Origin of the sequence: Belliella buryatensis (genome assembly GCF_900188245.1) — a bacterium.
In the GTDB taxonomy this organism is placed as follows: domain Bacteria; phylum Bacteroidota; class Bacteroidia; order Cytophagales; family Cyclobacteriaceae; genus Belliella; species Belliella buryatensis.
In genome coordinates, this window is sequence record NZ_FZOK01000006.1 from 57,109 (window position 1) to 172,451 (window position 115,343).

Consider the following 115,343-nt stretch of genomic DNA (forward strand, 5'->3'; position numbering starts at 1 on the left):
GAGACATCAATATAACATCATTCAAGGAATCTCTTGAAATGAGAAGTAATCTGATTTAGAATCAATCCTAATCTTAACTTTTCAATTCAAAAAATAGTTTCTCAAAAGGCACCTATGTTTTGGTAGAATACTTTTTATCTTTGACAATTGAAGTGAATTTTAAATGGCAATCAGTAGAGCAACAACCGAGAAAGTCCGAGAGCGAGCAGATATAGAAGATGTAGTCAATGACTATGTTCCGCTTAAGAAAAAAGGTCAGAATCTATGGGCATGTTGTCCGTTTCACAACGAAAAATCCCCTTCTTTTTCTGTATCACCAGCCAAACAGATCTACAAATGCTTTGGTTGTGGCAAGGCGGGAGATCCCATTCAGTTTGTCATGGATATTGAAGGCGTAGGCTTCAATGAAGCTATTCGTCATCTGGCAAAGAAATACGGGATTGAAGTAGAGGAAGACAAAGCGAACACACCTGAAGAAATCCAAGCATACAATGAACGTGAGAGTCTTTACATTGCATTGAATTTTGCTAAAGATTTTTTTGTCAAAAACCTGCACACAGAAGAAGGTCGAGCAATAGGTCTGAGTTATTTCAAAGAGAGAGGATTCAATCAAAACATCATTGAGAAATTTGATCTTGGCTATACTTTAGACGGTTGGGACCATTTACTCAAGGCAGCTAAGGAAGCTGGTCATTCAGAAGAGATTCTACTCAAAGCTGGACTTGTTTTACAAAAAGAAGGAGATCCAAATAGGGTTTATGATAGGTTTAGAGGTCGGGTCACATTTACAATTCACAATCTAGGCGGAAAACCAATCGGTTTTGGTGCGAGAATACTCACTCAGGATAAAAAACAACCAAAATACATCAATTCACCTGAGACAGAAGTGTATCACAAAAGTGATGTGCTTTATGGGATGTTTCAGGCCAAAAAGTCTATCCGCGAGAATGACAACTGTTATCTAGTAGAGGGTTATACAGATGTCATATCCATGCATTTGGCGGGAATAGAGAATGTAGTGGCATCATCAGGAACTTCACTGACAGAGAATCAGATTAAGCTAATCAAGAGATTTACTGACAATGTTACTGTGCTATTTGATGGTGATGCAGCAGGTATCAAGGCTTCTTTGCGAGGTATTGATATGCTATTGGAGGGCGGGCTGAATGTCAAAGCTGTAGTTTTTCCTGATGGAGATGATCCTGATAGCTATTCTAGAAAGGTAGGTTCTCAGGCTTTCACCGATTACCTTGCTGGTAATGCCCAAGATTTTATAGCATTCAAAATCAGTCTCTACGCTGATGAAGTAGCGAATGATCCTGTCAAAAGAGCTGAATTGATCAAACAAGTAGTACAAAGCCTTGCTAAAATTCCAGATCCGATTATCAGATCAGTTTATGTAAGGCAATCTGCTAAGCTGTTGGAAATAGAAGAAGAGATCATTCAGATAGAATTGAATAAGATCCTTCTAAAGGTTCAAAAAGATCAATACTTTAGAGATCAGAGAGAGCAAGAGACTACCGAGACACCATTTGAAGATTTATTACCTTCCAAAGAAGAACCCCTTCCCTACAGTTCTCAGCTGGAGGCACAAGAGCGGGAAATGATGCGGATGTTGGTCAATTATGGTTTTGAGATGGTTTCTGAGGAGTTAAGTGTTTGCGAGTATTTGTTGCAAGAAACACATGATTTGACATTTGAAACACCCGTTTTCAACAAAATCCTAAATCTATATAAACAAGCTTTAAGTAAAGGGATTTTGCCCCAGCCTACCTATTTCATGGAGTCTCAAGATTCAGAAGTGAAAAAAGAAGTGATCAATATGATTACTCGCAAGCATGAAATATCCAGACTTTGGCAAGAAAGATTTCAGATTTTTACCACGACAGAAGCCGATGATCTTGCTAAGTCTGTTTATGATAATATACTGAGATTGAAGCAAAAAGTAATCAAAAAGATGCTAGAAGAATCCAGGCACAAAATTAAACATGCCCAAGAAGCTGGAGAGTCCTCTGAGGAGATGGATGAAAAATTGAGAGTTTACATGGAATTGAAGAAATTCCAAACTGAAATTGACAAACAGCTCGGAATTGTCATCAGCAATTGACCAAACTTAAATTGGTTTTTAGCAGTTATACTGACTGAAAACCTTTAATTTTGCCAACCCAAATCTATAGCATTCAAAATAATATTATGTCCTTACCCTACCAATTAGATTCCATTGAGGAAGCCATTGAAGCCATCAAAAACGGAGAAGTTATCATTGTAGTAGATGATGAAGATAGAGAGAATGAAGGTGACTTTGTATGTGCAGCCGAAAAGGTTACCCCAGAAATCATCAACTTCATGGCCACACATGGCCGAGGTCTTATTTGTGCACCCCTGATAGAAGATAGGTGCGAAAAACTTGGTCTCGAATTGATGGTCGGGAGCAATACGGCTGCTTTTGAAACACCATTTACGGTCTCAGTTGATCTTGTAGGTCATGGATGTACTACAGGGATTTCTGCTAGCGACAGAGCAAAGACCATTCAGGCATTAGTTGATGATTCTATTCATCCTGATGAATTAGGGAAACCAGGTCATATATTTCCACTCAAAGCAAAAAGAGGTGGTGTGCTCAGAAGGGCGGGTCATACAGAGGCCGCTATAGATTTTTCAAGGTTGGCTGGACTTCAGCCTGCAGGAGTTTTGGTAGAGATCATGAATGAAGACGGAACTATGGCTCGCCTACCTGATTTGGTAAAAGTAGCCAAGCGATTTAACCTTAAACTTGTTTCGATCAAGGATTTGATTGCTTACAGACTGAAAAATGAATCTTTGATCAAAAGAGAAATAGGTGTAGAAATGCCAACAACCTATGGAGATTTTGATTTGATCGCATTTAGACAAACCAATACAGATGATATTCACATGGCTTTGATCAAAGGTGAATGGTCCGAAGACGAACCAGTAATGGTCCGTGTTCACTCTTCTTGTATAACAGGGGATATTTTCGGCTCCTGTAGATGTGATTGTGGCCCACAATTACATACCGCATTGGAAATGGTCGAAAAAGAAGGTAAAGGCGTTGTATTATATATGAATCAAGAGGGTAGAGGTATAGGACTGATTAATAAATTGAAAGCCTATAAGCTTCAAGAGCAGGGTATGGATACCGTTCAAGCCAACCTTGCATTAGGTTTTCCAATGGATAAAAGAGATTATGGTGTAGGAGCCCAAATATTGAGAGATTTGGGGATTAGCAAAATCAGGTTGATCACAAATAATCCCACCAAGAGAGTTGGACTACTGGGTTATGGTTTAGAAATCGTGGAGCAGCTTCCTATAGAGATTAGCTCTAATCCGCACAATGAAAAATACCTGCAAACAAAAAGAGATAAAATGGGTCATACCATAATGAAAAAATAGTATTGAAATCCTCCTGAACATCAGGAGGATTTTTTTGATTTAGTATGTTTATTTTATTGATCAAATCATAAGAAAAACTTGTAGGCTTCAACCAATTCTATAAATTATTCGTTATTTTAATTGGACAAACTCAAATATGGCTACAGAGATGAAAAGATTATTGATTCTTCTTTTTCTTATTTATATAAATTTCACCTTAGCAGAGGCGCAAAATAAGTTTCCATCACAAATATGGCATAAAGGACAAGTTGTCACCACTGATGGACAAGTTGTTGCTGGGTTAGTGATGTATGATTTAGACAACAATATAGTTCAGGTTCAAAGACAAAGTGTGGAAACTTTTGGAGCTTCCAATGTTTCACAGTTTGAGATTTTTGACGAGATATATGGTGGAATTCGTACATTTTATTCTTTGCCATATGCATTAGCTACAGATTATGAGACTCCAGTTTTTTTTGAAATTTTGACTCAAGGGAATGAAATGGCCTTATTGTGTAGAGAATATGTAGCAACTGACACAAGGGGAATGAATAACCCTATGATGATGAACCCCATGTGGGGAGGACCTATGATGATGAATAATGGCTTTAGGTTAGCATTCAACTATTACTTTTTTAAAGATGGTAAAATCAGAAGGTATTCCTTGAAAAAAAGAGATTTAATGGATTTCTTTGATGATAGAGAAGATGAGGTCAAACTTTACATGAGAAAAAATAGACTCGCCCATGATAAGCGTGGAGATCTTCTTAGAATTACTGCATATTACAATCAAATCAAATAGAATTTTATGTCAAAGAAAAAGCCATTGATTCTGGTTTCTAATGATGATGGGATCACTTCAAAGGGAATCAGGGTACTTGTCAATGTGATGAAAAAACTCGGGGAAGTAGTAGTAGTCGCTCCAGATAGCCCCCAATCAGGAATGGGACATGCTATTACAATAGGTGAGACGCTTCGATTATCCGAGGAAGATATTTTTGAATATGTAGAAGCTTTTAAGTCAAGTGGTACTCCCGCAGATTGTGTCAAATTAGCCAAACACTATGTTTTGAAAGATCGCAAAGTCGACCTAGTTGTCAGTGGGATCAATCATGGCAGCAATACCTCCATCTCCGTTTTGTATTCAGGCACGATGTCAGCGGCTATCGAAGGGGCATTAGAAGGCTATCCTTCCATTGGTTTTAGTCTCTGTGATTATTCTTCCAAAGCAGACTTTTCGCATGTGGAAGAATACGTCTACAAAATAGCAAAGCAAGTGCTTGACCATGGTATGTCCAAGGGTGTCGCTTTGAATGTGAATTTCCCGCCAAAGAGGAATGAACCCATCAAAGGTGTCAAAGTATGTAGACAAGCGCATGCCAAATGGCAAGAAGAGTTCTCGGAAAGATATGATCCTAATGGACGTAAATATTTCTGGATGGCTGGCAATTTTGTGAATTTCGATAAAGGAGAAGATAATGACGAATGGGCAATTGCCAACAACTATGTGTCTATTGTTCCTTGTCAGTATGATTTGACAGCTCATTATGCTATCAATCAAATGAATGAAGACTGGGATTGGGATAATTTATAATTTTGAATTTGATAAAATCACAGAGAAGCCTACCAAACATCTTTTTGGTAGGCTTATTTCGTTTTTGTAGATATTATTAATCAAAAGATGCATCCTTTCTTAAAAGTAAAATTGTTATGAAATGCATTTTTGTTTATATATTTGATGGAAAATAGAGATTTATGAAAATTAACTTTTATAGATGTATAGCTTTTGCTGCAATCGTATTGGTTGGCATGGCCTCTTGTGCTGAGGATAATCATGAAGCTGTAGAAATAACAGATGCTCAGGAAAATATGACTTTCCCTAATTACAGTACCACGCTTATCGATGGACAATTCTTTGTGATTTTGCATGATAACCAAATCAATTTCAGAATTGATCCAGATGATTACGAAGGTGCACAAGCAGCCATGCGCAAAGAAGCCATTTCATTTTTAGCTCATTATAAGTTGAGCGAAGAGGATCTCGATCGAATTTATACCATGGCATTGACTGGTTTTACAGCTAGAATATCCAAGGAAAAAATTCATGAAATTAGTGCAGACCCGAGGGTAAAGTATGTAGAGCAGGATAGGATGGGCATGCTAGGAAGACCCATTGATCATCCAAGAAATCAACCAGAAGAGCCTGTAGTCAATACACAATCTATTCCTTGGGGCATCAAGAGAGTAGGAGGACCATTCCCATATTCAGGTAGAAATAGTGTATTTATTTTAGATACAGGGATTGACTTGAACCATCCTGATTTGAATATTGATACGCAAAAAGGATTTGATGCTTACACTAGATTTAGAAAAGATTGGAACTTCGATGACGAGCATGGACATGGTACCCATGTAGCAGGTACAGTAGGAGCATTAGATAATCATTTTGGTGTAGTAGGAGTAGCAGCAGGTGTGCCAGTAGTACCTATTAAGATATTTTTTGGTCCATGGGCAGCTTACACTTATTCAGGAATGGTAGCTGGTATCGAGCACTTAGGTGTTCGAGGTATTCCTGGGGATGTCGCAAATCTGAGTTTTGGGGGTTTCGATGAGAGTAGAGTTCTAGATGATGCCTTGCTGAATGTGTCTGAGAAACGAAGAATTTGGATGGTTATAGCTTCTGGTAATTCTGCCTTGCCTGCCACAGCGTTTAGTCCAGCTCGTGTGGTTGGTAACTATACCATTACAGTATCTGCAATAGATTCTAGAGACAGGAGAGCGTGGTTTTCTCACTATGGTGAACCTATCAAATATGCAGCTCCGGGCGTTAACGTGGTATCAACTTGGAGAGGAGGAGGTTATAGTAATCAGACAGGAACTTCCATGTCAGCCCCCCATGTGTCTGGCTTGAGGGTACTCGGAGATATCGATACAGATGGATATTCTGTTAATTGGGTAGGAAAGGCTGATCCGATTGCTTTTAGGAGGTGAATCAAAACCTCAATGTTGTGAATTCAAAGGCTACTTTCTTTCAAATGTTTTGAAAAATTCAAAATCTTCAAATAAGTCAGGAATCTGCAATCGAGAGACACCAGATTCCTGATTTTTTGAATTGTTATAACTTAACAGTGAACTTACCTCCAACTAGATCAGTTTTCTTGATCTTCACTTCTTTTTTGATAAGCTGTCTATTTTCATCTGAATAATTCAATACTAAATCGATTTCTTCTTGATTATCCTCAAAATTGAAACCTCGTTGATATAGTCCATCAACAGGGTAGGCATAGTACTTCTCGCTAGATTCCCCGATAGTAGCATAAGGAGAGCTGATCTTTTTATCTGAATGATCTATAGAAATGATAAAGTCACCTTGGGTAATGTACTTTAGGAAATCCCTTTCATCTCTATTGAGGTATTTGGATAGTGTTTTGTAAAGCTGATAGCTTCTAAGCCCTTTGTTTTTGATAACTACTTGATTGTTTTGATCTATAAGATAAGTCGTAGGATAGCCTGAGATGCCATATGCCTTAGAGATATCTACTGAGTCAGATTTATCATATTGATGCATGACTTGCTTCCAAAAGACATTGTTTTTTTCAATGAAAGCCTCTACGGTCTTTCTTGTGTCAAAGATGATTCCAACAAGTTCAAACTGATCGCCTTCAAAAAATCCCGCAGCATCCTTGAGAAAAGGAATCTCAGCTACACATGGTCCACACCATGAACCCCAAAAGTCAAGCATGGTAATCTTTCCATTGTATAGGTTATAGGGAATACTATCAAGTGTGACGGAACTAATCGGAACTGCTTTTGAGCCGATTTGAGTGCCTATCCACTCTTGGTCTTCTGGATATTTAATTAAGGTTAAAGTAGTTCCATCTATGCTTGTGTTTCCTATTTTGTATTTGATTCCGTTGATAAATAACACTTCTTGGTATTGAAGGTATTCTTTTTCTTCATAAGGAATATCTTGAAATGCCCTGGGGTCATCGTGATAAAATACATTGATCTGTTCTTTGACAAAATAGTCTGATGTACCTCCATTGCTCAAGTAGATGTCAAATGATCCGGTATCAGTTATTATTTCACCTTTTTTATATTCACTGAAATTGTAAAGTATATTGTCTTGATAGCCAAATGGATTGAGGTTCAGCTGGATGTGAGCATCGACAACTTTTCCATTTACAAATTTTTCATAAGTAACTTCAAAGGAGTTTTCTCCACTATATAGACTAGGAGAGCCTTTCAAAGAAGTAGAATAATGATGAATCTCTCCTGGATCGACTTGATCATTGGCATTCATGTCTACCCAAATATTGATATTTCCATCAGCATCACTCGCGCTAGCCAGTCTGATGAAGGTTCTGATTGGATTTTTTGACAATTGGGAGATAATTTCCTCACCATCATATCTTGATTCCAGACCTTTCCAATAAGACTCTTCGATCAAACCTTCATTGGCGGATTGATAGACAAATTGAATAAAGTTTGGTATAATGTAATACTGCTTATAATTAGCCATGTCTTCTGGCAGCTCAATAGGTTCTGGCTGTGCTTTGAAATATGGATGACTTTCATCAGACCTGCTCCCAGCCATTGTCATCCCAGCATTGAATGGACCTACACCTTGTTGTTTTTCTAACTTAATCTCAATTGTATCTGGAGTACTTTCTTGAGCTACTACATGCTGATAGGATAGTCCTACAAAAAGAAGGAATGGAGAAAAATATTTTGTTTTCATGCTTATTAGTTTAGTTCCAACTAATGTAAATGATTCAATGGAGATTAAAAAGTATTTAGTTATATTTTATCTATTCCTATCCTAAAATTATTGAAAATCTAATATTGTAGCCGAATTTCTTTTGAGTTAAGGCTACAAACCGAATTTAATTTTTTCTAGGCTCACAGGATCGTTGATAAGATTGAGCCGGTGCAAGGTATTTATGGTTTCAACCAAAACAGACTTGGGAACTTCGCTATCATTGGCCCATTGGGTTTGATGTAACCACTCCTTTACATCAGTTTCTTCTAGAGCATAATTTTCTGCTATGATTTTAATAAAATCGGTGTGTTTGACCATTTCTTCTGCATAAGTATAGACTTGATCACGAAGCTTTTCGACCACACTTCTATGTTCAGCTAGCACATTTTCTGTTGCGACTATTACGAAACAAGGCCAAGGAGTCGGAATCTCACCTACACGCTTGAATTGGCCTGAATCTACGAGTGGCTTGGTAGTGTATTTTTCCCAAAGAAACATTTTTGGTTCAGGTTTTTCGAATGCTTTTTTTGCGCCTTCAAGGTTATCGATAACTTCAAAATTCAATTTATCAAAATCCCAGCCTTCTCGCTGCGCCAATAAGAATGCCATCAAATGTGATCCAGATCCATAACGACTGATCAAAAATGGTGTGTTTGCAAGTTCAGCCAAAGTGTTTTGAGGAGATTTAGCTGAAATATGAATTCCCCATATCAAAGGAGAGGCTATATGAAATCCGATGATTCTAGAAGGATTCCCTTCTATGCGATCTTTGATAAAGCTTTCTGTAAGTACTAAGGCTATATCAGTACATCCTTCTCTCAAAGCTTTATTCATGGCACCAGAACCTCTTGACTCTTCTATCCATTCAAGTTCGATTCCTTCTTTCAAAAATGGTTGCTGCTCGATTACCTTAACCCATGGGAAATTAAAATGCTCAGGTACTCCTGTGATTCTGATTATTTGCATACCCAAAATTATCAGTAATTTCTGAGAAAAATATAAAAACCCAGTAAACAAAGCTCACTGGGTTTTTCCAATCTCAAACCTAAATTTTAATATTTTGTGTATACTGAGCTTTGTCAATAAACAATAAAATCAGATTCAATATATGTATGACTGCTGCTGTTGTTATAATGCCGGAATTAAACTCAACGATAGTTTTCATGTAAGGATAATCAACCTTCATTCAGTTTTTAGCCATCATGGGTGGCATTTCTATCAGTGATCAGTAGGTTAGCAAATCCAGCTATTATCAAGGAGCAACCAGCCAAAACCATAGTATAAACCACTTCTTCACCAAAGAGTAACTTGTAAGTAAATGTGATTCCTCCAACTGATGCGATGATTTGTGGTATGACGATGAACATATTGAAAATCCCCATATATATCCCCATTTTATTAGGATCAACTGAACTAGAAAGCATGGCATAAGGCATGGATAGAATGCTAGCCCAAGCTATTCCGACCAAGGCAAAACAGATATGAAGCATCCAAGGCTCCGTAATTAGGAAAATAGATATGAAACCAACCCCCCCAGAGATAAGGCTGACCATATGTACCAGCTTTCGGTTGATTTTAATCTTGCTGGTTACGAAGGCTAAGATTAATGCCATAAACATAGATACCAATCCATAAGTACCCAGATAATTACCTACGCTATCAGCTGCATCATTGTAGGCCAAGGATGCTGTATCTGTAGCCTTGAATACATGCTCTGTTATGGCAGGCGTAGCATAAGTCCACATGGTGAAAAAGGCGAACCAAGAGAAAAACTGAACTATACCCAGTTTTTTCATCACTGAAGGCATGCCTTGGATATTTTCAAAAATCTCTTTGAAGCCATTGAAAAAGCCCTTGCTAGCTTCCTTTTCTCTTTGAAACTTCTCAAGATCTTCTGGTGGATATTCTTTTGTTGTCAGAATAGTATAGAGTATGGATAAAAAAAGCACCACGGCGCCAATACCAAATGCAAATTTTACCGAATCAGGAATGACTCCCGGTTCCGCAGTGTTTGGTATTCCAATTTGCGTCATGAACCACGGCAGATTACTTGCAATCCATGTCCCAATTCCAATGATCAAAGTCTGGACTACGAATCCATAAGAGCGCTGACTATCTGGAAGTTTGTCTGCAACCAATGCCCGGAATGGCTCCATGCTAATATTGATAGAAGCATCCAAAATCCATAAGGAGGAAGCAGCCATCCACAATGCGCTAGAGTAGGGAGCGAAAAACAATGCAATGGTACTAAATACAGCACCAATGAAGAAAAATGGTCTTCTTCTGCCTAAAATTGGATGCCATGTTCTATCACTTAAGTAGCCTACGATGGGTTGTACGATCAATCCAGTAAGTGGAGCAGCTAGCCAAAGTATTGGAATATCATCTTTTTCAGCACCAAGGGTCTGAAATATTCTAGACATAAATCCGCCTTGCAATGCAAAGGCAAACTGAATTCCTAAGAATCCAAAACTCATATTCCAAATTTGCCAAAAGCTCAATCTTGGCTTATTTCCTTCTAGATGCATGGTATGGGTTTATTGTAACTTCAAAAGGTAATCAAAATTGAATAACAAATTTCTGCTGATGATGAGGAAATGTGAAATGAATCAAACCTTTTACTTCGAAATAAGGGTGGTAATGATCAGGTAATGGGTCAAATTCTGTCAGTCTTCCTAGAAAAGCGAAGTTCTCTTTTTCAGCTTTGATATGCTTATTTAAGACTTCGATTTCTTGAGAATTCAGACCGTGTATATAAAGCTTAATGGATTTAAATTCAGATTTATATGCACCTTCTGGTGAACTGAAGGTTAAAGTTTTCTGATTAGCTTTCCACCTGATGGATCTTTTATAAAAATGTCCACTTTTATGCGCTTGGCTCTTGCCGTCATCTTCGTAGTGTATATAAGTTTGCTCTCCGCTTCCATTGTAGATATGAAGGTGGAGGACTCCATCATGCTTAGCATCTGTATATGGTACTATTGATTGCATAGAGAATACGGCTCCAGCCTTGACGTATACAGGAAGGTAACTCAATGGAGTATCCACATAGATTTCCTGATTACCTTGTGATTGATGATCGTTGTACATGTAATACCAGTTTCCTTCAGGTAAATAGACCTTATTGATCATTTTGGTGCTTTCTAACGGTGCTACTAAAAATGTATCACAGAAAAGGTATTGGTTTTGGTATGCCCCATCGTAAATTTTGGAATCAAATGGATAATCGACAGCTAAGCTTTTGGCAATAGGAAGTCCATCTAAGGTGCTTTTGTAAAAAGCCGAATAAAGCGTAGGAAGCAATTGATACCTTAACTTCATGTAATTACGAGAAATCTCTTCCACTTCTTCACCAAAAGACCAAGGTTCAGAATCACAAGTATTGATCATGGAATGTGCCCTATAAAATGGTGCAAATGCTGCAATACTCATCCATCGAGCAAATAATGCCTTGCTCGCCTCTCCTGCAAATCCTCCTACATCATAACCTGAAAAGGCGACTCCACTTAAGCCAAGACTATTAACTAGTCTCACTCCTGCAAGCATGTGCTCGTCAGAAGAGACATTGTCACCTGTCCATGCAGCTGCAAAGCGCTGTATCCCTGAGAATCCTGATCTGGTCAATACAAAAGCCCTTTGTTCTGGGGCTTGCATTTCACTTCCTTCCTTCGCTGCACGAGCCATCTGCATGCCGTATATATTTCTCGCCTTACGGTGACTGACCTGCTCTCCTTCATAATCAAAATTGATCAGGTTGGGTGTGAATTGCCCCCAAGAAGCAGGTTCATTCATATCAGTCCAATAACCATCGATACCAGCATCCTTATAGAATTTCATCTTTTCTCCCCACCAATTTCTTGTTTTTTCTTTGGTGAAATCAGGGAATGCACACCAGCCAGGCCAAACTTGTCCTTCATAAATCTCTCCATCTGGAAATTTCACAAAAAGGTCTTTGTGCTTTCCATCTTCATATGGTTCATAGCCCAATTCTGTTTTGATCCCTGGATCCATGATTACGACTACCTTGAATCCCTGCTCTTTGAGTTTTTTGATCATGGATTGAGGATCGGGGAATTTTTCGCCATCAAAGGTGAAAACCTTATATTTTTCCATGTGATGTATATCAAGATAGATTACATCAGCAGGCATATCTTTTTCCCTGAAAGTCTGTGCGAGAGTTAAGACCTCAGATTCTGGATAATAAGAATAGCGACATTGTTGATAACCTAATGCCCACATTGGTGGCATTTCCATTTTCCCTGTCAGTCGAGTGTAGGTGCTGATGATTTTTCCTACAGAATCGTCGTGCATGAAATAGTAATCCATATCGCCATCATCGGCAGAATAATACATGAACCGTCTATTGGATGCACCAAAATTGAAAATAGTCTTGTATGTATTATCAAAGTAGATCCCGTATGCAGATCGATCTAAAACACCAATGTAGAATGGAATGGACATGTAAAGTGGGTCATCACCTACACCATAAGCAAAGTAATCGGTATTCCAATTAGTGTAAGCATTACCTGCTCGATTCAAATTTCCTGTTTTCTCACCCAGACCTATAAACTTCTCGTTGGGCTGTAGTTTTTTATAATTACTAACTTCAGTACCTAGCCAAGAAACTGAAAAGGCTTCATCATCTTCATTCAGCAAGTTTCCATTGCTATCGAAAAATTTGATATGAAAGGGATATTTATTAATGATGGCTTCAATTTTATCCGTTTTGATTTTGATATTATCAGATCCTTCCTCAATTGCAAAAGAGGTTTGGCTTGGATTTATCACCACACTATATGGGTTGGGAGAGAAATTTTCATCTTTTGTTATTTGAACACGTATCGTATCAGCCTCATAGACGGTGATTTTGAAAATTGCCGTATCTGTACTACCCAAGATGCCCCATGGTTTCCGATTCCAAACTTGAATATTTCCAGCCTGCTGATTTTGAGTATTTTGTTTGATTTGAGTAGAAGTGATCATCTTGAAAAGGGTAATGTGCTCGGTTTTTTAGGTTTTAAAGACTAATTGTCCAAGGCTAATTTAAAAAGGAAAACTAAAGTAAAAAATTGCCTAAAGCTGTGAGTTAAACATATTTGGAAGGATTTTATATTCCTAAACCTTGAAATTAAATAGAACAGCCTTATTCAAACGTTTGCATAAAAAAGTGCAAAAAATCTCAAAATAATTCATAATTATTTCACCGAAGACTTTCTTATGAGCAATTCAGTCTCTAAAACCAAGGTTTTAGTGGCATCATAACTTCTATCTTTATTGTCTATCATTTCTAGAAGCAATTGAGTTGCTTTCTCACCCATTTTGAATCCAGGTTGAGCAACTGTAGAAAGAGGAGGGTCTATCATGGAACAAAATTGCCAATTAGAAAAGCCAACCACACCTACTTGTTTTGGTACTTTATATCCTAGTTTCTTTAAAGCCATCATGGCACCTGCGGCGGCAATGTCATTGCTTGCAAAAAATCCATTTGGAAAATCTCCACCTTCCTCAAATAGTTGTTCGGTGATTTTCATACTTTCTTCTTGCGTGCCCATAGGACAGGGTAAAATCCAATCTGGATTAATTTCTAAGCCATGGTCCCTCAGCGCAGCTTGATAGCCATCCATTCGTTTTTTGCTGATAGTTAGATTTTTCGGGCCTGCTAAGTGAGCTATGGAGGTATACCCTTGACTGATCAAGTGTTTGGTGGCATCATATGCTCCTTGATAGTCATTCACTGTGACATTGACTGTATTTTCAATTTCTGGTACGCGGTCAAAGAAAACTATAGGGAAATTTTGAGCCATAAGTTTAGAAAAATGACTAAATTCTTCAGTTTCTTTTGAGTAGCTGACCAATAATCCATCGATTTGATTCGCGAGCATCGTATCTATACTAGAGAGCTCTCTTTGGAGTTTTTCATTGGTCTGGCACAAAATCACATTGTACCCATTGGCATAGGCTACCTCTTCAATTCCGCTGATGACCGTAGAAAAAAAGAAATGTACAACTTCAGGAATAATCACGCCTATTGTGAAGGATTTACTTTTTCTCAAACTAAGCGCAACTGCATTTGGCCTGTAGTTTAGTTTTTCGGCAAGTTCCTTGACTTTTCTTTTGGTTTCGTCGCTGATTCCAGGATAGTCTTTCAAAGCTCTGGAAACAGTAGATGAAGAGACATTGAGCTCTCTAGCAATGTCTTTGATGGTAGCTTGGCCTAGTTTCATGAAAATTATATTATTCTAAGAATTTAAATATAGGGTAATTTTGAGAAATATAGCTATCCGAGATAATTTTAATATTCGTCTCATCTGTTGGGTTTTGTGGTTCTAAGTTTTTTGGTGGAAGAAATTTGTGGTTCATGCAAACGATTGCGGTGACCTTTGCATACATTTATTTAAATTATTTTTTACTAGAATCCTTGCTGTTAAAAATTGCTTTTACTAATATAGATAAGTTGGATTTGTGATCTAATAAAACAATTCAAAAAATCAATTAGATTAATTATAATAAAATTAAGTAAAAACATAAATTATTTAACCCTATCGAATTAACAATTTATACCAAAAATCAATCAAATTATGAGAGTATTTAGTAAACTTCTATTTATTGTATTTGCATTACCGTTAGTATGGTCATGTGAGACTTTGGATGAGCCAAGGCTTATCACACAAACTTGAGCGATGATCACAGACGCTCCTAGTAATTTGGTTCTTACAAGAGAAGAAGCAGATGATTTTATTGTTTTTAATGTGAGTTCAGCTGACTTCGGAGTAAGTGTATCTGAGGTAACTTACACCATTCAAATAGATGCCGCTGGAAATAATTTTGCAGCACCAGTTGCTGTTGGTTCTTCGCCTACAACTACTGTCGAAGTAAACATCGACGAGTTGAATAGAAGAGCTGTGGCAAAAGGTCTTGAAGCTGAAGTTGCTGGTAATATTGAGTTCAGAGTGAGTGCTTCTACCACAAGAGCAGGCTTACCAACTGTCAACGGCGATGCTGTGACCATTTCTATTACGCCTTACTCAACTGAGGTAGAGCTTCCTTTCTTGAGAGTTCCTGGAGATTATCAAGGCTGGAACCCAGGTAATGACAACACCATCATCTATTCTGAAAATTCTGACGATGTATATGAAGGTTTTGTTCATATTTTATCTGGTTCTGGTGAATTTAAATTTATCACGGGTCCAGCTTGGGGAGATTTTCCTGACTTTGGTGTGGGTGCAACAGCGGGTACGCTTTCTGAAGGAGGAGGAAACCTGAAAATTGAGGACGGTTTTGGTACTTATAAAGTAACAGTTAATAAAGAAACATTTACTTATGAAAAAGAGAGAATAGGTATCTGGGGAATCATAGGAGATGCTACCGCTGGTGGTTGGGATAATGAAACACCTATGATATTTGACGCCGCCGAAAATATCTTGAAAATCACTACGGATTTAAATGCAGGTGAAATGAAGTTTAGAACTCAGACTTGGGCAATGAACTATGGTGTTTCAGGCGAAGATGGTGTAGCTGGTTTCGATGGAGGAAATATTCAGATTGCTGAGGCTGGAAATTATACGATTATTTTAGACTTCAAACTTCCTGGAGAAGTAAGATATTCAGTTACTAAAAACTAATACATATTAATTTTTAAGAAAAGTATCGGTTTAGCCGGTACTTTTCTTCTTTTAATTAAATCAGGTTAGTAAAGTCCTGACACATACATTATCTCCTATCAAAATGAAATCCAGAATTACCATATCCATTTATTTACTAGCATTTTTATTTTTTCTAGTTCTGCAATTGCACAAGTTACTACTCAACCAAGTTTTCCTAGAGCGGATCAAAAAGTAAAGATTATCTATGATGCAACTCAAGGTGCCTCAGGTTTGGTTGGAGAGGACCCTGTCTATATTCATATAGGCGCAGTCACTCAAGGACCAACTTCTACAACTTGGTCAATTGTTCCCTTCGAATGGGGTACTGCCAATCCTGATGCTAGAATGACCAAAGTAGAAGGTGAGTCTGATGTATGGGAATGGGAATTGACGCCCAATGAACTTTTTGAAATTTCTGGAGATCAGACTGTCTTCCGTTTAGGGATGGTCTTTAGGGTATGCTACAGGGAATAGAGAGGGTAAAACTGCTACCAATGGTGATTTTTTTGTCAACCTTAGTCAAGGTTTTGAGGTCAGTTTTACAAATCCACAGACATCTTCCATATTATTAGAAATAGGAGAGTCTCAAGAAATTAAAATCGTTGCATCTGAAAGCTCGGAACTTAGTATATCGGTCAATGAAAGTATTGTTGCTTCAGCTACATCAGTGGATGAACTTGAATATACTTTTTTAGCTACAGAAGAAGGTACCTTTAATATTTTGGCAAAAGCCACTGCAGGTGAAGAAGAGTCAACTGCAGAACTGACAATCAATGTAGTAGATCAGAGCCCACAGGCTCCAATTCCATCGGGAGCGATCAAAGGAATTAATTACATTTCTGATACTGAAGTTATACTGGTTTTAGAGGCGCCATTCAAGAAAAATGTCTTTGTCATTGGAGATTTTAATGATTGGCAAATAAGACCAGAATATCAAATGTTTCAAACACCAGATAAGGAAAAATTCTGGTTGAGACTGACAAATTTAGAAGTTGGGAAGGAGTATATTTTTCAATATCTAGTAGACGGAAGTATTCGAATTGGGGATCCTTATGCTGAAAAAGTTTCGGATCCATTTCACGATCAAGAAATCATAGATCAGAATAGATATCCTGGTTTGTTACCTTATCCACAAGGAAAGACAGAATTTCAAGCTTCCTATCTACAAACAGCACAGCAACCTTATGAATGGAAATACTTAGATTACAATAAACCCAAACCAGAGGAGTTAGTCGTTTATGAACTTTTGGTGAGAGATTTTGATGATAAGAGGACTTACAAGGCAGTAACAGAGCGCCTCGATTATTTGAAAGATTTAGGAATCAATGCAATTGAATTGATGCCGATCAAGGAATTTGAAGGAAACTTATCTTGGGGTTATAATCCATCATTTTTCTTTGCCGCAGATAAATTCTATGGTCCAAAAAATGACCTTAAAGAACTAATCGATGAGGCTCATAAAAGAGACATGGTTGTGATCCTTGACATGGTACTCAACCATGCTTTTGGTCAAAATCCTATGGTGAGATTATACAATGATGGAGATTATGGAGCTCCGACTGAGGATAACCCTTGGTTCAATAGAGTAGCTAGACACCCATTTAACGTGGGCTATGATTTCAACCATGAAAGTGAATATACCAAGGCTTTTGTAGATACAGTGAATCACTACTGGTTGTCTGAATATAAATTTGATGGCTATCGATTTGATTTGAGTAAAGGTTTCACACAGGTCAACTCAGGAGATAATGTGAGTTTTTGGAGTCAGCGAGATGAATCTAGAATTGCCATCTGGAAGAACATCTATGACAATATCAAAAAGGATTTCCCCGATGCCTATTTGATTTTAGAGCATTTTGCAGACAATTCAGAGGAAACTGAGCTGGCTAATTATGGATTGATGTTTTGGGGCAATATGAATGGTGATTTCCGAGCTATGGCCAAAGGTGAAAATAGAAATTTCGATTGGGGCTATTATAAAAGAAGGGGTTGGAATCAAAGTAATTTAGTGACTTACATGGAGAGTCATGATGAAGAAAGGACGATGTGGGAGTCCCTTACCTTCGGACAGACTTCTCCTGTAAATATTAGACAATTGAAAAACGCAGTCAATAGAAATCAACTGCTGGCTACGTTTTTCTTTGCAATTCCAGGTCCTAAAATGCTCTGGCAATTTGAAGAATTTGGTTATGATTTGGAATTGAACAATGACAGGTTAGGAATCAAGCCTACAAGATGGAATTACCTAGATAATGAAGATAGGGTAAGACTCTATAACCTTTACAGGGCTATGATCAAATTGAAAAACGAGTATAATTTGTTCAATGACCCCGATGATGCTGCACTTTCATTTAACAATGCACTCAAGTCTATAGTCTCAAAAGATGGAAACTTAGAAATGGTTTTATACGGAAATTTTGGAAATACAACCATCAACAATGCCACGATTACTTTCCCATCTAACGGTACTTGGTACAATTATTTTACAGGTGATGAAATCACAGTAAGTGGAAGCGAAATTACAGCTAGGTTGAGGCCTAGCCAATTTTTGTTATTTACCAATGAAAAGCTTTCATTACCTGAAGGTGAAATTTTAGAAGAAGTCATTACGTCGATTGATAATGAAAGAATTGATTCAGGCGCTTTTAAAATTTATCCTAATCCATCTGATGATAAGATCAATGTTTCTTTACCAAGAGGTTTCAATCAATTTCAATATAAAATTCTAGATGTAACAGGAAAAGTACTCGTGGAAGGTGGGAGTACTGCGGTTTCTGATATTTTAGAGCTTGAAATAAGGGATTTTAAAGCAGGTCTTTATATCTTTGACCTCAATGATAACCGCCAAGTATTGCGAAAGCGGTTTATTAAAAAATAAACAAACCATTAAATCGAAAAGATGAAATTCAAACCAGGAGTAAAGTATGGGGAAGAGCTTAAAGACCTTTTATCCTATGCTAAGGAAAATGAATTTGCTTTACCAGCTGTCAATGTAATTAATACAAGTACCATTAATGGTGTCTTGGAGACAGCTAAAAAGGTAAATTCACCAGTAATTATTCAATTCTCTAATGGAGGCGCTCAGTTTTTTGCAGGCAAAGGTCTTCCAAACGATAAGCAACAAGCAAGTGTAGCGGGAGCGATTTCTGGTGCTATCCACGTGCACAAAATGGCAGAAGCTTATGGTGTACCAGTTATTTTACACACTGATCATGCAGCCAAAAAACTTCTTCCTTGGATTGATGGTATGTTGGCAGAAGGCCAAGCTTACTACGAGGCATTCAAGAGACCTTTATACAGTTCACATATGTTGGATCTTTCTGAAGAGTCTTTGGAAGAGAATATTGAGACCTCAGTAAAGTACCTTGAAGAATTCAATAAACTTCAAATGGCAATCGAAATCGAGTTGGGTGTAACTGGAGGTGAAGAAGATGGTGTAGATAACTCGGATGTAGATAGCTCTAAACTTTATACCCAGCCGGAGGAAGTTGCCTATGCCTATGAGAAATTGAAGCAGGTAAGTGATTTATTTACAATTGCTGCGGCCTTTGGTAATGTTCATGGTGTTTACAAGCCAGGGAATGTTTCCTTGAGACCTGAAATTCTTAAAAATTCTCAAGACTATATCAATCAGAAGTTTGGAACAACAGGTAAACCATTGTTTTTTGTATTCCATGGTGGTTCTGGTTCTTCAGTGGAAGAAATCAGAGAAGCTAATAGCTATGGTTCTATCAAAATGAACATTGATACAGACATGCAATGGGCTTTTTGGGAAGGGATTTTGAATTTCTATAAAACAAATGAAGGCTATCTTCAAAGTCAGCTTGGTAATCCGACTGGATCTGATAGTCCTAATAAAAAATTCTACGATCCGAGAGTCTGGTTGAGAAAAGGAGAAGAAAACTTTGTCAAAAGACTTGAAGTGGCCTTCGATATGCTCAATGCAGTGAATAGAAATTAAGAATTAAGCAAATCAGTCAGGAAAAGGTCACTTTTTAGTGACTTTTTCTTTTTTTATTAAATTGAACCATGAAAAAAAATTTATTGCTCTTAATCCTTTCGGTTTTGATTCTATTTTCATCTTGTGACAGCAATCTTGGAACCGAAGTGGAAAATCATTGGCCTCAGGCTGGGGTCACCTACGAAATTTTTATTCAATCATTTTATGACTCCGACGGGGATGGTATAGGAGACATCAATGGAGTTACTAAGAAGCTTTACCATGTCAAAGAATTGGGTGCAGATGCAATTTGGTTTATGCCAATCATGCCTTCTCCCAGTTATCACAAGTATGATGTGACAGATTATAAGGAGATTCATCCAGATTATGGAACCATGGATGATTTCAAAAATCTTATCAAAGAAGCACATAAGAATGATATCAAAATTGTGATCGATATGATTATCAATCACACCAGCACTGAGCACCCATGGTTTCAAGAGTCACAAAAAAGTAGGGATAATCCTTATAGAGATTATTATGTTTGGGCACAAAAGGATACGATTGCAGATTTTTTGAATAAAAAAACGATTACCCTAGATTCTGATAATATTAGACAATGGCATGATCCTGGGCAAGGAGAAGACTTTTACTATGGGTTTTTCTATGGTGGTATGCCAGATTTGAATTTTGATAATCCAAAGGTAAGAGAAGAAATTTATGATATAGGTAGATTTTGGTTGGAAGAAGTTGGAGTAGATGGATTCAGACTAGACGCAGCCAAGCATATATTCCCAGATGATAGACCAGAGGACAACCACGCATTTTGGAAAGAGTTTAGAGAGGAAATGTCAAAAGTTAAACCTGATGTATATTTAGTAGGAGAAGTGTATGATATGAAAGAGATCGTAGCTCCTTATTTGCCTGGTCTACCTGCATTATTCAATTTTGATTTTCATTATACCTTGTTAGAGGCATATGAAAAAGTTGACGGGATGCTGTTAGCTAGGAAGCAAAAAGAGATATTGGATTTTTATAACGCTATCACGGATGATTTTATTGATGCCACTTTTTCATCCAATCACGACCAGCCAAGATTGCTGAACTCACTAGATCAGAATCCAAAGAAATACAAACAAGCCATCAATATCTTGATGTCCATGCCAGGAGCTCCATATTTGTACTATGGAGAAGAAATCGGAATGTTGGGTAAAAAACCAGATGAAAACATCAGAGAGCCTTTCGTATGGGATATCAAAGCAAATGATAAGGGAAGAACCACTTGGATAGAACCTGAATACTCCATTGATGATACAGTAACCCCTTTGGCTATTCAAAAATCGATGAGCACTAGTTATTTTAATCATTACAAAGAAATCATCAGGTTAAGAAATACAAATCGGGCACTCGCTTTGGGAGATTTAGAGTTGTATGAGGAATCTATTCCTAAAGAATTGATGGCCTATTATAGAACTCATGATAAGCAAGTGCTGTTTGTGGTACACAACCTAAGTGATCAAGAAGTTAAAATTGCTGCGCCAGAAGATTATTCATGGCCTATTTATAGCTATGGCATGGCTGAAATTCAAGAAGGTCAACTTAGATTGCCAGCATACTCAAGTATCATACTTGAAAAATAAGGAAAATAAAAAAGGAGGTTTATAACCTCCTTTTTTATGTAGAAAGAATTTTTGCAATTCTAAAATCGTCCTCATCTACTTCTTTGTCATCGACAATGGCTTTAGTGATTGGAGTAAATACAATCTTATTATTGATGATTCCTGCCATCACATCATATTTACCTTGCATCAAGCCTTCAACTGCAGCTACGCCAAGTTTGCTCGCAAGCACTCTATCAAAGGAAGAAGGTGAGCCTCCTCTCTGCAAGTGACCTAAAATCGTCACTTTAATGTCATAAGAAGGAAGTTGCTTTTTGATTTTTTCGGCTATTTCGGTTGCTCCACCACTTTTACCACCTTCTGCAACGATTACTATATTAGATTGCTTCATCGCTTTCTTACGAGCTTTTAACCTTTCTACAAGTTTTTCGATAGGCATTTTCTTTTCTGGGATTAGCGTGGCTGCGGCAGCACTTCCTATTCCTGCATTGATAGCGATAAATCCAGCATCTCTCCCCATCACTTCCACAAAAAATAGTCTATCATGTGAAGTAGCTGTATCTCGAATTTTGTCTATGGCTTGGATAGCCGTATTACATGCAGTGTCAAAGCCTATCGTTGAATCCGTTCCAGAAAGATCGTTGTCAATGGTACCTGGTAGTCCAATTGCTGGTATACCAAATTCTTGATAAAATAAATGCGCACCTGTCAAAGAACCATCTCCACCAATAACCACAAGTGCATCTATTCCATGTTTTTTGAGATTATCAAAAGCTTTTTGTCTGCCTTCAGGAGTTCTAAATTCCGCACTTCTTGCTGATTTTAGAAAAGTTCCACCTCTTTCCAATACATGGGCGATGTTTTTGCTCTCTAATTTTTTGATGTCATCGTTGATCATTCCTTCATATCCACGATAGATACCATACATTTCCAAGTTATAATAAAAGCCTGCTCTGACTACGGCCCTGATGGCAGCGTTCATGCCTGGTGCATCTCCTCCAGAGGTTAATACACCTATTTTTTTGATAGTTTTTGGTTCCATTAGTTTACGGTTTGATGGTGATAAATTTAAAAATTAGATCTGCGGCTGCTGGATTAGTGGCCAAAGGGATATTGTGAACATCACATATTCGCATTAGCATTTGTACATCTGGCTCGTGGGGGTGTTTATCCAAAGGATCCCTGAAAAATATCACTAAATCCAATTCTTTTTGTGCAGCCATTGCTGCAATCTGAGCATCTCCTCCCAAAGGTCCTGAAAGTAATTTGGTCACTTGAAAACCAGCTTTTTCAATATGCGAACCCGTAGTTCCTGTGGCAAAAAGTTGGACGTCTTTTTGATGTAATTCATTCTTAAATCCTGATAGAAAGTGAACCATGTCGGCTTTTTTTCCATCATGTGCAATCAATGCAATTCTCATATTTGATTTAATAGGTTATGGCTCAAAGTTATGAATTTTTATAAATATCAAATTGAATAAAATGTTTTTGTTAGATATGTAGGTTGATACTGTTCAATGTTTGATTGATATCGCTTCAAAGTACAAAAAGGCGTTGCATTTAATTTCTCTTAGACTAAATGAAGCTTATAGGGCCTACTCAAAGAGTTATTATTAGAAGTATACAATCAAATATAATTTTCATTTTTATAAAATTTGCTCTTGAATTTTAGATTTAAATCCATATTTTTCATATATGTTTAATCTAATCAAAAATTAAAAACCTGTACACTATGGGAATGTTCAAAGAGTTTAAAGACTTTGCTATGAAGGGCAATGTAGTCGATTTGGCTGTTGCTGTTATTATTGGTGGAGCATTTGGGAAGATTGTTTCTTCTTTTGTCAATGATATTATCATGCCACCAATTGGGGTACTTTTGGGTGGGGCGGATTTCAAAGATTTGACATATACGCTAAAGGAGGCTTATGTCTCAGAAGAGGGGGTCGAAATGGCAGCCGTGGTGCTTAGCTATGGAAATTTCATCCAGAATGTTGTTGACTTTTTGATCATTGCATTCGTGATTTTCTTGGCTATCAAGGGGATCAATTCTACAAAAAAGAAGAAAGAAGAAGCTCCAGCAGCGCCTCCTGCTCCTCCAAAGACAGAAGTTCTTCTGGAAGAAATCAGAGATTTGCTTAAGAAGCAATAAAAAAGAGGAGCAGTTTTGCTCCTCTTTTTTATAAATAATCTAATTAGATAACACTTAATTACCACCTCTTCCTCTTTGGTTCATTCTATAAATTTGTCTGATGAAATCCCTGTTAGCACCACCTAGGGCTACGGCCTGTTTATGAGTAATTACTTTCGTGATATCATTCATGAATTTCTGATCCAATTTGAGCATATCACTTTGAACACTAAATCTTTGGTCAATCAATTGCTTGGCTTGATTCTCAGATATATTTCCCTCCGATTCTTTGCTGAAGTCTGCCATCTTTCTCATCAATGATTCTCGCTCTTCATTGTATTTATTGAAGAGGGGCCAGAATTTTTCAGCTTGCTCTGGTTTCAAATCTAGCCTATTAGTAATGAAGGCAACTCTAGCTGCTTCAAACTTTTCTTTATCATAACGCTGTTCCTGAGGCCTTTGGGCATAGGTGATACTTGATAGCATCAACAAAAGCACTATGATTAAATATTGAGGTGATTTCATATTCATATTTTAATACCAAATATCTTCTTGGAATTCGTAATCATCATTTACTTCAAAATATCCCCATTCATCATTGATGATCTGATCTAAGATAAAATTAGGATCATCTGAGAGTGAAAGCATATCATCTGCAGTCCAATAACCCGCATTAATGTAGAGGTTGATGTCTTCTGTAATTCTGTTGTCTAGGTAATCAGCACTATTAATTTCACTTTTGAAAATAAAAAGAGAAATACTGATAATCACAACAGCCGCTGCCGCGATACTTCTATAGTAAAGGAATCTGGTCTTTCGAGATGCATTTTTCTCTAAAACATTTTCCGCAAGCTGTTCAAAGTAATTGTCAGGAACTTTGAAGATGTTTTTTTTTGGCAGATTTTCCATATTATATCCTTTAGACAATATTTATGCTCAGAGGTTTAGTCAACCTTCAATTCGTTTTCGATTTTTTTTACAGCATGGTGATAACTGGCTTTCAAAGCACCTACAGAAGTATCAGTAATCTTACTTATTTCGTCATAACTGAGATCATCGAAATATTTTAAGTTAAAGACCAGCCTTTGCTTTTCTGGTAAACTTAAAAGCGATTTTTGAAGCCTTCTTTGAATTTCGTCACCATCGATCAATGGAGAGTCATCAATATAGCTTTTCATCACCTCTTCATGGTCTTCTACAGGGAAGAAATACCGTCTCTTCTTCTTTTCAAGAAAGTTTAGGCTTTCATTTGTAGCAATTCTATATAGCCACGTAAACAATGAAGCATTGTTTTGAAAGCTGTCTAGATTTTTGATTGCTTTAATAAAGGTGTTTTGAGTGATGTCATCTGCATCTTCGTGTACGATGACCATCTTTCTGATGATACCGTAGACCCGCTTCTGATATGTCTCCATCAAAGCCCGATAGCCTCTTTCCCGTGTGGAGGGATCTTTGATCATATTGAGAATCGCTAAATCGCTGAGTGACATCATTGAGGCTTAGACAGCTAAATTAACCATAAGTTTAAATGCATTGCTCAAAAAGAAAACTGATTTCGTCTCAAAAGGAAGATTTATTCAAGCAGATTTTAAAAAAATAACTGTAAAACCAACTTGGTAAGTGTCTAATATTAAGGGAGGTTATACTTGTTCATAACTATAAACTTTACCAAAGTATTAAACTTTGGTAAAGTTGAAATTCAGGCCTATTAAATTTCCAAAATATAGTCGAGAATACCAGCATTTTTTCCTTTTGGTCTGGTGACAAGCAATGGTAACCTGTCATTCATTTGAATCAATCGTTCGGCTAAGCTACCAATAAATAGTGCTGTAGCTGCTGTTCTACCTTTTGCACCTATGATGATGCCATCAGCTTGGATTTCTTCTGCTTTGGATAGAATATCTTCTACTGGATCGTCATCTTCGTCTTTGGTATAAAGTGGTGTGATGTCTATGCCTTTGGTATCTATTTTCCTGATGAATTTTTTGTAATTGATCTCAGCATGCATTTCCATGATGGAGGCAAATTCTTCGTAAGACTTGCCCGTAAAATGGTAACCTGATGGGATTGAAAATACATTTTGACAGAAAATCTTGGCTTTACCTCCGTACTTTTCCACGATCATAATGGCCTCTTCCATGGCATCTTTCGAATAGTCAGAAAAATCACTAGGAACCAAAAGTTTATCAATTTTTGGAATAGAATTTTCAGGGACGATAAGCAAGCTGCAACTTGCCCTTCTTGCGAGCCGCTGAGAAAGTACCCCTGTACCAGAGAGGTTCACTTTTCGGCCAATGATGATCATATCAGCGGACTTTTCATGAGCTAGCTTGAGGATTTTCTTGGAGAGTTGTCCTTCCTTGACCATGAAAGAGAGTTCAGCGTCTTTGTTTTTATCGAAAAACTTATGGACCAATGCTTTCATTTTCCCTTTGCGTTCTTCGACCATGTTCTCGATCAGATTGGGAAACTCTTGAAGCACCTCCTTAGGAATGTTCATATTTCTGATCACATTGGTGAAGTAGATCTTTTTGGTCTGATTGACCTGAGCTACAAAAGAAGCAAATCGAACTAATGTTTCGTCCAATTCACTTTGATCTAAGCAAACAATGAGTTTTTTGATTTGGTACATTTCAATAATGGATTTGATCTTACAAAATTATTGATAAATAAATTGATTATTGATTATTTAAGAAATAATATATTGATGTATTCATCTGTTTTTTTATTTGTCAAAATAATAATTTGTGAAACTTTACTAAGTATGATATATTTTTTAATGTTTTGTAATTTTTGAATTGAACAATTTAAAATTATATAATTTTAGTAATTGGTAATATGGTGAAATCTAATTTTATATGGATGGCAAAAAGATCAATTGTGTTTTGTTAAGAGCCTTCAATGTTTTTTCAATCAGAATAGATAGCTAAACTACTCTAAATTTTATCCGTATATTTGCCCAAGGAAGTCGGGTCGCCGACATGTTCAAACTTCACAATTAACATAAATTACCGAGTGAAGCCCTTTTCAAAAACAGGCCTCATCCTGAGCAATTAGGACCTCGTCTCTTCGGAGGCAGGATAACAGTGGAAGTTTGCGATCTTCAGGCAGCTCAAATCTTGTCTATAAAGAGGTTTGTAACACTCTAAGACCTGGCTTCTTTTATTTTTCTTAAGATCTTTTTTCGACTGTCCGAAGCAATATTTAACACTAATACCCCTCCCAAATAAAGTAGTATTAGCCCTGCTAGGGAAACAATAATGCTGTATATTCCTTTTTCTATTACTTCTGAACTCAAGTAATGAACCAACCAAATGAGGCATCCTAATAGGATGATTTTTAAGATGTCCCAAGAAAAAGGATCAAAGCTGAGCCTCTTTTTAACATATAGGTATTTGATCAGATTGAAGAGAAACATAGCTAAAAAGGAAGCAATCGCAGCACCTTCAATCCCCATCAACGGGATCAATATCAAATTGAAAAGAATCACTGCTACGCTCATGATCATCGTTGCGGTGATGTTGAATACATAATATTTTGAAAAGACAATGATTTCACTATTGATGGAAAAGAGCACATCGGTCAATTTACCTAGACCAATCCATAAGACAACCCACTTGCCCAATTCATAGACCTGATTGTTTGGCACAAAATGATATAGACTATCAATGTTTGTCCAAATGGCTAAAAAGATAAAAGAGCAGATTAAAAGTTGATGTACTGCAACTTGCTTGTAAAGCCGATTGATTTCTTTTAATCGATTATTTTCAAAATGCTCCGAGACCAGTGGCATGACGACTTGAGAAATGGCTCTTCTTGGCATTTCAATAACTACAGCAATGGAAAACCCAATCGTATAAATCGCGTTGGCATCCAGGCCTATCATGGAAGTGACCATCAGGCTGTCTATTTTCATAATCAGCATCGCTCCAGTAGTACCCAACAAAGTAATCAAATTGAAGCGCATGAAGTCCCTAATAAATCCCTTAGGGAAAATTGAAAAATCAAATTTCAATCTAAATAATTTGATGTGAACCATATAGGCAATCATTCCGACTAAAGCCAACAAATAAATCATTGCCAGTCCCCACATGAGTTGTGGAAAGTCAATCCATTTGACGAGATAGATCAAAACTAAAATTGCACTTAAAAGCCTTAGGATTACTTCTCTAAAAAATGCAGGAACAGCTACTTTGAGAAAGGAACGGCAGAAGGAATCTAAGATGGTATTCAATACGGAGAAAAGTGTAATCATCAAGACGACACCGAGGAAATCGATGATCTCTGGGGAATTTTTTGCAAATGCCTGCACAATCAAATCCCTAAAAATAAAAAATAAACTCATCACGATCAGAAAGCCTATCAGAGACAAGATCAAGCTAAAAGTAAAGAAGGAAAATTGATATTCCTTCACTTTAGGATAAAACCGAGTAATTCCATTGCCAACACCCAGCTGTGCAAAAGGAACAAAAAGTAAGCCCATGTCTTGGATGGTTCTAAATATCCCGATTTCTTCAGGTTGCAAGGCATAAGGCAAAAGCCAAAGCACATTGAAATACCCAATCAATACGCCCAAATAGGACGATAAGGTGGTCAATATGCTTTGCTTTGCGATTTGTTTCATCGATGTTGGACCTGTACTTCAGGTGAATTAAAGATATTTCTAATTAAGAAGATCCAGCAATGCTGTTTTTCTTTTTTGATAAGAATAATTATCAGCTATTCGGTTTCTGGCTTGGATTCTCTTGGCTTCTAAATCATTTGCCTGGGTTAATTTTAAGATTAATGCTTCTAATATTGAAAACTCTTTCTTGGCCAAGATTCCTCCAGTGTTTCCAATGATCGAAGGAATATCTCCAACTGCCGAACCTATGGGAATACATCCACAGAGCATGGCTTCCGCTAACGCATTGGGAAATCCTTCGGATGTAGAAAGTTGTAAGTAAAATATATGCTGATTAAGGGTTTCTCTCAATTGTTCAGGTCGAGAAGCAGGTAGTATATGGATATTGTTTGTTCTAGAAGTATAAGCTTCGTCACCCAAAATCGTAAAATGGAATTCGGGAAAAGCAAGAGCTAGTTTTTCGATCAAATCTATACCTTTGATTTTGGCTCGGGTGGGATTTGAAATTCCTTTGGCAACAGTAATAAATGAATTGGGAATGCGATCATTATCGAAGTCTTTCCAGAAATCCACATCAAATCCATTGTAGACTACTTCAATGGGTGTTTTGAGCGCAGGAATGAGGTTCTTCAAACCTTGTTTTATTTCAATTTGGTCGTCATAAGTGTAATCGTAAGCTATCAAAGAATCCGCTACAGGGATGATTTTAGTACAATTTTTGAAGCTATAGATCGTGGCTGTTTTTAACCATTTTTTTCTAAAATTACCATAACCAATACTAGGCATATGGACAGCATCAGTACCTCCAGCTTGGATTAGCACTTTGATGCCAAATAAGCTCCCAAACCAAACAGGTAATACAGTATGATAGCCACCAAAGAAACAGAGATACGTTTTGGTTTTTGGAAGCAGCAGCAATAACTGAAAAAATTGAATTAAAAAATAAAAGGGCAGCAGGATGGGAGATTGCGTAAATGCCAAGCACATGACCTTGTGCTTTGTTTGAAGCATTTCCACATCTCGCTGGGTAAAAGCAGTCTCGACAGGATAAATGTATACCACCATCCTGATTTTCTATTTAATTTTTAATTTAAAAGCTAACCTTTCCAAGAAGACATCTATTTTCTTCCTCATGGTAGTTTTTTCAATAGCTGAGTTTCTTCTGAATATAAAAAATTGATAATCTTTTTCTTCGTAATAAACTGAATAAGTTTTCATCTCTTCCAAGTAGAAGCCAAACTGTTGCAATACGCCAATCAACTTTGATGTATCCAAAGGCTGATCTATCACTTGAAGTTTTTCAGGTTCATTTTTGATCATCCATTCCAAGAATCTTGGAGAAGGGATATGTACAAAAACTACTGAGTTTTCATGTGCGTGTTTTGAGATATTGGCAAAAAGTGTGGAGTGTTGCTCTACAGGGATGTGCTCGAGTACATCAGGGAATACGAAGTAATCGAAAGTCTTCCCTTTTTTCTCAAAGTCTGACATGTCAGAAACTTCAAAACTGAGATTGCTTTTGGCTTTCCAAAGTTCTTTTGCTTTCTCTATACTTTTTGGACTGATATCTACCGCCAAAACCTCTCCAGCATTTACCTGCTTGGCGATTAATTGACTCACAGTGCCTATTCCACAGCCTACCTCCAACACCTGATGGTTGGATTTCAAGCCTGAGGAAATCAATTTGTTGATTATGCTTAGGTGTCTAGAATTGACGCCTGTCTTAATCTGCTGGTCAGCAAACTGATCATAAAAGCCTTCGACCTTTTCTTTGTTGACCTCCATTAATTTTTGTTTTTGATTTCTACAAATATTCCTACAACAAAAAGGAGCAGCCAAATGTATTGAGCAGCAACATTGATGGATTTTGTTTTGTAATAGCTATCTGGTTCAAAGCGCATTTCGATATTGCTCTGACCAGATGGGACAACTAGACCTCTTAAGAGGTAATTGGTTCTGATGATAGGTGATTCTTCTCCATTTACAAAAGCCTTCCATCCAGCAGGATAATAGATCTCTGAAAAAACCACTAATCCACCTTTACTGGCATCTACTTCATAGCGCATGATGTTCGGACTTTGATGACGGAGGTAAATGATGCCTTCACCTGCTGTAACATTCTCAAATTCGTCAGTATTGACAGTCGCCTCCATTAAAGTATTGATTTCTGGAATCATCATTATTTCCTCGTTATTCGTTTTGACAGGTCTGATGAATTCAGGCATCCAGGCATAGCCGTTGGCAAGTGGATTTTCAAATACTGCATTTTCATTTTGGCCAGCCATGACGTATTTGGTATTGAGCATGTTCAAAGCATGAAGACTTTCAAAGTCAAAATCTCCCGCTTGTGCTTTTTGGATAAATTGATTGATTTCTGGATTGATGACATTTTCAATCATCTCTTGGTACCTGCGCATTTTGGCTCCATGATAGCCTCCGATACTATTAAAGCGATAGGAGGTACGGGCATCGTTAAATGGATTTCCTAAATTGAGTACTCTGAAGTAATCTTCGTCTTGAAGAATTTTTTTGTCAGCTGGTGTTGCTGCAAAGAATTGCTCTGAAGGGTTGTATTCAAAAGAGTCAGCATTTAGGTAGCGCTTATTGATCAGCCATAGGTCTAAGGTCAAGATGGCTGCCATAGATATGCCTGCTATTTGAACAGAAATTTTATCTTTCAAAGCGGCCCAAATCAAAGCTGCAGAAAGTAATATAAAAGCGAAGCTTTTTAATGCGCTCGATCTAAGAAGAGCTTTACGATCATCTTGAATAGCACCAATCAACCAGTCTGGCAAGTTGGTATCTACTGGAGCTCTGAAGCCAAATATTCCCGCTATCAATGCAAAAATCAAAGCTAAGCCAGCTGTACTTCCCAAAGCTATACCTAAGTTTTTGAATGTTTTTTTGTCAAAAGGCTGTGAAAAAAGCTGCTCTAAACCTAGGATCCCCAATACAGGAATTGAGAACAATGCGATGCATAATGCCATCGATACTGCCCTGAATTTATTATATCCAGGCAGGTAATCAAATAAGAAGTAATTGAGCCACTCAAGGTTTTTTCCCCAAGCTAACAGGATAGAAGTCAAGGTCATAGCTAGAAATGCATTTCTGTATCCTTTTGGTGCATAGATCAAGCCTAGCACAAAAAGAAAAATCATGATAGCACCACCATAAATCGGCCCGCCTGTTCCTGGTTGATCTCCCCAATAAGTAGGAGCACTTTGGATAAACCCTCTGATTTGAGCATTGTCTACTCCATTGGATCGAAGTGCATTCTCAGTTTTTGAGTCCTTACCTAAGGCCTCACTGCTGCCTCCTCCATAGAAATAGGGCACTAATAGTGTCAAGGTTTCTGCTTTTCCCTGAGACCAGTTGAAAGCATAATCTTTGTCAAGGCCTTTTGCACCATCAGTGCTTGTGTTTAGATTGGAAGGGCCTCTTGTGGAATATTGGCCGTACTCGTAGACACTTAGAAATCTGCTGATATTTCCTCCGACAGCGATGAAGGCACCTAGCAAAAGGATGGCAGCTACTTTTGAGAATTCTTTTAAATTTTTAGACCTAGCATGCTCAAATACCACAGTAATCAAGTAAATAAACACAATGATGACTGTATAGTAGGTGATCTGAATATGGTTAAACTTAAGCTGGAGGAGAAGTCCGAGGGTGAAAACTCCAAGCCCAAGTAATTTCCTTTGTTGAAAAGCCATATGGATACCAGCAAGAATCAATGGAATCAAACAGATTGCCCAGATTTTGGCATTGTGTCCTGCATCTATACTGATGATATGAAAGGTGTTGAAAGAAAATGCGATACTTCCAATGATAGCGAACTCAGGTCGGACTTTGAAGCTCAGCAATAAGATATACATCGCGACCATGCCAAAGAATAAAGAATTGATTGGATGCGGTAGACCTAAAGTAAATACTTTGGTAATGTAATTGGTAATGTCTCCAGATATTTCAAAACTCAATAAATAGGCTGGCATACCACCAAACATGCTGTTGGACCAAAGTGCCTCTTCTCCAGTTTGAGCTCTATGATCGAGAATTTCTTTTGCTCCGCCTTCCCACTGGAGAATGTCATTTTGGAAGATAATTTTCCCATCAAAAACAGCTGGAGAAAAGTAAAAAAGTGTGATCAGATAGAAAACAGCGATGCTGATGAGGTGCGGTAAAAGGTCTTTTTTTAAGTTGATTTGCATTTTTTTCTATTTACAAGTCAGATTTGAATTGCAAATTAAACAATTAATAAGATTCCAATAGCTAAAATTCAAGATATCCTGAGTTACAGTAAATTGCTTAACTCTGTTTGATCTGAAATTCAAAAGCTTGAAGCTCCCTGCCCATTTCACAAATAATTTCCTATTTTTGCACAAAATAGAATAGACGGCATGTTTGATAATCTCAGTTTAAAATTAGATAAAGCTTTTAAGACCCTTAAGGGTACTGGAAAAATCACCGAAATCAACGTAGCAACTACGGTTAAGGAAATCAGAAGAGCCTTGATCGATGCCGATGTGAACTATAAAGTTGCCAAAGAAGTCACTGATACTATTAAAGAGGAAGCACTTGGAAGAGATGTTTTGATCGCTGTATCACCTGGTCAATTATTGGTCAAGATTACCCAAGAGGAATTGACCAAATTGATGGGAGGTACCAAGGTTGATGTAAATATTAAAGGTGACCCGGCCGTTGTCTTGATTTCTGGTTTGCAAGGGTCTGGTAAGACGACTTTTTCTGGAAAATTTGCTAGCTATCTCAAAAAGCAAGGTCGTCAAGTTTTGTTAGTAGCCTGTGATATCTACAGACCTGCTGCGATAGACCAGTTGAAAGTATTAGGTGAGCAAATAGGTGTAGAGGTATATGCAGAACCTGAAAATAAAAATGCCCTAGATATCGCAAATAATGCCATTGCATATGCGAAGAAAACAGGGAAGAAGACAGTAATTGTCGATACTGCAGGCCGCTTAGCAGTAGACGAGCAGATGATGAACGAAATCGAAGCACTCAAAAAGGCTTTGAATCCATCAGAAACGCTATTCGTCGTCGACTCCATGACGGGGCAAGATGCAGTAAATACAGCTAAGACTTTTGATGAGCGTTTGAATTTTGATGGTGTCGTCTTGACCAAATTGGATGGTGATACCCGTGGTGGTGCTGCAATTTCTATCAGACACGTGGTCAACAAGCCAATCAAATTTATCTCCACAGGAGAAAAGATGGAGAATCTCGATGTGTTTCACCCAGATAGGATGGCACAGAGGATACTCGGGATGGGGGATGTGATCTCTTTGGTAGAGCGTGCTCAGCAGACTTTTGATGAAGATGAAGCAAAAAGAATCAATGCCAAAATCCGAAAGAACCAATTCAATTTTGATGATTTCCTTTCTCAACTGGAGCAAATCAAGAAGATGGGAAACATCAAAGATTTGATGGGCATGATACCGGGAATGGGCAAAGCCATGAAAGGGTTAGATATTGATGATGATTCTTTTAAACCAATAGAAGCAATCATCAGAAGTATGACTCCGATGGAAAGAGAGAATCCAGATGTGATCGATGGCAGTAGAAGAAAAAGAATTGCAACCGGTAGCGGAAGAAGTATCACTGAAGTGAATAACTTGATGAAACAATTTGGTGATATGCGTAAAATGATGAAGCAGATGAATAAAATGGGTGGAGCCCAGAAAGCATTGGGCAACATCATGCCCAAAATGGGAAGGAGATAATTTATTAATTCTAATATATACATTAGATCAAGAAATATTTCATAAATAAAATTCAAAAAGAGGTTATTGCATGGCAATAGCCTTTTTTATTTAGGCCAAACTATACCTTTTCCCAGGAAGAGATCTGATCATACCTTCAAATTCGAGGTTGAGGAGTTTGGAAGCAAGCAAAGGTAGACTTATATCTGTGAGCATGGCAAGTTGGTCTATTTCAACACTTTGCTTTTCTTTGATCAATTTTAGAATTTGCTGGTCTTCCACTGGGAGCATTGACCATTTTTTTTCTTTGCTAAATTGACTTTCGCTGGGGTTTTCTTTAGACCAAGACAAAGCTTCTTCGATGTCTCTTACGCCTGTGAAGATGGACGCTTTCATCTTACTGATTAGTTTATTGCAGCCTTCACTATGCTGAGATTGGAGGTTTCCAGGTACTGCAAAAACCTCCTTATTGTATCCATAAGCTATTTCTGCGGTGATCAAAGCGCCACCTTTAATAGCTGCCTCCACTACGATTAAAGCATCGGACATTCCTGCGATGAGTCTATTTCGCTGTGGGAAGTTACTTGGATGCATAGTTGTTCCTGGAGCATACTCGCTTGCAAGTCCTCCGGAAAGGCACATTTCTTTTGCTGTGCTTTTATGTATAGCAGGGTAAATATTATCAACAGATGACCCCATAAAAGCAATGGTAGGTAAGTCATTTTGCAATGCTGCTCGATGTGCATCTATATCAATTCCATATGCCAAGCCACTAATAATGGTAGGCTGATAAGGAGCGAGTTCTTCGATGATTTTTTTTGTCACAGCGCGACCGTATTCTGTACAGCTTCTTGTCCCCACGATACCTATGCTTCTGCTAGGATTGAGATCGCAAATACCCTTTTTATAGATGACTAGCGGGAAATCATCGATGCCTTTTAATCTTAGTGGATAGTCAAGAGATGAAAAAGTACTAACTTGAATTTCTTTCTTTAAACAGTCATTAAGTGTTTTCTCTGCAATAGGTAGGTTCTTCTCAAATTGATTTCTGATTTCTACAACTTTATTGCTTATTCTTGAGATTTTGGATGCTTTACCCTTGGAAATATTCAGGAATCCCTTTGCATCGCCTGCATAGGCTAGAATACTTCTAAATACGGCTGGCCCAATATTAGGAACCAAGCTGAGAGCTAATTCATGAAGGGTAGTTTCATTCGGGCTTGACATGCATGGAATCTCTGATTTCGGTTAAAAATTTCTTCATTTGATGAAGTTTATCAATCATATGAACTTTATCAAAAACTTTGTTTTGGTCTTTTCTGATGGCTTCCTGTGCCCCTTGAAGTGTAAAACCTTTTACTTTGACCAATTGATAGATATATCTTATTTTCTCAATATCCTCTTTGGTAAATCTCCTGTTCCCTTTTTTATCCTTTTTGGGGTTGATCATATCAAACTCACCTTCCCAATATCGGATAAGAGACGGAGCGACCTTGAACATTGTGGCAACTTCACCAATTGAAAAGTATTTTTTCTCTATTTCACGTTCTTTGTATGGCACGACAGCATTTTTTAAAAGATTACTAAATCAAATTTAATAAAATATTTCAAAAGCTAGAAGGCAATCTACCTTCAAACAAAAAAATCTAGTTTTTTGAGAAAATAATAATTGAGAATCAATAAAAAATTTTAGAATAGCTTTATGTTGAATCGTGATTTCTAAATAATTACTTATCGATGAAAAACCTTTACTCCAAAGGATATATTTTAATAATTACCTTTTTATTATTCCTATCATCTTTTGATCAACTTTTTGCCCAAGTAACTACCGTTGGTAAGGAATTTTGGGTAGGGTTTATGGAGAATTATTATATTCCAAGGAGACCAAATCCTAATATTCCTGGTACTTTTTTACCTGAATTAAGAGATTTAGGAGTTATTTTAATTACTTCTCAAGAACAAACACAAGGTGTAATAGAATATAATGGAAGAACTATAACTTTTAATATACCTGCTGGAGGCGAATTTATATACAAAATTGAAGATGTTGATATTCTACATAGAACAAATGATGTTACAGAAAATAAGGGAGTTAGAATTTCTTCTTCAAATAACGTATCTGTATATGCTTTTAATGAGAGACAAAGTAGTGCAGATGGTACTGTTGTTTTACCTATAACCACTTTAGGTAAAGATTATTTTATCACTTCTCACTTTGAAATAGTTACGAGGGGCAATAGTGCAAATGGATTTAGTATTAATAATGAAAGTTTACTTTTGGTAGTTGGTACAGAGAATAATACACAAATTGAAATTACGCCAAGTGTAAATGCTTTAGGAAGGCCAGCAAATGTGCCCTATCTTATTACTTTGAATAGCGGACAATCTTATCAACTTAAGGCAAGAAACGATCTCACAGGGACTAGAGTTAGGGTAATTGGTGATAATGCAAATGATTGTAAAAACATTGCCGTTTTTGGAGGGAATAAATGGACTCAGGTTGGTGATTGTGGTCAGGCAAATGACCATCTTTTCCAACAAGCTTACCCTGTAAATACTTGGGGAAATGAATTTTTACACATTCCTTTCAATGGAAGGACATCTGGAGAACTAGTAAAAGTGCTAGTGTCGGAAAATAATACTGAAATTAATGTAAACGGTGTTCCAAGAGGTAACTATAATAGAGGTGAATTTTTAACCTTAGATTTTTCTTTCACTGAAACCGCATTTATAACAGGGAATAAACCTATTTCTGTAACAACTTTTTCAAAAAGTATGGATTGTAATCTTCCAGGGCCTGGTAGTAATATCGGAGATCCTTTTATGATATCTTACAGCCCCAATCAACAACAACTTAAAGAAATCACATTTAATGCTATTCAATTACCATCTATTACAAGCCATTATGTAAATGTTATAACAGCGACAGCATCGATTCAAAATACGCTTTTAGATGGGCAGAATGTAGGGAATGAATTTGTTTCATTTCTAAATAAACCTGATTTTTCTTATGCGCGAATTCAAATTTCCTCTGGGGTACATCGGTTGGAAAATCCTGATGGCTTCATAGGATATGTTTATGGTTTTGGTAATGTCGAATCTTATGGTTACGCAGTAGGAGCAAGTTTAGAGAATCTGAATTTTGAAGTTATTTCTGAATATGATTTTGAAGTAGAAGGTGAATCTGTCGCTTGTCTTAATCAAACTGCTGAATGGGAAATAAATCCTGAGAATGAAATTTTTCAATTTTTCACCTGGAATTTTGGAGATGGTTCTCCAATAAAAGAAGGCAAGTTAGTTCAGCACAAATTTGAAAGTCCAGGAACTTATGAAGTAGTAGTGACTGCATCAATAAGTGATGATAGTTGTGATCAACAAGAGGAAGTTAGATTTGAAGTATTAGTTGAAGAATATGTCAGAGAAATCATTGGGCCAAATAGCGTATGTCCAGATATTGATGAAATCATTTACACAATCGATTCTGATCAACCAATTTCAAAAATTGAATGGCGTGTAGAAGGAGGTGAAATCATCGATGAAACGGTAGAGACTGTTACCATCAGATGGGGATCTGCCAATCCTAGTGCTAGACTGTATGCAATACCTTACAATCTTCAGGGTTGTCCAGGAGAAGAGATTCAACTTTCTGTAGTTATCAATAACCAAATACAGCCCAAAATTGCCCTTGGGGATGAAGATATTTGTTTTGATGGTACCACAATTTATGAATACACGGTAGCAGAGTTTGTCAATGGGAGAGGCTATGAATGGTTTATCATTGGTGGGGATATAATTGGCTCAAATGAAAATAATACTGTAGAAGTAAACTGGAGTATTCCAGGCACTACTGGGCAATTATGGTATAGAGAGTATAGTTTGATCAATGATGATTGTGAAGGCGAATCACCTATTTTGAATGTGATAATCAATAATGTTTTCAATGCTGTCATCGATGGCACAACAGATATTTTGTGTTTTGGCGAAGAGACTGGCAATATCAGTGTAACGGTTACTGGTGGCACTGCTCCGTATACTTTTGAATGGTCGCATGATGCTAACCTCAATGCTCCACTTGCTCCAGATGTTACAGCTGGAGTTTACAGTGTTTTGATTACAGATAGTTTTGGCTGTGAGATCCTTTTGGATAATATTGAAGTCAATGAACCACCATTGTTAGCATTAAATGGGGAGATTCAAACTATCCCGACCACTTGCTTTGGAAGAGCTGACGGAGAGGCAAGGATACGTGTCCAGGGAGGAGTAGCGCCATATCAAATTAATTTACCGACAAGTAGTATAAGTGGAGACTTGATTAGCCTTTTCGAATTAGAAGGTAGAGATTATGAGTTGGAAATCACTGATTCTAACGGATGTTTAATTCCTGTAAGTTTTACAGTGGAGTCTCCACTACCTTTGGAAGTAGATGTTAGGATAGAAAAGTTAGCTTGTCCGGGTGAGTCAAATGGTGAGTTATTTGCAGAGCCTAGTGGAGGAAATGGGCCATTTTCTTATTCTTGGACGCTAGATGGATCTGATCAACCATTACTAATTGGTGTGCCGAGAGGTGTTCATGATGTTACAGTGGTAGATAGCAGAGGCTGTATTAGTTTTGGTTCAGGTGAGATGTTTGAAGACGATCCAATAGTAAGGATGCCTACTGGATTCGACCCTAAAGAAGGGCTATATCAAGCTGTTTCAAATTGTACCTTGACTTTTGAAATCAACATCTATAATCGTTGGGGTGAGTTGATCTATTTTGGCTCTTTAGGGTGGGATGGGACTACTGAAGGAAGCGATGCTCCTATAGGAACATACTCATATTCCATGGTTTACAATTATATTTTAAATGGTGAGCCTAAATCAGGTCAATTGAGTGGTAATTTCACTTTGGTAAGATAGTTTTGTGCTTTACAGTTCGGTCTTTTGATGAATCTGTGTATACTTGCATACCATTAAACCAATCACATGAAGAACATTTTAATAACAGGTGGTGCTGGATATATAGGATCTCATACCGCCGTAGCATTGATTAACTCAGGTTTTGAACCCATCATTATCGACAATTTTTCAAATTCAGAAAAAAGTGTTCTCAAAGGGCTAAAAAACATTTTAGGAAGAGAGGTTAAGACCTACGAAGGTGACTGTAATGACCGTACCTTGATGGAAAGTATATTTTCTGAAAATCAAATTTCAGGTGTAATTCACTTTGCAGCTAGTAAGGCAGTTGGAGAAAGTACGCAAATACCCTTGGCTTATTACGCCAATAACATTGGTTCTTTACTTGTGATATTGGAGGTAATGCAAGAACATGGTGTGAAAAACCTTGTGTTTTCCTCTTCTTGTACTGTATATGGTCAACCAGATGAATTACCAGTATTAGAGGGTACTCCGAGAAAAGAAGCAGAAAGTCCATATGGTAATACAAAGAAAATTTGTGAAGATATTCTTCATGATTACATCAAAAGTAAAGCTAGTGCAAGAATAATTTCACTTAGGTATTTTAACCCTATAGGAGCTCACCCTTCTTCGGAAATAGGCGAACTTCCATTGGGTGTTCCTGCTAATTTAATTCCTTTTGTCACCCAAACAGCAGTAGGAATTCGAGAGAAGTTGACAGTATTTGGTGATGATTATGACACCAAAGATGGGACTTGTGTCCGGGATTATATTCACGTATTGGACTTGGCAGATGCGCATGTGAAATCATTAGAATACCTTGAAAAGCAATCAGATTGCTTCATAGACACTTTTAATGTGGGAACTGGGCAAGGGAATACTGTTTTAGAAGTGATCAATACTTTCGAGAAGGTATCGGAGAGAAAACTCAATTATCAAATTGGACCAAGACGAGCTGGAGATATAGAGAAAGTGTGGGCAAATACTAATAAGGTGAATACAGTCCTTGGCTGGAGTGCTCAATATAATCTAGAAGATTCATTAAGAGATTCCTGGAATTGGCAAAAAAGGCTTTCTGGGATTGAGTAAAAACAAAAAAGTCTCAAGTGTAAACTTGAGACTCTGCGGAATGGACGGGACTCGAACCCGCGACCTCCTGCGTGACAGGCAGGCATTCTAACCAGCTGAACTACCACTCCATTATTTTTGAGTTGTTGTAATGATAAAGATTTTTTGCAACTCAAAACAAAAAACCTTGCGGAATGGACGGGACTCGAACCCGCGACCTCCTGCGTGACAGGCAGGCATTCTAACCAGCTGAACTACCACTCCTTTTGTTACCTTCTCGTTTGAAGTGATGCAAAGGTAGTATTTTGGCTTTTCATTGCAAAAAATCAATCAAAAAAAATGATTGGCACCTAGGTATAATTCTAACTTTCAAATAGATAAATTTAATTGATGTTTTGTTTTTGTTTTAAAAGGACGGGATTTGATGGTAGATTGAGGTATTATATGCTGATTTTTTTTCTCGCAATAGATTTTTCTAGGGGGATTAAAATGGAACCATCGATATAAAAAAGTTTCTAATCGGTATATTATTTTTATCTTTGCCTTAGTCAAAAACGCTTATTATGGTATTAGAATTTGAAAAACCAATTGCTGATCTTGAGACCAAGTTGCAAGAAATGAAAGACTTGGCAAAGGGTAGAAACATTGATTTGTCTGCTGATATTCAGTCGTTGGAAGAAAAAATACAAGCTTTGAAAAAAGAAACATTCCAGAATTTGACTAGATGGCAGCGGGTTCAGCTATCTAGACATGCAGATAGACCTTATGCCTTAGATTATGTTTATGAAATGACCAATGATTTCATAGAACTACATGGAGACAGATCTGTCAAAGACGATAAAGCCATGATAGGTGGTTTAGGAGATTTGGACGGAAGAACAGTAATGTTTATCGGTCAGCAAAAAGGTAGGAATACCAAACAAAGGCAAGAGCGTAATTTTGGGATGGCGAATCCTGAAGGCTACAGAAAAGCACTTCGGTTGATGAAAATGGCTGAGAAGTTTGGAAAGCCTATTGTTACTTTGATTGATACGCCTGGTGCATTTCCTGGTTTGGAAGCTGAAGAAAGAGGACAAGGTGAAGCCATAGCTAGGAATATCAAAGAGATGTTCATGTTGAAGGTGCCTGTTATTTGTATCATCATAGGAGAGGGTGCTTCAGGTGGTGCTCTTGGAATTGCAATAGGAGATAGAGTATTGATGTTAGAGAACACCTGGTACTCAGTAATTTCTCCTGAATCATGTTCCTCTATTCTTTGGAGATCATGGGATTATAAAGAGCAAGCAGCAGAAGCTCTTAAACTCACCGCTCCTGATATGCAAAAGAATGGCCTAATAGATGGAATTATTGAGGAACCACTAGGAGGTGCACACAAGGATATGAAGAAAATGGCTAGGACGATTAAGACTTCAATCCTAGAAGCCTTAAAAGAACTGGATAAAATCAAAGCAGAAAAAAGAATTGACCAAAGGATTGATAAATTCTGCTCTATGGGGGTAGTTGTTGAATAAATTATTCTGATCCCATAATAACTTAACTGAATGATTGAAAAATGAGGTGAAGTTATTATGGGATTTTTGTTTTTAGATAAAATAGAATTATGAATTTGCATGTTGTCAATACTGGATTTTTCAAGCTAGATGGAGGAGCCATGTTTGGTGTCGTACCCAAAACCCTATGGTCTAGAACCAATCCAGCTGATGAGAATAATCTTTGTACATGGGCTATGAGATGTCTTCTAGTAGAAAATCAAGGCAGAATCGTATTGATTGACAATGGTATTGGGGATAAGCAGGATGCAAAGTTTTTTTCACATTATTACCTTCATGGAGATGTTTCCCTGAAGGGTTCTTTGAATCAATTAGGGTTAGACCGTGCAGACATTACAGATAATTTTCTTACACACCTACATTTTGATCATTGTGGAGGAGGAGTGAGTTATGTAAATGGAGTTCCGGATCATTTTCAAATGACATTTCCAAATGCCAAATATTGGACGAATGCTGATCATTGGAATTGGGCCACTGTACCCAATGCAAGAGAGAAAGCCTCTTTCCTAGAAGAGAATATTTTTCCTATGCAAGAGAGTGGTCAGCTTGCATTTCTTGATATTGAATCACCACAGCTTTTTGAGGGATTTGAATTTTTTACTGTAGACGGCCATACTGATAAGCAAATGATTCCAAAAATCCGGTATAAAGATAAAACAATCGTTTTTGCAGCAGATTTACTTCCATCGGTAGGTCATATACCACTTCCATATGTGATGGGATATGATACCAGACCTTTACTGACTTTAAAAGAAAAGAAAAGATTTTTGGAAGAGGCAGCAGCCAATCAATATATCATATTCTTGGAACACGACCCACAATTCGAATGTTGTACCGTGAAAATGACAGAAAAGGGTGTCCGACTAGATCAAACTTTCCAACTCAATGAAATCTAATCCAAAAATTGGCCTTGCTTTCTCCGGTGGAGGAATAAGAGGCATTGCTCATCTTGGCGTGATTAAGGCATTGGACGAATATGGCATCAAAGCGGATCAAGTGAGTGGAAGTAGCGCTGGAGCTATAGCTGGAGCCATGTACTGCAATGGGTATACAGCAGAAGAAATTTACGAAGCTATTATCAAAACTAATTACTTCAAATTCATGCGTCCAGCTATAAGTTGGACAGGTATATTGAAGATGGATACTGTAGTTGAGCTTTTTAATAAATATTTCCCTGTTGATGATTTTTCTGCACTTAAAATCCCTTTGACAGTCGCTGCTACTGATATTAAAAGAGGGAAGGTAGTGTATTTTTCTAAAGGTCCACTGATCAAGCCTGTGATGGCGTCTTCTTGTATCCCTGGAATGTTTGACCCAATTGAAATTGATGGAAGATATTATGTTGATGGAGGCGTATTGAATAATATGCCAGTCGAGCCCCATGATGGAGTCTGTGATGTGATCATAGGAGTCAATTGTAATCATTTGCCAGAAGAACATAACATCAAAAACATCAAGAATTTAATCGAAAGGACAGTAATCATGTCCATGAATTATAATGTTTATAGTAGAAAAAATAAATGTGATTTTTTCATAGAGCCTCAAGGCTTAGCAAAATACGGTGTATTTGATATCAAAAAATCTAAAGATATTTTTGAAGCTGGATATAAGGCAACATGTGAATACATAGAATCTAACCCTGAGTTTAGGTCATTAGGGAAATCCGAACAAAAAGTAGAAGTCAAATGATGAAGTTCCTATCAAATGTGGTGTTTTGGCTAACGGGCTGGAAATTTGTGTCTGTATGGCCAAGAGAGTTGAAAAAAGCTGTTTTAATAGCTATTCCTCATACAAGTAATTGGGATTTACTTTATGCCAGAGCTGCCTTTTATTTGATGGATGTACCAGTTAAGTTTACCATAAAAAAAGAAGTAATGGTAGGACCTTTAGGTTGGTTGATCAAGTCTTTGGGAGGTATTGGCATTGATAGGAAAAGAACTCCTGGTAAAAAGAAGCAGACTTATACAGAGCTGATGATTAATTTGCTTAAAGAAACTGATGAGTTAGTCATGATGGTCACACCTGAAGGAACAAGAAGCTATGCACCCAAATGGAAATCAGGTTTTTATCATATTGCTCTTGGTGCTCGGGTACCTGTTGTGGTTGGTTATCTAGACTATAAAAAGAAGGAAGCTGGATTAGGCCCTATCATTATGCCTGACGGTAATATGGATGCACAAATCGAAGAAATGAAAGCTTTTGGGCGCACCGTAACTGCCAAATATCCAGAGCAAGGAATTAGATGATTTAAAGTTTTTAATGTGAGTTTGTTTAAAGTTAATTTACTCTAGCCAAATCCATTTCAGTTTTAGCTTTTATACCAACAATATTTTCAAGAAAAGAAATCGTTGCATCTCTTACGGCTTGCCAATCTTTTGAAGTGATTTCTGAAGCGATCACGTGGTCCCCTGATTCTGGGAAGGGAGATTTTAATTTTTGTTCAGATAAAGTACTCACCGATTCAAACATTTCAAGCATTTTTGGCACAGACACCACAAAGTCCTGTTCTTGATCATTTTTATAATAGTATCCCAAGAATAATGGCTGCTTGATTTTTTTGAATGTCTGCTCGTTCATAGTACTCCTTAAAAGAACTCCCAAACTAACATAACTATTCAAGTGATATTCCTCTGACCAGTATTTAGCCTTTTCACCTTCTCGTTGATTGATGCGCATGCCGTCTTTGATTAAGAAGTTTTCAGCGAGGTATTTATTCCAAGGTTGAAAAAATCTATCTAAGGCTTTCCCACCTTCTTCCACTGCTGGTGAGTATAGAATCAAAGCTTTCATGTCGGGTCTTTCTGCAGCCAAATTCAAACTCAATGCTCCCCCCATGGAAGTTCCAATAACGATCACACTGTCTCCAATGCTTTTTCCTATCATGTAAGCTTCCCTAGCTGCTTCTAGTAAAAGCTTTGCTGATAGGTGTTTCATGGCATCAGGTCTTGATATACCATGTTCTGGAAGCCTAGCCAAGTAGAGATTTGCATTGAAATATTCTGCAACCTGTTCATGCACTGGCGAACCTTCCTTTTCGCTAGCACCGAAACCATGAATATAAACAATGGAGTAGGGTGTTTTAGTCTTACTAGAATCAGCCCAGACTATTCTAGCACTTGTGCCAGGCTTCAGCCCAGTAACAGTATCCTCTATTGCCTTGATGTAATTTTCTAAGAGTGTTGGATCGGTGGGGATTTGGTGATACTCCCCAGACAAGTCTTCGATTTCAGCCTTCGGGCCAAGCATATAAACAATAGCAAGTAGCATTGCAATGGCCATGATGATTGTGAGTATTCGTTTAAGCATAAATATAGGGTTACTTATTAAAAGGGTTACTTCTATTTCATGTTTTGATAGTTCAAAGATAGTCTTTTCAATTTTGTTTACTTTTATAATATTTCACGCTATATTTTTTACATTTGAGTAATCGCTCAATTCAACTCATATGAAAATTCAAATACATTATTTATTAACATTAAGCATAGCTACGGTACTTTTTAATGCTTGTCAAAATCAGGGAACAGAGACTTATCAATTTCAAGTCAATGACATAGAAGATCATATCATCACCTTATCTTCAGATGACTTTCTTGGTCGGATGCCATTTACAGAGGGGGAGGAGCTGACTACTTCCTATTTGGTTAATGAATTTAAAAATCTTGGACTTGAACCTGGAAATGGAGATTCATTTTTTCAAGAAGTACCAATGGTGTCTATTCTAGCTACTCCTGCAGCGCAGATGACAATCAGTTCTGAGAAAGAGAAAATAAGATTGGATGGATTGAAGGATTATGTGATTTGGACACAAAGGACTGATCCAAGCGTTGGCTTCGAAGATGTTGAACTCGTTTTTGCGGGTTTTGGAATAGTTGCACCAGAATATGATTGGGATGATTATAAAGGGCTCAATGTTAAAGACAAGATCGTAGTAGTTCTGGTGAATGATCCAGGTTTTGGGACTGATGATGAAGCTTTTTTCAAGGGAAATACCATGACTTATTATGGTAGATGGACCTATAAATATGAAGAAGCTATCAGGCAGGGAGCTTTGGGATGTTTGATCGTTCATAATACCATCCCAGCTGGTTATGGATTCAATGTGGTGCAAAATAGCTGGAATACTTCTAAACTTTACCTAGATGATAGGGGAAAAGAATCTTACAAACTTGCTTTTGAAGGTTGGATTACCTTGCCAGTTGCGAATAGACTTTTTGAAATGGCTGGATTGAATGAAAGAGAGATGCTAGCGAAAGCGCGGAAGGTTGATTTTGAACCTATTGCAATGAATTTGAAAGCTACAAGCTTAATTGAAGTAAGTGCTTCCTATAATACTAGCAAAAACGTCATGGCCAAAATTACTGGTAAAACTGCTCCAGATGAGGTGATTATTTATACGGCCCATTGGGATCACTTAGGGATCGGAAAGCCGGATGAATTTGGAGATAGCCTTTATAATGGTGCATTAGACAATGCCAGTGGGACGGCCGCTCTATTGGCTATGGCTAAAGCTTTTAAAAATGATGCTCAGACAGATCGGACAGTGGCTTTTCTTGCAGTAACTGCTGAAGAGCAAGGTCTATGGGGTTCGGCCTATTACGCTCAAAACCCGATCTTCCCAAAGGAAAAGACAGTGGCCAATATCAATATGGACGGCATCAATCCTTACGGGAAAATGAAAGATGTATCTTTGATTGGTATGGGTCAATCTACATTAGAAGATATTCTTATTGAAGAATTGGAAAAAGTGGAGAGATATGCTTCCCCTGACCCAACTCCATCAGCTGGCTTTTATTTCAGGTCTGACCATTTCAATTTTGCAAAAATTGGAATTCCAGCCCTCTATATCGGAACTGGTATTGATCATTTTGAAAAAGGAAAAGAATATGGTAAGCAGCTTCAAGAAGAATACACTGCAAAATATTATCACAAGCCATCTGATGAATATGACCCAAGTCGCTGGAACCTTGATGGGGCAGTAGATGATGTGCAGCTTTTATATCAAGTAGGAAGGAGGCTAGCCAACGATTCTAACTGGCCTCAATGGAAGCCAGGTTCAGAGTTTAAGGCGGTTAGAGAGGCATATTTAAACAAATAAGTTTGTGCATCTTAGAATAATATTTCTCGGTATAGCATTGATTGTCCTGAGTTTTGGGCAGCTGAAGTCTCAAGACTTTATTCCTTATCGTTCAGTTTATGTAGAACTTGGAGGTGCTGGACTTCCATATTCATTCAATTACGATTTCAGGTTTGACAAAAAAGATATTCATTCTTGGGGTATGAGAGTTGGCGCGGGTGGTTATGCGTTTTTTGAGGGGGATAAGTTTTTCTCACTTCCTGTTTTAGTAAACAAGCTATATGGTCCAGGCCCAGGTTATTTTGAAATGGGAGCTGGGTTAACTCTCGTGGCATTTAGCAGTTCTAAGCCAAACTCTAGAAGTGACTTCACTCAATTTGTTTTGCCATTTGATGGCTCACCTAATATGATGGGCGTGATGAGCTTTGGGTATAGACACCTTCCAAAGCAAGGTGGGTTTACTTGGAGGACCAATTTGAACCCTATTTTTAACACCAAAGGGTTTTGGCCTTTATGGATAGGGTTAGGAATTGGATATGCCTTTCAATAAGTAATAAGACCGTTTTTTGAATTTCTTGTTAGTATTACAAACAAAAAATGAATTTTTGTAAACTCTTTTATTACCTTGATCGTTACAGAGTTTGTTTTGGTAAAAATTATGGAAAAATTACTTAAAAACATGCGGGTCGATGTGAATGAGAAAATTTACATGAAAGATCCTTTTAGTTCTGATTTGGGTAAGGAAATAGTCAATAATAGCCTTGAATTGATTCCTGAGTTAGGACTTGAAAATTTTACTTTTAAAAAGTTAGCCTTAAGGATTGGTTGTACAGAAGCCGCCATTTACCGATATTTCGAAAATAAGCACAAGCTCATGCTATTTTTGACTTTGTGGTATTGGGGTTTCTTGGAACAAAATCTTGTTCTATCCACTTTAAATCTCAGTGATCCAAAAGAAAGGTTGAAAATTGCCATTAAGATTTTGGTCACAGGTCCGATTTATAAAATCAATGATTATGTGGATCCTATTTCTTTAAAAAAATTGGTTATCGACGAATCAACCAAAGCTTATATGACCAAAGAAGTAGATGCTGATTATAAAAATGGTTTCTTTAACCTATACAATAGGCTAGGTGAGCGAATCGCGAATATTATTCTTGAAATAAACCCAAACTATGAATTCCCTAAAACACTGGTTTCTACAGTAATGGAATCAAGTCTATTACAATCTTATTATTCAGAACATATTCCAAGTCTTACTGATATTCACCCCATGGATAGTAAGAAAGTGGAGTTTTTCCAAAAACTTGTATTTAAAGCCATAGAAAATGAAAATTGAAGTAGCACTTACTCCTCTGAAAAGATTTATGAGATTTCTTGAAGAGGAAAAGAGAGATGTTTATGCTATTTATTTCTACGCAATCCTCAATGGTATTGTCTCCTTAAGTTTGCCTTTGGGCATTCAAGCCATATTGAATTTTATCTTAGGAGGAAGAATATCGACATCTTGGGTAATTCTAGTTGTAGTAGTAGGAGCTGGGATTTCATTTGGTGGTTTTCTCCAAATCAGTCAGCTGTATCTTACTGAGAAACTTCAACAACGAATCTTTACCAAGTCTGGGTTCAGTTTTGCTTATAGACTTCCGAGGCTAAAATTAGATGCTTTGCATGATAAGCACGCTCCAGATCTTGTCAATAGATTTTTTGATGCAGTCAATTTACAAAAGGGGCTTGCAAAGATTTTGATTGACTTCTCCACAGCCTCTATACAGGTTTTCTTTGGTTTATTATTGCTTGCACTTTATCACCCATTCTTCATCATCTTCGGGTTTATTCTGATCCTATTATTGATTTTGATTTTCTATTTCACCAGCCCCAAAGGAATGGAAACCTCCTTGAAGGAATCTACCTCTAAGTATAAAGTTGCTTATTGGCTTGAAGAAATAGGCAGGACTATGGCTACTTTTAAGTTGGCAGGGACATCTAAGCTTCCTTTTATGAGAGTAGACAAGCTTTTACAAACTTATGTGGAATTTAGAAATAAGCACTTTGCTGTGCTGATTTTTCAATACAAGATATTGATTGCTTTTAAAGTTCTAATTGTATGTTCTTTGCTCGTAGCAGGTAGTTTGCTATTGATTAATAATGAAATCAGTATTGGCCAATTTGTTGCAGCTGAGATTATTATTGTATTAGTCGTGGGTTCAGTTGAAAAATTAATTTTGACACTGGAAACTGTATATGATACCCTAACAGCTACTGAAAAAATGGGCCAAATCATGGATTTACCTGTTGAAAGAATAGAAGGTACTGATAAATCATTGACAAGTGAATTTACAGGTTTAGAGTTCAAAGTGCAAAATGTAACCTATCAATCAAGAGATCTTCAGATCAATATATTAGATGATGTGTCATTTCATTTGAAGACAGGCGAAAAAGTGATTCTCACTGGGACAAGTGGAAGCGGTAAAAGTACGCTGATGTATCTTATGGCTGGATTATACTCTGAATATAAGGGTAAGATCTTTGTCAACGGACTTCCGATTGATATGATGAATTTGGATAAATTTAGAAGCTTTGTAGGAGACAGTTTGACACATCAATCTATTTTTCATGGTTCCATTTATGAAAATATCACGCTTGGCAAAGATGTAGAGTCCAAACAGTTGAAGGAAATTATAGAATTGGTTGGTTTAAAGGAATATGTCTTTGCATTAAACGATGACCTAAACACTATGCTAATGCCTGAAGGAAAAGGCCTAAGTAAAAAGATTATTAGCAAGATTATCATGGCTAGATGTCTAGTAGGTAACCCTAAGGCATTGATTCTAGAAGACTTATTTACTTATTTTGATCCTGAGTTGAAGAAAAGTATTGGAGATTATATCCTAGCAGGCCCTTGGACAACCATGATGATATCTGATGATATGGATTTGCTTAAGAAAGCACCAAGAGTAATCGAATTGAGCAATGGTAAAGTAGTCTTTGACGGTCCAAGTGAAGCTTATTTTGAATTTAAAAACCTTTAATCTTCTAGCCCTATGTTGAATATTTCAAGAAATAACGTCGAGAAGAAAGTTTCTTTTGAAGGTTTCAAAAGCTTAGTCATGTCTGAACCTTCAGATCAGAGCAAAAAAAGAGTGCGGGTTATGCTTTGGTTTTTGTTGGGGACTGTATTGTTTATATTTCTACCTTGGACCCAAAATGTCAGGTCGAATGGATATGTAACAGCTTTACGTCCGGACCAAAGACCTCAAACGGTACATTCTATTATCGCAGGTAGGATTGAAAAATGGTATGTTTCAGAAGGGGATTATGTGAGCAAAGGTGATACAATACTTTTGATTTCTGAGATTAAAGATGACTACTTTGATCCACAACTTTTGGAGAGAACCCAACTTCAGGTTGATGCAAAAGTATTATCAGCCAAGTCTTACGAGCAAAAAGTAAAGGCACAACAAATGCAAATTGATGCCTTAAGATCAAATAATATTTTAAGAAAAGAACAAGCGACTAATCGGCTTCGAATGGCAGAATTGAAAGTAACTTCAGATAGCATCCGCTTTGAGCAGGCTAAAGTTAATTTCAGTATCGGTGAACAACAGTTGCAACGAGCGGAGGAACTTTTAGAAAAAGGTTTGAGGTCTCTTACTGATTTTGAAACAAGAAAACTGAGGTTTCAAGAAGTACAAGCTAATTTGATTGCCTCTGAAAATAATTTATTAAGTTCTAGAAACGAATTGATAGCTGCTCAGATTGAATTGAATGCTATTGATAACGATTTCAGAGATAGAGTTGCTAAAGCAGAATCAGAAATGTACTCCGCAATGTCATCCCAATTTGATTCAGAAGCTGCCGCAACGAAGCTCTCCAATCAATTTACTAATTATGAGTTTAGGACAGGGTTCAGGCACATATTGGCTCCTCAGGATGGATATATTACGCAAGCCATTCAAGTAGGTATCGGTGAGACAATCAAAGAAGGTGCACAGATTTTGAGTATTCTACCTGCTGATGCACAACTTGCTGTAGAGATGTTTGTAGAACCAGTAGATTTACCACTTTTAAGACCTGGTAACAAGGTTAGATTTATTTTTGACGGTTGGCCAGCAATCGTATTTTCGGGCTGGCCTCAGCTATCAAATGGTACTTTTGGAGGTAAAGTAGTAGCAATTGATAATTTTGCTGGTCCAAATAATAAATACAGAGTATTGGTAGTAGAGGATCCTGAAGAAGACCCATGGCCTTACGCACTTAAAATTGGCTCTGGTGCAGATGGTATCGCCTTACTTAACGATGTGCCTATTTGGTATGAAATATGGCGACAGCTTAATGGTTTCCCTGCTGATTACTATACTAGAAAAGAAAAACTTGCCAACAAGGATAATAAATAAGCAAGCATGAGGTATCTCAAAGGTTTATGTTTTGGGCTTTTACTATTGCTAACTCAAGTTACTTTAGCTCAGGAAACACTCAGTTTTGATCAATATATAGAATGGGTTAGGTTTTATCATCCGGTAGCGAGGCAAGCTGATATAAATCTACGTTTTGGAGAGCAAGAGCTCAGAATGGCCAGAGGTGGATTTGATCCTAAGCTATTTGGGAATTATGATAATAAGCAGTTTAATGGAACTGAATATTACGATAAGAGAGAAGGTGGAATTTCTGTTCCTACTATGGCTGGTGTGGAGTTAAAAGGTGTTTTTGAACAAAATAGAGGAACTTTCTTAAATGCGGAAAGAACAGTTCCAAGTAATGGTTTAATTGCAGCTGGTGCATCCGTCAATTTAGGCCAAGGATTATTGATTGATCAAAGAAGAGCTACATTGAGGCAAGCCGAGATTTACAAGGATTTGACCCAGTCAGAAAGGCAACTTTTCCTCAATGATTTATATGTAGATGCCACTAGTGCGTATTGGTTTTGGTCAGCATCTTATCAGAATCTGAAGATTTTGGAGGAGAGCGTAGAGCTAGCTCAAATTAGGTTTGAGGCAGTCAAAGAAAGTTTTGTACAAGGTGATTTGCCTGCTATCGATACTGTGGAGGCGTACACTCAAGTGATGAATAGGATATATAGATTCCAATCTGCACAAATTGATTTTGTAGATGCATCGCAAAGCTTGAGCACCTTCTTGTGGGATGAAGAAGGACAGCCATTGAATTTGATTGAAGGGATATTTCCACAGGATGTATTAGCTCCTCTAGAATTGGACTACGATCAAGCAGCATTGAGAGGTCTTGTAGCTAATCATCCAGTGATAAGGATTACAGATTTTGAATTGGCTAGTTTAGATATTGAGCGTCGATGGAAAGCAGAGCAATTGAAGCCTGTTGTAAAAGTGAATTATAATTTCCTGACAGAGACAGTTGGTCAATTTAATGAAGCGCCTTTTTTTGAAAATAATTACAAGTGGGGTGTCACCATCATGACTCCGATTTTCTTAAGAAAGGAAAGAGGTGGTTTGGGATTGACCAAAGCAAAAATTGATTTTAAACAAAATGATAGAGATTTGAAATTTCTACAGCTTCAAGCAAAGTTAGAAGCGGAAATTAATAATTTCAGAACACTAGGAGATCAATTAGGCGTATTTAATGCAAATATTGTGGGTTTGGAGAGTTTACTTGAAGGTGAGCAGATTCGATTTCAAATAGGAGAGAGCTCTCTTTTCTTGATCAATGCTAGGGAGGTTTCTGTGCTGGATGGAAGATTAATTCTAAATGATCTGGCGGCAAAAAGAAAGATTGCTTACGCCAAAATGCTCAATGCTGCAGGGATTGGGTTTGATGAGTAAAAGAAATCCTTAGCTGAATAAATTCAGCTAAGGATTTCTGATCAAACCCCCAACTTCCAACCTTCTCTGTATTCTCTTTTTACAAATTGATTGGCTGGGTCGAAATTAGTGACTTTCATATTTGGCCCGTCCCAAACTAATTTAATTCCTCGGCCTGGATAATCAAAACCATTACCAGTGGTACGTGGTATTCTGTAATCATAGCTTCTGATAGCTAGATTCCCCATCAGAACTGACTCCGTAAGTGGTCCCGCAATTGAAAATGGAGAACTGAGATTATTGTAAGCATTGCTTCCATAGCCTTCGATACAAGCTTCTACCCAGTTATTATAATGACCAGCATCACCATTAGGAACTCGATAAAGTGTTTCAGGCACATTGATTTCGGCAGTTTTAGACGTTGGGAGAAGTTGTGGATTTCTTCCATAGGTACCACACATCATTTTCCCTTTGGTACCTTCTATGATGACTCCATTACCACCATCTCCCATCACCTCATTTGGCCCGAGTTCTTCTGGCCTAGCAGGCTGGATTCCCCCATCCATCCAATGGAAAGATAGGTCTTCTTTGCCTTCTCTTTTAAATTTCAAAGTAATGTGAGAAGAAGGAGGACAGCTATCTGGGAAATAACCTCTCTGGAACTCTCCTATGTAAACTGAGCCTACACTGCACTCAGCTGATTCCGGGTATCCTAATCCCAAAACTCTAAAAGGAGGCTCCATGATATGGCAAGCCATATCACCTAATGCACCTGTACCATAATCCCACCAACCTCTCCAGTTAAATGGGATCAAATTGGCTACGTAATTTTTTTGAGGTGCTGTTCCAAGCCATAGATCCCAGTCCAAATCAGCAGGAGGAGTAGCTGATTCCTTTGGCCATGGTATTCCTTGTGGCCATACTGGCCTGTCAGTCCAGCAGTATACTCGGGTAGCTTCTCCGATCAATCCTGCATTATACCATTCCATCATTTTCCTGACTCCTTCTCCAGAGGATCCCTGATTCCCCATTTGTGTTACGACCTTATACCTGTCGGCAGCTTGGGTGAGAACTCTTGCTTCGTAAATATCATGCGAAAGTGGTTTTTGAACATACACATGCTTACCTAGCTGCATCGCAGCTATGGCTTGAATGGCATGCATGTGGTCAGGGGTAGAGATGGTGATGGCATCTATATTTTGATGTTCTTTGTCAAGCATCTCTCTATAATCTCTGTAATATTTAGCTTTAGGATGATCCTCCACAGCTCTTTTTGCTCTCGTATCATCCACATCGCATAAGGCAATAAAGTCAGCTTTACCGGAATTAAAAGTTCCTCTTACATCATTGTAACCCATCCCACCTACACCGATACCTGCTACTCTTAGTTTATCTGATGGAGCGATAAAACCAGGTCCTCCAAGCACATGTCTTGGAACTAAATAGAATCCTGCCAATGCGGTAGCAGAAGCTTTAATGAAACTTCTTCTGGAGTTTTGGTCTTGGGGTTTATTGTCTTTTTTCATTTGAATAGAGAAGTTTTTTGGTTTGATCAATCTCTAAATTAGAGTTTTTTATTTTTTTGCCTTGTCTTTGGGTGTTTTTTTTATCTCAAATATTTCAATTTTACATGGATGGAGGTTGTTATTCAATACGACATTGAAAAACCACCTAGCATGAGAATATAGCTGATTGCAGTGGATACAATTGTAATTTCAGAAAATTGGCATTAATATGCCTATTCATTTAAAATCAACATGGGAGACTTTATTATTAATTTCAGTAATTGGATTTGGGACACACCTATGCTTGTCTTACTGATGGGAGGCGGGTTTATTTTATTCGTTTATTCAGGATTTTTACCATTTAGAAGGCTAGGTCATGCAATCAAGCTAGTACAAGGCAAATATGATGATCATAACCTTCCTGGTCAGATCTCATCTCGTCAAGCCTTATCAGCTGCAATTGCGGCGACAGTGGGTCTTGGAAATATCAGTGGGGTTGCTATCGCTATTAATATGGGTGGTCCAGGTGCAATATTTTGGATGTGGATGTCTGCATTTGTGGGAATGGCTACCAAATACTTTTCTTGTAGCCTGGCAATTATGTATCGGGGAAAAGACTCCAATGGAGAAGTGCAAGGGGGGCCGATGTATGTGATTGAAGAAGGTATGGGTAAAAAGTGGAAGCCCTTGGCTATCTTATTTTCAGTTGCCGGAGTCCTTGGTTTGCTTTCTATTTTTCAAGCCAATCAACTTACTGCAGTACTTCGTTCTGTACTTTTTATTCCCAATGGTTTGGATGGGGGAGAAAGTACTAAATGGGTGTTAGGGATTTCTATGATGTTGATAGTAGGAGTAGTGATTCTTGGAGGGATCAAAAGAATTGCAATGGTGGCTTCACGATTAGTACCATTTATGGTGGGGGTTTACTTTATTTCTGTAGTTATCATTTTGATCCAATATATCGGCAATGTGCCAGCGATGTTACATTTAATCATAGTGGATGCATTTACAGGTCAGGCAGTAATGGGAGGCGCAGTAGGAGCGGTCATTATTCTAGGTGCAAGAAGAGCTGCTTTTTCAAATGAAGCTGGTATTGGGACAGCTCCAATGGTACATGGTGCTTCCAAAAACAACGAGCCTGTCAGGGAAGGTTTGATTGCAATGCTAGGACCATTTATTGATACAATAGTTGTATGTACGCTGACAGCTTTGGTGATTTTATTGACAGGAGTATGGGAAAGCACCGAAAATGATGGCGTAAGGTTAACGCTATCTGCTTTTGAGATGGCTTTACCGGGTATTGGAAAGTATCTCTTGATGATCGCAGTGCTAGTCTTTGCTATGTCAACCATGTTTACTTATTCTTATTATGGGCATAAATGTTTTATTTATTTATTTGGCCCAAAGAAGGCTGATTATTACAATTATTTTTACTTATTGACTATCGTAGCGGGTGCCGTAGTTTCTCTTGAAGTTGTGGTAAGTTTTATTGATGGTATGTATGCTGTGATGGCTATTCCAACGATGATTTCGACTGTATATCTTGCTCCAAAAGTAAAAGCAGCCACAAAAGAATATTTCAATAGAATGGGTAAAGTATAGTTATGAAGATTCTTGTCGCTCCAAATGCTTTCAAAGGTGCCCTTGATGCGCTTGAAGCTGCAAAAATTATAAAAGCTGAGTTGGAGCAAAGAGATCCTTATTTTAATATTGAAATAAGTCCCATTGCCGATGGAGGTGATGGGACTTGTGATTTATTAGGAAGCGCTTTGGGTTTAGAGAAAGTGGAAGTAATTACCCTAGACGCTATCGGGAGATCGAAATTAGGATATTACTATTGGGATAGATATAAGCAGCTAGCTTTCATTGATGTGAGTATAGTTTCTGGGATTAAGGTTTTGAATAAAAATCAAATAAATCCCTTTATAGCAAGTACTTACGGTACCGGACTTTTAATCAAAGATGCTATAGCAAGAGGAGTGGTGCAAGTTTATTTGGGTTTGGGAGGTAGCGCGAGTATTGATTTGGGTATTGGGATTCTTCAAGCTTTGGGTTTTTCATTTTTGGATGACAAAGGAAGAGCGCTAATCCCATTCACGGATTCCTTTTTTACAAAAATTAGTCATATCCAAAGACCTATTCAAGCATCTAAAATTAGATTTACTTGTATCTGTGATGTGTCAAATTCATTTTTTGGTGCTAATGGGGCAGTAAAAACATTTGGGCCTCAAAAGGGCTTACCCATTAGTGAAATTGAGGAATTTGAGACTAAATCTAAGAGAATCACTGACTTATTGTCGCTAAAAACATTAAAGGATATCCCCGATAGCTTTGGTTTTGGTGCTGCTGGCGGCATTGCTTATGGATTGAGTTATTTTTATCCAGTAGAGATTGAAGCTGGCTCTAGTTGGTTTTTTAATATCATCAACCTTGAAGAAAAGATAAAGCATTGTGATACTGTAATCACAGGAGAAGGAATCTACGACAGGCAATCTAAAGACGGAAAAGGATGCTTTGAGCTACTTCGTTTAGCCAAAAAATTCAATAAGAAATCTATATTAATCACTTCAAAGGTAGAGGGAATAGAACCTGATTTTGATCAAGTAATTCTATTACCGTATTTGGATTTTAATAGTGGAAATTTCAAAGATTTGGCGAGAGGGAATTTAAAAAGTGCTTTGGCAAACATAGAAATTTAAAAAGGCCTCAAATTTACTTTTGAGGCCTTTTTTGAAATTACTGAATCATTTTGATTCTTTCTTTTATCAAATCACCCACAGATTTGTCTTCAATTAATTTACCATTTCTTATTTTCATATCAATTGAACTTTCAAGTTCAACTCGGTGATAAATTCTTTTTTGCCTTCCTGAAGGAACACCAGTAATTCGAGATATTGCTGCATCAAGTAAAGGGTCATCAAGATCACCGAATGGTTTGAAAGGAAGAAAGTTAAGCTCGTTTATTGTAATATCGGGTTGGAACCCCAAACTATAATCTGATTGATCTAAACTGTTAAAACTCTTTGAAATTATTGGTAATATACCATAGTTGTTTCCTGAATTATTTTCATCTTCTAAAGCTACAGAACCAACATTTTTTCCCATCGTAGTAGCACCTATTATTTCAATGTCTAAATATGGTTTAAGGCCATTAATTATCAATTCACTAGCAGATGCAGTTCTAGCTGAGGTAAGAATATAAATTTTATTACTCTTCAATTGATTTCCAATGTTTTGATTTTTTTCTAAGAATTTAGTTTGGACGTTTTTAAACCTATCATCTCTTGAAAGAAAACTATTATATTTTGTTTTGGAAAAGATACTTTCTGAGTTAATACTAGGCGCAACAAGACTTGCTAGATTAACTGCACTACTTACAAATCCGCCTCCATTGTATCTAAAGTCTATAATCAATTCATTTACTCCTTCTGACTTGAGTCTTTCAAAAATTTGATCCATTTGATTGTCATAGATTTGAGGTTGGCCAGCTACTCCAGGTGCAAAGAAGTGATAAACTACATAACCGATTTTATGATCACCAATAGTGTAGATTGTATCCAGAAAATTCGGGTTTTCTGAGATTACTATAGGTTGTAGGTTTATAGTACCTTGATCAACAAAGCTATTTTCCGATTCGTCATACCTAGAATATGTCACAGAGTGGTTAGAAGAAATCTCTCTCAAAGCTGTCAAATAATTATTTATGGTTAAAGTTGTTCCATTGATAGCGTTGATGACATCTCCTCTTCTTAAAGATGCTTCTTCAGCTGGACTACCTTTTTTGATATAAGTAATAAAAGCGCCTACAGAATTGGTGTTAGAAAACTGCACCAATCTAAATTCATATCCAGCTTCTAGGTTTGTTCCCTCTAGACTGCTAATTAATTCTTGGTAATTTGGAAAAATAGCTGAAAATCTATCTGTTGGAGTGAAAAGTAATGAAGTAAAATAGTCCTCAGGGTCTGAATTGATTGCAATAGGAATTTTCATGTCTTCTAACCAGTAATAGACTTGATCCATCACTGCTTTGATCCATGTATTAACTGCTCTATTAGAAGAATCATTGGTTGGCCTTTCATCGTCTTTATCTTGGCAAGCACTGAAAGCAAAGAATCCAAAAATCAAGATTAGAATAATCTTCCTTATTTTAATATTTTCCATTGTATACAAGCTTATATATGATCCAAAACAGCTTTTTGACTACAGATGTTCAATATAATTAAAATGTGATTTTAAAATTGAAAAAATTTTAAAAAAAACACCTCAATAAGAGGTGTTGATTGAAATATCTGATGTTTTGCTGTCAAGCAATTGACCCCTCTCACACTTGAGAACCCGATAAGGATATTTTCTTAATAAGTCATGATTATGAGTGGCCATCAAAATAGCTGTACCTTGCTTATTGATCTCTTGGAATAACTTAAAAACACCATCTGCTACATCAGGATCCAAATTCCCGGTAGGTTCATCAGCCAAAAGAATCTCTGGATCATTGATCAATGCCCTAGCAATCACCACGCGCTGTTGTTCTCCACCAGATAGTTGGTGAGGCATTTTACTAGCTGCATCAGCAAGGCCTACTTGCATCAATACCTCTGCCATTCGGTTTTTCATTTTGCTTTTATCTTTCCAACCCGTAGCTTTCATAACAAAAAATAAGTTTTCCGCTACCGATCGATCAGGGAATAATTGAAAATCTTGAAACACAATGCCTAGTTTCCTCCTTAAATACGGCACTTCTTTAGTTTTGATTTTATCAAGACCATAACCTACAATTTCAGCTTTTCCCATTTTCAATGGAAGATCCGCGTATAATGTTTTTAATAAAGAACTTTTCCCACTTCCAGTTCTTCCTATCAAAAAAACAAATTCCTTTTTTTCTATACTAAAAGTTACATTGGTTAATACAGCATCAAGATCCTGGAATATCCCGGCTTCCTGTACATGTATGATTGGTTCTGTTTGAAAATCCATTGTTACAACTCAAGTTTTTGTAATTTCCCAAAAGGGAGCTCTTGAATTAATTTTTCTAATTCATCCTCCTTACCTTCAAGCCCAAATTTCTCAGCATTCTTCATAGGTCGGTCAGCTCTAAAGTATGCCACTAACACAAAGTTTTCATCTCTGATTTGAATGTAGTCTGGAATTTTTGCTTTACCTTTTACTTTAATGATGTACATAGGGATTTTATTGTAGTGGATTTGGATAAATTACCCATGATATACATTATTCCGCAATGATTGTTCACAGATAAATGTACATCATGGGCTTTCAGATTATTTTCCAGCTGCCTTGGCGTGGTCAGCCAAGAATGTAGCCAAACCAGAATCTGTCAAAGGATGCTTCAATAGACCTGTGATTACTTTCAATGGACAAGTGACCACATCTGCACCGATTTCTGCACATTTGATCAAATGCATAGTATGTCTAACTGAAGCAGCGAGTACTTCTGTAGCGAAACCATAAGTACTATAAATATGTACGATTTGTTCGATCAACTCCAAGCCATCGTAAGAGATATCATCCAATCTTCCAATAAATGGAGAAAGGTATGTAGCCCCAGCTTTTGCGGCAAGAATCGCTTGACCTGCTGAAAATACAAGTGTACAGTTTGTCCTGATTCCTTCAGAGTGAAAATATTTGATTGCTTTTACACCATCTTTGATCATTGGGATTTTCACTACGATCTTATCGTCGATTTTTGCTAGCTCTTTTCCCTCTTTGATCATTCCCTCAAAGTCTGTAGAGATCACTTCAGCACTTACCTTGTCATCTACGATATCGCAGATAGCTTTGTAGTGTGCTCTAACATTTGCATCTCCGCTGATGCCTTCTTTTGCCATCAAGGATGGGTTGGTGGTCACGCCATCAAGTACGCCTAAATCATAGGCTTCTTTGATTTCGTCAAGATTTGCGGTGTCAATAAAGAATTTCATTGCTATTAGGTTTAAAGATTGTTTTTATGATCCAACAAAGTTAAAGGAATATCTAGGATTTGGAAGGTTCCAGAAATGCTTTATTCCAAAAAGAACTATTAAATTCCGATTTGATGTTGTAACCTGTTTTTAAAACGAATTTTATGTCAAAATCAAAAAGGAGTGAAAATAGAGTCACCATGACTCAGGTATTTAAAACCATCATTTGGCCAAGGAAAAGACAGCTATTAATAGGACTGATTTTAATTGTAATCAGTAGACTTTCTGGACTGGTTCTTCCAGGAGCTTCCAAAATCTTAATAGATGATGTAATTCCATCAAATGATTTAGGATTATTGAAATGGCTAGTTGCTGGTGTTGTCTTAGCTATTTCTATACAGTCCATAACTTCTTATGCCCTTACACAAATCCTGAGTGTTGAAGCACAACATTTGATTGCTAAACTGAGGGCTAAAGTACAGCGGCATATCATACAACTTCCTGTTAGGTTTTTTGATAATACTAAAACAGGTGAACTAGTGTCTCGAATAATGACTGATGTAGAAGGTGTAAGAAATCTTGTGGGTACTGGTTTTGCACAAATGATAGGAGGGATTTTGACAGCAGTTATTTCTCTTGTTTTACTTATCTACATTAGCCCTTTGATGACATTATATGTTTTAGTACCAGTTATCATATTTGGATTGATTTCCTTGAAAGCTTTCGGGAAAATCAGACCGATTTTCAGAGAAAGGGGTAAAATCAATGCTGAAGTAACTGGCCGATTGACTGAGACATTAGGGGGTATTCGAGTAATCAAAGGTTTTAATGCAGAAGAACAAGAAATCAGATCTTTTGAGTCAGGAGTTAATCGACTTTTTCTCAATGTTAAAGCTAGTTTGACTGCGACAAGCTTTGTGACCTCGTCTGCTACCTTTCTTCTAGGACTTGCATCAGCGGGTATTATGGGGATAGGAGGTTATATGATTATGGATGAACAGATGACATTTGGGGATTTTCTTGCTTTCACTCTTTATTTAGGTTTCATGATCGCTCCGATAGTTCAGATGAGTAATATTGGAAGTCAGTTTACAGAAGCTTTTGCTGGATTAGACAGAACAGAGGAAATCATGAATTTGACTCTGGAGAGTTCAGGTGGAAATAGAAATATTCAACTACCCAAGATTAACGGGGAAGTTCTGTTTCAAAATGTTTCCTTCTCTTATGAGGAAGGCAAAGATGTTTTACATGATATTTCATTTAAGGCTCCAGCAGGTTCTGTTACAGCATTAGTTGGGACTTCGGGTTCAGGTAAGACTACAATTGCTGGAATAGCTGCTTCATTTTTGAATCCCGAGTCTGGAAAAGTTCTAATTGATGGGGTGGATATGCAAGAGGTCACATTGGAGAACTTTAGATCACAGTTGGGTGTAGTGCTTCAAGATGATTTTTTATTTGAAGGAACTATTAAGGAAAACATACTCTTTCCTAGGCCCCAGGCCACTGAGCAAGATTTGAAAAGTGCTGTGAAAGCAGCGCATGTGGATGAATTTACCGATAGGTTTGAAGATGGACTCGATACTTTGATAGGAGAGAGAGGAGTCAAATTATCAGGTGGGCAAAGACAGCGAATAGCCATTGCTAGAGCTATTTTAGCAGACCCAAGGATTTTAGTTTTAGATGAAGCTACTTCAAACTTGGATACAGAAAGTGAGGCTTTGATTCAAGCAAGTTTAAGAGATTTGATGCAAGGTAGAACCACCTTTGTCATTGCACACAGATTGAGCACGATTAGACAGGCAGATCAGATTTTGGTGATTGAGCAAGGCAGGATTGTAGAACAGGGGCAACATGAAGAACTTATCTCCAAACAAGGAAGGTATTATCAATTATATACCTATCAGGCTAGAATATGAAATAAAAAAAGAGAGGTCATAGCCTCTCTTTTTTTTATTGTTTAAAAATCAAATTAGGAAAGTGATTGATTTTCTTTCGATGCCAATTCAAGTATTTTTTCGTACTCACTTGGCTCAAGATCCTTGAAGAAGTAATGTACTGGGTTGACATACCTGCCATCTTTAAGAATCTCGTAATGCACGTGTGGAGCTGTTGAAGAACCTGTGTTTCCAACGGTTCCGATTTGATCGCCTCTTTTTACTTTTTGACCTTTTCGCACGGTAAATTCATTCATGTGAGCATAACGCGTGACAAACCCAAAACCGTGGTCAATTTCTATATACTTTCCATATCCGCCAAAAACTGTCTTTACATCAATCACAACACCATCTCCGGTAGCATAAATCGGTGTACCCTTAGGTGCTGAGAAATCAACACCTGTATGCAGTTTCCTAACTTTTAAAATTGGATGAAGTCTATTTCCAAAACCGGATGCAAGCCTAGTCAATTCTTCGTTGATAATGGGTTGAATGGCAGGAATAGATGCCCAATATTCATCTTTGTTGAGTGCCATTTCTGAGACCTCATCATAACTGATGTTTTGTACATAGAGTTGCCTCTTAAGATCATCTACTTTAGACCTCAAATCAATGATTAATTTTTCTGGATTAAGTCCTTTTTCTTTGATTTCCTTGTACCGATCAGTACCGCCAACTCCAGCTCTTCTAATATCAGAAGGGATTGGTTCAGTTTCAAAAATGACTCTGTAAAGGTTGTCGTCTCTTTGCTGAAGGTCCACAAGCATTTGGCTCATTTGATTCACTTCAGACTCCATCAATTGATAATAGTATTTGAGCTCTTTATTTTCTTTTTTTAGAATAAGCTCTTTGGGGCTATCAAAGTAATAATTGAAAACGATCAAAATACCTACTGCCAGAATCAAGGCTGAGGAAAGAAAACCTAGGGTATTCAGTGTAATATCCCACTTGCTACGTTGGTATCTTTCGTATTTACAGGTTTTTGGGTCGTAGTAATATTTTATTCTACTCATTATAAATTGCAGGGTAATTATTCTAATTTTGCAAACCTCAGTGGGTTTTTGGTGATTTCTTAATCCGAAGCTCGCAAATATATAAATTAAGATAATATAATCCGAACATAGTCAAAAGCTTACATGGAAGCAAAGAAAGTCAGAAGTACCTTTATAGAATTTTTCCAATCTAAACAGCATCAATTTGTTCCTTCTTCTCCAATAGTTGTCAAGAACGATCCCACCTTGATGTTTACCAATGCAGGGATGAATCAATTCAAAGATTTTTTTCTCGGCAACGATATCGCCAAAGTCACTCGTGTAGCTAACAGTCAAAAGTGCCTGAGGGTTTCGGGGAAGCATAATGACCTGGAGGAAGTTGGGGTAGATACTTATCATCACACCATGTTCGAAATGCTAGGAAACTGGTCATTTGGAGATTATTTTAAGAAAGAGGCCATTGAGTGGGCTTGGGAACTTTTAACAGATGTTTACAAGCTACCAAAAGATAGACTTTACGTGTCTGTTTTTGGAGGAGATGATAAAGATGGTTTAGATAAAGACATGGAAGCTTTTGAGCTTTGGAAAAATATAGTTTCGGAAGACAGGATCATTTTTGGTTCAAAAAAGGATAATTTTTGGGAAATGGGTGACACAGGTCCATGTGGTCCTTGTTCTGAAATTCATATTGACCTTAGGTCAGAAGAAGAAAGGATAGCTTTGAGTGGTTTTGATCTAGTAAACAATGACCATCCACAAGTAATAGAAATTTGGAACCTCGTATTCATGCAATTCAATAGACTGAGTGATGGTTCTTTGAAGGAGTTACCAGCCAAGCATGTGGACACAGGGATGGGTTTTGAGCGATTGGTAAGGGCTATTCAGCAGAAGTCCTCCAATTATGATACAGATGTATTCATGCCATTTATCAATTTCTTAGAAGGCAAGTCTGGTAAAAAGTATGGTCATAATGAAAAAACTGATATTGCCATGCGTGTCATTGTAGATCACATCAGGGCAATTTCATTCACAATAGCAGATGGACAACTGCCTTCAAATAATAAGGCTGGATATGTCATCAGGAGAATTCTAAGAAGAGCAGTTCGCTATGGATACACTTTCTTAGGCTTCCAGAAACCATTTATGTATGAAATGCTACCGATGCTAGCTGAAAGTTTTGGAGATATTTTTCCAGAAGTTGTAGCTCAGCAGGATTTTATTGCTAGAGTTGTTGAAGAAGAGGAAGCTTCATTTTTGAGAACATTAGACAATGGCTTGAAAATTCTTGATCAAATTATAAATGAACTTCAAGCTTCAGGTGATCAGATGATTGATGGAAAGACTGCTTTTGAGCTGTATGATACTTTTGGTTTCCCACTGGATCTTACTTCATTGATTGCTAGAGAAAATGGGCTTTCTGTGGATGAAAATGGTTTTGCCGATGAAATGGAAAAGCAAAAATCCAGATCAAGAGCAGCCGCAGAACAAGAAACAGGAGATTGGGTCATGGTCAGAGATGACGAGGGAGTGGAGTTTGTAGGTTATGATAACTTAACCGTACAAAGTAAAATCATAAAATATCGTCAGATCAAAGATAAGAAAGGAAATAGATTCCAGCTTGTACTTGATCGTACTCCTTTCTATGCAGAAAGTGGTGGTCAAGTAGGAGATACTGGTTTTTTGATTTCTTCATCAGAGAAAATCAAGGTCTTAGATACCAAAAAAGAAAATGATCTGATAGTGCATTTTGTAGATAAATTGGCATCAGATCCAATGGTACAATTTTTGGCTGAGGTAAATGCTGGAAAGCGAAAGCTTACGATGAATAACCATACCGCAACCCATCTTTTGCAATCAGCGCTTAAGGAAGTTCTTGGAGATCATGTGCAGCAAAAAGGTTCTTTGGTGAATGATGAATTATTGCGTTTTGATTTTTCACATTTCGCTAAATTGACTGAGGATGAACTCGCTAAAGTCGAAGCAATAGTCAATACCAAAATCAGAGAAAATATTCAACTTTCCGAAGAAAGAAATGTGCCAATAGAAGAAGCAAAGACAAAAGGTGCAACAGCACTTTTTGGAGAGAAATATGGAGATTTTGTGAGGGTTATCACTTTCGATCCAGATTTTTCGGTTGAGCTTTGTGGAGGTACCCATGTAAAGTCCACTGGTGCAATAGGTCTATTTAAGATCGTATCAGAAGGCTCTATTTCTTCTGGAGTGAGAAGGATTGAAGCGATTACTGCCGAAGCAGCTGAAACTTTCCTTAACAGTCAATTGACATTGGTTAAAGAAATCCAAGAATTACTCAAAGCACCAAAAGATCTGAAAAAGGCAATTGAATCTTTGATCCAAGAAAGAAATGACTTGAGGAAAGAAATCGAAATACTGCATGGCAAGCAAGCCGGAGCTTTGAAGGATGATCTTTTAAAACAAGTGGATTCTGCAGATGATTTAAATAAACTGTTTGTAAAGGTGAATTTACCTACTGCTGAAGCTTTGAAGAAAATAGCCTTTGAACTTAAAAACGAAGTCCCAAATTTAATAGCAGTGATAGCAGCTGAGATTGAAGGTAAACCTCAGATTGCTGTTATAATAAGTGAAAACTTGGTTTCAACCCAAAGGCTTAATGCGGGACAAGCTATCCGAGAATTGGCAAAAGAGATTCAAGGAGGGGGAGGAGGTCAGCCTTTCTTCGCGACAGCAGGAGGTAAGAATCTTGCTGGATTAGATGCTGTCGTAGCCAAAGCTAAAACCATGTTTGGGTAAAATACAGCATTTAAATTACCTCCAATTTGGTTTTAGATGATTTCTGAGCCATTTTTGGACACTTCATTAGATTATATTCAAACCTAGATAAGAATTAATGATGCTTTCAGCTGATATAAAAAATAAATACGAGTTAGTAGTAGGTCTTGAGGTGCATGCACAGTTATTGACAAAAAGTAAAATGTATGCATCAGATTCTACAGAATTCGGGAATTTGCCAAATACACACATTTCTGTCCTTACGCTAGGTCACCCTGGTACGCTTCCAAAAGTCAATAAAAAAGCTGTGGAATTTGCTGTAAAGATGGGTTTTGCTTGTAATTCTGAAATTACAAGAAAGAATATTTTTGCAAGAAAGAATTATTTCTATCCAGATCTTCCAAAAGGATATCAGATTACCCAAGACAAGGGACCAATCTGTGTTGGAGGAGAAGTTCCTTTGACATTACCGGATGGTACTAAAAAATCAGTCACATTGACTAGAATCCACATGGAAGAGGATGCAGGTAAATCCATGCACCTGGCTGGGGAAGTGGATACCCTAGTGGATTACAATAGAGCTGGAGTGCCATTAATTGAAATTGTGTCTGAGCCAGACATCAGGTCATCTGAAGAAGCATATGCTTTTTTGGTGGAGATCAAGAAATTGGTAAGATACTTAGATATCTGTGATGGAAATATGGAAGAGGGTTCATTAAGATGTGATGCCAATATTTCGGTGAGGTTGTATGACGAATCAGAATATGGAAAAAAAGTAGAGGTCAAAAATATGAACTCTTTTAGAAACGTAGCTAGAGCCATAGAGCACGAGTTTGAAAGACAAATACTTTTGATCGAAAAAGGAGTAGAAATAGTATCTGAAACAAGGACTTTTGATGCTACGACCGGAACTACTGCTAGTATGCGTACCAAGGAAGACCTAAATGATTATAGGTATTTTCCAGAACCTGACCTCAGCCCAGTAGTTGTGTCTGAAGAGTGGCTAGAATCTGTCAGAAAAGACATGCCAGCACTACCTAGAGAGCTTCATGCTAAGTTTGTCAATGAATATGGCCTCCCTGAATACGATGCAGGAGTACTCACGGATTCCAAAGAGATCGCATTGTTTTTCAATGATCTCTGTGAGGCTACAGCCAACTACAAGGCAGCTTCCAACTGGATGATGGGACCTGTGAAATCTTATTTGAATGAATTGACTTTGCATATTTCCGACTTCCCTATTCAACCCAAAAGATTAGCAGATCTAATATCGATTATTGATGATGGGAAAATCAACTTTTCTGTTGCTTCTCAAAAGGTATATCCTGAGATGCTCAAAAATAGTGAGAAAACTCCGCTTGAAATAGCTCAAGAATTGAATCTAATTCAAGATAGTGATGAAGGTAGTTTAAGACCTATTGTTGAAGCTGTTTTGTTAGAAAACGGGCCTAAAGTAGAAGAGTATAGGTCTGGTAAAAAAGGCTTAATGGGAATGTTTATGGGACAAGTGATGAAAAAGTCTCAAGGTAAAGCAGACCCTAAAGTTGCAACAAAAATATTGACTGAACTTCTTGAAAATTAACAAAATATGAAAACATTCAAGCACTTAATAATAGTCATAGTTGCCATCTTGATATATGCTTGTGGTGAATCGGAAAGAGTATTTGATGGAAAAGTAAAAGTATCTGGTAAAATCAGTAATGCTGGATCTGGAAGCCTAGTTCTAATGAAGCTTGAGGAGAGATCAGAAGAGGTGGGTAAAATAGAATTAGGAGGAAATGGGAGTTTCGAATATGTACTCTCTTTGGATGGACCAGGTTTTTATGAATTAAATATTCTGGATAAAAAAATGGTCAGACTGGCTCTCTATGATCAAGATGTTATCATCAATTATGATCTAGATGATGAAAGTAGTCTTGTGATTGAAGGATCTGAGGATTCTCAGTATATGCAGAAAGTCGACAAATTGACGGAGGATTACCAGGCAGAAATCAACAATCTAAATACTGCTTACTTTGAAGCCATGACCAATAAGGATCAAGATGCAATCAAGGAAATACAGAATCAGGCAATGAATCTAGAAGGTGACCATGCAGTGAAGGTAAAAGCCGTAATAGACGATATGAAGGGAAGTTTTGCAGCTTTGGCTGCGCTAGGCATGATCAATGAAAAGAATGATTTCCTTTATATCGACGAATTAGTCAAGAATCTGAATGAAAAATACCCTAATACTAAAATGATAACCACCTTGATGGCTCAATTGGATGATATGCGGGTATTGTCTATAGGCCAAGTAGCACCAGAGATCTCATTGCCAAATCCAGAAGGTGAGTTGGTTAATCTTTCAGATTTAAGAGGTAATTATGTATTAATCGATTTCTGGGCAGCATGGTGTAGACCATGTAGAGAAGAAAACCCAAATGTGGTAAGGCTTTACAATAAGTATAATCAAAAAGGTTTTGAGGTTTTTGGAGTTTCTTTAGATAGAACTAAAGATGCCTGGGTAAAAGCTATTGAAGATGATCAGTTGACATGGACGCATGTTTCGGATTTACAATACTTCAATTCAGCAGCGGCTGCGATTTATCAGATTAATGCAATACCAGCTACATATCTTCTTGATCCTGAGGGTAAAATAATAGCAAAAGACTTAAGAGGAGCTAGCTTAGAAAATAAACTAAAAGAGCTATTTGATTAAGTTAAAACAAATAAAATTATCAAGCCACTTACCGCAAGGAGGTGGCTTTTTTTATTCAAAAAAAATATTTTATCTTAATGGGATATAGCTAGTATTTATTATTGAGTTTTTCGCATACATTTGCGCGAGAAATTCGTTTTCTGTATGCATAAAGTAATTTCAAAATAAATAATTGATTTATTATTTATGGAATGCTTTTTGAAAGCTAGAGGACAATCTCAAAAGGAACAAACTAAAATCTATAATTCCAAACATGAAAAAAAGAACCCTTCAATCACCTTTGAACAGATTGGTATTTATTGCACTGTTCGGCTTATTAGCCATGGGAGCTTGTAAAAGCAAGAAAAAAGTAGTTGCTGAACCAGCACCTCCTGCTCCAGTAGAGAAAGTAGAACCAGCACCTGCTCCAGCACCTGCACAGCCTTCAGCAGAAGAAGTCGCTGTAGGGAAGTTGGAAAATTATTTTAGCAGCATCGCTAACTCTACCAATGTTCAAGCTGCCAATAGCACAATTCAAGAAGCTTTGAGCATGTTTTCAAATCAAGAAACTCCAGTATTGATTGTGATCTATGAAGAAAGTGGTATCAAAGATTACGATGAGCCTACTACCATCGTTAAATACTTGAACTATCTCAAAGACACCAAGAAAAACCTAAACTTCATCAGCGATATCAGGTTAGATGCCAATGGTAGAGTATCTGAATTGGAACTTCGTCGCAAATAATCACTCAATCGATAATAATTAAACCATGAAAAAATACATTTCCCTATTCCTATTCATGTTTGTGGCTAGCGCGACCATCTCTATGGCGCAGTCAGATAACATCAGCCCAGCAAGAAAGCAAGCCATCGATTCTTTGGCTTTGGAAAAAGTAAAGGATTTAAGTAAATACATCTCTATCATCGGTAGCAAAGAGACACAATTCTCTGAAGCTAACAGAGTAATGGATAGAGCAGAAGAATTATTCGCTCCAGATGCTGAAATGGGTGTTTCTTCTTTGAACAGAAAAGAGATTGCTTACTACAAAGTGAGAAGATATTTCGAAAGATTGATGGCTTTGAACTATGATAGAGTAAACATCACTTGGTATGATATTCATTATATTTCTGATTTGGAAAGACAGCCGGATGGCAGATATGTAGGTGTGATCACTGTGTATCAAAGATTTGAAGGTACTTCTCTTGAAAGTGGCTTGAACTACAGAGATACTACAAAGAAAGACATCACGATCTATGTTGAGAAAAAACAAACTCAGATTGCAGGTAGAACGATAGAGTTCTGGGATGTGATGTTGGGTGACATCAGAGTGACTGAAACTTCAGCATGAGAAAATTAGCAGTAATAATCATCTTATTTATTACATCAATTGAGTTGGCACCGGGGCAGGGTTTATACAGCCCCGGTTCCCCTCAAGATGATGGGAGATTTGTCGCTTCAACCAAACAGGTGAATCAATTTTTTAGAAGATTCAATGGAGAAGAAAGTGCTGATGGCACGAAACGTTATTATGAAGACGACTCCAATTACAGAAATAGAGAACTAAGAGGTAAATTTATTAGCATCCTTTTTGATAATGAAACTTCAGGGATTCAAAACAATCTTAAGACTGAATTCATGAAAGAGGTGCTTTCTGAGCCATTACCTCAATATTTAGCCTTCCATAGAGGTGAATGGTTTGCAGAAGTTGCCACCACTTTTATTTATAAAGGAAAAAAAGAAAATGTAACCTTATTCATGAAGCTTCAGCCTGAGGGCTTAGGCTATGAATGGGTAGTTGATAGAGTGAGTTTCGCTCCATTTAAGAATTTATTCAAAAAACCACAAGGTGATCAGAAGTCTTTCCTACATCCAATGAGTCATGAAATTGGATTTATGAATCTGAGAAAGGCTTTTCAGGATAATAAACTGCCTGAGGCTTATACACCTAAAGAATACGAGCCGGATTATTTGACCTTGTTTTTATACGAAGTCAAAAATGGCAATTTGAAATTTGATAATATTTCAGATGTCAAATTCCATTTCTTTCAAATCAACGACTGGTATTTTGAACTGAATCAGTTCAATAGACCAGGATTTAATACAGGTTGGCTAATTAGCAATTTGATTAAGCTAAAGCCAGGGGATAAAGAAGTTGTTCAAAAATTTATATATGACCAGAACTAGGTTAACATATCTTTTTTTTGCCGTTTTTCTTCTAAATGGCTCTGTTGCGCAAGCTCAACAGGCTCTTGGCGACTATACCAAGCAGGAAATCAAGGATCTCAGCCAAAAAGTTGAAGATCAAGTAGCTTTCTTAGAGTACTTTTTCAATACAGTGGGAAGTAAGGATACTCCTGCTAGAGATAAAGATGTGATCATAAGAGAAAGTTATAAGAAAATTTTTAGAGACCACTTGGTACAAGTCGAAGACGATTTGTTGTTGGATAGAAAAGTCATTACCAATAAGGACATTACTGCATATTTGAAAGATATCGAGTTTTTCTTTAAGGATGCGTCTTTTAAATTTAAGGTTAGAGAAGTAAAACCGTTTTTGAGAGACAATGGGGAATTGTCTTTTGTTGTTTCCTTGGATAGAACATTGACAGCAACAGGTTTAAATAAAGAAAAAATTACCAATACTAAAGAACGATTCATTGAGGTCAATGTAGACAAAAAGTCCAATGAATTGAAAATTGCTAGTATTTACACTACTAAATTGAGTAGGGATGAAGAGCTGTTGGAGTGGTGGAAGCGATTGTCGTTTACTTGGGAAAACTACTTCCGTAAAAAAGTTGGTTTAGCTGAAACTGACTCTGTTACTATAGAGCATTTATACAAAATTAGTTCAATTGATTCCATCAATCTTTCTGGAAATCAGTTTGTATTGGACTTAGAACCGATTGAAGTACTAAGAGATCTTAAGTTCTTGGATATTAGTAATACGAAAATTGAAGAGTTAAACCCAATTAGTAATATCACTTTCTTATCTTATTTGAATATTGCTAATACTCCAACCAAAGATATCCAATTTATCAAATATTCAGATAGATTGACCCATCTGAATATATCCAATACCGAGATAAGCGATATCAGTGAATTAGGGAATTTGAAAGAACTTTCAATATTAAGGGCACAAAATACACCGATCACAAGTTTTGCAGTTCTCAATTCATTTTCTGCTTTGAGAACACTCGATTTGAAGGGAAGTGGGTTCAATAATTTAGAAAATATTCAAGAACTTAATCAGTTAGTATCTCTTGATATTAGTTCTAATTATCTGATCAATTTTGAACTGCTTTCAAACTTGGTAGGCCTAGAGAATATTAACCTTCAAGAAACAAACATTGTTGATTTGACACCATTGAAGGAATTAAAAAAGCTCAAAGTTGTCAACATCAATCAAACGGAAGTCTCTGATATCAATGCCCTTGATGCCATGCCATCACTACAACGAATCTATGCAGATAGGACACGTATAGAAGAGTGGGTTGCAGATGAATTTTCTAGAAGAAATAGAAGGGTATTGATGATTCATCATGTGGAGAATCTTCAGACTTGGTGGGACGGCTTGTCTCAGCCTTGGAAAGAGGTTTTTATCAAGATCAATCCAAATCTCAATAGGGCTGAACCAAGTATAGAAGAATTATCTACACTAGTTGGTATGGATTCTCTGGATTTATCTGGAAGTGGAGTAATCAATCTCGGACCAGTTTTGAAGTTCAAAAAAATCAATTATTTATCATTTGATGACACAGAAGTTGTGGACTTGTCCCCATTAGCAGACATCAAGACCCTGGTAAGAATCACAGGTCGTAATGCAGATGTCACTACACTACAACCTTTGGTCAATCTTCCAAATGTGGAGATACTCGATTTTAGAAACAACCCTATTAACTCTATTAGTGCGTTAACAGCTGTCAAGTCACTGAAATATCTCAATGTAGACAACTCCAATGTTGGGCATAAAGAAGTTGTTTTGTTACTTGAACAAAACCCTTCATTGAAAATAATATTTAGGACTGAGGAATTGCTTGACTGGTGGGATAATATGGATGATACATGGAAGTCTTTGATTAAAAAATATTTCAATGTAACAGAAGATCCTAACTTCGAAGAACTTCATCTTTGGACTTCAAGCAAGTCACTGAGTATAGAAAGGGAATCTGTTTCTAATTTCAGGAATTTGAAAGCTTTTATTAATTTGAGGAGTCTGAAGATAGTAGATGTACCTGCTATGGATTATTCAGCCTTGAATGAAATGCTTTTGCTCGATTCCTTGACCATCAATCAGGCTCCTATTTCTGACCTCAATGACGTTTCTCAACTCGTCAACTTAACCTATATGGATCTTTCAAATACAGGTGTTGAAGACTTGAGGCCTTTATCCTCACTTAGAAATCTAGTTACTTTGTTGATTTCAGGTACAACCATCAAAAATCTAAGAGGTCTAGAGTCACTTTACTCTTTAGAAGAATTAGACATTGCAAGTACGAATGTCAGGTCATTGAAACCCGTTCAAGGTCTTACTAATCTAAGTAAGTTGAGTTGTTTTAATACAAGAATTAACAAAAGAGCAGTAGATAATTTTAGAAAGCTGAATCCTGAGTGTGATGTGAGATATTATTAATAATAAAAAGATAAAGGGCTTGAAATTCAAGCCCTTTATCTTTTGATCACCTGCTCTAAACTTTCTCTAAGAATAGCTCCCATATTTTTACAACTTAAGAATTTCTCATTTTGATAGTGTTTGGCGAGGTCTTTTTTGAGATGGTCAATATTTTCAGGAGTGGAGATTTTATCCTGTTCCATGCTTTTCAGAATATCTTCAATTTCTTTTGAAGAAGATTTGAGTCTATTGGCTATCAAGGCTCGCTCTTCCCGCTGATATTGTACCATGGACTCAGACGTGATATGCTTGATGCCCAACTGTATCAGAGCATTGTTTTCTTTGAAATACTGAGGGAGGTAAATGGACTTTTTACCTTCATAGGATTGCTGGTCAAAGTCAATCGCTCTGATTCTATAATGTGTTTCTTCAAAATCAGGAGTGACGTCAATCACGAAGTTTGACGAGTGCATATCACCCAGAAGCCTGACAAAACACCTTTCATTAAACTTCACAAACTCCTTGGCCAATCGGATAGGGTTGAGCAAACTGTCATGGATATGCTGTTTCATAAACATCTCCCCAGGAATACCAGCGATATGCTCTTCTATTAGCGTATTTTCATGCACGAGATATGAAATTCTATTTGGCGAGAGGAGATGTTCTAACTCTAACCCATATACCCTAGATGCATCTGCATTTTTGACATAGAAGTAATCGAAGTTATCATTGATTCTATTGACAATCCTTACCCTGAAAGGCTGTGTATTGCCGTAAACACACAAATCTATGCGATCTACATAGAGGTGTTTCATGACAGAAATATCACCTTCAGCTTTAAGGATTGCATAGATTTTTTTGACATTGTAATGGATTTCTTCCCTATCAGATTCATTGAAAAATACAGTTTCCCACAGCGTATCATTACCCTTGAAATCATACAGTGGGATAGAACTGCTATAACGAAGTAGGTCCCAATAATGAATTGGGAATCCAGCCTCTCTACCGTATTTAATTAAGTAGCTTCTGAGTTTTTCGCTGATGGGAAATACAAGCTTTTTTTTACTGATCAATGCCATCGTCTATCTATTAGGAATCGATCAGTTCTTTTTCTTTTTTCTTCAGATTTCTATCAAAAATAAATGGACCAAATGGTAATACGGCGGCCACTAAACCCAAAAATGTCTTGCTGAAACTCCAATCAAGTTTTTTTGCTGTGGGAAAAATTACATAAATATAAATGACAAAAAGCATTCCATGTACCCAGCCTACTATTTTGACTGCCATAGGCATATCAAAAACGTACTTTAGAGGCATAGCTATAAAAAGCAGTAGTAAAAATGACAGTCCTTCGATGATACTGATTTTTCTAAAACGCTTGAGCCACTTGATTTGATTTTCCTTTATAGACATGAAGATTTTATTAAGATTTGATACCAAATAATACTTGTAGTTTGCTCCAGAGTGATTTTTTTAGGCTGACTTTACCATTGATGTCCTTAAGGTCGTCAGCAAAGAGGTATTCCACACCTTCATCATTTAGGATTTCGTAATCGTGTTGTTTTTTATTAGAAAGTTCATGATTCAGTTTTCCAAAAACCAAAATTTTGCTTGGATTAAGTGTTTCAATTGACTTAAGTGAAACTTCTTCTACGGATTCAGAAGCAGTTAAGGCAATATCCTTTAGCGAACAACCAACAGCGCCTAGGATTTTGAACAAAAACTCTCGCAATTCAGGTTCTAAATGACTACCCTGATAGATGACCATGATGGCTTTCCCAAAATTTCCTTCAAAAATCAAATCATCTTCTGGCTTCTGCGGCGTATTTACTTCAAATTCAGGTTCAGAAGAGTCGTTGAATAATTTACTGATTAATTTAGGAACCTCTTCTTTGACTACCACCAACTCTGAATCTAGAAAAAGACTAAAATGCTCCAAGTTCATGTTTTCCATGTGGCTAAATTGCTCAAAAATTATGGCTCAAACAAACAAATCCTTTGCCCTTAGTATAAAAAAAAGGCTTGAAATAATCTTCCAAGCCTTTTTTATTAATAAACATTTAATCTTCTTTTTTGCTATCAAAGTCAAATATTGATCTCAATTCAACTGCATCTTTTGGGTCCATCCTCTTTGCCAAAACAAGCCTTAGCTGCCTTCTTCTCAATGCACCTTCGTACAATTCGATTTCATCAGCTGTAACAGGCTCTACCTCTGGAACCTCTATGGGTCTTCCTCCTTGATCTACTGCTACGAATGTAAAAAATGCTCTATGTGTCGTGATTTTCTTATTGGCAGGAATGTCCTCTGCAAAGACCTCGATGAATACTTCCATTGAAGAGTTGAAGGCTCGTGTCACTTGTGCTTTTAAAGTTACCACATTTCCCAAAGCGATAGGGTGCTTGAAAGAAATGCTATCTGCTGATGCAGTGACTACGATTCTATTGGAGTGCTTTTGTGCAGCAATAGCTGCCACTACATCCATCCAATGCATCAATTTTCCCCCCATGAGGTTGTTCAAAGTATTGGTATCATTGGGTAATACCATCTCGGTCATGATGACTTCTGATTGCTTGGCTAGTTTCTTTCTTGTCATAAAAATTATATTTTTTACAAAAATACAGAATAAATTATCTATTTGAAAATTTAATACTCTTTGAATCCATATAATATTTTGCTGATTTATTTTGTTCTCCAGCCTTCTACTCCTAGTAAAGGTACAAAAGCGAAATTATCGAACTCTTCTTGAATAATTTGTTTTTCAGTTTTTTTGGTCAACTTCATCATTTTCTGTGTATTTCGATCACCTACTGGGATTACTAGAATACCACCTACTTTGAGTTGCTTCAAAAGTGAATTGGGAACTACAGGAGCGCCAGCTGTTACGATTATTTTGTCAAATGGTGCTTGTGCTGGAATTCCCTGTGAGCCATCACCAAGATAGAAATTGATAGGGATACCAAGTTTGGTTAAAAACTTCTTTGTTCTATCATACAGTTTCTTCTGGTACTCTATGCTGTAGACTATTCCTCCCATCAAATGAAGTATGCTGGCTTGGTAGCCGGACCCAGTGCCAATTTCGAGAATCTTGTCTCCCGGATTGATTTCCAATAGTTCGGTTTGGAAAGCCACTGTGTAGGGCTGGGATATGGTCTGTCCCTCGCCGATTGGGAAGGCTTTGTCTTCGTAAGCATGGGAATCTAAAGCAGTATCGAAAAAAAAATGACGTGGTAAAGTATTGATGGCTTCTAGTACTGCTTCATTTTTGATTCCCTTGGATCTAAGGAGAGTTACTAAAGCTTTACGTTGGCCTTTGTGTCTATAGGTATCGTCAAGTCTAAGCATGAATACGGAAAAAGATTTTATTAGAAACTTTAATTGAGACTGCTAAGTTAAGCTTTAAAATGGCTTAATTTGAACCATTGATCAATTGCTGTTTGAGATTACCTGAATCTTTGATATTTAAATTTTAATAAGAAATGTTTACCGGAATCATAGAAACCCTCGGAACTATCAAAAATATAGAACAAGAAGGAACCAATATTCACTTTGATTTAGAATCATCAATCACTACTGAATTGAAAATAGATCAATCCGTGTCTCACAATGGAGTTTGTCTGACAGTAGTAGCCATAGAAGGTTCCATTTATAGAGTGACAGCGATAGATGAAACGCTCAAAAAAACGAGTTTGAAAAATTGGGCAATTGGAAAAAAGGTAAATATTGAAAGATGCATGCCTGCCAATGGAAGGTTTGATGGTCATATCGTTCAGGGGCATGTAGACCAAGTAGGTAGGGTAGAGGCCATCTCTGAGCAGGGTGGATCTTGGATTTTTGATTTCTCTTTTGACGCCAATTCAGGAAATGTCACGGTAGAAAAAGGCTCGATAACAATCAATGGAACGAGTCTGACCTGTTTCAATTCAAAAAATGGACGTTTTTCTGTCGCCATCATCCCTTATACCTATGAATTCACCAACTTCCATCAGCTTCAAGTAGGCGATGATGTGAATCTAGAATTTGATATAATAGGGAAATATATTCAGAGGATAATTAGAGGCTATGAAGCTTGACGGACTGAATGCTTACTCAATTTATATATAGCTTTACTAATATTCCAAGCCACTATAGCAGATAATAACCCAACAATCCCACCTGCAATAACATCGGCGGGGTAGTGTACGCCTAAGTAAATTCTGGTATAGGAAAAGAAAGCAGCCCAGAGGAAAAGCCATTTGATATGTTTATATTTTTGACCTAGGGTCAAAAATAGGATCATAGCAATGCCAAAACTATTGGCTGCATGTGAAGATGCAAATCCATAAAGTCCGCCACATTTTCCATAATTGTGGACTATTCCGTCCCAATTTGGATCATGGCAAGGTCGCAATCGTTCAAAAAACGGTTTCATAAATCCCGAAGTAAATTGATCAGCAAATAGAATAGTCAATCCTATTCCAATGAAAACCCACCAAGATGATTTTCCATAGATTCTAATCACCAAGTAACTCAAAAACAAATATAAGGGAATCCAAGGCCATGTTTGGGTCAGTTGAAACATTACTGGGTCTAGCTGATCATGATGAAAGCTATTCAAATAAATGAATAAGCCTTCATCCCAAGCTTTGATTGTATCAATCATCTTTTTGGTTTTAAACCCACTTGATATCTTTTTTTAGCAATGCAAGTGTTTTTGCTTCCTCAGAACCCTGTTCTGGTTGATGCATATATTGCCAATTGGCTACAGGTGGCATACTCATCAGTATACTTTCTGTTCTGCCATTGGTATCCAATCCAAACTTCGTTCCCGCATCCCAGACTAGGTTAAATTCCACATACCGCCCTCTTCTCAAAGCTTGCCATTGCTTTTCTTTCTCTCCGTAAGTCAGTTTACTGTTTTTATTCATAAAGTATCTGTAGACTTTGGGGAATAAATATCCGATGGCTTTTGCAAATTCAAAAATTTGAGTCATCTCTGAGTCATCTTTTGAACTCAATCTATCAAAGAAGATTCCGCCTATCCCACGGGTTTCATTTCTATGTTTGATAAAGAAGTAATCATCCGCCCATTTTTTGAATTTTGGGTAATAGTCAGGGTTAAACTGATCACAGGTATCTTTTATAGCTTGGTGAAAATACTTGGCATCCTCTTCATCCACATAATGTGGCGTCAAATCTATACCTCCGCCAAACCAATTGACCCCATTACTCATCTCAAAATACCGGATATTCATGTGGATAATAGGAACCATAGGACTTTCAGGGTGAATCACAATAGATACACCTGTTGCAAAAAAATCTGCTTGATCTAGCTGAAGCTTTTGAAGAATTTTTTCAGGTGTTGGACCTTCTACAGCTGAGAATGCCACGCCACCTTTGGCAATGATATTTCCATCTTGAATGATTCTAGTTCGGCCACCTCCGCCTTCTGCACGTGTCCATTGGTCTTCTATGAATTTTGCTTTGCCATCTTCAATTTCTAGCTCGCTACAAATATGATCTTGTATTTGCTTGAAGGCTTCAGCAATTTGATTTTTGTCTATCATTTTTCTATTTCAATCTTCTACTTCCAAAGCTTCCAGAATATCTGCTAAATCATCAAAGTCTTTCAACCCAGGTTTGATTTCGTGTCCACCTTGCAAACAAATCCCTTTTATACCAGTATCTTTAATTATTTCTTCTACAGTATCAGGCTCTAGCCCAAAACCCAAAAGCACTTCACAATTATTTGATAATTCTTTGATTTTTTGAATTACAGAATCTTTCAATTCAAGTGATAAACTATGTAAGTGTATAGCCACTTCAAAATCCTTATAGGAGTCTGCTTTTGCAATAATTTCGTCTATTTCTGATTCTTCATTAAGCGTTACTTTTAGAATCAATCCGTAGCCAGAGTTGACCAACATTTTTAAATGAATTTCCTCTTGAATTTCTATAAATTTGATTCCACTATACTCTTGAATAGTACTAAGAATGGTGTCTGGATGAGCAGTTTCAAATTCAGCCACGAATTCTAAGCCAGAAAGCCAGTCTGTTATTTCTTTGAATTTTTCAGGAGATATAAAATCTTCATGATTTTGTTCCAAGTTAAACCCCATAAGATTGACGTACATTCCAGCACAATACCTGGCATCACTTAAATTGTTGATATTGCTTATTTTGACAAAAGTTTTGAGAGACATGCTTAATTATTTTGTTTTTCTGACTGCTAAGGTAAAAGATTTCGATCGAAAAATGTATTTTTAGCCCATTGTACCTATTAGTATGCTTAGAAAATACACTTTAATTTTAAACCTTTCGATAGTCCTTGTACTTGGATGCAGAGAAGTCGAGGATCCTACTAGAGATCTTGGTTATGATTTCCAACCTTTAGAAGTTGGTAATTTTTGGGAGTATGCCGTGGAAGAGACTATTGTATTTGGTGAGAATGATTCAGAAACAAGCAATTTTTTCATTAGAGATAAAGTAGACTATACGTATAGAAACGAGGAAGGAGAAATCGTCTATGTGATTTTACGCGAAAAAGGGATTAGCCGTAGTAATTATATTAGTGAAGGTAATTATGCACTTTTCATTAGAAATAATGCTTTGGTGCGAATGCAAAATAATGAAAGGGTAGTGATGTTGGCATTTCCTCCAAGGCTAGGAAGATCATGGGATGGTCGTGTGTATTCGAGTAATCAGTCAGAACAGTTTGAAATTGACTTGCTTGGTGGTTATACCTTAGAAGATAGGAATTACACACAAGCGGCAAGGGTTTTGCAAGAAGAAGATGATGATTTGATTACTTTTAGAGATAAGCGTTATGATGTTTATGTGAAGGGAATAGGTCAGGTTGAACATTATTATGAAGTATTGACTTATTGTTCTAGGAATGACTGTTTAGGACAGCAATTAGTCGACTCGGGTAGGAAGACCCACATGAAGATTATTAACTATGGAAGGAATTAGACTTGTAATTGTTTTTTTATTTGTATTGGTTTTAGGTTCAGTACAAGGACAGAGCAAGTACGCCATTCATTATAAATATAAGCCTCAGAGTACTTACAGTTTAGATAGGCCACAGGAATTTTTAACCGTCAAGGCAATAGAACGAAGAGAGAGGTATGCGATTCCTTTAGACTCGATGGATCTTCCAGTCTCAGAAAAGTACATAGAAGAAATATCTGAATTGACTGAAAGCATCCTATACCATATAAGTTGGTTCAATGCATCATTGGTAGTAGCTACAGAAACACAGATTGAAGAAATTGAGGCTTTAGATTTTGTAGATAAAGTAGTATATGCTGCGCCAATAATTGGAAATGGAGCAAGGTTAATACAGAAAATTAAAAAAGGTTTCAATCTTAAATTAAATCTAAAAAACGCAAAGACAACCTCAAATGTATATGATTTTCAGAATGGGCTCTTAGGATTCCAAGAAATGCACGAACTTGGGTTTAAGGGGGAGGGAATAACTATTGCAGTTTTTGATGCAGGATTCCCAGATGTGAACAATATCGCTGCTTTTAGTCATTTATTTGAAAATCAAAGGGTTATTGGAGGAAAGGACTTTGTGGATTTAAATAATCAAAATATATTTTTTAAAAATCAGCATGGAATGAATGTGCTTTCTGTAATTGCCTCAAATAAACCTGGGGAGCTTGTCGCGGGAGCGCCAAATGCAAATTATATCCTCTGTATTACTGAAGATACTTCCAGTGAATATAGAATTGAAGAGTATAATTGGGTTAAGGCTGCTACATATGCAGATAGTCTTGGTGTGGATATTATCAATTCCTCTTTGGGGTATTTTGACTTTGATGATTCAGCAATGGATTACAATATATTGGATTTAAATGGTCAGACAGCAATAATAACATTGGGAGCAAATATAGCTCAAGGTAAGGGGATTTTAGTGGTAACCAGTGCTGGAAACTATGGAAGTTTAGGTGAATCTACCATCACTGCGCCAGCAGATGCACAAGGAATTTTGTCTATTGGAGCAGTCAATAGTTCATTGGAAAGAGCTGGGTTTAGTTCTAGAGGACCTACTTCTGATGGAAGGATAAAGCCTGAATTGAGTACTTTGGGTCAAGGGGTTTACATCTATGTACGTCCCAATATCAGTGTTTCTCAGTCCAGTGGTACATCTTTTTCTGCTCCTCAAATAACTGCATTAGCGGCAGGGCTATGGCAGGCAAAACGAGAATGGACAAAGGATGAATTAATTGATGCATTGATCCAAAGCGGTTCTCAGTATGACTCACCCAATAATGAATTAGGTTATGGAATCCCCAATTTTTCAAGGGCATATTTTGGAGAAGTTTTGAGTATTGAAAATTCAGAGTCAGAAATTAAATGGAAAGTATTTCCTAACCCACTAGAAGGGTCTATTATAAACGTTGAATTCGGAAATAGTTTAGAGGCTTCATTCCTTTTGATAAATTCAACAGGAAGTATACTTCTCTCTGGAGAAATTAATAGGAAGTCTAGCCATAATCCATTTGAAATTACAGCACCCAACCTGCCAGTTGGAGTATATGTGCTTGAGGTAAGAGATGCTACTATAGTCAGAAGGATAAAATTGATAAAAAAATAGGGGGCTATAATCTTTTTTATTTCCTTTGCAGCAAATAAAATTTTGCTCAAAATGTCCGTAAAAATAGCTCCTTCCATCTTAGCATCTGATTTTGCTAATCTTCAAAAAGAAATAGAGATGCTCAATGCATCGGAAACTGACTACATTCATGTGGATATCATGGATGGGGTATTTGTTCCAAATATTTCCTTTGGTTTACCTGTAACTGAGGCTGTCAATCGACACGCGAAAAAACCTCTAGATGTTCATTTAATGATTGTCAATCCTGATCAATATCTTGAAGCATTTAAAAATGCAGGTGCGGCAATTATTTCTGTCCACTATGAAGCATGCACGCATCTTCACAGGACTTTGCAAGCTATCAAACAACTTGGATGTAAAGCGGGGGTTGCTCTCAATCCACATACCTCTGTAGAATTATTGAAAGATGTGATCAATGATATTGATTTGGTTTGTATCATGTCTGTCAACCCAGGATTTGGAGGGCAAAAGTTTATAGATAATACCTATGCTAAAGTGAAAAGATTGAAAGAAATTATTTTTGAGCATGGAGCCACAACTGAAATAGAAATAGACGGAGGGGTAAATAAAGATAATGCACCAATGTTGAGGGCTGCTGGAGCTGATGTATTGGTTGCTGGAAGTTTTGTGTTTAACTCATCTGACCCTATACAGACGATCAAAGCATTGAAATCCATTGAATAATATTTTGTTTTGAAATTGCCTTCGGTCAGAAATATTTGCCTTTTAACAATTATTGTGGTTCAGTTTTTGTACATTTCCTTGTGAAAATGCGTTTTAAACGTTTTATTGTAAATTAATTTTATTAAAAAAACTAAATTTAAACTATTGTCATGATGAAAAGAGTGTTTGTACTAGCCTTCTTGATGTTGGGATTGATGAGTGTTCAGGTGAATGCTCAGGACGAGTCAGAAGAAGTGACTGAAGAGGAAATGATGAAATTTGCTTCTATGGAGGCACAGTTTGCGAAGTTTATAGCCAAAAAGCAAGCTGAAATGGAAGATATGATCAAAACGAACGAGGTGATCGAAGGAGGAGGTGCAAGATACAATGAAATCAAAGCAGCTTGGGGAAATGAACAGAAAATGGCTGAAATTGAAGTGACTGAAGAAGAAAAAACTGAATATCAGAGGATACAGGATTTTATTGCTTCTATTGGAGATGATGCTAGACAATATAAAACTGATTTGATCATGGATCAGGAAGTATTAGGGGCGGCTACTTATAATAAAGTTAATAAAGCAATGAAGGAAGATCCTGAAGTTAAAGAAAAAGTTGATTCCCTGATTGCTGAACTGAAAGCTAAAGCTGACGAGGAAACAGTTACTGAGGATGATGAAACAACTGAGACAGTTTAATTTCATACATTTAAAATAAATAGAAAAAGGTCTTCATTAAGAAGGCCTTTTTTATTGCCAATTCCAGTATTGAACTATCTTTGAAATTCGTTATTATCGTATATGAAAATCAAATTTACAATCATTGCCTTACTAGTTTTTGGGTTTAGTAGCCTTTCGCTGGCGCAAGAGGACTTTTTCGGAATAGACACTAAAGCCAAGCGTAACAGAATGAGTCAAAGCAATCTAGGGAATGTTTTCAGACAAGCAGTGAGTAACTTTAGTTTTGAGCTTGCTGCAGGGGGTAATTATCTAAATAATCAAATGTTGTTTAATTCTGAGCAACCGAGTTTTTATCCAATTGATCAGGTTAGAAATATTTCAAATGTAAGTGAGATTTCTTCTCAAGACACCTTATCTTTTAATGGAGCAGGATTTGGAGTTCCTATCAATCTTGGAGTCAGGTTAAACCTATTTGATATTTTTACTTTAGGTGGTGGTTATGGACGTGAAATAGGTAGTTTTTCTTCGCTAGCTAGTGGTGATTATGATTTCACTTTTGATCAAAGTGCCTATACTTTTGATAAGCTTTACGGGACATTTGGGTTGGTTCTTTACGATGCCAAGAGAAGAGTTAGTTTTTTGAAATGGAGATATAGGAAATTTGCTACTCAGAACACCTATATGCAATCTGAAAAAAATCAAAGAATGAGACAAAACTACCCATGGAGATTTATCCTAGAAGGTGAATATGGCCAATTGTTCAGTAGATCTTCTCCTGATGCAAATCTAGATTTCAATAATGAACCTTATTATGGGTTGGCACTAAGGGTTGAAAGAGAGTTTTCAGAGTATGCAAGAGTATTTGTCAAAGCAGGAGTAGAATTCAGGGATTTGGTATATGGACCAGAAAACTTTGAAGATATTCAAAATATCAAGCAGAGTGTTTATGGCGCTCAAATTGGACTTTCTATCAGTCTACCGGGAACAAAACGTTGTAAGGTTCAAGGTTGTGGTGTGGTAATGAAGCACTTACATGAAGGGGTAGAGTATAGAGGCAGTTCTATTTGGAATTTCCAAAACAGAAAAGTGGGTCAGTGGTATTAAAAGTTGATCAAAAACCCTTTTTTTGAGTGTAAATTCGTGTTTCAAAACCATATTCTTTTTATTATCTTGCAAGCTTATTGAGAATAGATAAATATGGCTCAAGGAGAAAACGAGAATATCATACCAATTAACATTGAGGACGAAATGCGTGGAGCCTACATCGATTATTCGATGTCGGTGATTGTTTCCAGAGCACTTCCAGATGTCCGAGACGGACTGAAGCCTGTTCACCGAAGAATTCTCTTCGGAATGCAAGAATTAGGTGTATTACATAACAAATCTTTTAAAAAATCCGCAAGAATTGTAGGTGAAGTCCTGGGTAAGTATCACCCCCATGGGGACTCTGCTGTATACGAAACAATGGTTCGTATGGCACAGCCGTGGTCATTGCGGTATCCTTTGGTCGATGGTCAAGGGAATTTTGGATCTGTCGATGGAGATAATCCTGCGGCGATGCGTTATACTGAGGCGAGGTTGAAGAGAATTGCTGAAGAATTATTGATAGATATCAATAAAGAAACAGTCGATTTTCAACTCAATTTCGATGATTCCTTAAAAGAACCAGTAGTATTACCTGCAAAAATACCAGCCTTATTATTGAATGGAGCATCAGGTATTGCAGTAGGTATGGCTACCAATATGGCACCTCATAACCTAGGAGAAATTGTAGATGGTATCACTGCCTACATTGATAATAGGGACATTACTGTGTCAGAGTTGATGGAGTTTATAGTAGCCCCTGATTTCCCTACTGGTGGGATTATCTATGGTTACAATGGCGTAAAAGCTGCATTTGAGACTGGAAGAGGGAGGATAGTTGTTCGAGGTAAAGCCGAAATTGAGACTAAGGACAGTGGTAAGGAGATGATTATCATTTCTGAGATTCCATATTTGGTCAATAAGGCGAATATGATCGAAAAGACAGCTCAATTGATCAACGAGAAAAAGATTGACGGGATTTCTGCTATCAGAGATGAATCTGATCGTCAAGGAATGAGAATAGTCTATGAGCTTAAGAGAGATGCTATCTCAAATGTAGTTTTAAACAATTTGTACAAGCAGACTCAATTACAAACTTCATTTTCAGTGAATAATGTGGCCCTTGTAAAAGGCCGACCACATACACTAAATTTGAAGGATATGATTGTTCATTATGTCAATCACAGGCATGAAGTGGTTGTCAGAAGGACTGAATATGAATTAAGGGAGGCAGAGAAAAGAGCTCATATCTTACTGGGCTATTTGGTTGCCTTGGACAACTTAGACGAAGTAATTGCCTTAATCAGAAATTCAAGAGATCCAGAAACAGCTAGAAATGGCTTGATGGAAAGATTTGATTTGAGTGAAATTCAAGCCAGAGCTATTCTCGATATGAGACTTCAGCGTCTTACTGGAATGGAGCGTGAGAAGATCCAAGAAGAGTATGATCAAATCATGAAGTTGATTGAAGAGCTAAAGGAAATTCTTGCAGATGAAGCGAAGCGTATGCAAATCATTAAAGATGAACTTGCAGAAATAAAAGATCGCTATAATGACCCGCGAAGGACTACTATTGAGCATAATGCGGAAGACTTTAGCTATGAAGATATGATTCCAAACGAGGAAGTAGTTATTACAGTTTCTCACGAAGGATATATCAAAAGAACAGCACTAACAGAATACAGGACACAAAGTAGAGGAGGGGTAGGTTCAAGAGGAGCTACTACCAAAAATGATGATTGGACAGAGTATCTTTTTACTGCATCTACTCACAATTATTTATTGATATTTACTGATTTAGGTAAACTGTTTTGGTTGAAAACCTATGCTATTCCTGAAGGAGCTAAGGCATCTAAAGGAAGACCAATCCAGAACCTGATTAATATTACATCTGAAGATAAGATTAGATCAATCATTCAAGTAGGTGACTTGAATGATGCTGACTATATCAATAATAATTTCTTAGTAATGGTAACCAAAAAAGGTATCATTAAGAAGACAACCTTAGAACAATATTCACGACCAAGAACCAATGGTATCATCGCTTTGAATATCAGAGATGAGGATCAATTGATGCAGGTTGAAATGACAAATGGGGATTCACATATCATCATTGCAGCGAAATCAGGGAGGGCAATCCACTTCCATGAATCGACAGTTAGACCTATGGGAAGAACTGCTACTGGTGTAAAAGCCATTTCGTTAAGTAATGTTAATGACCAAGTAATTGGCATGGTATGTGCCGCCAGAGAAGATGCTAATCTATTAGTAGTTTCGGAAAAAGGATACGGTAAAAGATCACCCCTTGATGAATACCGAATCACCAACCGAGGAGGAAAAGGTGTAAAAGCCATGAATGTCACCGAAAAGACGGGTTCACTAGTTGCCATCAAAGAAGTTGTGGATTCTGATGACTTGATGATTATTAATAAATCAGGTATTACAATCAGAACTCCAGTTTCAAATTTGAGAGTAATGGGTAGAGCGACTCAAGGTGTAAGATTGATCAAATTGGGAGAAAATGACGAGATATCTTCCGTTGAGAAAATCAGAAAAGATGAATCCGAAGTAGATGAACCTATTATAGAAGCTCAGGGAGAAAGCCCTGATTCAGAAAACAATGAAACTGAGGAACCAAACATTTAAGAAAAAGACAAAATGAAAAAATTAATCCTATCAATCGCATTGGCAGGTCTTGTTTCTGTGAGTTTTGCTCAAAAAAAAGTAGCAAAATCTGCTGAGAAAAATTTCAAAAAAGGTGAGTTGACTACAGCACTTGAGGAAATCAATGCTGCATTGTCAAACCCAGAAACCATGGATGATCCATCGAATTATTTGTTAAAGGGAAAGATTCAAACTAAAATGTTTGAAGCTGGAGATGAAAATGAAATGTCTACGGTAGCTATTGGAAGAGATGCTTTCGGTACTTTCACTAAAACTATGGAAATGGTAGATAATGATGAGAGTTCAAAAGTAGGAAAAGAAGTCTATAAAGATGATTTGGCTGGTATGCCGGAAAATCTGAGACCATTTGGAATTGTTACATTGAAGAATACAGCTTTCCAAAAAGCAATTGCGACATATGAGGAAGATAATATGGAAATGGCTTACGAGTTCTTTGCTTTGGCTGGAGATATTGATCCGACTGATTCTACAATGAACTTCAATGCAGGCTACATTGCAAATGATTTAGGTAAGTATGAAGAAGCGAAAAAATATTTTAATAGGTTATTGGAGCTCGAGGATTATAATAAATTGAATGCTTATTATTTCTTGATTCAGATTGCAACGAGCGCAGATGCTGATCCAGAAGAAGCGTTAAGGTTAATAGGAGAGGCTAGAAAAGCAGATCCAACTGATAAGACATTGGCTGAGTATGAAATTCAGTTATTGTTACAATTGAACAAAATGGATGAAGCTCTTACTTCTGTAGTTTCTGCGTTGGAAAATGATCCTGAAAATGCAGGTATACTCCTTAGATATGGATACCTATTAGAGCAGTCCGGTGATTTAGAGGGTGCTTTGGTTCAGTATAAGAAATCTGTAGAAGCTGATCCTGACTTCTTTGAAGGAAATAATTATGCAGGAGCAATTTATCTTGAAAAGGCAAGAGTTATTCTAAATGAAGTAGGTAATCTTTCTGATGAAGAATGGGAGAAAAGAGCTGATTCTATGAATAAAGAGGCAGAAGGTTATTATAGAGATGCAGTACCGTATTTTACAAAAGCAACAGAAATAAGACCAGATTCGACTGATATCTTAGAGATTCTGTTCCAAATACATACTAGACTTGGAAATAAAGAAGAGGCTGAAAAATATAACCAAAAACTGATCGCTATCCTCGGTGAAAATTGGATGGAAGGTTAATTCTTAGTTTATTATTTTACAAAAAGCTACCTTTCGAGGTAGCTTTTTTTGTTATTGAAACCTCTTTATAACCATTGATACTATTTTTAAAATGATCTAAAACCCTTTGGTAAAAAAACGTTTTTAAATGATGATTGCTTCGCTTAGATTTTAACTTTCAAATAATTTACCCCATATGCTAAAACGTTTCAGTTTGTCATTAGCGCTTTGCTGTTTGACCTTCCATTTTGCATTTTCACAAAATCCTTCTTCGAAACTTTACCATGACTTGTTAAAGTTGAAAGAGACTAAAAGAATTCTCTTTGTAGCTGCACATCCTGATGATGAAAATACGAGGTTGATTTCATATTTAGCTAATGGAGAACATGCTCAAGTGGCTTACCTTTCTTTGACTCGTGGAGATGGAGGGCAAAATCTTATAGGTAAAGAACTTGGAATTGAATTGGGTATGATTAGAACGCATGAGCTTTTGAAAGCCAGAGAAACTGATGGAGGCAGACAATTTTTTTCGAGGGCACTTGATTTTGGATTCAGTAAGAACCCAGATGAAACATTGAATAATTGGGAAAAGGAAAAGTTACTCTCTGATGTAGTTTGGATCATTAGAAATTTCCAACCTGACATCATTATCAATAGGTTTAATACCATTCCAGGAACTACACATGGGCATCATACTACATCGGCTATCCTTTCTTCAGAAGCTTTTGATATCTCAGCTGATCCAAATGTTTTCTCAGAACAACTCATCTACACAAATCCTTGGAAAGTAAAAAGATTATTTTGGAATGCCTACAATTGGGGGGGGCAGTATGAGCCAAAAGATGAAATGAATTATCATATTTTTCCAGTAGGGGATTATAATCCTTTGTTAGGTACTACCTACTCTCAGATTGCAGCAGATAGTAGGACCATGCATAAATCCCAAGGCTTTGGATCCACTTCACAAATCGGTTTTGGACAAGACTTTATCGAACAAATCAAGGGAGATCGTTTTGACAACAACCCATTTGAGGGCATTGAAAGTCGTTGGAAAAGGGTTCCAAATGGGCAATTAATCGTATCAGCAATTGATAAAGCAATTCAGAGTTTTGATTTTATCGATGTGGAGCAAAATGTAAATACTTTCTTGAGTATCAAAAAATTAATGGATGTATCTGGTTTTGAGGAGCTATGGTTTAAAGAAAAGCAAGAATTTATCAATCAGTTGATATTAGATGTTTTAGGTGTCAAAACTGAATTTAATATCAGAAAGGAAATAGCTTATGCTGGTGAATCTGTAGAATCTGAGATGATTTTTAATAATCCGAGTGCGCTTCCTATTAAAATTAATCACGTTAAAAATTCACTTTTGAATGTAAAGATCGATAAAGAGGCGGTATCAAATAGGCCTGTAAATCAGTCTCTAGCATTTTCTATCCCAAATGACTTTCCAATATCACAACCTTTTTGGTTAGAAAATCCTGTTGATAACAGTTTGTTTCATATTCAAAATTTAAAAAATATTGGTCCACCTATCAATAAACCAAGCTTGTCTTTATCATTAGATTTGACTATTGAAGGACAATCTTTGAAAATAGATTTACCATTGATGTACAAGTATAATGACCAAGTAGATGGAGAAATTAAACAACCTTTTACAATTGTTCCTGAGGTTAATGTGAGCTTGAATCAATCATTAGTGTTTTTGGTTGAGGGTGCTAAACCAGAGCTAACTATTGAAGTAACTTTTAAGGATAAGTTCCTTGATGGTGAATTACTTTTAGAAGGACTTACAAAACAGCAATATCAAATTCTTACATCAGAAAAGGATCAAAGAAGGAAAAGAATTATCTATCAAGTAAAAATACTAGATTCTGATGTTGAAAAACAGGATGTAAAAGCTGTTTTTCAAGCGAATGATGGTAGGCTTTTTAATCAAGACAGCAGAAGAATTCTCTACAAGCATATTCCTAACCTCACATACTTTATACCTTCAAAATTCAGCCTTATTAAGATGAATATTAAGGTGTCTGGTCAGAAGGTAGGTTATATTGTTGGTGCTGGAGATGATGTTCCTGATGTGCTGAAAAATATAGGCTATGATGTCAATTTCATAGAAAATGGAGATATTCAAAAGGATAAACTGAATGCCTACAAAACAATAGTAATTGGTATCAGGGCATTTAACACCAATCAAAATTTAGCAAACAATGTCGATCAATTGATGGAATATGTCAAGGGTGGAGGTAATCTGATTGTGCAATACAACACATCTTCTCCATTACTTACTCGTGACTTAGGTCCATACCCATTTTCAATATCAAGAGATCGAGTAACCGTAGAAGGTTCTCCAGTCGAAGCTGATTTCAATCATCCTGTTTTAAGTTATCCAAACCAAATATCGAGTCAGGATTTCGATGGCTGGGTGCAAGAAAGAGGATTATATTTCACTACTAACTGGGATTCAAAATATACCACGCCTTTTATCATGCAAGACCCAGGTGAAAAGGAAAGCGCTGGTTCACTTTTATTTACTCAATATGGTAAAGGTACTTTCACATATTCTGGAATCTCTTGGTTCAGGCAACTACCTGCGGGAGTTCCTGGGGCTATCAAAATCTTTGTCAATCTAATCGAACAAGGTGATGGACGATAAGGTGAATTGGAATAAATGGTATTGGTTGTTAATCATTACTTTAGCAGTATTGATTGGCTTATTTTATTGGTTAACCCAGACATTTTCATGAGTACAGTTGATTGGATTGTTTTATTTTCCACTCTATTTCTTATAGTAGGCTATGGGGTGTATAAAACCTATGGTCCCAAAAGTATGGACAATTACTTAAGAGGCGACAGTGATATGAATTGGTGGACAATTGGTTTGTCAATCATGGCTACTCAAGCATCAGCTATTACCTTTTTGAGTACTCCAGGTCAGGCATATGAAGATGGGATGCGTTTTATTCAATTCTATTTTGGTTTGCCAGTTGCTATGATTATCCTTTCGGTAACATTTATTCCTATTTATTATAAATTAAAAGTTTACACTGCATATCAGTTTCTTGAAAATAGGTTTGATTTAAAGACTAGAACATTAGCAGCTCTTTTGTTTCTGACACAAAGGGGCTTAGCAGCAGGGATAACAATCTATGCACCATCTATCATTTTGTCCACATTATTGGGGTGGAGTCTTTTTTGGACTAATATTTTTATTGGTCTTTTGGTAATCCTATATACAGTATCAGGAGGAACCAAAGCTGTATCAATCACTCAGAAACAGCAAATGGCTGTAATGATGGGAGGAATGGTCTTAGCTGGGATCTTAGTAATCAATATGCTTCCTGTGAGTTTCACAGAAGCACTTCATGTAGCAGGAAAGATGGAGCGCTTGAATATCGTGAACTTTGAATTCAACCTTTCTGATCGCTATAATTTTTGGTCAGGTATGACCGCTGCCTTATTCCTGTTTCTATCTTATTTTGGAACCGATCAATCTCAAGTTCAGAGATACCTTACTGGAAAAACGCTCTCTGAAAGTAGAATGGGATTGATCATGAATGGACTGTTAAAAGTACCAATGCAATTTATCATTCTATTTATTGGAGTGATGGTCTTTGTGTTTTATCAGTTTTTTCAGCCACCCGTTGTTTTCAATAAGGTACAAACTGAAAATTTAATTAATTCGGAACTTAGCGATAATTATTTTCAATTAGAGGGGGAGTTTACAGAGACTTTTGATCAAAAATCTCAATCAATTTCTGATTTGCTAGTAGCTATTAAAGCTAAAGATAAATTAGCTATTGAAGCAGCTCAAGCAGGTATGAAGTCTGCATATGCCAAACAAGAAGAAATCAGAAAGGATGTTAAATCCCTGATCGTACAGAATGATGCCTCAGCCGAAACCAAGGATACAGATTATGTTTTTATGCGTTTTGTGATGGACTATTTGCCTGTTGGTATAGTAGGGCTTCTTTTCGCAGTGATTTTTTCTGCGGCCATGTCATCTACAGCTTCTGAACTCAATTCACTTGGAACAACGTCTACAGTAGATATCTATAAGAGATCACTTTATAAGGAGGGTTCTGATAAACACTATATGCTTTCCTCTAAGTGGCTAACGGCATTTTGGGGATTATTTGCAATCTTATTTGCTACCTATGCGTCCTTATTCGAGAACTTGATTCAAGCAGTGAATCTTCTTGGTTCACTTTTTTATGGGACAATATTGGGAATTTTCTTGGTAGGCTTTTATATGAAATGGATCAAAGGTAACGCAGTATTCATTGCGGCATTAATAGCAGAGGCCATCATTTTATTGATTCATTGGCATAATGGAGATACTTTATTGGGAGTAACTATCAATATTGGATTTTTGTGGTACAATGCAATAGGTTGTTTACTAGTGATGGTTTTTGCTGCTCTATTTCAACTTATCAATAGGCAGAAATAAAAATATGCATCTCCGAAAAACCAGAGATGCATATTTTTTAATTATTTGTAATACTACCTAGTAATTGGCTGAGGAAATACAGCTAGACTTTCATGTCCACCTTCACCTACAGCTTGCACTGCAAAGAAGTAATTGTCTTTAGAATAAGGTATGGTTAGCGTAGTGTCTTCTGTATAAAACTTTTTGGACCACATTGACTCGTTCGTTTCGCGCATCAAGACATAATAACCTCTTGCTTTACCAATTTTTGGAGTTTCCCACCTCAATGTGGAAGTATTATTCAATCTTCTTACATCTATACCTACCATTTGTGGTTCTGAAGGAGCAGTTGCTAAATAGGCTAATGAAGCAAGGTTGATCCCAGTAGCTTTTCTCATATATTCAAAATCCATAAACTCTGGTAAATCTCCGTATTTTATACCATCTTCTAGCCTGACATTTTCATGTTGTGCGTAATAGTTTTCATTCATTTCACAAACTCGGATCGCAGTAAACCCTTCTCTTGCAAAGGGAGTATGATCTCCCCCACGTAAGAATCGGTCATTTCTGTATATCAGCTTAACCTCAAGTTGGTCTACGTAGCGTTCTCCAACTTCTTTCATGAATCTTGCGAGTTGTCTTGATTTGCTATCATTTTCGCCATTGGTATACCTTCTTATCGCAGCCATTTGTTCTGTTTCAGCCATAGGCACACCTTCTGAAAAAATTCTGATTCTTGTATTGTCTGCAATTTCTGTTTCAGATGATCTACTATTGCCAATCATATCATTGTTGAGCACGGCAGCTAGATTCCAGTTTTCTGATTTGGCTTTTTTTGCTAAGTATTCTGCACCTTTAAGTCCTTGCTCTTCACCGCTTACTATTACAAACTTGATAGTGGCAGGATATGGGTTTTTGGACATGATCTTAACTAATTCAATGATAGCAGCTACACCAGAACCATCGTCATTGGCACCAGGAGCATCAATTTTTGAATCCATAACACTAAGTGCTCTGCTATCTATATGAGCCATTATAATGAACACTCTGTCGTCATTCGGATCAGTTCCTTTTAAAGTAGCTATGACATTTCCCAATTTACTATCTGTTGGAATCCTCCTATTATCACCAGGGATGGTAAAAAAATCAATTTCTGAGCTTAGCCTTCCTTCTGCATCTTTTTCAAAAGATTTGAAGTGGTTTAACACATAGTTTTGAGATGCTAAAATTCCTCTACTTTCTTCATCTTCACTGAGTGTGTGTCTAGTGCCAAAGTCTGCGAGGTCTCTTACATATTGCTCTAAGCTTGAAGCACTGATTTCGGAGACCATTTTTTCTATTCTTGAATCTCTCTGGATGATTTGAGTTTGAGCAAAAACTGATGTTGATGTCAGGATGCTAATAATTATGAATATTTTTCTCATTTTAGTTATAGGTGATTTTGAAACCATTAAATTTACTAAAGTACTATAGATCACCAAACGAGTTTTACATGAACGAATCAATCAAACCCAAAGTAGGAGAATATGCGCCTTATTACGGAAAGTATATTGATAAAATTATCAATGAAGATATTTCCAAGTTGTTACTGAATCAAGTAGAGGAAATAAGAAGGTTTTACGAGGAAATGGGAGAGGAGAAGAGCAATCAGGCCTATGCTGAAGGTAAATGGACTGCAAAAGAAGTTTTAAATCATATTGCTGATACAGATAGAGTGATGACATTTAGAGCTTTATGTTTTTCGAGGGGAGAGACTTCACCTTTACCTGGATTTGATCAGGATATCTATGTTTCCAATGCTAGAGCCAATGATATTCCTTTGATGAATTTACTTGAAGATTTTGAAATGCAGCGGTATGCGTTGGTATCTATGTTGAAAACGCTTCCTGCAGAAAGTTATATTAAAACTGGAATAGCGAGTAATCATGAAGTAAGCGTCAGAGCATTGTTTTATATCATGGCTGGTCATATCCAGCATCATTTAGATATTTTGAAGGAGCGATATTGAAGACTTATGAATAGTTGGATTTAAAGGTCTCTAATTGATTGATTATAATATAAAAGTAGGTAATTAGCATTTATATGAAATATAATAGGGTTAAGATGGATTATTTGTGTTATATTTGCTGAATTTATCAAATACAAAAATTTTAAAAATATAGAATTGACCTTGCTTTTTTACAAACCTATTTTGAAGTATTATAGTATTGAAAGCATTGCACGATTGTATATTACAAATGACAAACAATTAATAATCATATGAAAAGAACAAGAGCACAGGAATCACGCGCAGCCATTGAGAGACTATATATTACTATGAGGCACTTATTTATGAGAGGGTCTTATAAACCTATGGGAGTTTCTGGTGAGTCGCTTGTGAGTTCACTTTTGGTGTTAAGTCCAGAAATTTATGGCTTAGTCGTGGACGAAGAAAAAATAGAGCTAGATGGATTATTGTATGTAATGGAACGCCTTCCGAGAGGAATTGAAGAGTGTCGATATGTAAGATTAATCAGTCGTGAAGGATATGAAAATTCCGATTTTTCTACTTTGGTCCCTGCTAAAAGGAGAAGAAACTGTTACCGAGTAGATGATGATCAGATGTATGTCGAAATGACAAGAGGGAAATCTGATATATATGATATTCTTACCCATTTAACTTTTCTATATATTGAGTCAGAGAAAATTAGAGCTAATTCTACCGATCATAAAGGTAGAATAAATCTTAACTGGGAGATGCTTGAAAAAATTGTTGAAAAGGAGCGAAACGGTGAAGAATTTGATAAAGAAGCAGCTTGCTCGTATCTCAGTCATATTACCGGAAGAACTTTTGACGAAACGCATGTAGCGGTTGGGAAATTTGGTCAATCATCTAACTCCAATAGTTTGTTTTCTATTATTTATCATCTTGGAAAATTGTCAATTGATGAATTTGCTTCTGAGAAAGATAGAGAAATTTCATTTTCTGCAACTTTAAGAGAGAGAGTAGGACACCATGTATACGGAGAATTATGGGCAAATAGAATCAAAAGTGTTCTTGACGAGCATGATTTATTAGATAGACCTATTCATATCATTTCCGCTAACTTGCATAGTGTACTGAATACGATCTATGGACACCAGGCCTTAGGGTTGACAAACTACGATGAAATTGAAAAAGTAGCCATGGATATCAGTGTAGGAGACAAGAAGAATAAGGCTAAAGAAATTCAAGCATTTGCTAATCGAAATGGTTTTATTGATCTTCCAGATTTATCAGGAACCAATATTGGAGTTCAAATATTTGATACAGCCCAGATGAGTAAAGATACCGTGGTTCCCGGGATTAAGCTTCCGAAAGACCCGAAGGCTAGACCTGTTATCGTAGTCATGGATTATGCATTTGGAGAGCAGGCTTACGAGTGTTTTGATGAATTATTGAAGCCATATGAAAAAGAGGGTAAGGTAGTTCCACTAGACGTGGTATCTGCCTCTATCATGGGTAAGGCGGGTATTCTAGAAGGAAATAAAGGTGACATCATGATTCCAAGCAGTCATGTATTTGAAGGGACTGCAGACAATTACCCTCTAAAAAATGAATTTAAAAGATCAGACTTTGAGGGTTATGGGCTAGGTGTTTATGATGGTCCTATGATTACAGTACTCGGTACTTCTTTGCAAAACAAAGATGTACTTAGATATTTTATGGAGTCCTCATGGAAAGCATGTGGGCTTGAGATGGAAGGGGCTCACTATCAAAAAGCTATACAGTCAGCAAGTAAAATTAGAAATTCGATAAGGAAGAATGTAAAAGTGTTATATGCTTATTATGCATCTGATAACCCCCTAGAGACGGGGAGTACACTTGCTTCAGGCGCATTAGGGATGGAAGGTGTAAGACCCACATACTTGATTACCTATAAGATTCTGGAAAAAATATTTTCTTAAATACTAGAAAAAGTAAATTTCAACTAAAAGCCTGATGTGTAAATATCAGGCTTTTAGTATTTTATAGATTAATATTTCGTTTCTTGATTTTTGCAAGTGTCTAAAATCATCATAAAAACTGACTTTCCTCATGTTTTGGGGAATATGGACATTATACCTTTGGATCATAATCAAAAGCCAAAAAGCCATGAACAAGTTTAGCTTACAAATAATCAAAACCACCCTCATTGCAGTCTTTTTCTTATTTAACTACGCCACATTTGCACAATCAGACTTCACTTTAGCGTCTGGAGCAGATCTGAAAGTTACAGGAACTTCTACTTTGCACGACTGGGATATGAAATCTAGCACAGCAACAGGCAAAGCACAGATTACCTTAGAAAGTGGTAAAGTAGTCAATGCGAAAAATGTAACGATCACGATGCCAGCTGAAAGCATCAAAAGTGGTAAAAGTGGTATGGATAAGAATGCATATGCCGCGTTGAAAACAAAAGACCACAAAGATGTAAAGTTCTCTTTAAAAGAGCTGGTAGTTAAAGGAGCTGGATTTGAGGCAATTGGTGACTTTACAATAGCAGGAGTTACCAAATCGGCAAAATTCCCGGTTACTGCCAACCTTACAGGCGAAAAGGTCACTTTCAAAGGGCAACATGATTTCAAATTAACAGATTATAACATTGATCCTCCCACAGCTTTGATGGGAACAGTAAAAACAGGTAATGAAGTAAGTATCCATTTCAATGTCACATTCCAACCAACAAAATAATTAAATTATGAAAAAGTACATCCTTTCCCTAATTGCTATCGCAGGCTTATCAGCCGCTACGATGGCCCAAGGACTCCAAAGAGATATGCAATTCTGGAGATCCTATGATCAAAGAGGTATCAATGTTTTCGAAACAGGAAAAGCTGATACAGTTGAATTTGATGGTATCAAAGTAAGAGTTGGAGGTCACTTCACTCAGCAATTCCAAAGCTTAAGCCATAGCAATGCGGCTGGCTCTCCAGCACTTATCGAAATCGGCGCGGGTACTAACTTAGCTACAGCCAACTTGAATATCGACGTCGCATTGGCAGATGGTGTGAGATTGAACTTGGTGACTTATCTATCTTCTAGACACCACCCTGAAACATGGGTAAAAGGTGGGTTCTTACAAGTAGATAAATTAGGTTTCTTAGGAATCGGTAATACAGATTGGTTTGACAAGTACCTGACAGTGAGAGTAGGTCACATGGAGATCAATTATGGTGATGCTCACTTCAGAAGATCAGACAACGGTAATGCGATGTATAATCCTTTCATAGGTAATTATATCATGGATGCATTCACTACAGAAGTTGGAGGTGAAGTATTCTATCAAAATAATGGCTTCCTAGCGATGGTTGGTGTCACAGGTGGTGAAATTCAAGGCGGTATCACCCGACCAGATGACAGAAAGTTAAACTTATTAGGTAAAGTTGGTTATGATAAATATGTCACTGATGATGTGAGAGTAAGATTGACAGGGTCTATTTACACTACATCAGGGTCTGCCAGAAATACCCTGTGGGGAGGCGACAGAGCAGGTTCTAGGTATTATTTAGTAATGGATCCAGTGGGGGCAACAACAGCAGGAAACTTTACGTCAGGTAGACTAAACCCAGGTCAGACAGATAATATCACAGCTATGGTATTCAACCCATTCGTGAAAATCAAAGGCTTGGAATTGTTTGGTAACTTTGAGCAATCAAAAGGTAAAGCTGCCAACGAGCAAACTGATAGAACTTGGAACCAAATTGGAGCAGATGCTGTCTACAGAATAGGCGTAAAAGAGAATGTTTACCTTGCTGCAAGATACAATAAAGTAAGTGGTGAGTTAGCCGGTGGTAGAGATGTAAGCATTGATAGAGTTCAGATAGGCGGTGGCTGGTTTGTTACCAAGAATATACTAGCTAAACTTGAATATGTGAACCAAAACTATAACGACTTCGCTGTTGGAGATATCAGAAATGGCGGAAGGTTCAATGGCCTAATGATAGAAGGTGTCATAGGATTCTAAATTAAAAATAATCATGCGTGTTCTTATAGCATTGATTCTCGTATTCAGTCACATCTTTCCTTCAGAAAAGGAATTGATTATCAAGGAAAAGGTCATCACTGTACAAGGTCAGACCTCCTTTGGAAGCTTCAAATGTGACTACCAGAATCAAGGTTTTAAGGACACGCTTTTTGTTAATAGTGTCAAAAGCCAAAGACCAATTATTTTTGATATTCCTGTTCAGGAGTTTGGTTGTGGGAATTTTTTACTTAATAAAGACTTCAGGAAAACGATTAAGGCTGAGGAGTACCCACATGCTAAAGTTCGGGTAAACAACATGAAATTAAGAGGTAAGGACTATACCTGTGACGTAATTGTCAATATAGTAGGAAAAAGGTTAGAGTATAAAAGCTTGGAGCTTACTAACGGTGGAAATCAACTAAAAGGTAATATAATCCTTAATTTTGATGAACTCGACTTAAGTCCTCCAAAAAAACTAGGTGGGTTAATTAAAGTTGAAGAGCAACTTGCCTTGGAAATCAAACTTGGATTCTGACCCTATTTGGCAGAATCCAATAATTTTATATAAGCCTGATTAACTTTTTCAAAATCAAATTTTCCGATCACTGCTTCCATTTTGGTATTGATGTCATCTATACAAAGATTTCCTATGCTTCCTTCATGTGTATGGTTTACTTTTTCTTGATTCGGATTGAAATCATCCCTTTCAATATCCATCCCAACCATTTTATATGCATCTCTAAAAGGCACGCCTTTTAAAACAAGTTCATTCACAATTTCGACAGAGAAAACATGCTTATAGAATGGATCTTTCAGGATTTCAGGTTTGATTTTGATTTCTCTGAGCATTAAGCATGTCATATTGATACATGAAATCAGGGATTCCAAACCTGGAAAAACATGTTCTTTTAATAGTTGGAGATCACGATGATAGCCCGTAGTTGTATTGGTGAGTATTAAGGTGATAGCTTGAGGGATATTTTGAATTTGATTTGTTTTGGCTCTGATCAATTCGAATACATCTGGATTCTTTTTGTGAGGCATGATGCTACTACCAGTGGTCAACTCATCGGGAAAGGAAATAAATCCGAAGTGCTGATTCATGAAGATGCAGATATCTGCTGCCATTCTGTTCAATGTGCTGGCTAAACCTGCCATAGCAAAGGAAATAGTTTTCTCAGTTTTTCCACGACTATTTTGGGCGTTGATCACGTTGTGATGGAGATCATCAAAACCAAGTAAAGATGTAGTCAGTGTTCTGTCTAGTGGAAATGAAGAGCCGTAACCAGCCGCTGAACCTAAAGGATTTTTGTTGGCCAAATTATAGGCAGTCAAGACTAACTCAAGATCCTCTGCCAATCCCTCAGCAAAAGATCCAAACCACAATCCAAATGATGAAGGCATTGCAAGTTGTGTATGTGTATAGCCTGGCATCAAGTCTGATTGATGTTTTTTTGATAGTTTTTGGAGTAGATCAAATAATTCTTTTGACGCTTCTACCAATTCGCGGATGGCTGCTCTGTAGTAAAGTTTTAGATCAACCAAGACTTGATCATTACGCGATCTTCCGCTATGTAGTTTCTTACCAACTTCCCCATATCTTTCAGTCAACAAGAACTCCACTTGAGAGTGCACATCTTCCACCCCTTCTTGGATGTCAAATTGACCTTTTTCTATTTCTAGATAGATTTCTTTCAATCCCTTCAAAAGTATACTTAATTCTTCTTTGCTTAAGAGGTCTATTTTCTCAAGCATAATAGCATGTGCCATTGAACCTAGTACATCAAAAGGAGCTAAAAGTATGTCAAATTCAGGATCTTTGCCAATTGTGAATTGTTCGACTTCTTTGCTGCTCGTTTTATCTTTTTGCCAAAGCTTCATTAGTTATAGGGATTATGCTGTTTGAAAATATTGATGGAGTAACTTGATGTATGAAATAAAACCAGATTCAATTTCGGATAAATATATGAATTCATCTGCTGTATGCGACCTAGCTGAATCTCCAGGACCCATCTTTAGTGAAGGGAAAGGCATCAAAGCTTGATCTGATAGGGTAGGGCTACCATATTGACTGATGTTCAATTCATTTAAAACTTTTAAAATTCGGTGATTATTTGGGATTTTGGAAGAGTTAAGTCTTAATGATCTAGGTACTAGAGTGGCTTTAAGCTTAGGAGTTATTTCTTCCAATGCTTCTTCAAGAGAGTAGGCATCAGTAACTCTTAAATCCAGCGTATAATTACAAGTATCGGGTATAACATTATGCTGTGTTCCAGCTTGTATAAGCGTAGCTGTAATTTTTGTTTTTCCTAAGTATTTTGACTCTCGTTCAAATTGGTAGTTCTGAATAAATAGTAAATCATCTAGTGCCTCGTAGATTGCATTGAGACCTTCTTCTCTTGCAGCATGACCAGCTTTACCTTTGACAGTTGCATCTACTACGAGAAGGCCTTTTTCTGCTACTGCTGCTTCCATCTGAGTAGGTTCTCCAACAATTGCTAGGTCGATCTTGGGAAGCAAATTCAAAATGCTCTCAACACCATTTTTACCTGAAATCTCTTCCTCGGCAGTAGCTGCTAAGATCAGGTTGTATGAACACTCTTGGTCATAATAATGAAGGAAAGTAGCGATCAAAGCAACAAGGCATCCACCTGCATCATTACTCCCAAGACCATAAATTTTGCCATCCTCAATAAGAGGAGTGAAGGGATCTTTGGTGTAGCCGGAATTAGGCTTAACAGTATCATGGTGTGAGTTTAGCAGTACAGTGGGCTTGGATTCATCAAAGAACTTATTTTTAACAAGTATATTGTTTTGAGACCTAATTAGTGGTATTTTTCTTTCTAAGAAAAATTTATTTAGAATTTCAGCCGTTTGAGCTTCTTCTTTACTGAAAGAAGGTGTTTTGATAAGTTCTTTGAGGAGATCTATCGCTGCGTGATAATCAGGGGAAGCCACGTTCTAACTTAAAATTTTAATGAAAATTAACTTCAATTATAGGTGTTATTTATGCGTATTAAATAATTGATTTTAAATTACTAATAAAGATCATATTTATGACTTTCTATCATAGTTCCCGAGACTTTTCCTTTAGAAGCAAGAAGTAGATTTTCAGCTTTTCCTATCCAAACCAAATTGACGCCTTTCTTGAGAGCAGAGAAGGCATTATCTAATTTCGGAATCATACCAGAGTGGATTACTTGCTCTTGTTTGAGTTCTTGATAGATATCTTCATTGATCAATGGGACAATCGAGTCGTCATTTTTTTCATCAATTAACACGCCTGCTTTATTGAAACAATAATATAGATTTACCTTATGTTTTCCTGAAAGTGCCACTGCCATTTCAGAAGCTATTCCATCAGCATTAGTATTGAGGAGTTGTCCTTTTTTGTCATGAGTGATTGCGCTAATCACTGGAATGATATCATTATCTAGTAAAATTTCTAACAGGTCTGTATTCACAGCTTTAATGTCACCTACAAAGCCGTAATCTATTTTTTTTACAGGTCGCTTTTTGGATTGAATTAAGTTGCCGTCAGCACCAGTCATTCCCAATGCATTTTGTTTTAATTTTTGAAGTTTTGCTACTATCTGCTTATTGATCAATCCAGCATATACCATTGTGACGATGTCTAATGTGTCTTTGTCGGTGATTCTTCTGCCATCGATCATTTCTGGCATGACTCCGAGGCTTTCTCCAAACTTTGAAGCAAGGACTCCACCGCCATGGACTAAAATTTTTTTTCCAGGAAATCTAGAGAAAAGAAAAAGGAATTCTTCGAGTTTTTCTGGATAGTCAATGACATTTCCTCCAATTTTTATGATGCTAATATTCATGGTCTAAATAGGTTTGGTGAGTTTGGTTTTTATTCTAATATCATGCTAAGGACGGCTTGTGCCGAATAGATTCTATTTTCAGCCTGTTTTTGAACTAGACTTCTCTTTCCATCTAAAATTTCATCTGACAGCTCTATGTTTCTTCTTACAGGAAGACAATGCATTACTTTGGCTTGAGGCGCTTTATTGAGATGAGTCTCTCTAAGCATCCAAGCTGGATCTGTAGTAAGAATTTTTCCGTAGTCATTGAAGGCAGACCAGTTTTTGACATAAACAAAATCGGCTTCCTCCAAAGCCTTTTTTTGATCATACTCAATATTGGCACCTTTAGTGAACTTATCATCTAATTCATACCCTTCTGGATGGGTAATTGTTAAGTCATGCCCACATCCTAATGTCCACTCTGCAAAAGAATTAGCTACTGCATGTGGGATGGCTTTGATATGTGGAGCCCATGTGAGAACCACTTTAGGTTTTGTGCTTGAAAGTATATTTTCTTGAATAGTAATCATATCAGCCAAACTTTGTAATGGGTGCCTGATAGCACTCTCTAAAGAAATGACCGGAATACCTGAATATTTAATAAATTGATTGAAAATATAATCTTCAGAATCTTCTTTTTTGTCAACCAAGGAAGGAAAAGCTCTTACTGCTAGCACATCAAAATAAGTACCCATAACGGCTGCAGCGTCTTTGATGTGCTCCACTGTACCTTTATTCATGATAGCACCTTCTTTCATTTCCAAAGCCCAACCTTCCTTATCCATATTCATTACAATGGCTTCCATGCCAAGATTCATTGCTGCGATTTGCGTACTTGCTCTGGTTCTCAGTGATGGATTTAAAAAAATACAACCCACACGCTTCCCTAGTCCTTTAGAGATATCCATTCGGGGATTATTTTTATAAGCTAGGGCTTTTTCGATCAATTGATCTGCTAATGGTCTATTTTCGAATTGGGTGAAATGATTCATGATAGTAAAGTTCCTAATGAAAGGATAGTGAATAGGTTGATTTGAAAGTTTTTCAGCTATAATAGATTTTCTTACAATGATAATGATGTCTTGATTATATTTTAGAATATGATTATCCGCAATGACACCAGTAATTCAATAAAACGAAAGGATCAAGCGGATAATCATCAACGGACGACGGTCGACAGTCGACAACATCTGAATTTAAGGTGTGTGCGTAATAAAATATGGTTACTGGTGCGAAAGCGGATATACATATTTTAGAATAATGATTTAAGCTAAAATTTTCTTTAAACTATCTAAAAACGAAGATAATTGATTTATTTCAATATTTAAAGGTGGAAGCAAACGAATTGTATGCTTTCCTGCCGAACTTCCTGTAAATATTCTGTAAATATTCACTAAATCAGAACGAATAGGGGCAGCTTCTTTTTCTAAATCTATGCCTATCATCAAGCCTTTTCCTCTAACGTCAGTTACACCAGCGATCATTGCTAATTCACGCATCAGATACTCACCCGATTTTAGGGCATGTTCTTGTAGGCTTTCCTTTTCAAGTATTTCTAAGACTGCCAATCCAGCTGCACAAGCCAAATGATTCCCTCCAAAGGTGGTTCCTAGTAAACCGAAACTTGCTTTGATGTCTGGATGGATCAAAACACCTCCAATTGGATAGCCATTCCCCATGCCTTTAGCCATCGTAATCATATCTGGAACAAGCCCTGTGACCCATTGATGCGCAAAAAACTTACCTGTTCTCCCATATCCTGATTGAACTTCGTCAAGAATCAATTTAGCATCATAGCTCTTACATAATTCAGAAAGTTTTAGGAGAAAACCAGGATTTGGAACTTGAATCCCACCAACTCCCTGAATTCCTTCTATGATAATTCCTGCAATGTTCCCTTTTCGCAAAAGATTTTCCACTTCGGCAATTTCGTTCCAAGGTAAAATATGAAAATCTGTTCGCTGATTGCTGGGAGCGATGATTTTCGGATTATCAGTCAAAGCTACTGCTCCTGATGTCCTACCATGAAAAGCACCTGAAAAAGAAATAAAGCCAGATTTTCCTGTTCCAAAAGAGGCTAATTTGAGCGCGTTTTCATTTGCTTCAGCACCAGAGTTACATAAGAATAGGTTAAAATCTGTGTAGCCAGAAAGCTCTCCTAATTTAGTAGCCAATTGTTTTTGAATCGGTATCTGAACAGAATTGGAATAGAAGGCGATTTGATCAAGTTGGTCTTTAATCCGCTGATTGAAATGTGGATGTGAATGTCCCACAGAAATCACAGCATGACCACCGTACAAATCGAGATATTCAGCACCATTTTCATCCCAAAGTTTGGCTCCTTGTGCCTTTACAGGAGTGACATTGATCAAAGGGTAAACGTCAAATAAATTCATCTCTCTCAACTTAAAATGCGATACTCTTCAATTTTAAACCCAAATCTTCTTCCAATCCAAAAGCTAAATTAAAGTTTTGGACTGCTTGACCTGAAGCACCTTTGAGAAGGTTGTCTATAGCAGAATAAATCACCAATTGCCCTTGCTCTTTCTTGATGTGAATGATGCATTTGTTGGTATTCACCACTTGCTTCAAATCAATGTCATTTCTCGAAACATGGGTAAATGAAGCATCTTTGTAGAATGCATCATACAATTGGTATGCTTCCTCAAGTTCTCCATCAAAAGGAAAGTAGGAAGTAATCCAAATGCCTCTTGGGAAATTTCCTCTATAAGGAACAAAGAGCAACTCTGAATTGAATTCAGGTTGAATTTGCAGGAAAGTTTGTTTGATTTCCTGAAGATGCTGATGGGTGAAAAGCTTGTAAACAGACATGTTGCTGCTTCTATAGCTAAAGTGTGAGGTTTCGGCTAACTTTTTCCCAGCTCCCGAACTACCTGTGATTCCAGAGATATGAACAGGATTTTTGATCCAATTTTTTACCACAGCAGGAGCAAGGCCTAGTTGAATCGCAGTAGCAAAGCAGCCTGGATTGGCTATTTTCTTCGCTGATTTTAATTTTTCAATATTAACCTCGGGAAGTCCGTAATGGAAACCATTGCTTTCATCTCTAAAATCTGTACTCAAATCAATGATGACAGTATCATCAGAGAACTTGTATGTGTCTAGGAAGCCTTTGGTCTCGCCATGTGGCAAACCTAGAAAAACAGCATCAATTCCATCTGTAGAAACTTGATCTGTAAATATCAAATCTGTATCGCCAATCAAATCAGGATGTATTTCGGCAACGCGTTTCCCTTTTTGGCTATTGCTATGAACATAAGTCAAGTTGACCATCGGATGATGGACCAAAAGTCTCAGTAATTCTCCACCCGTATAGCCCGCTGCACCGATAATGGCTACATTAATTTTCATGATCCTGCTTGTTTACTTGATGGAAAATAGCAGTTTGGTTGCCGAGAATTTTGGTAAATCCTTTGACATCTTGTGCGGTATAACCTTTGTTCATCTCTCCATAACTTCCAAACTTGGAAGCCATCAAATCGTGCTCAGACTCTATTCCTATCAATTGGAAGCGGTAAGGATGCAGCATTACTTTGACCTTTCCAGTGACAAATATTTGTGTATCTGCCAGAAATGCTTCTAGGTTCCGCATCACAGGATCTAGATAATGTCCTTCGTGCAGGTGATTGCCATAGAATTCAGCTAGCTGATTTTTCCAGAAAGTCTGCCATTTGGTTAAAGTGTGTTTCTCAAGTAATTGGTGGGATTTGATGATAATCAAAGGTGCAGCAGCCTCAAATCCAACGCGACCTTTAATTCCAATTATCGTATCTCCCACATGAATATCTCTTCCAATTCCGAATGGAGCAGCCAATTCATTTACTTTCAATATGGCATCAACAGGATTATCAAATAGGGTGTCATTGACACCAATCAATTCTCCCTTTTCAAAGATTAGGCTTATTTCTTCGGCTTTCTCCTTAGTAACCTGAGTAGGCCAAGCTGAGTCAGGAAGTGTTTGACTGGAAGTCAAGGTTTCCTTTCCTCCAACAGAAGTTCCCCAAATCCCTTTATTGATACTGTATGCAGCTTTTTCGAAGTTCATCGAAATGCCATGTTTTTTGAGATAATCGATTTCGGCTTCTCTGCTCAACTGAAGGTCACGGATAGGAGTGATGATTTCAATGTCAGGGATGATGGTTTGAAAAATCATATCAAAACGAACTTGATCATTTCCTGCTCCTGTACTTCCGTGTGCTACACATTTAGCACCGATTTTCTTTGCATAATCAGCAAGTGTTTTTGCCTGTAAAATTCTTTCGGCTGATACAGAAAGTGGATAAGTTTGGTTTTTCAAAACATTGCCAAATACCAAGTATTTGATGACTTCCTGGTAGTAAGTTTTGGTTACATCAAGAATCGTAAATGATGAAATTCCGAGACTCGCTGCTCTTTTTTCTGTTTCTGATAGTTCTTCATCAGAAAAACCTCCTGTATTGATCAGTACTGCGTGGACTTCATATCCAAGGTCTTTGCTAAGGTGAAGTGCACAAAAAGTGGTGTCTAATCCTCCGCTATATGCTAATACTACTTTTTTCATTTTAAGATTTTTTGTAAGCTTCTGGCTTGTGGTTTAAAATAGGTTGAAGGTTTTATTCTTAGTTTTTTTGAGATTCAGCAAGACATATTTTTTCAATCTTGTCCAACGCTCAAAAAGCTTGATATTTTTCTTGAAATCATCTCGAAGGGCCAAGTCTTCATGCTGAATTTTTTGAGCCTTAGGTTCATAAAGCATAGCTGTACATAGGCAGTTTTGTCTGTTTTTGCTTTGCAGGATTTCAAAATTGACACAGCTTTGACAGCCTTTCCAAAACTGTTCGTCATCAGTCAGATCGGAGTAAGAAACAGGAATATAACCCAATTCAGAGTTGATCTTCATCACTGCTGCGCCGGTTGTCAAGCCGAATATTTTAGATTCAGGATATTTGGTTCTGCTGAGTTTGAATATTTCTTTTTTGATCAAACGAGCAAGTCCATATTTTCTAAACTGAGGAGCGACGATAAGCCCTGAGTTGGCCACATATTTTCCATGGCCCCAAGCTTCGATGTAGCAAAATCCCGCCCATTCACCATCAGATGTGGTGGCGATCACAGCTTTGCCTTCCATCATTTTGGTCATGATGTATTCAGGAGATCTTTTAGCAATCCCAGTACCTCTGGCTTTTGCTGACTGCTCCATTTCATCCGTGATCATGGAAGCATAAATTGTATGTGCCTCCGTAGCTGGCCTGATTATAAAAGAGTAATTGTCCATTGAGTGTATTGAAATAGACAGAGTGTTGACTCTTAGGTTAATTTAGAAATGATAGATTGTGGAAATAATGCTGATTGAGGTCGCCCACATAGGGCACCAAAAATTAAGATAGGGGCGTTGCCCTAAAGCTATTCCTAAATTCTCTAAGCGGAGATAAAAATAACAAAGCCATTGGACCCAAAATGTTTGGGACAATTGAAGAATAAGTTGCTATGTCTTTTTTACTGTACATGGTCTTTGTGTCAGCAAAGGTTACAAGTATTGAAACAATATGCAAATTATTATATCAATAATTTAAAAATTCAAAGAATCTATTTCAGAATCAGAAACAAATAATTGATGTTCTTTTAGTATTTGAAAAAGATAAACTACCTCCTAAAATATAAAAAGCATCAATAAAAAGATTGCTAGCAATACAGCTACCCAAGCGTATATCGGATTTCGACGGGGGAATTCAAAGTTGCAGATTGGACAAAAAACAGCTGTTTTATCTACATCCATGGCACAGGAAGGGCACTCTTTTGTTTTCATATTTTTGAACTCTTGGTGTTGAAATTTGATTGTAATGGCAATAAAACCTAAAAATCATGAAAATAGAAATTTGGTCGGATATCATGTGTCCTTTTTGTTATATCGGCAAGAGACGATTGGAATCTGCTTTGGAGAATTTTGAGTATAAAAACAATGTTGAAATCGTCTGGAAAAGCTTTTTGCTCAATCCAGATATGAAAACAGACCTTAGCAAATCTACCGCTGAATACTTAGCAGAAACCAAAGGTTGGAGCATAGAACAAACCCATCAAATCACCAATCAGGTAACAGAAATGGCGAATGGTGAAGGTTTGGTGTACAACATGGACAAAACTGTAGTCGCCAATGCGAAGAATGCACATCGCTTGTTACAACTTTCAAAAACCTTAGGAAAAGGTGATGAAATGAAAGAAAGGTTATTGAAAGCCTATTTCACAGAGGGGAAAAACATCGATGATTTCGCAACATTGGTGTCTTTGGCAGAAGAAGTTGGTCTTGAAAAAGAGCGTGTTGAAACTTGCTTGAATTCAAAAGAATTTGCAGAGAATGTCGAACAGGATATCCTTGAGTCTCGACAAATAGGAGTGAGGGGAGTTCCGTTTTTTGTGTTAGACAGAAAATTTGGCATTTCAGGTGCTCAACCTGTTGAAGTTTTTGAAGATACTTTGAATAAAGCTTGGGCTGATTTTGTAAAGGAAAACCCGATTCTCCAAATGGAAAATGGTGACCAAGGTAATGCTTGTGACATCGATGGGAATTGCGATTAAAAGAAAGGCTTTTGGAACTATCTCCAAAAGCCTTTTTTATTGAACATTAATATCTGCTTTTATTCAGTAGTTAAATCAATGATGCAAATAGCAGTTTTGAAACATTACTAACTAATTTACTGATAACCAAAAAACAATATTAATATGTCCCATATACTTTCATTCTAATTTTATAAACTGCTTCTGATGCCGTGATAAATAAGGTCTTGCGATCAGGACCTGCAAACACCACATTAGCAGTCCATTTTTCAGGAACTGGTATGTGACCGATTTCTTCACCTTTTCGATTATATATCTTCACTCCATCTTCTCCTGTCAGGTATAAATTTCCTCGATAATCTATGGTCATTCCATCTGACCCTCTATTTATGAAAACCTCTTTATTAGTTAGAAAACCATCTTCGATTATATCGTATTTGTAAACTTTTTCGGCACCTAAATCTGCTACATAGAGTGTTTTGCCATCATAAGTTCCTACGATGCCATTTGGTTTCATTAGTTTGTCATCAACTCTCATGAATTGTAGCCGATCAGCTGATAGCAGATATAAGTGTTCTCCATTTTGTTCTGACACCGCATCTCTTGTCCAATATTCTCTCTTGTAGAGTGGATCCGTGATGTACATGGTGCCTGAAGGAGTAATGAAAAGATCATTAGGACCATTTAATTTTTTGCCTTGGTAAGCCTCCAATAGGACAGTTTTATTTCCTTTATCATCAATAGACCATAATTGATTATTTTCATCTGCGCAAGCTATGATATTTCCTTCTCTATCCATAAACATGCCGTTTGAGCGTCCTGCGTCTTCCATAAAAATCTCAGTTTTATTGGTGAAAAAAGACCATTTAATAATCCTGTTATTGGGTTGATCTGTGAAGTAAACATCTCCTAGCCTAGAAACTGCTGGGCCCTCTGTGAATCCAAAGCCATCAGCAATTTTCTCAAGCTGAGCATTTTTTTCGATAAGGTTTTTTTTATCTGCGATTTGAGCTTGGGAAGTACCCAACGAAAGGGATAAAAAAATAATGACACTAAATATTTTACGCTTCATTTGATATGTGATTTATGACAGGTGAATTATTTTTCTTTGCAAGATAGGATAACGAGCCTGTTTTTTCTAATTCTATATTGTAAATGCCTTCGAGCTTGTTATTTTTGGCAAAGCCCAAGTATGAATTATGGAAAAATTTGAAGAAAAGAGTAAATCCACTTTAGATAGGTTTTTGGATTTTATAGAAAAGGCGGGAAATAAATTGCCTGACCCCGCCATGCTTTTTTTGATTTTATTACTGATCACTTGGGGGCTTTCCGCGATTCTAGCTCCGATTAATTTCAACGCATTTGATCAGATGAAAGGTCAAGAAATCCGAGTAATCAACTTATTAACAGGAGAGAAGCTTGCAGCATTTCTTTCAAATATGATTGCCATTTTTATCAATTTCCCACCTTTGGGAGTAGTCTTACTTGCTATGTTGGGTGTGGGGGTGGCTGAGCACTCTGGTTTTATCAATGCTGGATTGAAATATCTACTTGGAGTTACGCCAAAGATGCTCCTTACACCTATTTTGGTTTTGGTTGCCATAGTTAGCCATACAGCGGCTGATGCTGGATATGTGTTAGTTATTCCGCTTGGAGGAGTGATATTCTATGCTGCAGGTAGACATGCTGTTGCTGGAATAGCAGCCGCATTCGCGGGAGTATCGGGTGGTTTTAGTGCCAATTTCATCCCCTCAAGTATCGACCCATTGATTCAAAGCTATACACAGTCAGCTGCCCAGATTATTCAGCCAGACATTTCGTTGAATCCACTTAACAACATTATTTTTACTGGAATATCAAGTATGATTGTTATAGCTGTTGTATGGTATTTGACAGATAGGGTAATAGAACCTCGATTAAACAAAAACCTTAAAATAGATGAGAATATAGTTGATATTCCTAAAATGGAATCGCTAAGCTTAAAAGAAAAAAGAGCTTTTTGGTTAGGGTTTTCTACTTTGTTGATAGGAGTGATTTTGTTATTCTTTTGGGTATTGCCAGAAGATTCTGCTATGAGAGATGCTGAAGGTGCAATTACTTCCCGTTATGCTCCATTGATGGCTTCTATTGTTCCTTTGATTTTTATTCTTTTCTGGATCCCTGGGTTGGTTTATGGCTTTGCCAGTGGTGCCTATACTACGATGAAAAATATGGTAGAGGGTATGAGTAAGTCGATGGGGAGTATGTCTCATTATATTGTTATGGCATTTTTCTGTGCTTTATTTATCAATGCTTTCACGGAGTCGAAAATTGGGAGCATCGCAGCTTATAAGGGTGCTGAGTTTTTACAATCTTTGGGATTGCCTGCTCAAATTACTATAGTTGGTATTGTGATTTTAACGGCTGTTGTAAATTTGTTTGTAGGATCTGCTTCGGCTAAATGGGCACTTATCAGCCCGGTATTTGTGCCTATGTTGATGCAATTGGGTATTTCACCGGACCTTACACAGGCTGCCTATAGAGTAGGTGATTCTGTATCTAATATCATTACACCACTTTTGCCTTATTTTCCTCTGATTGTAGTATTCTGTCAAAAATATGTCAAGTCTACAGGTATTGGTACGTTGGTTTCGATTATGATACCATATTCACTGACCTTATTGGTAGTTTGGACATTGTTCCTTTTGTTATACTGGACTCTTGGGATTCCGTTGGGACTACAGTCAACTTATGAATTCGAAATGGTAAAATAAAAGCTTTTCAAGTGAAATTTATTTTAGTATGAAGATTGAATCTAGGTTTATTTTAGGTAGGTAGCTTCTTAGGATGTATTTACTTTCTTGATATGGTTTTACGCGTTGAATCATATCTAGCAACCCTGTTGGATATTGGACACTTAGTTCTTTTTCAATAAATGTATATCCCGAAAACATTCCATTTTCAAATAATAAAGCTGCTTCTTCATTTTGGTGTCTACCCATTGTTTTGATGAATAGGATTTTTTCTTCTCTCGCTATTTTTTCTAACCACTGATTAGCTCTGATATTATATTTTTCGGGCACTTCTTGGTTACAACAAGCCCCTCTACATTTGTTGTGTTCAAAATCATAGCAAGCTGATTTTGTTTTTTGTACACCTGAGAGCTTAGGACAAAGTTCATATTCAGTAATTCCGTCATTTAGAAACTTCCAAGCATCAGTATGGTTTTCAAATTGTATGATCGAAGGTTGAGAAGAAGTCACCTTGGAAACTTGAAATCTTACAAAACCTAGACTATCATGATATTGGATAATTCCCCAAGGTTGACTGATGAATTTCTGTGATATATTATATTTAGGCCAAGTTCTTTTTATTTCTTGTAGCTCTAAGAGATAAGCTAACATTTCGCTTCCTGTCAAAACCCAAGAGATGTCGTGGACCTCATTTTTCATTTCCATTTTTTGTTGTCCTTTGCTTGCACCTGAAAAGTGACTTTTGAATCTACTTTTGATATTATTTGCTTTACCGATGTAGATTATTTTGTGATTTGCATCATAAAAATAATAGATACCCGTTTTTTCGGGAAGCTGCTGATACTTTTCCTTAGAAATATTTGGTGGTAAAAATGCTTCTCCATTATTTTTTCTGAGCATTTCAGATATTAGGTTGAAATTACTGGATGCTATTTTAGAAAGAATAATCGCTGTAGCTTTGGCATCCCCATAAGCTCGATGTCGTGCTTCTATTTTAATGTCTAAATGTTCACACAACCTTCCTAAGCTATAAGACTTATAGCCAGGAAAGGCTTTTCTACTTAATCTCACTGTACAAAGCTTCGGTGTATTCAAATGAATATTTTGGTGTAAAAGTGCCTTTTGGAGAAAGGTATAATCAAAACTGACATTATGTGCTACGAAAACTCTGTCTTTCAATATCATATAGATTTCTTCAGCTATTTCTGAAAATATGGGTGAGTCTGATATCATCTCAGTATCAATACCCGTCAAACCTGTGATGTAAGCAGGGATTTGTGTCTCCGGGTTAATCAGGGTTTGATAGCTATCTGTTATTTTTTCACCATCGAAGATCAATATAGCTATCTCTGTTATACCGCGCCCAGCTGCTGGATTTCCACCAGCAGTTTCTATATCTACAATTGCAAATTCTTGGCCTTTCATGTTATAAAATTAATAAATTCAATTTTGTGCATTGTTTCAACTGACAGTATTTGTCATTGTTTATTTAGTTTCACATGGGTTTCTAGTAACACTTCCAAAAATTAAAAATATGTAAATATGATTATCCGCAATGACACCAGTAATTCAATAAAACGAAAGAATCAAGCGGATAATCGTCGACTGATGACGGTCGACCGTCGACAACAGCTGAGTTTTAGGTATGAGTCTAATAAAATATGGTTACTGGTGTGAAAGTGGATATACATATATGTAAATAACCATTTTTTAGGCTTCTAGTACAATGTATTGTTTAGTTAATTCTAGTGAATAAATTTACATTTAGTGAAACATATTCTTTTAATTTACTGTTTGATGTATATACATGTAATTTTCATATTGACTATCTGAAATAATGAAACAAGTTCCTATAATTTCTCTCCAAGAAGCCGCTGAATTGGTCAAGGATGGAGATGTTTTACTTCAAGGAGGATTTGGGATGACTGGCAACCCAGTGCACTTGATGCACGCTCTGGCAAAGACAACGACAAAAGACTTGACCTTTATTGGGAACAATGTAGGTGAACCTGGAATAGGAGGAGGAAGGCTTTTGAGAAATGGGCAGATTAAAAAGATGATCGGTTCTTTTTTTACTTCCAATCCAGAAGCAGTCAAAGCCGCTCAAGAGGGCAAAGTAGAATTTGAGTTGATTCCTCAAGGGTCATTGGCTGAGGCCATCCGAGCTGGTGGGGCTGGAATAGGAGGTTTTTATACTCCTACAGCAGAGGGAACTGTGATTGCTGAAGGAAAAGATGTGAAAGAAATAGATGGGGTGAAACAGGTATTTGTCAAAGGGATCAAAGGTGACGTAGCCTTCATTCGTGCTTGGAAAGCAGATACCGCTGGCAACCTTCAATATCGCTTGACAGAGCAAAACTTCAACCCAGCCATGGCTACAGCAGCTAAGATAGTCATTGCAGAAGTGGAAGAAATTGTACCTGTTGGAGAGCTTGATCCCAATTATATCCATACCCCAAGCTGTTTTGTGGATTATTTGGTAGAAGTGAAGTTGACAGAAGAGGATTTAGGATCCTCAGCCAAGGTGGGCAGTTCAGAAGATATTCCAGCTGATCGAATGTTGATTGCCAAAAGAGCTTTAAAAGAATTACAGAAAGGTGATGTGGTCAACTTGGGCATAGGAATTCCTACCTTAATTGCCAATTTGATCAGTCCTGAGGATGGTATCATCATGCATTCGGAAAATGGAATGTTGGGAATTGGTCCATCTCCCAAGGAAGGTGGCGCTATGGATTACCCTGTCAACGCGGGTAAAATTCCTGTTACGGCTTTACCCGGTTCATCCTACTTTGATTCTGCTGCATCTTTTGGTATGATCAGAGGAAAGCATGTAGATGTAGCTGTGATGGGCGGCTTGGAAGTAGATGAAGTAGGAAATTTGGCCAATTGGGCTGTTCCAGGAAGACCACTTTTAGGAGTTGGTGGAGCCATGGATTTGGCTTCTGGGGCTAGGAAATTGATTGTGACGATGAACCATACATCACCCAAAGGTTCCAAGATCGTGAAATCATGTAACTTGCCTTTGACAGCTAAGGCATCAGTGGATATGGTGATTACGGAGTTGGCGGTGTTTGAATTTATCAAAGGGAAATTGACCCTAACGGAACTGATGCCAGGCGTGAGTTTGGAAGAAGTGAAGAAGAATACTGAGGCGGATTTTGAAGTTAGATTGTAGATTTAAGACGTAAGATGCCAGAATGGAAAGAAGGAAAGAGAACCTTTGAAGTCTTTTTTTGATCTCGAAGGTTTTAATAGAGCCTTTGGATATCAAAATATACTCGGTAAATCCATTTTCTTTAAATACTTATTTCAATCATTGAATTAAAATCTTATGAACTACAACGCATATATTATAGATGGTATTAGAACGCCGATTGGAAATTTTGGTGGGGGATTGTCTACTGTCAGGGCTGATGATCTGGCGGCGATGGTAATCAGAGAATTGGTCAGTAGAAATCCCGCCATTCCTACTGATCAAATTGATGATGTGATTTTAGGTTGCCATAATCAGGCGGGTGAGGATAATAGAAATGTAGCGAGGATGTCGGCTCTTTTGGCAGGCCTGCCGGTGAAAGTTCCCGGAGAGACCGTCAACAGGCTTTGTGCTTCTGGGATGTCTTCTATCATTCATGCCGCTAGGGCTATAGCAGCAGGAGACGGAGATGTTTTCATTGCGGGTGGAGTAGAGCAGATGACCCGTGGACCTTTGGTGATTTCCAAGGCAAGCAGGGCGTTTGGCAATGATGCAAAAATGGAAGATTCCAGCTTTGGCTGGCGCTTCGTCAATCCCAAGATGGAGGAAATGTATGGCACAGATCCCATGGGAATCACAGCTGAAAACCTCGTGGATCAGTATCAGATCAATAGAGCAGATCAGGATTTGTTTGCATATCAATCTCAAATGAAAGCTGCAGAAGCACAAAGAAGTGGAATCTTGGCGGAGGAAATCATGCCTGTAAGCATCCCTCAGAGGAGATCCGAACCAATTGTATTTGACCAAGATGAATTCATCAAGCCTCAGACTACTGTTGAGGGATTGAACAAGCTCAGGGCCGTTTTTAAGAAAGATGGTACAGTAACTGCCGGCAACGCTTCCGGCTTAAATGATGGTGCAGCGGCAACCTTGATTGTGTCTGAGAGGATTGTCAAGGAATATGGTCTAAAGCCATTGGCTAAAATCGTAAGCTCGGCAGTAGTAGGAGTGGAGCCAAGAATCATGGGCATTGGCCCAGTTCCGGCTACAAAAAAAGCCTTGGAAAAAGCCGGTTTGACTTTAGCAGAAATGGATGTTATAGAGCTGAATGAAGCTTTTGCAGCTCAAAGTTTGGCTTGTACCAGAGTTCTAGGATTGGCAGATGACGACCCTAGGGTCAACATCAATGGTGGAGCCATTGCTTTAGGACATCCATTAGGAATGTCC

General features: G+C 37.2%; 96 protein-coding genes and 2 tRNA genes (1 of these 98 running past the window's edge). 53 read left to right on the forward strand and 45 right to left on the reverse strand.

All coding sequences use genetic code 11. The annotated features are described in order from the left end of the window. Positions 1-163: 163 nt before the first annotated feature. The 5 genes from dnaG to CHB66_RS07535 all read left to right on the forward strand — a co-directional run bounded on the left by dnaG (position 164) and on the right by CHB66_RS07535 (position 6,381). Complete coding sequence (dnaG, locus tag CHB66_RS07515; protein WP_089239587.1) at positions 164-2,107, forward strand: DNA primase; 1,944 nt, start codon at positions 164-166, stop codon at positions 2,105-2,107. 86 nt (positions 2,108-2,193) lie between these two features. Further along, a complete protein-coding gene (locus CHB66_RS07520) occupies positions 2,194-3,411 on the forward strand; it encodes a bifunctional 3,4-dihydroxy-2-butanone-4-phosphate synthase/GTP cyclohydrolase II (protein ID WP_089239589.1) in 1,218 nt (405 codons plus the stop codon). Positions 3,412-3,559: 148 nt separating this feature from the next. Continuing rightward, a complete protein-coding gene (locus CHB66_RS07525; protein WP_089239858.1) occupies positions 3,560-4,192 on the forward strand; it encodes a hypothetical protein in 633 nt (210 codons plus the stop codon). A gap of 6 nt (positions 4,193-4,198) precedes the next feature. Continuing rightward, a complete protein-coding gene (gene surE / locus CHB66_RS07530; RefSeq protein ID WP_089239591.1) occupies positions 4,199-4,984 on the forward strand; it encodes a 5'/3'-nucleotidase SurE in 786 nt (261 codons plus the stop codon). A 161-nt stretch (positions 4,985-5,145) separates the two neighbouring features. Further along, on the forward strand, positions 5,146-6,381 hold the full coding sequence (locus tag CHB66_RS07535) for a S8 family peptidase (protein WP_089239593.1): 1,236 nt from the start codon (positions 5,146-5,148) through the stop codon (positions 6,379-6,381). Between the two features lie 124 nt (positions 6,382-6,505). Here CHB66_RS07535 and CHB66_RS07540 read toward each other — a convergent pair whose 3' ends face one another. From CHB66_RS07540 to CHB66_RS07560, 5 genes are all read right to left on the reverse strand, one after another. Next, positions 6,506-8,131 carry a TlpA family protein disulfide reductase gene (locus tag CHB66_RS07540; RefSeq protein WP_089239595.1) on the reverse strand — a complete coding sequence of 542 codons (1,626 nt, stop codon included), beginning with the start codon at positions 8,129-8,131 and terminating at the stop codon, positions 6,506-6,508. A gap of 132 nt (positions 8,132-8,263) precedes the next feature. Continuing rightward, entirely contained in the window at positions 8,264-9,118 is an 855-nt protein-coding gene (locus CHB66_RS07545) for a substrate-binding domain-containing protein (protein ID WP_089239597.1), read from the reverse strand. Between the two features lie 227 nt (positions 9,119-9,345). After that, positions 9,346-10,680 carry an MFS transporter gene (locus CHB66_RS07550; RefSeq protein ID WP_089239599.1) on the reverse strand — a complete coding sequence of 445 codons (1,335 nt, stop codon included), beginning with the start codon at positions 10,678-10,680 and terminating at the stop codon, positions 9,346-9,348. Between the two features lie 31 nt (positions 10,681-10,711). Next, a complete protein-coding gene (locus tag CHB66_RS07555) occupies positions 10,712-13,135 on the reverse strand; it encodes a glycoside hydrolase family 31 protein (protein ID WP_089239601.1) in 2,424 nt (807 codons plus the stop codon). Between the two features lie 212 nt (positions 13,136-13,347). Beyond that, positions 13,348-14,376: a LacI family DNA-binding transcriptional regulator gene (locus CHB66_RS07560; RefSeq protein WP_089239603.1), complete on the reverse strand. Its 1,029-nt coding sequence runs from the start codon at positions 14,374-14,376 to the stop codon at positions 13,348-13,350. 456 nt (positions 14,377-14,832) lie between these two features. Between CHB66_RS07560 and CHB66_RS07565 the strand changes: the two genes are divergently transcribed. The 5 genes from CHB66_RS07565 to CHB66_RS07580 all read left to right on the forward strand — a co-directional run bounded on the left by CHB66_RS07565 (position 14,833) and on the right by CHB66_RS07580 (position 21,375). Further along, positions 14,833-15,774 (forward strand): SusE domain-containing protein, encoded by a 942-nt coding sequence (locus CHB66_RS07565; protein ID WP_245812687.1) that lies wholly within the window; start codon positions 14,833-14,835, stop codon positions 15,772-15,774. Between the two features lie 252 nt (positions 15,775-16,026). After that, on the forward strand, positions 16,027-16,269 hold the full coding sequence (locus CHB66_RS17190) for a hypothetical protein (protein ID WP_245812688.1): 243 nt from the start codon (positions 16,027-16,029) through the stop codon (positions 16,267-16,269). Between the two features lie 193 nt (positions 16,270-16,462). Further along, a complete protein-coding gene (locus tag CHB66_RS07570) occupies positions 16,463-18,673 on the forward strand; it encodes an alpha-amylase family glycosyl hydrolase (RefSeq protein ID WP_245812689.1) in 2,211 nt (736 codons plus the stop codon). Positions 18,674-18,694: 21 nt separating this feature from the next. Continuing rightward, on the forward strand, positions 18,695-19,756 hold the full coding sequence (gene fbaA / locus CHB66_RS07575) for a class II fructose-bisphosphate aldolase (RefSeq protein WP_089239605.1): 1,062 nt from the start codon (positions 18,695-18,697) through the stop codon (positions 19,754-19,756). Positions 19,757-19,824: 68 nt separating this feature from the next. Then, positions 19,825-21,375, forward strand: a complete 1,551-nt coding sequence (locus tag CHB66_RS07580; protein ID WP_089239607.1) for an alpha-amylase family glycosyl hydrolase — start codon at positions 19,825-19,827, stop codon at positions 21,373-21,375. 34 nt (positions 21,376-21,409) lie between these two features. Here CHB66_RS07580 and pfkA read toward each other — a convergent pair whose 3' ends face one another. Together pfkA and CHB66_RS07590 are read right to left on the reverse strand one after the other, a co-directional pair. Then, positions 21,410-22,396, reverse strand: a complete 987-nt coding sequence (gene pfkA, locus CHB66_RS07585; protein ID WP_089239609.1) for a 6-phosphofructokinase — start codon at positions 22,394-22,396, stop codon at positions 21,410-21,412. A gap of 4 nt (positions 22,397-22,400) precedes the next feature. Beyond that, a complete protein-coding gene (locus CHB66_RS07590; RefSeq protein ID WP_089239611.1) occupies positions 22,401-22,775 on the reverse strand; it encodes a methylglyoxal synthase in 375 nt (124 codons plus the stop codon). A gap of 311 nt (positions 22,776-23,086) precedes the next feature. Here CHB66_RS07590 and mscL point away from each other — a divergent pair, with 311 nt between their 5' ends. Further along, entirely contained in the window at positions 23,087-23,503 is a 417-nt protein-coding gene (mscL, locus tag CHB66_RS07595; protein ID WP_089239613.1) for a large-conductance mechanosensitive channel protein MscL, read from the forward strand. Positions 23,504-23,557: 54 nt separating this feature from the next. On the opposite strand, the gene CHB66_RS07600 is transcribed toward mscL, so the two are convergent. The 8 genes from CHB66_RS07600 to CHB66_RS07635 form a co-directional block, all read right to left on the reverse strand. After that, positions 23,558-24,013 carry a Spy/CpxP family protein refolding chaperone gene (locus tag CHB66_RS07600; protein ID WP_245812690.1) on the reverse strand — a complete coding sequence of 152 codons (456 nt, stop codon included), beginning with the start codon at positions 24,011-24,013 and terminating at the stop codon, positions 23,558-23,560. A 3-nt stretch (positions 24,014-24,016) separates the two neighbouring features. After that, positions 24,017-24,391: a hypothetical protein gene (locus CHB66_RS07605; protein ID WP_089239617.1), complete on the reverse strand. Its 375-nt coding sequence runs from the start codon at positions 24,389-24,391 to the stop codon at positions 24,017-24,019. A gap of 35 nt (positions 24,392-24,426) precedes the next feature. Beyond that, entirely contained in the window at positions 24,427-24,975 is a 549-nt protein-coding gene (locus CHB66_RS07610; RefSeq protein WP_089239619.1) for an RNA polymerase sigma factor, read from the reverse strand. Positions 24,976-25,190: 215 nt separating this feature from the next. Continuing rightward, on the reverse strand, positions 25,191-26,114 hold the full coding sequence (locus CHB66_RS07615; protein WP_089239621.1) for a universal stress protein: 924 nt from the start codon (positions 26,112-26,114) through the stop codon (positions 25,191-25,193). A gap of 513 nt (positions 26,115-26,627) precedes the next feature. Continuing rightward, positions 26,628-28,106 carry a lipopolysaccharide biosynthesis protein gene (locus tag CHB66_RS07620; protein WP_089239623.1) on the reverse strand — a complete coding sequence of 493 codons (1,479 nt, stop codon included), beginning with the start codon at positions 28,104-28,106 and terminating at the stop codon, positions 26,628-26,630. Positions 28,107-28,145: 39 nt separating this feature from the next. Then, complete coding sequence (locus tag CHB66_RS07625) at positions 28,146-29,171, reverse strand: glycosyltransferase family 4 protein (RefSeq protein WP_089239625.1); 1,026 nt, start codon at positions 29,169-29,171, stop codon at positions 28,146-28,148. Between the two features lie 9 nt (positions 29,172-29,180). Further along, entirely contained in the window at positions 29,181-29,891 is a 711-nt protein-coding gene (locus CHB66_RS07630; RefSeq protein ID WP_089239627.1) for a class I SAM-dependent methyltransferase, read from the reverse strand. Further along, positions 29,891-32,311 (reverse strand): hypothetical protein, encoded by a 2,421-nt coding sequence (locus CHB66_RS07635; RefSeq protein WP_089239629.1) that lies wholly within the window; start codon positions 32,309-32,311, stop codon positions 29,891-29,893. The genes CHB66_RS07630 and CHB66_RS07635 overlap by 1 nt, the downstream gene beginning before the upstream one ends. Before the next feature lie 189 nt (positions 32,312-32,500). Between CHB66_RS07635 and ffh the strand changes: the two genes are divergently transcribed. Continuing rightward, a complete protein-coding gene (ffh, locus tag CHB66_RS07640) occupies positions 32,501-33,838 on the forward strand; it encodes a signal recognition particle protein (RefSeq protein ID WP_089239631.1) in 1,338 nt (445 codons plus the stop codon). 90 nt (positions 33,839-33,928) lie between these two features. On the opposite strand, the gene dprA is transcribed toward ffh, so the two are convergent. Together dprA and CHB66_RS07650 are read right to left on the reverse strand one after the other, a co-directional pair. After that, positions 33,929-35,044 (reverse strand): DNA-processing protein DprA, encoded by a 1,116-nt coding sequence (gene dprA, locus CHB66_RS07645; protein ID WP_089239633.1) that lies wholly within the window; start codon positions 35,042-35,044, stop codon positions 33,929-33,931. After that, positions 35,028-35,378, reverse strand: coding sequence for a MerR family transcriptional regulator (locus tag CHB66_RS07650; RefSeq protein WP_089239635.1), 351 nt, complete (start codon positions 35,376-35,378; stop codon positions 35,028-35,030). Before CHB66_RS07650 ends, dprA begins: the two co-directional genes overlap by 17 nt. Positions 35,379-35,554: 176 nt before the next feature. Between CHB66_RS07650 and CHB66_RS07655 the strand changes: the two genes are divergently transcribed. Next, complete coding sequence (locus tag CHB66_RS07655) at positions 35,555-38,716, forward strand: PKD domain-containing protein (RefSeq protein ID WP_089239637.1); 3,162 nt, start codon at positions 35,555-35,557, stop codon at positions 38,714-38,716. A gap of 66 nt (positions 38,717-38,782) precedes the next feature. After that, entirely contained in the window at positions 38,783-39,802 is a 1,020-nt protein-coding gene (gene galE, locus CHB66_RS07660) for a UDP-glucose 4-epimerase GalE (RefSeq protein ID WP_089239639.1), read from the forward strand. A gap of 36 nt (positions 39,803-39,838) precedes the next feature. Here the strand turns inward: galE and CHB66_RS07665 are convergent. Both CHB66_RS07665 and CHB66_RS07670 read right to left on the reverse strand, forming a co-directional pair. Further along, positions 39,839-39,912 (reverse strand) — tRNA-Asp (locus tag CHB66_RS07665). Between the two features lie 59 nt (positions 39,913-39,971). Continuing rightward, a tRNA-Asp gene (locus tag CHB66_RS07670) sits at positions 39,972-40,045 on the reverse strand. A gap of 299 nt (positions 40,046-40,344) precedes the next feature. On the opposite strand from CHB66_RS07670, the gene CHB66_RS07675 reads away from it, so the two are divergent. From CHB66_RS07675 to CHB66_RS07690, 4 genes are all read left to right on the forward strand, one after another. Continuing rightward, complete coding sequence (locus CHB66_RS07675) at positions 40,345-41,292, forward strand: acetyl-CoA carboxylase carboxyltransferase subunit alpha (protein ID WP_089239641.1); 948 nt, start codon at positions 40,345-40,347, stop codon at positions 41,290-41,292. A gap of 89 nt (positions 41,293-41,381) precedes the next feature. Further along, positions 41,382-42,227, forward strand: a complete 846-nt coding sequence (locus tag CHB66_RS07680) for an MBL fold metallo-hydrolase (RefSeq protein ID WP_089239643.1) — start codon at positions 41,382-41,384, stop codon at positions 42,225-42,227. Further along, the gene (locus tag CHB66_RS07685) at positions 42,217-43,020 is read left to right on the forward strand and encodes a patatin-like phospholipase family protein (RefSeq protein ID WP_089239645.1); all 804 of its coding nucleotides are present in this window, start codon (positions 42,217-42,219) and stop codon (positions 43,018-43,020) included. The genes CHB66_RS07680 and CHB66_RS07685 overlap by 11 nt, the downstream gene beginning before the upstream one ends. Continuing rightward, a complete protein-coding gene (locus CHB66_RS07690; protein WP_089239647.1) occupies positions 43,017-43,577 on the forward strand; it encodes a 1-acyl-sn-glycerol-3-phosphate acyltransferase in 561 nt (186 codons plus the stop codon). Before CHB66_RS07685 ends, CHB66_RS07690 begins: the two co-directional genes overlap by 4 nt. Before the next feature lie 31 nt (positions 43,578-43,608). On the opposite strand, the gene CHB66_RS07695 is transcribed toward CHB66_RS07690, so the two are convergent. Beyond that, entirely contained in the window at positions 43,609-44,637 is a 1,029-nt protein-coding gene (locus tag CHB66_RS07695) for an alpha/beta hydrolase (RefSeq protein ID WP_089239649.1), read from the reverse strand. Between the two features lie 139 nt (positions 44,638-44,776). Between CHB66_RS07695 and CHB66_RS07700 the strand changes: the two genes are divergently transcribed. The 6 genes from CHB66_RS07700 (at position 44,777) to CHB66_RS07725 (ending at position 52,197) form a co-directional block, all read left to right on the forward strand. Beyond that, the gene (locus tag CHB66_RS07700; RefSeq protein ID WP_089239651.1) at positions 44,777-46,426 is read left to right on the forward strand and encodes a M28 family peptidase; all 1,650 of its coding nucleotides are present in this window, start codon (positions 44,777-44,779) and stop codon (positions 46,424-46,426) included. A 4-nt stretch (positions 46,427-46,430) separates the two neighbouring features. Then, a complete protein-coding gene (locus CHB66_RS07705; protein ID WP_089239653.1) occupies positions 46,431-46,955 on the forward strand; it encodes a hypothetical protein in 525 nt (174 codons plus the stop codon). A gap of 108 nt (positions 46,956-47,063) precedes the next feature. Continuing rightward, entirely contained in the window at positions 47,064-47,744 is a 681-nt protein-coding gene (locus CHB66_RS07710; RefSeq protein ID WP_089239655.1) for a TetR/AcrR family transcriptional regulator, read from the forward strand. Further along, positions 47,734-49,434, forward strand: coding sequence for a peptidase domain-containing ABC transporter (locus CHB66_RS07715; protein WP_089239657.1), 1,701 nt, complete (start codon positions 47,734-47,736; stop codon positions 49,432-49,434). The genes CHB66_RS07710 and CHB66_RS07715 overlap by 11 nt, the downstream gene beginning before the upstream one ends. 12 nt (positions 49,435-49,446) lie before the next feature. Then, positions 49,447-50,799 carry an HlyD family secretion protein gene (locus tag CHB66_RS07720; protein WP_089239659.1) on the forward strand — a complete coding sequence of 451 codons (1,353 nt, stop codon included), beginning with the start codon at positions 49,447-49,449 and terminating at the stop codon, positions 50,797-50,799. A 6-nt stretch (positions 50,800-50,805) separates the two neighbouring features. Next, positions 50,806-52,197, forward strand: coding sequence for a TolC family protein (locus CHB66_RS07725; protein WP_089239661.1), 1,392 nt, complete (start codon positions 50,806-50,808; stop codon positions 52,195-52,197). Between the two features lie 41 nt (positions 52,198-52,238). Here the strand turns inward: CHB66_RS07725 and CHB66_RS07730 are convergent, their stop codons facing one another. After that, positions 52,239-53,702, reverse strand: coding sequence for a Gfo/Idh/MocA family protein (locus CHB66_RS07730; RefSeq protein WP_089239663.1), 1,464 nt, complete (start codon positions 53,700-53,702; stop codon positions 52,239-52,241). Positions 53,703-53,933: 231 nt separating this feature from the next. Here CHB66_RS07730 and CHB66_RS07735 point away from each other — a divergent pair, with 231 nt between their 5' ends. Both CHB66_RS07735 and CHB66_RS07740 read left to right on the forward strand, forming a co-directional pair. Next, positions 53,934-55,283 carry an alanine/glycine:cation symporter family protein gene (locus CHB66_RS07735; RefSeq protein WP_089239665.1) on the forward strand — a complete coding sequence of 450 codons (1,350 nt, stop codon included), beginning with the start codon at positions 53,934-53,936 and terminating at the stop codon, positions 55,281-55,283. Between the two features lie 2 nt (positions 55,284-55,285). Then, a complete protein-coding gene (locus CHB66_RS07740; RefSeq protein ID WP_089239668.1) occupies positions 55,286-56,380 on the forward strand; it encodes a glycerate kinase in 1,095 nt (364 codons plus the stop codon). A 37-nt stretch (positions 56,381-56,417) separates the two neighbouring features. Here CHB66_RS07740 and CHB66_RS07745 read toward each other — a convergent pair whose 3' ends face one another. The 4 genes from CHB66_RS07745 to fsa all read right to left on the reverse strand — a co-directional run bounded on the left by CHB66_RS07745 (position 56,418) and on the right by fsa (position 59,617). Continuing rightward, entirely contained in the window at positions 56,418-57,842 is a 1,425-nt protein-coding gene (locus tag CHB66_RS07745) for a S41 family peptidase (RefSeq protein ID WP_089239670.1), read from the reverse strand. Positions 57,843-57,944: 102 nt separating this feature from the next. After that, entirely contained in the window at positions 57,945-58,655 is a 711-nt protein-coding gene (locus CHB66_RS07750; RefSeq protein ID WP_089239672.1) for a cell division ATP-binding protein FtsE, read from the reverse strand. Between the two features lie 2 nt (positions 58,656-58,657). Next, positions 58,658-58,861 carry a fructose-6-phosphate aldolase gene (locus CHB66_RS07755; protein WP_089239674.1) on the reverse strand — a complete coding sequence of 68 codons (204 nt, stop codon included), beginning with the start codon at positions 58,859-58,861 and terminating at the stop codon, positions 58,658-58,660. Positions 58,862-58,957: 96 nt separating this feature from the next. Then, a complete protein-coding gene (gene fsa / locus CHB66_RS07760) occupies positions 58,958-59,617 on the reverse strand; it encodes a fructose-6-phosphate aldolase (RefSeq protein ID WP_076501979.1) in 660 nt (219 codons plus the stop codon). Positions 59,618-59,760: 143 nt separating this feature from the next. Here fsa and CHB66_RS07765 point away from each other — a divergent pair, with 143 nt between their 5' ends. Beyond that, positions 59,761-61,512 carry an ABC transporter ATP-binding protein gene (locus tag CHB66_RS07765; RefSeq protein ID WP_089239676.1) on the forward strand — a complete coding sequence of 584 codons (1,752 nt, stop codon included), beginning with the start codon at positions 59,761-59,763 and terminating at the stop codon, positions 61,510-61,512. 53 nt (positions 61,513-61,565) lie between these two features. Here CHB66_RS07765 and CHB66_RS07770 read toward each other — a convergent pair whose 3' ends face one another. After that, positions 61,566-62,543 (reverse strand): M23 family metallopeptidase, encoded by a 978-nt coding sequence (locus CHB66_RS07770; RefSeq protein ID WP_089239678.1) that lies wholly within the window; start codon positions 62,541-62,543, stop codon positions 61,566-61,568. Positions 62,544-62,666: 123 nt separating this feature from the next. Between CHB66_RS07770 and alaS the strand changes: the two genes are divergently transcribed. The 7 genes from alaS to CHB66_RS07805 all read left to right on the forward strand — a co-directional run bounded on the left by alaS (position 62,667) and on the right by CHB66_RS07805 (position 72,575). Next, positions 62,667-65,291, forward strand: coding sequence for an alanine--tRNA ligase (gene alaS, locus CHB66_RS07775; RefSeq protein WP_089239680.1), 2,625 nt, complete (start codon positions 62,667-62,669; stop codon positions 65,289-65,291). A gap of 100 nt (positions 65,292-65,391) precedes the next feature. Further along, positions 65,392-66,852: an Asp-tRNA(Asn)/Glu-tRNA(Gln) amidotransferase subunit GatB gene (gene gatB / locus CHB66_RS07780; RefSeq protein WP_089239860.1), complete on the forward strand. Its 1,461-nt coding sequence runs from the start codon at positions 65,392-65,394 to the stop codon at positions 66,850-66,852. 6 nt (positions 66,853-66,858) lie between these two features. Further along, positions 66,859-67,968: a peroxiredoxin family protein gene (locus tag CHB66_RS07785; protein ID WP_089239682.1), complete on the forward strand. Its 1,110-nt coding sequence runs from the start codon at positions 66,859-66,861 to the stop codon at positions 67,966-67,968. A gap of 253 nt (positions 67,969-68,221) precedes the next feature. After that, a complete protein-coding gene (locus tag CHB66_RS07790) occupies positions 68,222-68,692 on the forward strand; it encodes a nucleoid-structuring protein H-NS (RefSeq protein WP_076501988.1) in 471 nt (156 codons plus the stop codon). A 25-nt stretch (positions 68,693-68,717) separates the two neighbouring features. After that, positions 68,718-69,296 carry a hypothetical protein gene (locus tag CHB66_RS07795; protein ID WP_076501989.1) on the forward strand — a complete coding sequence of 193 codons (579 nt, stop codon included), beginning with the start codon at positions 68,718-68,720 and terminating at the stop codon, positions 69,294-69,296. After that, the gene (locus tag CHB66_RS07800; protein ID WP_089239684.1) at positions 69,293-70,132 is read left to right on the forward strand and encodes a hypothetical protein; all 840 of its coding nucleotides are present in this window, start codon (positions 69,293-69,295) and stop codon (positions 70,130-70,132) included. The genes CHB66_RS07795 and CHB66_RS07800 overlap by 4 nt, the downstream gene beginning before the upstream one ends. Further along, positions 70,119-72,575 (forward strand): leucine-rich repeat domain-containing protein, encoded by a 2,457-nt coding sequence (locus CHB66_RS07805; protein ID WP_089239862.1) that lies wholly within the window; start codon positions 70,119-70,121, stop codon positions 72,573-72,575. The genes CHB66_RS07800 and CHB66_RS07805 overlap by 14 nt, the downstream gene beginning before the upstream one ends. A gap of 35 nt (positions 72,576-72,610) precedes the next feature. On the opposite strand, the gene CHB66_RS07810 is transcribed toward CHB66_RS07805, so the two are convergent. The 5 genes from CHB66_RS07810 to CHB66_RS07830 all read right to left on the reverse strand — a co-directional run bounded on the left by CHB66_RS07810 (position 72,611) and on the right by CHB66_RS07830 (position 75,897). Further along, on the reverse strand, positions 72,611-73,633 hold the full coding sequence (locus CHB66_RS07810) for a hypothetical protein (protein WP_089239686.1): 1,023 nt from the start codon (positions 73,631-73,633) through the stop codon (positions 72,611-72,613). A 10-nt stretch (positions 73,634-73,643) separates the two neighbouring features. Continuing rightward, complete coding sequence (locus CHB66_RS07815; protein ID WP_089239688.1) at positions 73,644-73,967, reverse strand: DUF3817 domain-containing protein; 324 nt, start codon at positions 73,965-73,967, stop codon at positions 73,644-73,646. A gap of 10 nt (positions 73,968-73,977) precedes the next feature. After that, the gene (locus CHB66_RS07820) at positions 73,978-74,508 is read right to left on the reverse strand and encodes a hypothetical protein (RefSeq protein ID WP_089239691.1); all 531 of its coding nucleotides are present in this window, start codon (positions 74,506-74,508) and stop codon (positions 73,978-73,980) included. 106 nt (positions 74,509-74,614) lie between these two features. Next, a complete protein-coding gene (locus CHB66_RS07825; RefSeq protein ID WP_089239693.1) occupies positions 74,615-75,148 on the reverse strand; it encodes an acyl-CoA thioesterase in 534 nt (177 codons plus the stop codon). Positions 75,149-75,234: 86 nt separating this feature from the next. Continuing rightward, positions 75,235-75,897: a protein-L-isoaspartate(D-aspartate) O-methyltransferase gene (locus CHB66_RS07830; RefSeq protein WP_089239695.1), complete on the reverse strand. Its 663-nt coding sequence runs from the start codon at positions 75,895-75,897 to the stop codon at positions 75,235-75,237. Positions 75,898-76,031: 134 nt separating this feature from the next. On the opposite strand from CHB66_RS07830, the gene CHB66_RS07835 reads away from it, so the two are divergent. Beyond that, positions 76,032-76,625: a riboflavin synthase gene (locus tag CHB66_RS07835; RefSeq protein ID WP_089239697.1), complete on the forward strand. Its 594-nt coding sequence runs from the start codon at positions 76,032-76,034 to the stop codon at positions 76,623-76,625. Here CHB66_RS07835 and CHB66_RS07840 read toward each other — a convergent pair. Genes CHB66_RS07840 through CHB66_RS07850 form a run of 3 tightly spaced genes read right to left on the reverse strand, consistent with a single transcriptional unit; the run spans position 76,613 to position 78,734 of the window. Further along, positions 76,613-77,194 (reverse strand): phosphatase PAP2 family protein, encoded by a 582-nt coding sequence (locus CHB66_RS07840; protein WP_089239699.1) that lies wholly within the window; start codon positions 77,192-77,194, stop codon positions 76,613-76,615. The genes CHB66_RS07835 and CHB66_RS07840 overlap by 13 nt on opposite strands. Before the next feature lie 10 nt (positions 77,195-77,204). After that, complete coding sequence (gene hemF / locus CHB66_RS07845; protein ID WP_089239701.1) at positions 77,205-78,098, reverse strand: oxygen-dependent coproporphyrinogen oxidase; 894 nt, start codon at positions 78,096-78,098, stop codon at positions 77,205-77,207. 9 nt (positions 78,099-78,107) lie between these two features. Beyond that, complete coding sequence (locus tag CHB66_RS07850; RefSeq protein WP_089239704.1) at positions 78,108-78,734, reverse strand: beta/alpha barrel domain-containing protein; 627 nt, start codon at positions 78,732-78,734, stop codon at positions 78,108-78,110. Positions 78,735-78,816: 82 nt separating this feature from the next. Between CHB66_RS07850 and CHB66_RS07855 the strand changes: the two genes are divergently transcribed. The 9 genes from CHB66_RS07855 to CHB66_RS07895 all read left to right on the forward strand — a co-directional run bounded on the left by CHB66_RS07855 (position 78,817) and on the right by CHB66_RS07895 (position 91,873). Then, complete coding sequence (locus tag CHB66_RS07855; protein WP_089239706.1) at positions 78,817-79,503, forward strand: hypothetical protein; 687 nt, start codon at positions 78,817-78,819, stop codon at positions 79,501-79,503. After that, positions 79,490-81,133 carry a S8 family serine peptidase gene (locus CHB66_RS07860; RefSeq protein ID WP_089239708.1) on the forward strand — a complete coding sequence of 548 codons (1,644 nt, stop codon included), beginning with the start codon at positions 79,490-79,492 and terminating at the stop codon, positions 81,131-81,133. The genes CHB66_RS07855 and CHB66_RS07860 overlap by 14 nt, the downstream gene beginning before the upstream one ends. 51 nt (positions 81,134-81,184) lie before the next feature. Next, positions 81,185-81,838, forward strand: coding sequence for a ribulose-phosphate 3-epimerase (rpe, locus tag CHB66_RS07865; protein WP_089239710.1), 654 nt, complete (start codon positions 81,185-81,187; stop codon positions 81,836-81,838). Between the two features lie 152 nt (positions 81,839-81,990). Beyond that, positions 81,991-82,512, forward strand: coding sequence for a hypothetical protein (locus CHB66_RS07870; RefSeq protein ID WP_089239712.1), 522 nt, complete (start codon positions 81,991-81,993; stop codon positions 82,510-82,512). Positions 82,513-82,614: 102 nt separating this feature from the next. Continuing rightward, positions 82,615-83,598 (forward strand): hypothetical protein, encoded by a 984-nt coding sequence (locus tag CHB66_RS07875; protein WP_089239714.1) that lies wholly within the window; start codon positions 82,615-82,617, stop codon positions 83,596-83,598. Between the two features lie 93 nt (positions 83,599-83,691). Then, entirely contained in the window at positions 83,692-86,223 is a 2,532-nt protein-coding gene (gene gyrA / locus CHB66_RS07880) for a DNA gyrase subunit A (protein ID WP_089239716.1), read from the forward strand. 12 nt (positions 86,224-86,235) lie between these two features. Continuing rightward, positions 86,236-87,444, forward strand: coding sequence for a tetratricopeptide repeat protein (locus CHB66_RS07885; RefSeq protein WP_089239718.1), 1,209 nt, complete (start codon positions 86,236-86,238; stop codon positions 87,442-87,444). A 268-nt stretch (positions 87,445-87,712) separates the two neighbouring features. Beyond that, positions 87,713-90,079: a PIG-L family deacetylase gene (locus CHB66_RS07890; RefSeq protein WP_245812691.1), complete on the forward strand. Its 2,367-nt coding sequence runs from the start codon at positions 87,713-87,715 to the stop codon at positions 90,077-90,079. Between the two features lie 87 nt (positions 90,080-90,166). Next, the gene (locus tag CHB66_RS07895) at positions 90,167-91,873 is read left to right on the forward strand and encodes a sodium:solute symporter (protein WP_089239864.1); all 1,707 of its coding nucleotides are present in this window, start codon (positions 90,167-90,169) and stop codon (positions 91,871-91,873) included. Between the two features lie 53 nt (positions 91,874-91,926). On the opposite strand, the gene CHB66_RS07900 is transcribed toward CHB66_RS07895, so the two are convergent. Next, positions 91,927-93,276 carry a M28 family metallopeptidase gene (locus CHB66_RS07900; protein WP_089239722.1) on the reverse strand — a complete coding sequence of 450 codons (1,350 nt, stop codon included), beginning with the start codon at positions 93,274-93,276 and terminating at the stop codon, positions 91,927-91,929. A gap of 68 nt (positions 93,277-93,344) precedes the next feature. Here CHB66_RS07900 and CHB66_RS07905 point away from each other — a divergent pair, with 68 nt between their 5' ends. From CHB66_RS07905 to CHB66_RS07925, 5 genes are all read left to right on the forward strand, one after another. Then, the gene (locus CHB66_RS07905; RefSeq protein ID WP_089239724.1) at positions 93,345-93,860 is read left to right on the forward strand and encodes a DinB family protein; all 516 of its coding nucleotides are present in this window, start codon (positions 93,345-93,347) and stop codon (positions 93,858-93,860) included. Between the two features lie 251 nt (positions 93,861-94,111). Then, positions 94,112-95,779: a DUF6909 family protein gene (locus CHB66_RS07910; RefSeq protein WP_089239726.1), complete on the forward strand. Its 1,668-nt coding sequence runs from the start codon at positions 94,112-94,114 to the stop codon at positions 95,777-95,779. A 187-nt stretch (positions 95,780-95,966) separates the two neighbouring features. Further along, on the forward strand, positions 95,967-96,545 hold the full coding sequence (locus CHB66_RS07915; RefSeq protein ID WP_089239866.1) for a YceI family protein: 579 nt from the start codon (positions 95,967-95,969) through the stop codon (positions 96,543-96,545). A gap of 7 nt (positions 96,546-96,552) precedes the next feature. Beyond that, positions 96,553-97,818, forward strand: coding sequence for a hypothetical protein (locus CHB66_RS07920; RefSeq protein WP_089239728.1), 1,266 nt, complete (start codon positions 96,553-96,555; stop codon positions 97,816-97,818). 13 nt (positions 97,819-97,831) lie between these two features. After that, positions 97,832-98,353 (forward strand): hypothetical protein, encoded by a 522-nt coding sequence (locus tag CHB66_RS07925; protein WP_089239730.1) that lies wholly within the window; start codon positions 97,832-97,834, stop codon positions 98,351-98,353. A 2-nt stretch (positions 98,354-98,355) separates the two neighbouring features. Here CHB66_RS07925 and argH read toward each other — a convergent pair whose 3' ends face one another. The 8 genes from argH to CHB66_RS07965 all read right to left on the reverse strand — a co-directional run bounded on the left by argH (position 98,356) and on the right by CHB66_RS07965 (position 106,914). Further along, positions 98,356-99,699 (reverse strand): argininosuccinate lyase, encoded by a 1,344-nt coding sequence (gene argH, locus CHB66_RS07930; RefSeq protein WP_089239732.1) that lies wholly within the window; start codon positions 99,697-99,699, stop codon positions 98,356-98,358. A 12-nt stretch (positions 99,700-99,711) separates the two neighbouring features. After that, on the reverse strand, positions 99,712-100,776 hold the full coding sequence (locus tag CHB66_RS07935) for a M20 family metallo-hydrolase (RefSeq protein WP_089239734.1): 1,065 nt from the start codon (positions 100,774-100,776) through the stop codon (positions 99,712-99,714). A gap of 80 nt (positions 100,777-100,856) precedes the next feature. After that, a complete protein-coding gene (gene argB, locus CHB66_RS07940) occupies positions 100,857-101,657 on the reverse strand; it encodes an acetylglutamate kinase (protein WP_089239736.1) in 801 nt (266 codons plus the stop codon). Positions 101,658-101,686: 29 nt separating this feature from the next. Then, complete coding sequence (locus tag CHB66_RS07945) at positions 101,687-102,631, reverse strand: Rossmann-fold NAD(P)-binding domain-containing protein (protein ID WP_089239738.1); 945 nt, start codon at positions 102,629-102,631, stop codon at positions 101,687-101,689. Between the two features lie 273 nt (positions 102,632-102,904). Next, positions 102,905-104,035, reverse strand: a complete 1,131-nt coding sequence (locus CHB66_RS07950; RefSeq protein ID WP_089239740.1) for an aspartate aminotransferase family protein — start codon at positions 104,033-104,035, stop codon at positions 102,905-102,907. 10 nt (positions 104,036-104,045) lie between these two features. After that, complete coding sequence (gene argC / locus CHB66_RS07955) at positions 104,046-105,014, reverse strand: N-acetyl-gamma-glutamyl-phosphate reductase (RefSeq protein ID WP_212668448.1); 969 nt, start codon at positions 105,012-105,014, stop codon at positions 104,046-104,048. Continuing rightward, entirely contained in the window at positions 105,001-106,200 is a 1,200-nt protein-coding gene (locus CHB66_RS07960; protein ID WP_089239744.1) for an argininosuccinate synthase, read from the reverse strand. Before CHB66_RS07960 ends, argC begins: the two co-directional genes overlap by 14 nt. 33 nt (positions 106,201-106,233) lie before the next feature. Beyond that, complete coding sequence (locus CHB66_RS07965) at positions 106,234-106,914, reverse strand: GNAT family N-acetyltransferase (RefSeq protein WP_089239746.1); 681 nt, start codon at positions 106,912-106,914, stop codon at positions 106,234-106,236. A gap of 587 nt (positions 106,915-107,501) precedes the next feature. Here CHB66_RS07965 and CHB66_RS07970 point away from each other — a divergent pair. Beyond that, positions 107,502-108,212 carry a DsbA family oxidoreductase gene (locus CHB66_RS07970; RefSeq protein WP_089239748.1) on the forward strand — a complete coding sequence of 237 codons (711 nt, stop codon included), beginning with the start codon at positions 107,502-107,504 and terminating at the stop codon, positions 108,210-108,212. Between the two features lie 139 nt (positions 108,213-108,351). Here CHB66_RS07970 and CHB66_RS07975 read toward each other — a convergent pair whose 3' ends face one another. After that, positions 108,352-109,263 (reverse strand): SMP-30/gluconolactonase/LRE family protein, encoded by a 912-nt coding sequence (locus CHB66_RS07975; protein WP_089239750.1) that lies wholly within the window; start codon positions 109,261-109,263, stop codon positions 108,352-108,354. Positions 109,264-109,390: 127 nt separating this feature from the next. On the opposite strand from CHB66_RS07975, the gene CHB66_RS07980 reads away from it, so the two are divergent. Continuing rightward, complete coding sequence (locus tag CHB66_RS07980; protein WP_089239752.1) at positions 109,391-110,944, forward strand: AbgT family transporter; 1,554 nt, start codon at positions 109,391-109,393, stop codon at positions 110,942-110,944. 18 nt (positions 110,945-110,962) lie between these two features. Here the strand turns inward: CHB66_RS07980 and CHB66_RS07985 are convergent, their stop codons facing one another. Beyond that, a complete protein-coding gene (locus tag CHB66_RS07985) occupies positions 110,963-112,348 on the reverse strand; it encodes an exonuclease domain-containing protein (RefSeq protein WP_089239754.1) in 1,386 nt (461 codons plus the stop codon). A gap of 412 nt (positions 112,349-112,760) precedes the next feature. Between CHB66_RS07985 and CHB66_RS07990 the strand changes: the two genes are divergently transcribed. After that, positions 112,761-114,098, forward strand: a complete 1,338-nt coding sequence (locus CHB66_RS07990) for a 3-oxoacid CoA-transferase (protein ID WP_089239756.1) — start codon at positions 112,761-112,763, stop codon at positions 114,096-114,098. Positions 114,099-114,254: 156 nt separating this feature from the next. Further along, on the forward strand, positions 114,255-115,343 hold the 5' portion of the coding sequence (gene pcaF / locus CHB66_RS07995) for a 3-oxoadipyl-CoA thiolase (RefSeq protein ID WP_089239758.1). 120 nt of this gene lie beyond the right edge of the window; 1,089 of the gene's 1,209 nt are visible here — the first part of the coding sequence; the start codon lies at positions 114,255-114,257; its stop codon lies beyond the right edge, outside the window.

What these genes read in the sequence shown, in the direction of transcription:
- CHB66_RS07580 (WP_089239607.1), top strand. Translation starts at nt 19,825, where the DNA reads ATGAAAAAAAATTTATTGCTCTTAATCCTTTCGGTTTTGATTCTATTT.
- CHB66_RS07535 (WP_089239593.1), top strand. Translation starts at nt 5,146, where the DNA reads ATGAAAATTAACTTTTATAGATGTATAGCTTTTGCTGCAATCGTATTG.
- CHB66_RS07700 (WP_089239651.1), top strand. Translation starts at nt 44,777, where the DNA reads ATGAAAATTCAAATACATTATTTATTAACATTAAGCATAGCTACGGTA.
- CHB66_RS07900 (WP_089239722.1), bottom strand. Translation starts at nt 93,276, where the DNA reads ATGAGAAAAATATTCATAATTATTAGCATCCTGACATCAACATCAGTT.
- CHB66_RS07855 (WP_089239706.1), top strand. Translation starts at nt 78,817, where the DNA reads ATGCTTAGAAAATACACTTTAATTTTAAACCTTTCGATAGTCCTTGTA.
- CHB66_RS07630 (WP_089239627.1), bottom strand. Translation starts at nt 29,891, where the DNA reads ATGGAGGTCAACAAAGAAAAGGTCGAAGGCTTTTATGATCAGTTTGCT.
- CHB66_RS07695 (WP_089239649.1), bottom strand. Translation starts at nt 44,637, where the DNA reads ATGCTTAAACGAATACTCACAATCATCATGGCCATTGCAATGCTACTT.
- CHB66_RS07920 (WP_089239728.1), top strand. Translation starts at nt 96,553, where the DNA reads ATGAAAAAGTACATCCTTTCCCTAATTGCTATCGCAGGCTTATCAGCC.
- pfkA (WP_089239609.1), bottom strand. Translation starts at nt 22,396, where the DNA reads ATGGAACCAAAAACTATCAAAAAAATAGGTGTATTAACCTCTGGAGGA.
- gyrA (WP_089239716.1), top strand. Translation starts at nt 83,692, where the DNA reads ATGGCTCAAGGAGAAAACGAGAATATCATACCAATTAACATTGAGGAC.
- CHB66_RS07605 (WP_089239617.1), bottom strand. Translation starts at nt 24,391, where the DNA reads ATGGAAAATCTGCCAAAAAAAAACATCTTCAAAGTTCCTGACAATTAC.
- CHB66_RS07820 (WP_089239691.1), bottom strand. Translation starts at nt 74,508, where the DNA reads ATGGAAAACATGAACTTGGAGCATTTTAGTCTTTTTCTAGATTCAGAG.
- dnaG (WP_089239587.1), top strand. Translation starts at nt 164, where the DNA reads ATGGCAATCAGTAGAGCAACAACCGAGAAAGTCCGAGAGCGAGCAGAT.
- rpe (WP_089239710.1), top strand. Translation starts at nt 81,185, where the DNA reads ATGTCCGTAAAAATAGCTCCTTCCATCTTAGCATCTGATTTTGCTAAT.
- CHB66_RS07860 (WP_089239708.1), top strand. Translation starts at nt 79,490, where the DNA reads ATGGAAGGAATTAGACTTGTAATTGTTTTTTTATTTGTATTGGTTTTA.
- CHB66_RS07945 (WP_089239738.1), bottom strand. Translation starts at nt 102,631, where the DNA reads ATGAATCATTTCACCCAATTCGAAAATAGACCATTAGCAGATCAATTG.
- CHB66_RS07830 (WP_089239695.1), bottom strand. Translation starts at nt 75,897, where the DNA reads ATGCTTAGACTTGACGATACCTATAGACACAAAGGCCAACGTAAAGCT.
- CHB66_RS07885 (WP_089239718.1), top strand. Translation starts at nt 86,236, where the DNA reads ATGAAAAAATTAATCCTATCAATCGCATTGGCAGGTCTTGTTTCTGTG.
- CHB66_RS07725 (WP_089239661.1), top strand. Translation starts at nt 50,806, where the DNA reads ATGAGGTATCTCAAAGGTTTATGTTTTGGGCTTTTACTATTGCTAACT.
- CHB66_RS07675 (WP_089239641.1), top strand. Translation starts at nt 40,345, where the DNA reads ATGGTATTAGAATTTGAAAAACCAATTGCTGATCTTGAGACCAAGTTG.
- CHB66_RS07730 (WP_089239663.1), bottom strand. Translation starts at nt 53,702, where the DNA reads ATGAAAAAAGACAATAAACCCCAAGACCAAAACTCCAGAAGAAGTTTC.
- CHB66_RS07950 (WP_089239740.1), bottom strand. Translation starts at nt 104,035, where the DNA reads ATGAATTTATTTGACGTTTACCCTTTGATCAATGTCACTCCTGTAAAG.
- CHB66_RS07610 (WP_089239619.1), bottom strand. Translation starts at nt 24,975, where the DNA reads ATGATGTCACTCAGCGATTTAGCGATTCTCAATATGATCAAAGATCCC.
- CHB66_RS07770 (WP_089239678.1), bottom strand. Translation starts at nt 62,543, where the DNA reads ATGAGTAGAATAAAATATTACTACGACCCAAAAACCTGTAAATACGAA.
- CHB66_RS07545 (WP_089239597.1), bottom strand. Translation starts at nt 9,118, where the DNA reads ATGCAAATAATCAGAATCACAGGAGTACCTGAGCATTTTAATTTCCCA.
- CHB66_RS07750 (WP_089239672.1), bottom strand. Translation starts at nt 58,655, where the DNA reads ATGGATTTTCAAACAGAACCAATCATACATGTACAGGAAGCCGGGATA.
- CHB66_RS07600 (WP_245812690.1), bottom strand. Translation starts at nt 24,013, where the DNA reads ATGAATATGAAATCACCTCAATATTTAATCATAGTGCTTTTGTTGATG.
- CHB66_RS07990 (WP_089239756.1), top strand. Translation starts at nt 112,761, where the DNA reads ATGAAACAAGTTCCTATAATTTCTCTCCAAGAAGCCGCTGAATTGGTC.
- CHB66_RS07720 (WP_089239659.1), top strand. Translation starts at nt 49,447, where the DNA reads ATGTTGAATATTTCAAGAAATAACGTCGAGAAGAAAGTTTCTTTTGAA.
- CHB66_RS07965 (WP_089239746.1), bottom strand. Translation starts at nt 106,914, where the DNA reads ATGGACAATTACTCTTTTATAATCAGGCCAGCTACGGAGGCACATACA.
- CHB66_RS07715 (WP_089239657.1), top strand. Translation starts at nt 47,734, where the DNA reads ATGAAAATTGAAGTAGCACTTACTCCTCTGAAAAGATTTATGAGATTT.
- CHB66_RS07540 (WP_089239595.1), bottom strand. Translation starts at nt 8,131, where the DNA reads ATGAAAACAAAATATTTTTCTCCATTCCTTCTTTTTGTAGGACTATCC.
- surE (WP_089239591.1), top strand. Translation starts at nt 4,199, where the DNA reads ATGTCAAAGAAAAAGCCATTGATTCTGGTTTCTAATGATGATGGGATC.
- CHB66_RS07805 (WP_089239862.1), top strand. Translation starts at nt 70,119, where the DNA reads ATGACCAGAACTAGGTTAACATATCTTTTTTTTGCCGTTTTTCTTCTA.
- CHB66_RS07690 (WP_089239647.1), top strand. Translation starts at nt 43,017, where the DNA reads ATGATGAAGTTCCTATCAAATGTGGTGTTTTGGCTAACGGGCTGGAAA.
- CHB66_RS07520 (WP_089239589.1), top strand. Translation starts at nt 2,194, where the DNA reads ATGTCCTTACCCTACCAATTAGATTCCATTGAGGAAGCCATTGAAGCC.
- CHB66_RS07960 (WP_089239744.1), bottom strand. Translation starts at nt 106,200, where the DNA reads ATGAAAAAAGTAGTATTAGCATATAGCGGAGGATTAGACACCACTTTT.
- mscL (WP_089239613.1), top strand. Translation starts at nt 23,087, where the DNA reads ATGGGAATGTTCAAAGAGTTTAAAGACTTTGCTATGAAGGGCAATGTA.
- dprA (WP_089239633.1), bottom strand. Translation starts at nt 35,044, where the DNA reads ATGTCAAGCCCGAATGAAACTACCCTTCATGAATTAGCTCTCAGCTTG.
- CHB66_RS07680 (WP_089239643.1), top strand. Translation starts at nt 41,382, where the DNA reads ATGAATTTGCATGTTGTCAATACTGGATTTTTCAAGCTAGATGGAGGA.
- CHB66_RS07755 (WP_089239674.1), bottom strand. Translation starts at nt 58,861, where the DNA reads ATGTACATCATTAAAGTAAAAGGTAAAGCAAAAATTCCAGACTACATT.
- CHB66_RS07635 (WP_089239629.1), bottom strand. Translation starts at nt 32,311, where the DNA reads ATGCAAATCAACTTAAAAAAAGACCTTTTACCGCACCTCATCAGCATC.
- CHB66_RS07625 (WP_089239625.1), bottom strand. Translation starts at nt 29,171, where the DNA reads ATGGTGGTATACATTTATCCTGTCGAGACTGCTTTTACCCAGCGAGAT.
- CHB66_RS07975 (WP_089239750.1), bottom strand. Translation starts at nt 109,263, where the DNA reads ATGAAGCGTAAAATATTTAGTGTCATTATTTTTTTATCCCTTTCGTTG.
- CHB66_RS07810 (WP_089239686.1), bottom strand. Translation starts at nt 73,633, where the DNA reads ATGGCATTGATCAGTAAAAAAAAGCTTGTATTTCCCATCAGCGAAAAA.
- CHB66_RS07735 (WP_089239665.1), top strand. Translation starts at nt 53,934, where the DNA reads ATGGGAGACTTTATTATTAATTTCAGTAATTGGATTTGGGACACACCT.
- CHB66_RS07555 (WP_089239601.1), bottom strand. Translation starts at nt 13,135, where the DNA reads ATGATCACTTCTACTCAAATCAAACAAAATACTCAAAATCAGCAGGCT.
- CHB66_RS07875 (WP_089239714.1), top strand. Translation starts at nt 82,615, where the DNA reads ATGAAAATCAAATTTACAATCATTGCCTTACTAGTTTTTGGGTTTAGT.
- CHB66_RS07905 (WP_089239724.1), top strand. Translation starts at nt 93,345, where the DNA reads ATGAACGAATCAATCAAACCCAAAGTAGGAGAATATGCGCCTTATTAC.
- CHB66_RS07765 (WP_089239676.1), top strand. Translation starts at nt 59,761, where the DNA reads ATGTCAAAATCAAAAAGGAGTGAAAATAGAGTCACCATGACTCAGGTA.
- CHB66_RS07525 (WP_089239858.1), top strand. Translation starts at nt 3,560, where the DNA reads ATGAAAAGATTATTGATTCTTCTTTTTCTTATTTATATAAATTTCACC.
- CHB66_RS07740 (WP_089239668.1), top strand. Translation starts at nt 55,286, where the DNA reads ATGAAGATTCTTGTCGCTCCAAATGCTTTCAAAGGTGCCCTTGATGCG.
- CHB66_RS07790 (WP_076501988.1), top strand. Translation starts at nt 68,222, where the DNA reads ATGAAAAAAAGAACCCTTCAATCACCTTTGAACAGATTGGTATTTATT.
- CHB66_RS07985 (WP_089239754.1), bottom strand. Translation starts at nt 112,348, where the DNA reads ATGAAAGGCCAAGAATTTGCAATTGTAGATATAGAAACTGCTGGTGGA.
- fsa (WP_076501979.1), bottom strand. Translation starts at nt 59,617, where the DNA reads ATGAAATTCTTTATTGACACCGCAAATCTTGACGAAATCAAAGAAGCC.
- CHB66_RS07870 (WP_089239712.1), top strand. Translation starts at nt 81,991, where the DNA reads ATGAAAAGAGTGTTTGTACTAGCCTTCTTGATGTTGGGATTGATGAGT.
- CHB66_RS07620 (WP_089239623.1), bottom strand. Translation starts at nt 28,106, where the DNA reads ATGAAACAAATCGCAAAGCAAAGCATATTGACCACCTTATCGTCCTAT.
- argB (WP_089239736.1), bottom strand. Translation starts at nt 101,657, where the DNA reads ATGAATATTAGCATCATAAAAATTGGAGGAAATGTCATTGACTATCCA.
- CHB66_RS07915 (WP_089239866.1), top strand. Translation starts at nt 95,967, where the DNA reads ATGAACAAGTTTAGCTTACAAATAATCAAAACCACCCTCATTGCAGTC.
- CHB66_RS07910 (WP_089239726.1), top strand. Translation starts at nt 94,112, where the DNA reads ATGAAAAGAACAAGAGCACAGGAATCACGCGCAGCCATTGAGAGACTA.
- galE (WP_089239639.1), top strand. Translation starts at nt 38,783, where the DNA reads ATGAAGAACATTTTAATAACAGGTGGTGCTGGATATATAGGATCTCAT.
- hemF (WP_089239701.1), bottom strand. Translation starts at nt 78,098, where the DNA reads ATGATAGACAAAAATCAAATTGCTGAAGCCTTCAAGCAAATACAAGAT.
- CHB66_RS07615 (WP_089239621.1), bottom strand. Translation starts at nt 26,114, where the DNA reads ATGTACCAAATCAAAAAACTCATTGTTTGCTTAGATCAAAGTGAATTG.
- CHB66_RS07850 (WP_089239704.1), bottom strand. Translation starts at nt 78,734, where the DNA reads ATGTCTCTCAAAACTTTTGTCAAAATAAGCAATATCAACAATTTAAGT.
- CHB66_RS07745 (WP_089239670.1), bottom strand. Translation starts at nt 57,842, where the DNA reads ATGGAAAATATTAAAATAAGGAAGATTATTCTAATCTTGATTTTTGGA.
- CHB66_RS07925 (WP_089239730.1), top strand. Translation starts at nt 97,832, where the DNA reads ATGCGTGTTCTTATAGCATTGATTCTCGTATTCAGTCACATCTTTCCT.
- gatB (WP_089239860.1), top strand. Translation starts at nt 65,392, where the DNA reads ATGCTTTCAGCTGATATAAAAAATAAATACGAGTTAGTAGTAGGTCTT.
- CHB66_RS07785 (WP_089239682.1), top strand. Translation starts at nt 66,859, where the DNA reads ATGAAAACATTCAAGCACTTAATAATAGTCATAGTTGCCATCTTGATA.
- CHB66_RS07685 (WP_089239645.1), top strand. Translation starts at nt 42,217, where the DNA reads ATGAAATCTAATCCAAAAATTGGCCTTGCTTTCTCCGGTGGAGGAATA.
- CHB66_RS07710 (WP_089239655.1), top strand. Translation starts at nt 47,064, where the DNA reads ATGGAAAAATTACTTAAAAACATGCGGGTCGATGTGAATGAGAAAATT.
- argH (WP_089239732.1), bottom strand. Translation starts at nt 99,699, where the DNA reads ATGAAGCTTTGGCAAAAAGATAAAACGAGCAGCAAAGAAGTCGAACAA.
- fbaA (WP_089239605.1), top strand. Translation starts at nt 18,695, where the DNA reads ATGAAATTCAAACCAGGAGTAAAGTATGGGGAAGAGCTTAAAGACCTT.
- CHB66_RS07835 (WP_089239697.1), top strand. Translation starts at nt 76,032, where the DNA reads ATGTTTACCGGAATCATAGAAACCCTCGGAACTATCAAAAATATAGAA.
- CHB66_RS07815 (WP_089239688.1), bottom strand. Translation starts at nt 73,967, where the DNA reads ATGTCTATAAAGGAAAATCAAATCAAGTGGCTCAAGCGTTTTAGAAAA.
- CHB66_RS07560 (WP_089239603.1), bottom strand. Translation starts at nt 14,376, where the DNA reads ATGAAACTAGGCCAAGCTACCATCAAAGACATTGCTAGAGAGCTCAAT.
- CHB66_RS07840 (WP_089239699.1), bottom strand. Translation starts at nt 77,194, where the DNA reads ATGATTGATACAATCAAAGCTTGGGATGAAGGCTTATTCATTTATTTG.
- CHB66_RS07980 (WP_089239752.1), top strand. Translation starts at nt 109,391, where the DNA reads ATGGAAAAATTTGAAGAAAAGAGTAAATCCACTTTAGATAGGTTTTTG.
- CHB66_RS07895 (WP_089239864.1), top strand. Translation starts at nt 90,167, where the DNA reads ATGAGTACAGTTGATTGGATTGTTTTATTTTCCACTCTATTTCTTATA.
- CHB66_RS07970 (WP_089239748.1), top strand. Translation starts at nt 107,502, where the DNA reads ATGAAAATAGAAATTTGGTCGGATATCATGTGTCCTTTTTGTTATATC.
- ffh (WP_089239631.1), top strand. Translation starts at nt 32,501, where the DNA reads ATGTTTGATAATCTCAGTTTAAAATTAGATAAAGCTTTTAAGACCCTT.
- CHB66_RS07550 (WP_089239599.1), bottom strand. Translation starts at nt 10,680, where the DNA reads ATGCATCTAGAAGGAAATAAGCCAAGATTGAGCTTTTGGCAAATTTGG.
- CHB66_RS07800 (WP_089239684.1), top strand. Translation starts at nt 69,293, where the DNA reads ATGAGAAAATTAGCAGTAATAATCATCTTATTTATTACATCAATTGAG.
- alaS (WP_089239680.1), top strand. Translation starts at nt 62,667, where the DNA reads ATGGAAGCAAAGAAAGTCAGAAGTACCTTTATAGAATTTTTCCAATCT.
- CHB66_RS07565 (WP_245812687.1), top strand. Translation starts at nt 14,833, where the DNA reads ATGATCACAGACGCTCCTAGTAATTTGGTTCTTACAAGAGAAGAAGCA.
- CHB66_RS07655 (WP_089239637.1), top strand. Translation starts at nt 35,555, where the DNA reads ATGAAAAACCTTTACTCCAAAGGATATATTTTAATAATTACCTTTTTA.
- CHB66_RS07590 (WP_089239611.1), bottom strand. Translation starts at nt 22,775, where the DNA reads ATGAGAATTGCATTGATTGCACATGATGGAAAAAAAGCCGACATGGTT.
- CHB66_RS07795 (WP_076501989.1), top strand. Translation starts at nt 68,718, where the DNA reads ATGAAAAAATACATTTCCCTATTCCTATTCATGTTTGTGGCTAGCGCG.
- CHB66_RS07825 (WP_089239693.1), bottom strand. Translation starts at nt 75,148, where the DNA reads ATGACAAGAAAGAAACTAGCCAAGCAATCAGAAGTCATCATGACCGAG.